At 64.8% G+C, this 109284-nt stretch carries 109 protein-coding genes, 4 tRNA genes, 3 pseudogenes and 4 riboswitches (1 of these 120 only partly in view); of the genes and pseudogenes, 84 read left to right on the plus strand and 32 right to left on the minus strand.

Annotation, left to right across the window (positions count from 1 at the left end; translation table 11 throughout):
- Positions 1-234 precede the first annotated feature (234 nt).
- The 49 genes from birA to ACFPU0_RS19155 all read left to right on the plus strand — a co-directional run bounded on the left by birA (position 235) and on the right by ACFPU0_RS19155 (position 36319).
- Positions 235-1191, plus strand: a complete 957-nt coding sequence (gene birA, locus ACFPU0_RS18915) for a bifunctional biotin--[acetyl-CoA-carboxylase] ligase/biotin operon repressor BirA (RefSeq protein ID WP_377694821.1) — start codon at positions 235-237, stop codon at positions 1189-1191.
- Positions 1181-1930 (plus strand): pantothenate kinase, encoded by a 750-nt coding sequence (locus ACFPU0_RS18920; RefSeq protein WP_377694822.1) that lies wholly within the window; start codon positions 1181-1183, stop codon positions 1928-1930. The genes birA and ACFPU0_RS18920 overlap by 11 nt, the downstream gene beginning before the upstream one ends.
- Positions 1931-1939: 9 nt before the next feature.
- Positions 1940-2614: an SPOR domain-containing protein gene (locus tag ACFPU0_RS18925; protein WP_377694824.1), complete on the plus strand. Its 675-nt coding sequence runs from the start codon at positions 1940-1942 to the stop codon at positions 2612-2614.
- Positions 2615-2756: 142 nt separating this feature from the next.
- A tRNA-Tyr gene (locus ACFPU0_RS18930) sits at positions 2757-2841 on the plus strand.
- A gap of 25 nt (positions 2842-2866) precedes the next feature.
- A tRNA-Gly gene (locus tag ACFPU0_RS18935) sits at positions 2867-2940 on the plus strand.
- Between the two features lie 26 nt (positions 2941-2966).
- Positions 2967-3042: transfer RNA gene (locus ACFPU0_RS18940), tRNA-Thr, on the plus strand.
- A gap of 85 nt (positions 3043-3127) precedes the next feature.
- Positions 3128-4321 (plus strand): elongation factor Tu, encoded by a 1194-nt coding sequence (gene tuf, locus ACFPU0_RS18945; RefSeq protein WP_377694826.1) that lies wholly within the window; start codon positions 3128-3130, stop codon positions 4319-4321.
- A 53-nt stretch (positions 4322-4374) separates the two neighbouring features.
- A tRNA-Trp gene (locus tag ACFPU0_RS18950) sits at positions 4375-4450 on the plus strand.
- A 47-nt stretch (positions 4451-4497) separates the two neighbouring features.
- Positions 4498-4866: a preprotein translocase subunit SecE gene (gene secE, locus ACFPU0_RS18955; RefSeq protein WP_377694827.1), complete on the plus strand. Its 369-nt coding sequence runs from the start codon at positions 4498-4500 to the stop codon at positions 4864-4866.
- Between the two features lie 10 nt (positions 4867-4876).
- On the plus strand, positions 4877-5410 hold the full coding sequence (nusG, locus tag ACFPU0_RS18960; protein WP_377694828.1) for a transcription termination/antitermination protein NusG: 534 nt from the start codon (positions 4877-4879) through the stop codon (positions 5408-5410).
- 116 nt (positions 5411-5526) lie between these two features.
- Positions 5527-5958 (plus strand): 50S ribosomal protein L11, encoded by a 432-nt coding sequence (gene rplK, locus ACFPU0_RS18965; protein ID WP_280282992.1) that lies wholly within the window; start codon positions 5527-5529, stop codon positions 5956-5958.
- Positions 5958-6653 carry a 50S ribosomal protein L1 gene (gene rplA, locus ACFPU0_RS18970; protein WP_377694829.1) on the plus strand — a complete coding sequence of 232 codons (696 nt, stop codon included), beginning with the start codon at positions 5958-5960 and terminating at the stop codon, positions 6651-6653. The genes rplK and rplA overlap by 1 nt, the downstream gene beginning before the upstream one ends.
- Before the next feature lie 212 nt (positions 6654-6865).
- Positions 6866-7366: a 50S ribosomal protein L10 gene (gene rplJ / locus ACFPU0_RS18975; RefSeq protein ID WP_016490524.1), complete on the plus strand. Its 501-nt coding sequence runs from the start codon at positions 6866-6868 to the stop codon at positions 7364-7366.
- An 81-nt stretch (positions 7367-7447) separates the two neighbouring features.
- A complete protein-coding gene (gene rplL / locus ACFPU0_RS18980) occupies positions 7448-7816 on the plus strand; it encodes a 50S ribosomal protein L7/L12 (protein ID WP_377694830.1) in 369 nt (122 codons plus the stop codon).
- Between the two features lie 221 nt (positions 7817-8037).
- Positions 8038-12111: a DNA-directed RNA polymerase subunit beta gene (gene rpoB, locus ACFPU0_RS18985; RefSeq protein ID WP_377694831.1), complete on the plus strand. Its 4074-nt coding sequence runs from the start codon at positions 8038-8040 to the stop codon at positions 12109-12111.
- Positions 12112-12178: 67 nt separating this feature from the next.
- Positions 12179-16384 (plus strand): DNA-directed RNA polymerase subunit beta', encoded by a 4206-nt coding sequence (gene rpoC, locus ACFPU0_RS18990; protein WP_377694832.1) that lies wholly within the window; start codon positions 12179-12181, stop codon positions 16382-16384.
- 146 nt (positions 16385-16530) lie between these two features.
- Complete coding sequence (gene rpsL / locus ACFPU0_RS18995; RefSeq protein ID WP_003448708.1) at positions 16531-16902, plus strand: 30S ribosomal protein S12; 372 nt, start codon at positions 16531-16533, stop codon at positions 16900-16902.
- Positions 16903-17011: 109 nt separating this feature from the next.
- On the plus strand, positions 17012-17482 hold the full coding sequence (gene rpsG / locus ACFPU0_RS19000; RefSeq protein ID WP_151131571.1) for a 30S ribosomal protein S7: 471 nt from the start codon (positions 17012-17014) through the stop codon (positions 17480-17482).
- An 18-nt stretch (positions 17483-17500) separates the two neighbouring features.
- The gene (fusA, locus tag ACFPU0_RS19005; RefSeq protein WP_377694833.1) at positions 17501-19630 is read left to right on the plus strand and encodes an elongation factor G; all 2130 of its coding nucleotides are present in this window, start codon (positions 17501-17503) and stop codon (positions 19628-19630) included.
- A 30-nt stretch (positions 19631-19660) separates the two neighbouring features.
- On the plus strand, positions 19661-20854 hold the full coding sequence (gene tuf / locus ACFPU0_RS19010; protein WP_377694826.1) for an elongation factor Tu: 1194 nt from the start codon (positions 19661-19663) through the stop codon (positions 20852-20854).
- Positions 20855-21008: 154 nt separating this feature from the next.
- A complete protein-coding gene (gene rpsJ / locus ACFPU0_RS19015; RefSeq protein ID WP_003243886.1) occupies positions 21009-21320 on the plus strand; it encodes a 30S ribosomal protein S10 in 312 nt (103 codons plus the stop codon).
- An 84-nt stretch (positions 21321-21404) separates the two neighbouring features.
- Positions 21405-22040: a 50S ribosomal protein L3 gene (rplC, locus tag ACFPU0_RS19020; RefSeq protein ID WP_377694834.1), complete on the plus strand. Its 636-nt coding sequence runs from the start codon at positions 21405-21407 to the stop codon at positions 22038-22040.
- A 14-nt stretch (positions 22041-22054) separates the two neighbouring features.
- Positions 22055-22657 carry a 50S ribosomal protein L4 gene (rplD, locus tag ACFPU0_RS19025; RefSeq protein WP_377694835.1) on the plus strand — a complete coding sequence of 201 codons (603 nt, stop codon included), beginning with the start codon at positions 22055-22057 and terminating at the stop codon, positions 22655-22657.
- Entirely contained in the window at positions 22654-22953 is a 300-nt protein-coding gene (rplW, locus tag ACFPU0_RS19030) for a 50S ribosomal protein L23 (protein ID WP_377694836.1), read from the plus strand. Before rplD ends, rplW begins: the two co-directional genes overlap by 4 nt.
- A gap of 11 nt (positions 22954-22964) precedes the next feature.
- On the plus strand, positions 22965-23786 hold the full coding sequence (gene rplB, locus ACFPU0_RS19035; RefSeq protein ID WP_016490534.1) for a 50S ribosomal protein L2: 822 nt from the start codon (positions 22965-22967) through the stop codon (positions 23784-23786).
- A gap of 14 nt (positions 23787-23800) precedes the next feature.
- Positions 23801-24076, plus strand: coding sequence for a 30S ribosomal protein S19 (gene rpsS / locus ACFPU0_RS19040; protein ID WP_347808168.1), 276 nt, complete (start codon positions 23801-23803; stop codon positions 24074-24076).
- A 13-nt stretch (positions 24077-24089) separates the two neighbouring features.
- Positions 24090-24422 carry a 50S ribosomal protein L22 gene (rplV, locus tag ACFPU0_RS19045; protein WP_007161246.1) on the plus strand — a complete coding sequence of 111 codons (333 nt, stop codon included), beginning with the start codon at positions 24090-24092 and terminating at the stop codon, positions 24420-24422.
- Between the two features lie 13 nt (positions 24423-24435).
- Complete coding sequence (gene rpsC / locus ACFPU0_RS19050; protein ID WP_028629286.1) at positions 24436-25122, plus strand: 30S ribosomal protein S3; 687 nt, start codon at positions 24436-24438, stop codon at positions 25120-25122.
- A 12-nt stretch (positions 25123-25134) separates the two neighbouring features.
- Positions 25135-25548: a 50S ribosomal protein L16 gene (gene rplP, locus ACFPU0_RS19055; RefSeq protein ID WP_016490537.1), complete on the plus strand. Its 414-nt coding sequence runs from the start codon at positions 25135-25137 to the stop codon at positions 25546-25548.
- Complete coding sequence (gene rpmC, locus ACFPU0_RS19060) at positions 25548-25739, plus strand: 50S ribosomal protein L29 (protein ID WP_016490538.1); 192 nt, start codon at positions 25548-25550, stop codon at positions 25737-25739. The genes rplP and rpmC overlap by 1 nt, the downstream gene beginning before the upstream one ends.
- A 2-nt stretch (positions 25740-25741) precedes the next feature.
- On the plus strand, positions 25742-26008 hold the full coding sequence (rpsQ, locus tag ACFPU0_RS19065; RefSeq protein WP_021219597.1) for a 30S ribosomal protein S17: 267 nt from the start codon (positions 25742-25744) through the stop codon (positions 26006-26008).
- 22 nt (positions 26009-26030) lie between these two features.
- Positions 26031-26399, plus strand: coding sequence for a 50S ribosomal protein L14 (gene rplN / locus ACFPU0_RS19070; protein ID WP_003448734.1), 369 nt, complete (start codon positions 26031-26033; stop codon positions 26397-26399).
- 12 nt (positions 26400-26411) lie between these two features.
- Entirely contained in the window at positions 26412-26726 is a 315-nt protein-coding gene (rplX, locus tag ACFPU0_RS19075; RefSeq protein WP_271410431.1) for a 50S ribosomal protein L24, read from the plus strand.
- A 20-nt stretch (positions 26727-26746) separates the two neighbouring features.
- A complete protein-coding gene (gene rplE / locus ACFPU0_RS19080) occupies positions 26747-27286 on the plus strand; it encodes a 50S ribosomal protein L5 (RefSeq protein ID WP_377694837.1) in 540 nt (179 codons plus the stop codon).
- A 13-nt stretch (positions 27287-27299) separates the two neighbouring features.
- Entirely contained in the window at positions 27300-27605 is a 306-nt protein-coding gene (gene rpsN, locus ACFPU0_RS19085) for a 30S ribosomal protein S14 (RefSeq protein WP_028629283.1), read from the plus strand.
- A 191-nt stretch (positions 27606-27796) separates the two neighbouring features.
- On the plus strand, positions 27797-28189 hold the full coding sequence (rpsH, locus tag ACFPU0_RS19090; protein WP_377694838.1) for a 30S ribosomal protein S8: 393 nt from the start codon (positions 27797-27799) through the stop codon (positions 28187-28189).
- Between the two features lie 13 nt (positions 28190-28202).
- Entirely contained in the window at positions 28203-28736 is a 534-nt protein-coding gene (gene rplF, locus ACFPU0_RS19095; RefSeq protein WP_028629281.1) for a 50S ribosomal protein L6, read from the plus strand.
- Positions 28737-28746: 10 nt separating this feature from the next.
- Positions 28747-29097: a 50S ribosomal protein L18 gene (gene rplR / locus ACFPU0_RS19100; RefSeq protein ID WP_044872684.1), complete on the plus strand. Its 351-nt coding sequence runs from the start codon at positions 28747-28749 to the stop codon at positions 29095-29097.
- A 3-nt stretch (positions 29098-29100) separates the two neighbouring features.
- Positions 29101-29601 carry a 30S ribosomal protein S5 gene (gene rpsE, locus ACFPU0_RS19105; protein ID WP_377694839.1) on the plus strand — a complete coding sequence of 167 codons (501 nt, stop codon included), beginning with the start codon at positions 29101-29103 and terminating at the stop codon, positions 29599-29601.
- 2 nt (positions 29602-29603) lie between these two features.
- Positions 29604-29780, plus strand: coding sequence for a 50S ribosomal protein L30 (rpmD, locus tag ACFPU0_RS19110; protein WP_036991154.1), 177 nt, complete (start codon positions 29604-29606; stop codon positions 29778-29780).
- Between the two features lie 3 nt (positions 29781-29783).
- Positions 29784-30218, plus strand: coding sequence for a 50S ribosomal protein L15 (gene rplO, locus ACFPU0_RS19115; protein ID WP_377694840.1), 435 nt, complete (start codon positions 29784-29786; stop codon positions 30216-30218).
- Positions 30219-31547 (plus strand): preprotein translocase subunit SecY, encoded by a 1329-nt coding sequence (secY, locus tag ACFPU0_RS19120; RefSeq protein WP_377694841.1) that lies wholly within the window; start codon positions 30219-30221, stop codon positions 31545-31547.
- A 30-nt stretch (positions 31548-31577) separates the two neighbouring features.
- Positions 31578-31694 carry a 50S ribosomal protein L36 gene (rpmJ, locus tag ACFPU0_RS19125; RefSeq protein ID WP_003093693.1) on the plus strand — a complete coding sequence of 39 codons (117 nt, stop codon included), beginning with the start codon at positions 31578-31580 and terminating at the stop codon, positions 31692-31694.
- A 132-nt stretch (positions 31695-31826) separates the two neighbouring features.
- Positions 31827-32183 (plus strand): 30S ribosomal protein S13, encoded by a 357-nt coding sequence (rpsM, locus tag ACFPU0_RS19130; protein ID WP_028629276.1) that lies wholly within the window; start codon positions 31827-31829, stop codon positions 32181-32183.
- A 30-nt stretch (positions 32184-32213) separates the two neighbouring features.
- Positions 32214-32603, plus strand: a complete 390-nt coding sequence (gene rpsK / locus ACFPU0_RS19135; protein ID WP_003093689.1) for a 30S ribosomal protein S11 — start codon at positions 32214-32216, stop codon at positions 32601-32603.
- Between the two features lie 16 nt (positions 32604-32619).
- Positions 32620-33240, plus strand: a complete 621-nt coding sequence (gene rpsD / locus ACFPU0_RS19140) for a 30S ribosomal protein S4 (RefSeq protein ID WP_377694842.1) — start codon at positions 32620-32622, stop codon at positions 33238-33240.
- Between the two features lie 22 nt (positions 33241-33262).
- Entirely contained in the window at positions 33263-34264 is a 1002-nt protein-coding gene (locus tag ACFPU0_RS19145) for a DNA-directed RNA polymerase subunit alpha (protein WP_069081981.1), read from the plus strand.
- A 44-nt stretch (positions 34265-34308) separates the two neighbouring features.
- Positions 34309-34698 (plus strand): 50S ribosomal protein L17, encoded by a 390-nt coding sequence (gene rplQ, locus ACFPU0_RS19150; RefSeq protein WP_004419938.1) that lies wholly within the window; start codon positions 34309-34311, stop codon positions 34696-34698.
- Between the two features lie 175 nt (positions 34699-34873).
- Positions 34874-36319, plus strand: a complete 1446-nt coding sequence (locus ACFPU0_RS19155; protein ID WP_377694843.1) for a catalase — start codon at positions 34874-34876, stop codon at positions 36317-36319.
- A 69-nt stretch (positions 36320-36388) separates the two neighbouring features.
- Here ACFPU0_RS19155 and uvrA read toward each other — a convergent pair whose 3' ends face one another.
- On the minus strand, positions 36389-39223 hold the full coding sequence (gene uvrA / locus ACFPU0_RS19160) for an excinuclease ABC subunit UvrA (protein WP_377694844.1): 2835 nt from the start codon (positions 39221-39223) through the stop codon (positions 36389-36391).
- A 208-nt stretch (positions 39224-39431) separates the two neighbouring features.
- Here uvrA and ACFPU0_RS19165 point away from each other — a divergent pair, with 208 nt between their 5' ends.
- Positions 39432-40826, plus strand: a complete 1395-nt coding sequence (locus ACFPU0_RS19165) for an MFS transporter (RefSeq protein WP_377694846.1) — start codon at positions 39432-39434, stop codon at positions 40824-40826.
- Positions 40827-40835: 9 nt separating this feature from the next.
- Complete coding sequence (locus tag ACFPU0_RS19170; protein ID WP_377694848.1) at positions 40836-41321, plus strand: single-stranded DNA-binding protein; 486 nt, start codon at positions 40836-40838, stop codon at positions 41319-41321.
- Positions 41322-41560: 239 nt separating this feature from the next.
- On the opposite strand, the gene ACFPU0_RS19175 is transcribed toward ACFPU0_RS19170, so the two are convergent.
- Complete coding sequence (locus ACFPU0_RS19175; RefSeq protein WP_377694849.1) at positions 41561-43603, minus strand: acyltransferase family protein; 2043 nt, start codon at positions 43601-43603, stop codon at positions 41561-41563.
- A 324-nt stretch (positions 43604-43927) separates the two neighbouring features.
- Here ACFPU0_RS19175 and ACFPU0_RS19180 point away from each other — a divergent pair, with 324 nt between their 5' ends.
- The 7 genes from ACFPU0_RS19180 (at position 43928) to garD (ending at position 53483) form a co-directional block, all read left to right on the plus strand.
- The gene (locus tag ACFPU0_RS19180; protein ID WP_377694851.1) at positions 43928-44677 is read left to right on the plus strand and encodes a FadR/GntR family transcriptional regulator; all 750 of its coding nucleotides are present in this window, start codon (positions 43928-43930) and stop codon (positions 44675-44677) included.
- Positions 44678-45242: 565 nt separating this feature from the next.
- Positions 45243-46154: a 5-dehydro-4-deoxyglucarate dehydratase gene (gene kdgD / locus ACFPU0_RS19185; RefSeq protein WP_377694852.1), complete on the plus strand. Its 912-nt coding sequence runs from the start codon at positions 45243-45245 to the stop codon at positions 46152-46154.
- A gap of 21 nt (positions 46155-46175) precedes the next feature.
- Positions 46176-47618 (plus strand): aldehyde dehydrogenase family protein, encoded by a 1443-nt coding sequence (locus ACFPU0_RS19190; protein ID WP_377694853.1) that lies wholly within the window; start codon positions 46176-46178, stop codon positions 47616-47618.
- A 77-nt stretch (positions 47619-47695) separates the two neighbouring features.
- On the plus strand, positions 47696-48967 hold the full coding sequence (locus ACFPU0_RS19195) for a glucarate dehydratase family protein (protein ID WP_377694854.1): 1272 nt from the start codon (positions 47696-47698) through the stop codon (positions 48965-48967).
- Positions 48968-49055: 88 nt separating this feature from the next.
- The gene (locus ACFPU0_RS19200; RefSeq protein ID WP_377694855.1) at positions 49056-50429 is read left to right on the plus strand and encodes an MFS transporter; all 1374 of its coding nucleotides are present in this window, start codon (positions 49056-49058) and stop codon (positions 50427-50429) included.
- 19 nt (positions 50430-50448) lie between these two features.
- Complete coding sequence (gene gudD, locus ACFPU0_RS19205) at positions 50449-51792, plus strand: glucarate dehydratase (RefSeq protein WP_377694856.1); 1344 nt, start codon at positions 50449-50451, stop codon at positions 51790-51792.
- Between the two features lie 134 nt (positions 51793-51926).
- Positions 51927-53483: a galactarate dehydratase gene (garD, locus tag ACFPU0_RS19210; protein WP_377694857.1), complete on the plus strand. Its 1557-nt coding sequence runs from the start codon at positions 51927-51929 to the stop codon at positions 53481-53483.
- 179 nt (positions 53484-53662) lie between these two features.
- On the opposite strand, the gene ACFPU0_RS19215 is transcribed toward garD, so the two are convergent.
- The 7 genes from ACFPU0_RS19215 to cobG form a co-directional block, all read right to left on the minus strand.
- Positions 53663-56077 carry a TonB-dependent siderophore receptor gene (locus ACFPU0_RS19215; RefSeq protein ID WP_377694858.1) on the minus strand — a complete coding sequence of 805 codons (2415 nt, stop codon included), beginning with the start codon at positions 56075-56077 and terminating at the stop codon, positions 53663-53665.
- A gap of 203 nt (positions 56078-56280) precedes the next feature.
- The gene (locus tag ACFPU0_RS19220; RefSeq protein WP_377694859.1) at positions 56281-57246 is read right to left on the minus strand and encodes a FecR domain-containing protein; all 966 of its coding nucleotides are present in this window, start codon (positions 57244-57246) and stop codon (positions 56281-56283) included.
- Positions 57243-57743: a sigma-70 family RNA polymerase sigma factor gene (locus ACFPU0_RS19225; RefSeq protein ID WP_377694860.1), complete on the minus strand. Its 501-nt coding sequence runs from the start codon at positions 57741-57743 to the stop codon at positions 57243-57245. Before ACFPU0_RS19225 ends, ACFPU0_RS19220 begins: the two co-directional genes overlap by 4 nt.
- A 265-nt stretch (positions 57744-58008) precedes the next feature.
- On the minus strand, positions 58009-59658 hold the full coding sequence (gene cobJ, locus ACFPU0_RS19230) for a precorrin-3B C(17)-methyltransferase (RefSeq protein ID WP_377694861.1): 1650 nt from the start codon (positions 59656-59658) through the stop codon (positions 58009-58011).
- A gap of 90 nt (positions 59659-59748) precedes the next feature.
- Positions 59749-60498, minus strand: a complete 750-nt coding sequence (locus tag ACFPU0_RS19235; protein ID WP_377694862.1) for a precorrin-2 C(20)-methyltransferase — start codon at positions 60496-60498, stop codon at positions 59749-59751.
- Positions 60495-61121: a precorrin-8X methylmutase gene (locus ACFPU0_RS19240; RefSeq protein WP_377694863.1), complete on the minus strand. Its 627-nt coding sequence runs from the start codon at positions 61119-61121 to the stop codon at positions 60495-60497. Before ACFPU0_RS19240 ends, ACFPU0_RS19235 begins: the two co-directional genes overlap by 4 nt.
- The gene (gene cobG, locus ACFPU0_RS19245) at positions 61118-62434 is read right to left on the minus strand and encodes a precorrin-3B synthase (protein ID WP_377694864.1); all 1317 of its coding nucleotides are present in this window, start codon (positions 62432-62434) and stop codon (positions 61118-61120) included. Before cobG ends, ACFPU0_RS19240 begins: the two co-directional genes overlap by 4 nt.
- Positions 62435-62521: 87 nt before the next feature.
- Positions 62522-62716: riboswitch (cobalamin riboswitch) on the minus strand.
- Between the two features lie 80 nt (positions 62717-62796).
- Between cobG and cbiE the strand changes: the two genes are divergently transcribed.
- The 4 genes from cbiE to ACFPU0_RS19265 all read left to right on the plus strand — a co-directional run bounded on the left by cbiE (position 62797) and on the right by ACFPU0_RS19265 (position 66661).
- A complete protein-coding gene (gene cbiE, locus ACFPU0_RS19250) occupies positions 62797-63999 on the plus strand; it encodes a precorrin-6y C5,15-methyltransferase (decarboxylating) subunit CbiE (RefSeq protein WP_377694865.1) in 1203 nt (400 codons plus the stop codon).
- A gap of 132 nt (positions 64000-64131) precedes the next feature.
- Positions 64132-65229, plus strand: coding sequence for a cobalt-precorrin-5B (C(1))-methyltransferase (locus ACFPU0_RS19255; protein WP_377694866.1), 1098 nt, complete (start codon positions 64132-64134; stop codon positions 65227-65229).
- Positions 65226-65957 carry a cobalt-precorrin-6A reductase gene (locus ACFPU0_RS19260; protein ID WP_377694867.1) on the plus strand — a complete coding sequence of 244 codons (732 nt, stop codon included), beginning with the start codon at positions 65226-65228 and terminating at the stop codon, positions 65955-65957. Before ACFPU0_RS19255 ends, ACFPU0_RS19260 begins: the two co-directional genes overlap by 4 nt.
- Positions 65954-66661, plus strand: a complete 708-nt coding sequence (locus ACFPU0_RS19265; protein WP_377694868.1) for a (2Fe-2S) ferredoxin domain-containing protein — start codon at positions 65954-65956, stop codon at positions 66659-66661. Before ACFPU0_RS19260 ends, ACFPU0_RS19265 begins: the two co-directional genes overlap by 4 nt.
- A gap of 112 nt (positions 66662-66773) precedes the next feature.
- Here the strand turns inward: ACFPU0_RS19265 and ACFPU0_RS19270 are convergent, their stop codons facing one another.
- Positions 66774-67448, minus strand: a complete 675-nt coding sequence (locus tag ACFPU0_RS19270) for a vWA domain-containing protein (protein WP_377695160.1) — start codon at positions 67446-67448, stop codon at positions 66774-66776.
- Positions 67430-68431 carry an ATP-binding protein gene (locus ACFPU0_RS19275; RefSeq protein WP_377694870.1) on the minus strand — a complete coding sequence of 334 codons (1002 nt, stop codon included), beginning with the start codon at positions 68429-68431 and terminating at the stop codon, positions 67430-67432. Before ACFPU0_RS19275 ends, ACFPU0_RS19270 begins: the two co-directional genes overlap by 19 nt.
- A 518-nt stretch (positions 68432-68949) precedes the next feature.
- Between ACFPU0_RS19275 and ACFPU0_RS19280 the strand changes: the two genes are divergently transcribed.
- Positions 68950-70041: a 3-deoxy-7-phosphoheptulonate synthase gene (locus tag ACFPU0_RS19280; protein WP_377694871.1), complete on the plus strand. Its 1092-nt coding sequence runs from the start codon at positions 68950-68952 to the stop codon at positions 70039-70041.
- A 107-nt stretch (positions 70042-70148) separates the two neighbouring features.
- Here the strand turns inward: ACFPU0_RS19280 and cobN are convergent, their stop codons facing one another.
- Entirely contained in the window at positions 70149-73883 is a 3735-nt protein-coding gene (gene cobN, locus ACFPU0_RS19285; RefSeq protein ID WP_377694872.1) for a cobaltochelatase subunit CobN, read from the minus strand.
- Positions 73884-74047: 164 nt separating this feature from the next.
- Positions 74048-75100 (minus strand): cobalamin biosynthesis protein CobW, encoded by a 1053-nt coding sequence (gene cobW / locus ACFPU0_RS19290; RefSeq protein ID WP_377694873.1) that lies wholly within the window; start codon positions 75098-75100, stop codon positions 74048-74050.
- Positions 75101-75192: 92 nt separating this feature from the next.
- Positions 75193-75388: riboswitch (cobalamin riboswitch) on the minus strand.
- Between the two features lie 58 nt (positions 75389-75446).
- Positions 75447-75664: riboswitch (cobalamin riboswitch) on the plus strand.
- Between the two features lie 103 nt (positions 75665-75767).
- On the opposite strand from cobW, the gene ACFPU0_RS19295 reads away from it, so the two are divergent.
- The 6 genes from ACFPU0_RS19295 (at position 75768) to ACFPU0_RS19320 (ending at position 79758) form a co-directional block, all read left to right on the plus strand.
- The gene (locus ACFPU0_RS19295; protein ID WP_271410474.1) at positions 75768-75953 is read left to right on the plus strand and encodes a CbtB domain-containing protein; all 186 of its coding nucleotides are present in this window, start codon (positions 75768-75770) and stop codon (positions 75951-75953) included.
- Positions 75954-75963: 10 nt separating this feature from the next.
- Positions 75964-76680: a CbtA family protein gene (locus tag ACFPU0_RS19300; RefSeq protein ID WP_377694874.1), complete on the plus strand. Its 717-nt coding sequence runs from the start codon at positions 75964-75966 to the stop codon at positions 76678-76680.
- Positions 76677-77087, plus strand: coding sequence for a cobalamin biosynthesis protein (locus tag ACFPU0_RS19305; protein WP_377694875.1), 411 nt, complete (start codon positions 76677-76679; stop codon positions 77085-77087). Before ACFPU0_RS19300 ends, ACFPU0_RS19305 begins: the two co-directional genes overlap by 4 nt.
- On the plus strand, positions 77084-77854 hold the full coding sequence (gene cobM, locus ACFPU0_RS19310) for a precorrin-4 C(11)-methyltransferase (RefSeq protein ID WP_377694876.1): 771 nt from the start codon (positions 77084-77086) through the stop codon (positions 77852-77854). The genes ACFPU0_RS19305 and cobM overlap by 4 nt, the downstream gene beginning before the upstream one ends.
- Positions 77855-77951: 97 nt before the next feature.
- Positions 77952-78836: a sugar nucleotide-binding protein gene (locus tag ACFPU0_RS19315; protein ID WP_377694878.1), complete on the plus strand. Its 885-nt coding sequence runs from the start codon at positions 77952-77954 to the stop codon at positions 78834-78836.
- Positions 78829-79758 (plus strand): NAD-dependent epimerase/dehydratase family protein, encoded by a 930-nt coding sequence (locus tag ACFPU0_RS19320; protein ID WP_377694879.1) that lies wholly within the window; start codon positions 78829-78831, stop codon positions 79756-79758. The genes ACFPU0_RS19315 and ACFPU0_RS19320 overlap by 8 nt, the downstream gene beginning before the upstream one ends.
- Before the next feature lie 191 nt (positions 79759-79949).
- Here ACFPU0_RS19320 and ACFPU0_RS19325 read toward each other — a convergent pair whose 3' ends face one another.
- The 5 genes from ACFPU0_RS19325 to ACFPU0_RS19345 all read right to left on the minus strand — a co-directional run bounded on the left by ACFPU0_RS19325 (position 79950) and on the right by ACFPU0_RS19345 (position 83869).
- Entirely contained in the window at positions 79950-80621 is a 672-nt protein-coding gene (locus tag ACFPU0_RS19325) for an OmpW/AlkL family protein (RefSeq protein ID WP_377694880.1), read from the minus strand.
- A 140-nt stretch (positions 80622-80761) separates the two neighbouring features.
- On the minus strand, positions 80762-81280 hold the full coding sequence (locus tag ACFPU0_RS19330; RefSeq protein ID WP_377694881.1) for a DUF3299 domain-containing protein: 519 nt from the start codon (positions 81278-81280) through the stop codon (positions 80762-80764).
- 7 nt (positions 81281-81287) lie between these two features.
- The gene (locus ACFPU0_RS19335) at positions 81288-82550 is read right to left on the minus strand and encodes an ABC transporter permease (protein ID WP_377694882.1); all 1263 of its coding nucleotides are present in this window, start codon (positions 82548-82550) and stop codon (positions 81288-81290) included.
- Position 82551: 1 nt separating this feature from the next.
- Complete coding sequence (locus ACFPU0_RS19340) at positions 82552-83259, minus strand: ABC transporter ATP-binding protein (RefSeq protein ID WP_377694883.1); 708 nt, start codon at positions 83257-83259, stop codon at positions 82552-82554.
- Between the two features lie 40 nt (positions 83260-83299).
- Positions 83300-83869, minus strand: coding sequence for a DUF2796 domain-containing protein (locus ACFPU0_RS19345; protein ID WP_377694884.1), 570 nt, complete (start codon positions 83867-83869; stop codon positions 83300-83302).
- Positions 83870-83975: 106 nt separating this feature from the next.
- Between ACFPU0_RS19345 and ACFPU0_RS19350 the strand changes: the two genes are divergently transcribed.
- Complete coding sequence (locus ACFPU0_RS19350; protein ID WP_377694885.1) at positions 83976-84308, plus strand: hypothetical protein; 333 nt, start codon at positions 83976-83978, stop codon at positions 84306-84308.
- A 214-nt stretch (positions 84309-84522) separates the two neighbouring features.
- Here the strand turns inward: ACFPU0_RS19350 and trxA are convergent, their stop codons facing one another.
- The 3 genes from trxA to ACFPU0_RS19365 all read right to left on the minus strand — a co-directional run bounded on the left by trxA (position 84523) and on the right by ACFPU0_RS19365 (position 86706).
- Positions 84523-85392: a thioredoxin gene (trxA, locus tag ACFPU0_RS19355; protein ID WP_377694886.1), complete on the minus strand. Its 870-nt coding sequence runs from the start codon at positions 85390-85392 to the stop codon at positions 84523-84525.
- A 238-nt stretch (positions 85393-85630) separates the two neighbouring features.
- Complete coding sequence (locus tag ACFPU0_RS19360) at positions 85631-86284, minus strand: class I SAM-dependent methyltransferase (protein WP_377694887.1); 654 nt, start codon at positions 86282-86284, stop codon at positions 85631-85633.
- Entirely contained in the window at positions 86281-86706 is a 426-nt protein-coding gene (locus tag ACFPU0_RS19365; protein WP_377694888.1) for a YbaY family lipoprotein, read from the minus strand. The genes ACFPU0_RS19360 and ACFPU0_RS19365 overlap by 4 nt, the downstream gene beginning before the upstream one ends.
- A 112-nt stretch (positions 86707-86818) precedes the next feature.
- Here ACFPU0_RS19365 and nrdR point away from each other — a divergent pair, with 112 nt between their 5' ends.
- From nrdR to ACFPU0_RS19425, 12 genes are all read left to right on the plus strand, one after another.
- Complete coding sequence (nrdR, locus tag ACFPU0_RS19370) at positions 86819-87283, plus strand: transcriptional regulator NrdR (RefSeq protein ID WP_280291946.1); 465 nt, start codon at positions 86819-86821, stop codon at positions 87281-87283.
- On the plus strand, positions 87283-88386 hold the full coding sequence (gene ribD / locus ACFPU0_RS19375) for a bifunctional diaminohydroxyphosphoribosylaminopyrimidine deaminase/5-amino-6-(5-phosphoribosylamino)uracil reductase RibD (protein ID WP_377694889.1): 1104 nt from the start codon (positions 87283-87285) through the stop codon (positions 88384-88386). The genes nrdR and ribD overlap by 1 nt, the downstream gene beginning before the upstream one ends.
- Positions 88387-88476: 90 nt before the next feature.
- A riboswitch (FMN riboswitch) is annotated at positions 88477-88623 on the plus strand.
- A gap of 219 nt (positions 88624-88842) precedes the next feature.
- The gene (locus ACFPU0_RS19380; protein WP_377694890.1) at positions 88843-89505 is read left to right on the plus strand and encodes a riboflavin synthase; all 663 of its coding nucleotides are present in this window, start codon (positions 88843-88845) and stop codon (positions 89503-89505) included.
- Positions 89506-89522: 17 nt separating this feature from the next.
- Positions 89523-90617, plus strand: coding sequence for a bifunctional 3,4-dihydroxy-2-butanone-4-phosphate synthase/GTP cyclohydrolase II (gene ribBA / locus ACFPU0_RS19385; protein ID WP_377694891.1), 1095 nt, complete (start codon positions 89523-89525; stop codon positions 90615-90617).
- 62 nt (positions 90618-90679) lie between these two features.
- Complete coding sequence (ribE, locus tag ACFPU0_RS19390; RefSeq protein ID WP_377694892.1) at positions 90680-91156, plus strand: 6,7-dimethyl-8-ribityllumazine synthase; 477 nt, start codon at positions 90680-90682, stop codon at positions 91154-91156.
- Positions 91153-91626 (plus strand): transcription antitermination factor NusB, encoded by a 474-nt coding sequence (gene nusB / locus ACFPU0_RS19395; protein WP_377694893.1) that lies wholly within the window; start codon positions 91153-91155, stop codon positions 91624-91626. The genes ribE and nusB overlap by 4 nt, the downstream gene beginning before the upstream one ends.
- A 23-nt stretch (positions 91627-91649) precedes the next feature.
- Positions 91650-92618 carry a thiamine-phosphate kinase gene (gene thiL, locus ACFPU0_RS19400; RefSeq protein ID WP_377694894.1) on the plus strand — a complete coding sequence of 323 codons (969 nt, stop codon included), beginning with the start codon at positions 91650-91652 and terminating at the stop codon, positions 92616-92618.
- Positions 92611-93111 carry a phosphatidylglycerophosphatase A gene (locus tag ACFPU0_RS19405; protein WP_377694895.1) on the plus strand — a complete coding sequence of 167 codons (501 nt, stop codon included), beginning with the start codon at positions 92611-92613 and terminating at the stop codon, positions 93109-93111. The genes thiL and ACFPU0_RS19405 overlap by 8 nt, the downstream gene beginning before the upstream one ends.
- A 46-nt stretch (positions 93112-93157) precedes the next feature.
- A complete protein-coding gene (locus ACFPU0_RS19410; protein ID WP_377694896.1) occupies positions 93158-93811 on the plus strand; it encodes a retropepsin-like aspartic protease family protein in 654 nt (217 codons plus the stop codon).
- 108 nt (positions 93812-93919) lie between these two features.
- Positions 93920-94534 carry a GTP cyclohydrolase II gene (gene ribA, locus ACFPU0_RS19415; protein WP_377694897.1) on the plus strand — a complete coding sequence of 205 codons (615 nt, stop codon included), beginning with the start codon at positions 93920-93922 and terminating at the stop codon, positions 94532-94534.
- Positions 94531-94950 carry an MFS transporter gene (locus ACFPU0_RS19420; protein ID WP_377694898.1) on the plus strand — a complete coding sequence of 140 codons (420 nt, stop codon included), beginning with the start codon at positions 94531-94533 and terminating at the stop codon, positions 94948-94950. The genes ribA and ACFPU0_RS19420 overlap by 4 nt, the downstream gene beginning before the upstream one ends.
- Complete coding sequence (locus ACFPU0_RS19425) at positions 94950-95747, plus strand: cobalamin-binding protein (protein WP_377694899.1); 798 nt, start codon at positions 94950-94952, stop codon at positions 95745-95747. The genes ACFPU0_RS19420 and ACFPU0_RS19425 overlap by 1 nt, the downstream gene beginning before the upstream one ends.
- A 246-nt stretch (positions 95748-95993) precedes the next feature.
- Here ACFPU0_RS19425 and dxs read toward each other — a convergent pair whose 3' ends face one another.
- Both dxs and ACFPU0_RS19435 read right to left on the minus strand, forming a co-directional pair.
- Complete coding sequence (gene dxs / locus ACFPU0_RS19430) at positions 95994-97889, minus strand: 1-deoxy-D-xylulose-5-phosphate synthase (RefSeq protein ID WP_377694900.1); 1896 nt, start codon at positions 97887-97889, stop codon at positions 95994-95996.
- Between the two features lie 266 nt (positions 97890-98155).
- On the minus strand, positions 98156-101425 hold the full coding sequence (locus ACFPU0_RS19435) for an acetyl-CoA carboxylase family protein (protein WP_377694901.1): 3270 nt from the start codon (positions 101423-101425) through the stop codon (positions 98156-98158).
- A gap of 192 nt (positions 101426-101617) precedes the next feature.
- Here ACFPU0_RS19435 and ACFPU0_RS19440 point away from each other — a divergent pair, with 192 nt between their 5' ends.
- Positions 101618-102517: a phosphatase PAP2 family protein gene (locus ACFPU0_RS19440; protein WP_377694902.1), complete on the plus strand. Its 900-nt coding sequence runs from the start codon at positions 101618-101620 to the stop codon at positions 102515-102517.
- Positions 102518-102546: 29 nt separating this feature from the next.
- Positions 102547-102755 (plus strand): annotated as a pseudogene (locus tag ACFPU0_RS19445) (oxidoreductase); the annotation flags it as partial.
- A gap of 66 nt (positions 102756-102821) precedes the next feature.
- On the opposite strand, the gene ACFPU0_RS19450 reads toward ACFPU0_RS19445, so the two are convergent.
- The 9 genes and pseudogenes from ACFPU0_RS19450 to ACFPU0_RS19490 all read right to left on the minus strand — a co-directional run.
- Complete coding sequence (locus ACFPU0_RS19450) at positions 102822-103478, minus strand: DUF3313 domain-containing protein (protein ID WP_377694903.1); 657 nt, start codon at positions 103476-103478, stop codon at positions 102822-102824.
- A 248-nt stretch (positions 103479-103726) separates the two neighbouring features.
- Positions 103727-104048 (minus strand): annotated as a pseudogene (locus ACFPU0_RS19455) (MFS transporter); the annotation flags it as partial.
- A gap of 51 nt (positions 104049-104099) precedes the next feature.
- A pseudogene (locus tag ACFPU0_RS19460) lies at positions 104100-104417 on the minus strand (dihydrodipicolinate synthase family protein); the annotation flags it as partial.
- A 124-nt stretch (positions 104418-104541) separates the two neighbouring features.
- Positions 104542-105591, minus strand: coding sequence for a trans-3-hydroxy-L-proline dehydratase (locus ACFPU0_RS19465; protein WP_377694905.1), 1050 nt, complete (start codon positions 105589-105591; stop codon positions 104542-104544).
- Position 105592: 1 nt separating this feature from the next.
- Positions 105593-106315: an amino acid ABC transporter ATP-binding protein gene (locus tag ACFPU0_RS19470; protein ID WP_377694906.1), complete on the minus strand. Its 723-nt coding sequence runs from the start codon at positions 106313-106315 to the stop codon at positions 105593-105595.
- Complete coding sequence (locus ACFPU0_RS19475) at positions 106308-106958, minus strand: amino acid ABC transporter permease (RefSeq protein WP_377694908.1); 651 nt, start codon at positions 106956-106958, stop codon at positions 106308-106310. Before ACFPU0_RS19475 ends, ACFPU0_RS19470 begins: the two co-directional genes overlap by 8 nt.
- Before the next feature lie 10 nt (positions 106959-106968).
- Complete coding sequence (locus ACFPU0_RS19480) at positions 106969-107634, minus strand: amino acid ABC transporter permease (protein WP_377694909.1); 666 nt, start codon at positions 107632-107634, stop codon at positions 106969-106971.
- 57 nt (positions 107635-107691) lie between these two features.
- Positions 107692-108513, minus strand: a complete 822-nt coding sequence (locus ACFPU0_RS19485) for a transporter substrate-binding domain-containing protein (RefSeq protein ID WP_377694911.1) — start codon at positions 108511-108513, stop codon at positions 107692-107694.
- A 379-nt stretch (positions 108514-108892) separates the two neighbouring features.
- Positions 108893-109284, minus strand: partial view of an AraC family transcriptional regulator gene (locus ACFPU0_RS19490; protein WP_377694912.1) — the 3' portion only. It continues 355 nt past the right edge of the window; the window shows 392 of its 747 coding nt (coding positions 356-747); the start codon falls outside the window, past its right edge; the stop codon is at positions 108893-108895.

Below are 109284 nucleotides of genomic sequence, written 5' to 3' on the forward strand. Positions count from 1 at the left end.
GCCGATGGTAGTGTGGAGCTTCTCCATGCGAGAGTAGGTCATCGTCAAGCGCCTATCCCAAACCCCCGATACGCCCAGGCGTGTCGGGGGTTTGTCTTTGCGCGGGAAATTGCCGCTTGTCTCGAGCATCGTCGCCATCGGCATTGAGCGGGTATTCAGGGTGTGCCGGATTTCTATGCAACCTGAGTGTGCATGGATATGATGCCTGCCTCATTGTGAGCCGGATCTCAGCAAATGCTGACCCTATTGAATCTTCTGCGTGATGGACGTTTTCACTCGGGCCAGGCCCTGGGTGCTGTCCTGGGTGTGAGCAGAAGCGCTATCTGGAAGCAGTTGCAGCAGCTGGAGGCCGAGTACGGCCTGCCGATTTATAGGGTGCGCGGCCGCGGCTATCGGCTGCAAAGTCCGCTGAGCCTGCTCGATAGCGCGGAACTGAATGGCCAGAATGCTCCGTGGCCGCACCAGGTGTTCGAGACTTTGGACTCCACCAACGCGGAAGTAATGCGGCAACTGTCCGCGGGAGGCATTCCTCCCTTCGTGGTAACTGCTGAGCGACAAACCCAGGGGCGAGGGCGAAGGGGGCGTCGGTGGGTGAGTCCGTATGCGCAGAACCTTTACTACAGTCTTGCTTTACGAATCGACGGTGGCGCGCGCCAGCTCGAAGGGTTGAGTCTGGTTGTCGGTCTGGCGGTGCTGGATACCCTGCGAGCATTCGGCTTGATGGCGGTCGGCCTCAAATGGCCGAACGATCTCCTGGTCGGCAGCCGCAAGATTGCAGGTGTTCTCCTTGAGCTGATTGGGGATCCTGCGGATATCTGCCATGTGGTTGTCGGCATCGGGATCAATGTGAACATGCAGCTTGCTGCGGAAGAGATTGACCAGCCCTGGACCTCAATGCAAAGAGAATCCGGCGAACTGGTGGACAGGAATGCGCTGGTCAAACGATTGAGTGCTTCTCTAGCGGCCTACTTGGCACGCCATAAGTGCGAGGGATTCTCTGCTCTTCGCGAAGAGTGGGAGGCCGCCCATCTCTGGCAGGGGAGGGCTGTCAATCTGATAGCTGGCGTGCAGCAAATACAGGGAAGGGTCATGGGCATCGATGCGACCGGCGCTTTGCGCCTCAGTGTCGACGGCGAAGAACGAGCTTACAGCGGTGGAGAGCTCAGTTTGAGGTTGAGTGATGATTCTTGAGCTTGACTGCGGCAACAGTTTTATCAAGTGGCGAGTGATCGAAAGCTCGCAGCATGCGGCTCTCGCGGGCGGCGTGGCTGGCTCCGATGAGGAGTTGGTATCCGCCCTGCAGCGAATTGCCGGATTGGCGCTGCGCCATTGTCGGCTGGTCAGCGTCCGCTCCGACGAGGAGACGCGCTCGCTGACGACGCGGCTGCAGGAGGTCTTTGCCGTTTCGTGCGCGTGTGCGGTGCCTGCACTGGAAATGGCGGGCGTGCGCAATGGCTATTCGGAATACCAGCGATTGGGGTTGGATCGATGGTTGGCTGTCCTGGGGGCCTATCACATTGCTCGGAAGCCCTGCCTGGTTCTGGATCTGGGTACCGCAGTGACGTCTGACCTGATTACTGGGGATGGGCAGCACCTTGGTGGCTTCATTTGTCCGGGGATGCCGCTGATGCGCAACCAGCTTCGGACCCATACGCGCCGTATTCGATATGACGATGAGGCGGCGGAGCAGGCATTGCTCGACATGGCTCCGGGACGTTCGACCGTTGAAGCTGTGGAGCGTGGCTGCCTGCTGATGTTGCGTGGATTCGTGCAGGTGCAGATCGAGTTGGCTGCCGAACATCTGGGCGATGAGTTCGAGGTCTTCCTCACGGGTGGCGACGCTCTTCTGGTCCGTGATGTGCTCCCACGCGCAAGGGTGTTGCCTGATCTGGTGTTCGCCGGCTTGGCGATCGCCTGTCCTTTGCATTGAGGTCGATCCATGCGTTGGTTGTTCCTGTTCCTTCTGGTTCTCAATCTTTTCTACTACGTCTGGCATCAGCAGCAGGCACCGTTGCGGCCGAAGGAAGTGGAAACGCTTTCGCTCTACAAGGGCGGGCAGCAGGATATTCGCCTGCTCAGCGAGTCCGGCGATGTCCAGCCGAGGCGTTCTGCTGCATCGGTGGTTCCGCCGGAGCAGGCGGTCTGTCTTTTCCTTGGGGGCTTCGAGCGTGAAGAGCAGGCCCGGGAGCTGGAGCAGCGCCTGATCAGTCTGGACGTGCGCTCTGCGGTGCGGCCTGTCGATGCGGCAGCAGGTACCGACTACTGGGTCTACCTCGCTCCGCTCGCCTCGAGGGAGGCGTCCCTGCGTCAGCTCAAGGAGCTTCAGGCGCGGAAGATCGACAGTTACATCGTCACCCAGGGGGATCTGGTGAACGGGATATCCCTTGGAATTTTCCCCCGCCTGGATTCTGCCGAGAGCGTCATGCAGCGTTTGCGTGACGCCGGCTATGAGCCTTTCCTGCGGGAACTGTCTCGCGCGCACCGTGACTATTGGGTGCGCGTGGCCCCTGAAAGTCGCAGGCTGGTTGATGATCCGCTGCTCGAACGGCTGTCCCGGGATTTTACGGGGTTGAAACATCAACTTATATCGTGCGAGGGTGTTGCATCTCCCTGAAAGCTTGAATAGAATGGCGCCCGCTTCGCAGGGTGGCCCAGAAGGCTGATTGCGGAGTTGCTGTCAAAAGTTGCTAACCTCAAGATTTTATTGAGAAAAAGCTTGACAGTAGGGTGGCAGAGTTTAAAATGCCGCCTCACTTGGAGGGGTTCCCGAGCGGCCAAAGGGATCAGACTGTAAATCTGACGTCATAGACTTCGAAGGTTCGAATCCTTCCCCCTCCACCAGATTCAAAGCGAGAGCTGTGGCTCCGCGGGTATAGTTCAGTGGTAGAACCTCAGCCTTCCAAGCTGATGATGCGGGTTCGATTCCCGCTACCCGCTCCAGGTTTGCTGTTTTCGCAATGTGTTTGGCTCATGTAGCTCAGCTGGTAGAGCACACCCTTGGTAAGGGTGAGGTCAGCGGTTCAAATCCGCTCATGAGCTCCATCTCAACAAAGGCAGATATGAAAATATCTGCCTTTGTTTTAATGGTGGCGTGACTCGCTCAAATTTTTGATGGGAGACGTTCTCGATGGCTAAAGAAAAGTTCGAACGTAACAAACCGCACGTCAACGTCGGTACCATTGGTCACGTTGACCATGGCAAGACCACTCTGACTGCTGCTCTGACCAAGGTCTGCTCCGAGACCTGGGGTGGTTCCGCTCGTGCTTTCGACCAGATCGACAACGCGCCGGAAGAGAAGGCTCGCGGTATCACCATCAACACCTCCCACGTTGAGTACGATTCCGCCATTCGTCACTACGCTCACGTTGACTGCCCCGGTCACGCTGACTACGTGAAGAACATGATCACCGGTGCTGCCCAGATGGACGGCGCGATCCTGGTTTGCTCCGCCGCCGACGGCCCCATGCCGCAGACCCGCGAGCACATCCTGCTGTCCCGTCAGGTAGGCGTTCCCTACATCGTCGTGTTCCTGAACAAGGCCGACATGGTTGACGACGCCGAGCTGCTGGAACTGGTCGAGATGGAAGTTCGTGACCTGTTGAACACCTATGACTTCCCGGGCGACGACACTCCGATCGTGATCGGTTCCGCTCTGATGGCCCTGGAAGGCAAGGACGACAACGAAATCGGCGTTTCCGCCGTTCGTAAACTGGTTGAGACCCTGGACTCCTACATTCCGGAGCCGGTGCGTGCCATCGACCAGCCGTTCCTGATGCCGATCGAAGACGTGTTCTCCATCTCCGGCCGCGGCACCGTGGTAACCGGTCGTGTTGAGCGTGGTATCGTCAAGGTGGGCGAGGAAATCGAGATCGTCGGTATCCGTCCGACCACCAAGACCACCTGCACCGGCGTGGAAATGTTCCGCAAGCTGCTCGACGAAGGTCGTGCTGGTGAGAACGTCGGCGCCCTGCTGCGCGGCACCAAGCGTGACGAAGTGGAGCGTGGCCAGGTTCTGGCCAAGCCGGGCACCATCAAGCCGCACACCAAGTTCGAGTGCGAAGTGTACGTGCTGTCCAAGGAAGAGGGTGGTCGTCACACCCCGTTCTTCAAGGGCTACCGTCCGCAGTTCTACTTCCGTACCACCGACGTGACCGGTAACTGCGAACTGCCGGAAGGCGTAGAGATGGTAATGCCGGGCGACAACATCAAGATGGTTGTCACCCTGATCGCCCCGATCGCCATGGAAGACGGCCTGCGCTTCGCGATCCGCGAAGGTGGTCGTACCGTTGGCGCCGGTGTTGTGGCCAAGATCATCGAATAACGACTTGATCTTGGTGTGTCGGGCCGGCATAATGGTCGGCCTGACTTTGTTACAGGCCAGTAGCTCAATTGGCAGAGCGGCGGTCTCCAAAACCGCAGGTTGGGGGTTCGATTCCCTCCTGGCCTGCCAGATTCCAAGAAAGAGAATCTGGCATTTCTCTCACAGGATCCTAGCTGATGAATGCCAAGGCTGAAGCCAAAGAAACACGCTTCGACGTTCTGAAGTGGGTCGTTGTGGTGGTTCTCGTCGCTGTTGGTGTGGTCGGCAATCAGTATTTCTCCGCTGAGCCGATCCTGTACCGTGTCCTCGCGCTTCTCGCTCTTGCTGGTGTGGCTGCTGTCGTGGCTCTGCAGACTGCCAAGGGTCAGGCTTTCTTCGTTCTTGCCAAGGAAGCTCGCGCGGAAATTCGCAAGGTTGTTTGGCCGACCCGTCAGGAAACCACCCAGACCACCCTGATTGTCGTGGCTGTCGTGCTGGTGATGGCGCTGCTGTTGTGGGGGCTCGATACCCTGCTCGGCTGGCTTGTTTCGTTGATTGTTGGTTAATAGGTGCGCCGTGGCTAAGCGTTGGTACGTTGTGCATGCCTACTCGGGTTACGAGAAGCATGTCATGCGCTCGCTGATCGAGCGCGTCAAGCTGGCCGGCATGGAAGACCAGTTCGGCGAAATTCTGGTTCCCACCGAGGAAGTGGTGGAGATGCGCAATGGCCAGAAGCGCAAGAGCGAACGTAAGTTCTTCCCCGGTTATGTGCTGGTGCAGATGGAGATGAACGAGGCGACTTGGCACTTGATCAAGGATACGCCGCGTGTCATGGGCTTTATCGGTGGTACTGCCGACAAGCCCGCGCCCATCACTGAGAAGGAAGCTGAGGCTATCCTGCGTCGCGTTGCTGACAGTGGTGACAAGCCGAAGCCGAAGACGCTGTTCGAGCCGGGTGAGACCGTTCGTGTCATCGATGGTCCGTTCGCCGACTTCAATGGTGTCGTCGAAGAGGTCAACTACGAGAAGAGCCGGATCCAGGTGGCCGTGCTCATCTTCGGCCGCTCTACCCCGGTAGAGCTGGAGTTCAGTCAGGTCGAGAAGGCTTGACTGAAAATGGCATCCCAACCCCGCAGCCCTAGGTTGCGGGGTTTTGTCGTCACTGGGATAAACGCGAAAGCAATCGGGGAGCCTTCGGGCGCTAGAACCCGTAACTGGAGTTATACATGGCTAAGAAGATTCAAGCTTATATCAAGCTGCAAGTGAAGGCCGGCCAGGCCAACCCGTCGCCGCCGGTCGGCCCTGCCCTGGGTCAGCACGGCGTGAACATCATGGAATTCTGCAAGGCGTTCAACGCCCGCACCCAAGGCCTCGAGCCGGGTCTGCCGACTCCCGTGATCATCACCGTATACAGCGACCGCAGCTTCACTTTCGAGACCAAGAGCACCCCGGCCTCCGTCCTGCTGAAAAAAGCAGCCGGCATCGCCAGCGGTTCCCCGCGTCCGAACACCCAGAAAGTAGGCACCGTTACCCGTGCTCAGCTGGAAGAGATCGCCAAGGCCAAGAAGGCCGATCTGACTGCAGCTGACCTGGATGCGGCCGTGCGTAGCATCGCCGGTTCCGCGCGTAGCATGGGCCTGAACGTGGAGGGTGTGTAATGGCTAAGCTGACCAAGCGCCAAAAGGCAATCGCCGAGAAAGTAGAAGCTGGCAAACAGTACGCTTTCGAGGACGCCGCCAAACTGCTGGCTGAACTGGCTACCTCCAAGTTCAAGGAATCCGTGGACGTCTCCATCAACCTGGGCGTCGATCCGCGTAAATCCGACCAGGTCGTTCGTGGTGCCACCGTTCTGCCGAACGGCACCGGCAAGAGCGTCCGCGTTGCCGTCTTCACCCAGGGTCCGGCTGCCGAAGCCGCTCTGGCTGCTGGTGCCGACAAGGTTGGTATGGACGAACTGGCTGCCGAGATGAAGGGCGGCGACCTGAGCTACGACGTGGTCATCGCTTCCCCGGACGCGATGCGTGTCGTCGGTCAGCTGGGCCAGATCCTCGGCCCGCGCGGCCTGATGCCGAACCCGAAAGTCGGCACCGTTACCCCGGACGTGGCCACTGCCGTGAAGAATGCCAAGGCTGGTCAGGTGCGCTTCCGTACCGACAAGAACGGCATCATTCACGCTTCCGTGGGCAAGGTCGACTTCGAGCCGATCAAGCTGAAGCAGAACGTCGAAGCCCTGCTGGCTGACCTGAAGCGCCTGAAGCCGTCCACCTCCAAGGGTGTGTACCTGAAGCGCGTGACCCTGAGCACCACCATGGGCCCGGGTCTGCAGATCGATCAGGCCTCCCTCGAAGGCTAAGTGATAAAGGCGCGGCGGATGCGTCCGCCGCGCCAGGTATTGGGGTCCCTGCCTGGCGGGGGCTATCCAAGACCGTAGGCGGTGCAAGCCGTAAACCGGGAAGCGATTCCCGAGCCTACGCAGATGGTGCTCCCGATTCGTTTACCGAATCAGACACCAAAACGCCGTCCGGCCCCGGCTGGACGAAACGGTAACATCCAGGAGTTAGACCCGTGGCAATTAAACTCGAAGACAAGAAGGCCATCGTCGCTGAAGTCAACGAGGCTGCCAAAGCTGGCCTGTCCGCTGTCGTGGCTGATGCCCGTGGCGTGACCGTAGCCGCTATGACCGGACTCCGTAAAGAGGCCCGCGAAGCTGGCGTGTACGTGCGTGTCGTACGTAACACCCTGGCCCGCCGCGCCGTTGCCGGCACTCAGTTCGAAGTGCTCAACGACGTGTTCAAAGGCCCGACCCTGATTGCGTTCTCCAACGAGCATCCGGGCGCTGCTGCCCGTATCTTCAAGGAATTCGCCAAGGGTCAGGACAAGTTCGAGATCAAGGCCGCTGCATTCGAGGGCCAGTTCCTCGCAGCCAATCAGATCGACGTACTGGCGACCCTGCCGACCTACAACGAAGCCGTTGCACAGCTGATGAGCGTGATCCAAGGCGCTACCAGCAAGCTGGCTCGTACGCTGGCGGCCATTCGCGACCAGAAAGAAGGCGCTGCTGCCTGATCCAGGCTGCATAGTCCCTTTCACGAAACTTTTAAATTTTGATGGCCGCGAAGGCTGTCCACCAATACAGGAATTAGAGTCATGGCTCTGACCAACGAAGACATCATCAACGCCGTATCCGAAATGTCCGTCATGCAGATCGTTGAACTGATCAAGGCGATGGAAGAGAAGTTCGGCGTTACCGCTGCTGCCGCTGTTGCCGCTGGCCCGGCTGTTGCTGCTGCCGTTGTTGAAGAACAAACCGAGTTCACCATCGTTCTGGCCGAAGCCGGCGAGAAGAAAGTGAACGTGATCAAGGTCGTTCGCGAGCTGACCGGTCTGGGTCTGAAAGAAGCCAAGGCAGTTGTTGACGGCGCCCCGGGCGTGGTCAAGGAAGGCGCTTCCAAGGAAGAGGCCGAAGCTGCCAAGAAGGCCCTGGAAGAAGCTGGCGCCAAAGTCGAGCTCAAGTAAGCGACGACCTTGCGTCTACAGCCTCTGCGCCTCGCGCAAGGCTGACGGCTGGTGGCTTATGCCACCGGCCTTTTTCCGTTCTAGGTGGTTGTCTCCGGATGCCACCTGGGGCGCGACCCGACCTCCACTGGGAGGCGGAGCAAACCAAGGGGTTTGCACGATTTTCTGGCTACTCCCGTCGGAGGGGCCAAACAAGCAGGTGACCAAGCTGGGGAACGCTGATGGCTTACTCATACACTGAGAAAAAACGTATCCGCAAAGACTTTAGCAAGTTGCCGGACGTCATGGATGTACCCTACCTCCTGGCTATCCAGCTGGATTCGTATCGCGAATTCCTGCAGGCGGGCGTTAGCAAGGAGCAGTTCCGTGATATCGGCCTGCACGCGGCCTTCAAGTCTGTTTTCCCGATCATCAGCTATTCCGGTAACGCCGCCCTGGAATACGTCGGCTATCGCCTGGGCGAGCCGGCTTTCGATGTCAAGGAATGCGTGCTGCGCGGTGTGACCTTCGCGGTACCGCTGCGGGTGAAAGTCCGTCTGATCATCTTCGACAAAGAATCGTCGAACAAAGCGATCAAGGACATCAAGGAGCAGGAAGTCTACATGGGGGAAATCCCCCTGATGACCGAGAACGGTACCTTCATCATCAACGGTACCGAGCGCGTCATCGTTTCCCAGCTGCACCGCTCGCCAGGCGTGTTCTTCGATCACGACCGCGGCAAGACCCACAGCTCGGGCAAGCTGCTGTACTCCGCTCGCATCATCCCCTACCGCGGCTCCTGGCTGGACTTCGAGTTCGATCCGAAGGACTGCGTATTCGTACGTATCGACCGTCGCCGCAAACTGCCGGCCACCGTCCTGCTGCGCGCGCTGAATTACACCACTGAAGAAGTGCTGGACGCCTTCTACGCCACCAACGTCTTCCACGTGAAGGGCGAAGGCCTGCACCTGGAACTGGTTCCGCAGCGCCTGCGCGGCGAAATCGCCGTGTTCGACATCAAGGACCAGTCCGGCAAGGTGATTGTGGAGCAGGGTCGTCGTATCACCGCCCGCCACATCAACCAGCTGGAAAAAGCCGGCATCAAGGAGCTGGAAGTTCCGCTGGACTATGTGCTCGGCCGTACCAGCGCCAAGGCCATCGTGCATCCGGCCACCGGCGAGATCATCGCCGAGTGCAACACCGAGCTGACCACCGACCTGCTGGTGAAGATCGCCAAGGCCCAGGTCGTCCGCATCGAGACCCTGTACACCAACGACATCGACTGCGGTCCGTTCATTTCGGACACCCTGAAGATCGACTCCACCGGCAACCAGCTGGAAGCCCTGGTCGAGATCTACCGCATGATGCGTCCGGGCGAACCGCCGACCAAGGAAGCCGCCGAGACCCTGTTCAACAACCTGTTCTTCAGCGCCGAGCGTTACGACCTGTCCGCCGTGGGCCGCATGAAGTTCAACCGCCGCATCGGTCGTACCGAGATCGAAGGCTCCGGCGTGTTGAGCAAGGAAGACATCGTCGACGTACTGAAGACCCTGGTCGACATCCGTAACGGCAAGGGCATCGTCGACGACATCGACCACCTGGGTAACCGTCGCGTACGTTGCGTCGGCGAAATGGCCGAGAACCAGTTCCGTGTTGGCCTGGTGCGCGTCGAGCGCGCGGTCAAGGAACGCCTGTCCATGGCCGAAAGCGAAGGCCTGATGCCGCAGGACCTGATCAACGCCAAGCCGGTGGCTGCCGCGATCAAGGAGTTCTTCGGTTCCAGCCAGCTGTCCCAGTTCATGGACCAGAACAACCCGCTCTCCGAGATCACCCACAAGCGTCGTGTTTCCGCACTCGGCCCGGGTGGTCTGACCCGTGAGCGCGCGGGCTTCGAGGTTCGTGACGTACACCCGACCCACTACGGCCGCGTGTGCCCCATCGAAACCCCTGAAGGTCCGAACATCGGTCTGATCAACTCGCTGGCGACCTACGCCCGCACCAACCAGTACGGCTTCCTGGAAAGCCCGTACCGCGTGGTCAAGGAAGGCCAGGTCACCGACGAGATCGTCTTCCTCTCCGCCATCGAAGAGGCCGATCACGTCATCGCCCAGGCTTCCGCCACCCTGAACGAACAGGGCCAACTGGTGGACGAACTGGTAGCCGTGCGTCACCTGAACGAGTTCACCGTGAAGGCGCCGGAAGACGTGACCCTGATGGACGTGTCGCCGAAGCAGGTCGTTTCCGTCGCTGCCTCGCTGATTCCGTTCCTCGAGCACGACGACGCCAACCGTGCACTCATGGGCTCGAACATGCAGCGTCAGGCCGTGCCGACCCTGCGTGCCGACAAGCCCCTGGTCGGTACCGGCATGGAGCGCAACGTTGCGCGCGACTCCGGCGTCTGCGTGGTGGCCCGTCGTGGCGGCGTGATCGACTCGGTCGACGCCAGCCGTATCGTGGTCCGCGTCAACGACGACGAAGTGGAGACCGGCGAAGCAGGTGTGGATATCTACAACCTGACCAAGTACACCCGTTCCAACCAGAACACCTGTATCAACCAGCGTCCGCTGGTGCAGAAGGGTGACGTGGTCGCTCGCGCCGACATCCTCGCCGATGGTCCGTCCACCGACATGGGTGAACTCGCCCTGGGCCAGAACATGCGCGTTGCGTTCATGCCCTGGAACGGCTTCAACTTCGAGGACTCCATCTGCCTGTCCGAGCGCGTGGTGCAGGAAGATCGCTTCACCACCATCCACATCCAGGAACTGACCTGTGTGGCGCGTGACACCAAGCTCGGCCCAGAAGAAATCACCGCGGACATCCCGAACGTGGGTGAGGCCGCGCTGAACAAGCTGGACGAAGCCGGTATCGTCTACGTCGGTGCCGAAGTGCAGGCTGGCGACATCCTGGTCGGCAAGGTCACCCCGAAAGGCGAGACCCAGCTGACTCCGGAAGAGAAGCTGCTGCGCGCGATATTCGGTGAGAAGGCGTCCGACGTTAAGGACACCTCCCTGCGCGTGCCCACCGGCACCAAGGGCACCGTGATCGACGTCCAGGTCTTCACTCGTGACGGCGTGGAGCGCGACAGCCGCGCCCTGTCCATCGAGAAGATGCAGCTGGACGAGATCCGCAAGGACCTGAACGAAGAGTTCCGCATCGTCGAAGGTGCCACCTTCGAGCGTCTGCGTTCCGCCCTGGTCGGCCAGATCGCCGAAGGCGGCGCCGGCCTGAAGAAAGGCACCGAGATCACCGACGAGTACCTCGACGGCCTCGAGCGCGGCCAGTGGTTCAAGCTGCGCATGTCCGAGGACGCCCTGAACGAGCAGCTGGAAAAGGCCCAGGCCTACCTGTCCGACCGTCGCCAGATGCTGGACGACAAGTTCGAGGACAAGAAGCGCAAGCTGCAGCAGGGCGACGACCTTGCTCCGGGCGTGCTGAAGATCGTCAAGGTCTACCTGGCCATCAAGCGCCGCATCCAGCCGGGCGACAAGATGGCCGGCCGTCACGGTAACAAGGGTGTGGTCTCGGTGATCATGCCGGTCGAAGACATGCCGCACGACGCCAACGGCACCCCGGTGGACATCGTTCTGAACCCGCTGGGCGTACCGTCTCGTATGAACGTCGGCCAGATCCTCGAAACCCACCTGGGCCTCGCGGCCAAGGGGCTGGGCGAGAAGATCAACCGCATGATGGAAGAGCAGCGCAAGATCGCTGAACTGCGCGAGTTCCTCCACGAGATCTACAACGAGATCGGTGGCCGTCAGGAGAACCTGAACGAGCTGAGCGACCAGGAAATCCTGGATCTGGCGAAGAACCTGAAGGGCGGCGTACCCATGGCCACCCCGGTGTTCGACGGCGCCAAGGAAAGCGAGATCAAGGCCATGCTGAAGCTCGCCGACCTGCCGGAAAGCGGCCAGATGCGCCTGTTCGACGGTCGTACCGGCAACCAGTTCGAGCGTCCGACCACCGTCGGCTACATGTACATGCTCAAGCTGAACCACCTGGTCGACGACAAGATGCACGCACGTTCCACCGGTTCCTACAGCCTGGTTACCCAGCAGCCGCTGGGTGGTAAGGCACAGTTCGGTGGCCAGCGTTTCGGGGAGATGGAGGTCTGGGCACTGGAAGCCTACGGCGCCGCCTACACCCTGCAGGAAATGCTGACTGTGAAGTCGGACGACGTGAACGGCCGGACCAAGATGTACAAGAACATCGTGGACGGCGATCACCGCATGGAGGCCGGCATGCCCGAGTCCTTCAACGTGCTGATCAAAGAGATCCGCTCGCTCGGCATCGACATCGAACTGGAAACCGAATAACACGCGACGCCCAAAACGCTACGGCTGGTCAAGGCCGGCCGTAGCGGGTCCGTGAGGAGGAAAGGCCTTGAAAGACTTGCTGAATCTGTTGAAAAACCAGGGTCAAATCGAAGAGTTCGATGCCATCCGTATTGGTCTGGCCTCGCCCGAGATGATCCGTTCCTGGTCCTTCGGTGAAGTGAAGAAGCCGGAGACCATCAACTACCGTACCTTCAAGCCGGAGCGCGATGGCCTGTTCTGCGCCAAGATCTTCGGCCCGGTGAAGGACTACGAGTGCCTGTGCGGTAAGTACAAGCGCCTCAAGCACCGCGGCGTGATCTGCGAGAAGTGTGGCGTGGAAGTCGCCCTGGCCAAGGTGCGCCGCGAGCGCATGGGCCACATCGAACTGGCGTCCCCGGTTGCCCACATCTGGTTCCTGAAGTCCCTGCCGTCCCGTATCGGCCTGCTGCTGGACATGACCCTGCGTGATATCGAACGCGTGCTCTATTTCGAGAGCTACGTGGTGATCGACCCGGGCATGACCACCCTGGATAAGGGCCAGCTGCTGAACGACGAGCAGTACTTCGAAGCCCTCGAAGAGTTCGGTGACGACTTCGACGCGCGCATGGGCGCCGAGGCCGTTCGCGAGCTGCTCAACGCCATCGACCTGGAGCACGAGATCGGTCGCCTGCGCGAGGAAATCCCGCAGACCAACTCGGAAACCAAGATCAAGAAGCTGTCCAAGCGCCTGAAGCTGATGGAAGCCTTCAAGGACTCCGGCAACCACCCCGAGTGGATGGTGCTGACTGTCCTGCCTGTGCTGCCGCCGGACCTGCGTCCGCTGGTTCCGCTGGATGGCGGCCGCTTCGCGACTTCCGATCTGAACGATCTGTATCGCCGCGTCATCAACCGTAACAACCGTCTGAAGCGCCTGCTCGACCTGGCCGCGCCGGACATCATCGTGCGCAACGAAAAGCGCATGCTGCAGGAAGCCGTCGACGCCCTGCTGGACAACGGCCGTCGCGGCCGCGCCATCACCGGCTCGAACAAGCGCCCGCTGAAGTCCCTGGCCGACATGATCAAGGGCAAGCAGGGCCGCTTCCGTCAGAACCTGCTCGGCAAGCGCGTGGACTACTCCGGTCGTTCCGTGATCACCGTGGGCCCGACCCTGCGCCTGCACCAGTGCGGTCTGCCGAAGAAGATGGCCCTCGAGCTGTTCAAGCCGTTCATTTTCGGCAAGCTCGAAGCCCGCGGCATGGCCACCACCATCAAGGCGGCCAAGAAGATGGTCGAGCGCGAACTGCCCGAGGTCTGGGACGTTCTCGCCGAAGTCATCCGCGAACACCCCGTGCTGCTGAACCGTGCACCGACCCTCCACCGTCTGGGCATCCAGGCGTTCGAGCCGGTGCTCATCGAAGGCAAGGCGATCCAGCTGCACCCGCTGGTCTGCGCCGCGTACAACGCCGACTTCGACGGTGACCAGATGGCCGTTCACGTCCCGCTGACCCTCGAGGCCCAGCTGGAAGCGCGCGCGCTGATGATGTCCACCAACAACATCCTGTCCCCCGCCAACGGCGAGCCGATCATCGTGCCGTCGCAGGACGTGGTACTGGGCCTGTACTACATGACCCGCGAAGCCGTTAACGCCAAGGGCGAAGGCCGCGTGTTCGCCGACCTGCAGGAAGTCGACCGGGTGTTCCGCGCCGGCGAAGCGTCCCTGCACGCCCGCGTGAAAGTACGGATCAAGGAAGTTGTGAAGGAAAAGGACGGCTCCATCTCCAAGAACACCCGCATCGTCGACACCACTGTCGGCCGTGCGCTGCTGTTCCAGGTGGTCCCGGCTGGCCTGTCCTTCGACGTGGTCAACCAGCCGATGAAGAAGAAGGCGATCTCCAAGCTGATCAACCAGTGCTACCGCGTGGTGGGTCTGAAGGATACCGTCATCTTCGCTGACCAGCTGATGTACACCGGTTTCGCCTACTCGACCATTTCCGGCGTCTCCATCGGCGTGAACGACTTCGTCATTCCGGATGAGAAGGCTCGCATCATTGACGCGGCTACCGAGGAAGTGAAGGAGATCGAATCCCAGTACGCCTCCGGCCTGGTAACCCAGGGCGAGAAGTACAACAAGGTGATCGACCTCTGGTCGAAGGCCAACGACGAAGTGTCCAAGGCGATGATGTCCAACCTCTCGAAAGAGAAGGTCATCGACCGCGAGGGCAAGGAAGTCGACCAGGAGTCCTTCAACTCCATGTACATGATGGCGGACTCCGGTGCGCGGGGTTCTGCCGCCCAGATCCGTCAGCTGGCCGGTATGCGCGGCCTGATGGCCAAGCCGGACGGCTCCATCATCGAGACCCCCATCACTGCGAACTTCCGTGAAGGCCTGAACGTACTCCAGTACTTCATCTCCACTCACGGTGCTCGTAAGGGGCTGGCGGATACCGCACTGAAGACCGCGAACTCCGGTTACCTGACCCGCCGTCTCGTCGACGTCGCTCAGGACCTGGTAGTGACCGAGGTCGATTGCGGCACCGAGCATGGCCTGCTGATGACTCCGCACATCGAAGGCGGCGACGTGGTCGAGCCCCTGGGTGAGCGCGTACTGGGCCGTGTGATCGCCCGTGACGTGTTCAAGCCGGGCAGCGACGACGGCGAAGTCATAGTGCCGGCCGGTACCCTGGTCGACGAGAAGTGGGTCGAGTTCATCGAGCGCATGAGCGTCGACGAAGTGGTCGTGCGTTCGCCGATCACCTGCGAAACCCGCTACGGCATCTGCGCCAAGTGCTACGGCCGCGATCTGGCCCGTGGTCACCAGGTGAACATCGGTGAAGCGGTCGGCGTTATCGCCGCCCAGTCCATCGGTGAGCCGGGTACCCAGCTGACCATGCGTACCTTCCACATCGGTGGTGCGGCGAGCCGGACTTCGGCAGTCGACAACGTCCAGGTGAAAAACGGCGGCACCATCCGCCTGCACAACCTGAAATACGTGGAGCGTGCCGATGGCGCCCTGGTGGCGGTATCCCGTTCCGGCGAGCTGGCCGTTGCCGACGACTTCGGTCGCGAGCGCGAGCGTTACAAGCTGCCGTACGGTGCCGTGATCTCGGTGAAGGAAGGTGACAAGGTCGACCCGGGCGCAATCGTCGCCAAGTGGGACCCGCACACCCACCCGATCGTGACCGAAATGAAGGGTACCGTGACCTTCGTCGGCATGGAGGAGGGCATCACCATCAAGCGCCAGACCGACGAACTGACCGGTCTGACCAACATCGAGGTTCTGGATCCGAAGGACCGCCCGGCTGCCGGCAAGGACATCCGTCCGGCCGTGAAGCTGGTCGACGCCAACGGCAAGGAGCTGCTGCTGCCAGGTACCGACGTTCCCGCCCAGTACTTCCTGCCGGCGAACGCCCTGGTCGGCGTTGCCGATGGAGCCCAGGTGGGCGTGGGTGACGTTATCGCCCGTATCCCGCAGGAAACCTCGAAGACCCGCGACATCACCGGTGGTCTGCCGCGCGTTGCTGACCTCTTCGAAGCGCGTCGTCCGAAGGAACCGTCGATCCTGGCGGAAATCAGCGGCACCATCTCCTTCGGTAAGGAAACCAAGGGCAAGCGTCGACTGGTCATCACCCCGACCGACGGTAGCGATCCGTACGAAGAGCTGATTCCGAAGTGGCGCCACCTGAACGTGTTCGAAGGCGAACAGGTGAACCGCGGCGAAGTGATCTCCGACGGCCCGAGCAACCCGCACGACATCCTGCGCCTGCTGGGCGTCAGCGCGCTGGCCAAGTACATCGTCAACGAGATCCAGGACGTGTACCGCCTGCAGGGCGTGAAGATCAACGACAAGCACATCGAGACCATCCTGCGTCAGATGCTGCGCAAGGTCGAGATCGCCGAGTCGGGTGACTCCAGCTTCATCAAGGGTGATCAGATGGAGCTGACCCAGGTGCTGGAAGAGAACGAGCGTCTGGCGGCCGAAGACCGCTTCATCGCCAAGTACGAGCGCGTCCTGCTGGGTATCACCAAGGCCTCGCTGTCCACCGAGTCGTTCATCTCCGCGGCATCCTTCCAGGAAACCACCCGCGTCCTCACCGAGGCCGCGGTTACCGGCAAGCGCGACTACCTGCGCGGCCTGAAGGAAAACGTGGTGGTGGGGCGCCTGATCCCGGCCGGTACCGGCCTGGCCTACCACAGCGAGCGTAAACGTCAGCGCGATGCCGGCAAGCCGGTCCGCGTAAGCGCGAGCGAAGTGGAAGCGGCGCTGACCGAAGCGCTGAACCTCAGCGGCAACTAAGTGCGCAGCCCCCCGGAGACCCAGGCCTCCGGGGGCTTTGCCTTGACGGGGGCATTGAGTCTCTTTAGACTCATGCACCCCTAAATTTGGCAGGGCGTTTCGTCCTGTCATTTTGTTTATGTCGAAAGACAACAGTGGAGCTATAGATGGCAACTATCAACCAGCTGGTGCGTAAGCCGCGCAGCCGTATCGTCGAGAAATCCGACGTACCTGCGCTGCAGAACTGCCCGCAGCGTCGCGGCGTATGCACCCGCGTTTACACCACCACGCCGAAGAAGCCGAACTCCGCACTCCGTAAGGTTTGCCGTGTTCGCCTGACCAACGGCTACGAAGTGACTTCGTACATCGGTGGTGAAGGTCACAACCTGCAAGAGCACAGCGTAGTGCTGATCCGCGGCGGTCGTGTAAAGGACCTCCCGGGTGTGCGTTACCACACCGTGCGCGGTTCGCTGGACACCACTGGTGTCAAAGACCGTAAGCAGGGTCGTTCCAAGTACGGTACCAAGCGTCCGAAGTAATTCGGTGCTTGCCCAATTTTCATATTCATTGAGTCGATAAGAGTAAGGTCGGGCGTAACCAGATGGTTATGGTCCCGGGCTAACCTGAAGACCGTTTGAGGGCTTATCAATGCCAAGACGTCGTGTAGCAGCCAAGCGTGAGATCCTGGACGATCCGAAGTACGGAAGCCAGATTCTCGCCAAGTTCATGAACCACGTGATGGAAAGCGGCAAGAAGGCCGTAGCCGAGCGCATCGTTTACGGTGCCCTGGATACCGTCAAATCCCGCAAGAACAGCGATCCCCTGGAAATCTTCGAGAAAGCTCTCGACGCCATCGCTCCGCTGGTCGAAGTCAAGTCCCGCCGTGTCGGCGGTGCCACTTACCAGGTTCCGGTCGAAGTTCGCCCGTCCCGTCGTAATGCGCTGGCCATGCGCTGGCTGGTTGAGTCCGCGCGCAAGCGTGGCGAGAAATCCATGGCCCTGCGTCTCGCAGGCGAGCTGCTGGATGCCTTCGATGGCAAAGGCGCTGCTGTCAAGAAGCGTGAAGACGTGCACCGCATGGCAGAGGCCAACAAGGCCTTCTCGCATTATCGCTTCTAATCTAGCGAGGATTTTTTCGTGGCTCGTACAACCCCTATCAACCGCTACCGTAACATCGGTATCTGCGCCCACGTAGATGCCGGTAAGACCACCACCACGGAGCGGATCCTGTTCTACACAGGTCTCAGCCACAAGATGGGTGAGGTGCACGACGGCGCCGCCACCACCGACTGGATGGTGCAGGAGCAGGAGCGTGGTATCACCATTACCTCCGCTGCCGTGACCACCTTCTGGCAGGGTTCCCGCGGCCAGTACGACAAGTACCGCGTCAACGTGATCGATACCCCCGGCCACGTGGACTTCACCATCGAAGTAGAGCGCTCCCTGCGCGTACTCGACGGCGCTGTCGTCGTGTTCTGCGGTACCTCCGGCGTTGAGCCTCAGTCCGAGACCGTATGGCGTCAGGCCAACAAGTACGGTGTTCCGCGCGTCGTCTACGTGAACAAGATGGACCGTGCCGGTGCCAACTTCCTGCGCGTAGTCGGCCAGATCAAGCAGCGCCTGGGTCATACCCCGGTTCCGGTTCAGCTGCCGATCGGTGCCGAGGACGACTTCGAAGGTCAGATCGATCTGATCAAGATGAAGGCGATCTACTGGAACGAAGACGACAAGGGTACTACCTACCGCGAGGAGGAAATCCCTGCCGAGCTCCAGGCTCTGGCCGAAGAGTGGCGCTCCAACATGGTTGAAGCTGCCGCCGAAGCCAGCGAAGAGCTGATGAACAAGTACCTGGAAGAGGGTGAGCTGACTCCTGAAGAAATCAAGGAAGGTCTGCGCGCTCGTACCCTGGCCAGCGAAATCGTTCCGGCCGTTTGCGGTTCCTCCTTCAAGAACAAGGGCGTGCCCCTGGTTCTCGACGCCGTGATCGACTTCCTGCCGGCTCCGACCGAGATCCCGCCGATTCAGGGCGTCCACCCGGACAGCACTGACGACAACGAGATCCAGGACGAGCGTCGCGCTGATGATGCCGAGCCCTTCTCTGCTCTGGCGTTCAAGATCGCGACCGACCCCTTCGTGGGCACCCTGACCTTCGCTCGCGTTTACTCCGGCGTCCTGACTTCTGGCGACTCCGTGCTGAACTCGGTGAAGGGCAAGAAAGAGCGCGTTGGCCGTATGGTGCAGATGCACGCCAACCAGCGTGACGAGATCAAGGAAGTTCGCGCTGGCGACATCGCGGCCCTGATCGGCATGAAGGACGTCACCACCGGTGACACCCTGTGCGATATCGAGAAGCCGATCGTCCTCGAGCGCATGGACTTCCCGGAGCCGGTGATCTCGGTTGCTGTCGAGCCGAAGACCAAGGCTGACCAGGAGAAGATGGGCATCGCCCTCGGCAAGCTGGCCCAGGAAGACCCGTCCTTCCGCGTGAAGACCGACGAAGAGACTGGCCAGACCATCATCTCCGGTATGGGTGAGCTGCACCTGGACATCATCGTCGACCGCATGAAGCGTGAATTCGGCGTTGAGGCCAACATCGGCAAGCCGCAGGTTTCCTACCGCGAAACCATCTCCAAGGACAACGTCGAGATCGAAGGCAAGTTCGTTCGCCAGTCCGGCGGCCGTGGTCAGTTCGGTCACTGCTGGATCCGCTTCTCGGCTGCCGACGTGGACGAGAAAGGCAACATTGCCGAAGGTCTGGTATTCACCAACGAAGTCGTGGGTGGTGTGGTTCCGAAGGAATACATCCCGGCGATCCAGAAGGGCATCGAAGAGCAGATGAAGAACGGCGTCGTTGCCGGCTACCCGCTCATCGGCCTGAAGGCTACCGTGTTCGATGGTTCCTACCACGACGTCGACTCCAACGAGATGGCGTTCAAGATCGCTGCCTCCATGGCGACCAAGCAGCTGGCCCAGAAGGGCGGCGGTAAGGTGCTTGAGCCGATCATGAAGGTAGAGGTGGTGACCCCCGAGGACTACATGGGCGACGTGATGGGCGACCTGAACCGTCGTCGTGGTCTGATTCAGGGGATGGAGGACTCGGTTTCCGGTAAGGTTATCCGTGCCGAGGTTCCGCTGGGCGAGATGTTCGGTTACGCAACCGACGTACGTTCCATGTCCCAGGGTCGCGCGAGCTACTCCATGGAATTCTCCAAATACGCCGAAGCTCCGTCGAACATCGTCGAAGCACTGGTTAAAAAACAAGGTTGATTCAGCCCTTTAAGTAAGAGGTTTACTGTCGTGGCTAAGGAAAAATTTGAACGTAACAAACCGCACGTCAACGTCGGCACCATCGGTCACGTTGACCATGGCAAGACCACTCTGACTGCTGCTCTGACCAAGGTCTGCTCCGAGACCTGGGGTGGTTCCGCTCGTGCTTTCGACCAGATCGACAACGCGCCGGAAGAGAAGGCTCGCGGTATCACCATCAACACCTCCCACGTTGAGTACGATTCCGCCATTCGTCACTACGCTCACGTTGACTGCCCCGGTCACGCTGACTACGTGAAGAACATGATCACCGGTGCTGCCCAGATGGACGGCGCGATCCTGGTTTGCTCCGCCGCCGACGGCCCCATGCCGCAGACCCGTGAGCACATCCTGCTGTCCCGTCAGGTAGGCGTTCCCTACATTGTCGTGTTCCTGAACAAGGCCGACATGGTTGACGACGCCGAGCTGCTGGAACTGGTCGAGATGGAAGTTCGCGACCTGCTGAACACCTATGACTTCCCGGGCGACGACACTCCGATCGTGATCGGTTCCGCTCTGATGGCCCTGGAAGGCAAGGACGACAACGAAATCGGCGTTTCCGCCGTTCGTAAACTGGTTGAGACCCTGGACTCCTACATTCCGGAGCCGGTGCGTGCCATCGACCAGCCGTTCCTGATGCCGATCGAAGACGTGTTCTCCATCTCCGGCCGCGGCACCGTGGTAACCGGTCGTGTCGAGCGCGGTATCGTCAAGGTGGGCGAGGAAATCGAGATCGTCGGTATCCGTCCGACCACCAAGACCACCTGCACCGGCGTGGAAATGTTCCGCAAGCTGCTCGACGAAGGTCGTGCTGGTGAGAACGTCGGCGCCCTGCTGCGCGGCACCAAGCGTGACGAAGTGGAGCGTGGCCAGGTTCTGGCCAAGCCGGGCACCATCAAGCCGCACACCAAGTTCGAGTGCGAAGTGTACGTGCTGTCCAAGGAAGAGGGCGGTCGTCACACCCCGTTCTTCAAGGGCTACCGTCCGCAGTTCTACTTCCGTACCACTGACGTGACCGGTAACTGCGAACTGCCGGAAGGCGTAGAGATGGTAATGCCGGGCGACAACATCAAGATGGTTGTCACCCTGATCGCCCCGATCGCCATGGAAGACGGCCTGCGCTTCGCGATCCGCGAAGGTGGTCGTACCGTTGGCGCCGGCGTGGTTGCCAAGATCATCGAGTAATCGACGATCCCTCCGGGAAAAGGGCCCTTCGGGGCCCTTTTCTTTTGGTTGATCAAAAGTTGACACCCTCCGGGGGCATCCGTACAATCACGCCTCCTTTTAACGGGCGTAGTCCGTCCGTTGGGGGCAAGCAGAGATAGAGTCTGAGGTCAAAATGCAAAACCAACAAATCCGTATTCGGTTGAAGGCTTTTGACCATCGCCTGATCGATCAATCCACCCAGGAAATCGTGGAAACCGCGAAACGTACTGGTGCTCAGGTGCGTGGTCCTATTCCTCTGCCTACTCGCAAGGAGCGGTACACCGTTCTGATTTCTCCGCACGTCAACAAAGACGCGCGCGATCAGTACGAGATCCGCACTCATAAGCGTGTACTGGACATCGTCCAGCCGACGGATAAAACCGTCGATGCGCTGATGAAGCTCGACCTTGCTGCAGGCGTGGAAGTGCAGATCAGCCTCGGCTAATAACCTTCGGGTTTTAGTCGTGTAACGCTCTGAAATGGGCGGCCATAGCGGGTGAAAGCCCCGTACACTCATGAGGTTTACAACATGACTATTGGTGTAGTCGGTCGTAAATGCGGCATGACCCGCATTTTCACCGAAGAAGGTGTCTCCATTCCGGTCACGGTCATCGAGATCGAGCCGAATCGTGTGACCCAGTTCAAAAATGAAGAGAGCGATGGCTATCGCGCCGTGCAGGTGACTGTCGGCGAGCGTCGTGCCTCTCGCGTGACCAAGGCTCAGGCCGGTCACTTCGCCAAGGCTAACGTGGCTGCTGGTCGCAGCGTCTGGGAGTTCCGTCTTGAAGAAGGCGAATACCAGGCTGGCGATCAACTGACTGCCGAGCTGTTCCAGGCCGGTCAACTGGTAGATGTTACCGGTCAGTCCAAGGGTAAAGGCTTCGCCGGTACCATCAAGCGCTGGAACTTCCGCGGTCAGGACAACACTCACGGTAACTCCGTTTCCCACCGCGTCCCGGGTTCCATTGGCCAGTGCCAGACTCCTGGTCGTGTCTTCAAGGGCAAGAAAATGTCCGGTCACCTCGGTGCCGAGCGTGTAACCGTTCAGTCCCTGGAAGTTGTGCGCGTCGATGCAGAACGCAATCTGCTGCTGGTCAAGGGTGCCGTTCCTGGCGCTACCGGCGGTGATGTGGTTGTGCGTCCGGCAGCCAAGGCTCGCGGTTAAGAGGGGAAGCTGAGATGCAATTGAATGTAAATGGCGCTCAGGCTATCGAAGTCTCCGAGCGTACCTTTGGCGGTGAGTTCAACGAGACCCTGGTACACCAGGCAGTTGTTGCCTACATGGCCGGCGGCCGTCAGGGCACTCGCGCGCAGAAGACCCGTTCCGAAGTTTCTGGTGGCGGCAAGAAGCCGTGGCGTCAGAAGGGCACTGGTCGTGCTCGTGCTGGCACCATTCGCAGCCCCATCTGGCGCTCCGGCGGTACCACCTTCGCTGCCAAGCCCCAGGATCACTCCCAGAAGCTCAACAAGAAGATGTACCGCGCTGCCCTGCGTTCCATCCTCTCCGAGCTGGTCCGTCAGGATCGTCTGGTGGTGGTTGAGGACTTCGCTGTTGAAGCTCCGAAAACCAAGGCTCTGCTGGGCAAGCTGAATGGTCTGGGCCTGACTGACGTGCTGATCGTTTCCGATGCCGTTGATCAGAACCTGTACCTGGCTGCTCGCAACCTGCCGCACGTTGACGTTCGTGATGTACAGGGTTCCGACCCGGTTAGCCTGATCGCCTACGACAAGGTGCTGATCACCGTCTCCGCAGTGAAGAAATTCGAGGAGCTGCTGGCATGAACCAGGAACGCGTATTCAAGGTGCTGGTTGGCCCGCACATCTCCGAGAAGGCCACCATGCTGGCCGACGGTAAGAGCCAATTCGTTTTCAAGGTTGCCACCGATGCAACCAAGCTGGAAATCAAGAAGGCCGTTGAAACCCTGTTCAGCGTGAAGGTCGCTCGCGTCACCACCCTCAATGTGAAGGGCAAGACCAAGCGTACCGTTCGCGGTCTGGGCAAGCGTAACGACTGGAAGAAGGCGTACATCGCTCTTCAGCCGGGCCAAGATCTCGATTTCGCCAGCAGCGCTGAGTAAAGGGGTGCATCATGGCAATCGTTAAATGCAAACCGACCTCCGCTGGCCGCCGTTTCGTGGTCAAGGTGGTCAACCAGGAGCTGCACAAAGGCGCTCCCTACGCACCGCTGGTCGAGAAAAAATCGAAATCCGGTGGTCGTAACAACAACGGCCGCATCACCACCCGCCACATCGGCGGTGGTCACAAGCAGCACTACCGTCTGGTCGACTTCCGTCGCAACAAGGATGGCATCCCTGCCACCGTTGAGCGTATCGAATACGACCCGAACCGTACTGCTCACATCGCTCTGCTGAAGTACGCCGATGGCGAGCGTCGCTACATCATCGCGCCGAAGGGCGTGAGCGCTGGCGACCAGCTGATCTCCGGCGTCAATGCACCGATCAAGGCCGGTAACACCCTGCCGCTGCGCAACATCCCGGTTGGTAGCACCGTTCACGGCATCGAACTCAAGCCCGGCAAAGGCGCGCAAATCGCCCGTTCCGCTGGTGCTTCCGTTCAGCTGGTAGCTCGTGAAGGCGCCTACGTGACCCTGCGTCTGCGTTCCGGCGAGATGCGCAAAGTCCTGGCCGAGTGCCGTGCGACCCTGGGCGAAGTCTCGAACTCCGAGCACAGCCTGCGTTCGCTGGGTAAAGCTGGTGCCAAGCGCTGGCGTGGCGTTCGCCCGACCGTTCGCGGCGTGGCGATGAACCCGGTAGACCACCCGCATGGTGGTGGTGAAGGTCGTACCTCTGGTGGCCGTCATCCGGTGTCTCCGTGGGGCTTCCCGACCAAGGGTGCGAAGACCCGCGCGAACAAGCGCACCGACAACATGATCGTCCGTCGCCGTAAATAACCGAGGATACGACAGTGCCGCGTTCTCTGAAAAAAGGTCCTTTTATCGATCTTCACCTGCTGAAGAAGGTCGAAGTGGCGGTGGAGAAAAACGATCGCAAGCCGGTTAAAACCTGGTCGCGTCGCTCCATCATTCTGCCGCAGATGGTTGGTCTGACCATCGCGGTTCACAACGGTCGTCAACACGTCCCGGTCCTCGTGAACGAAGACATGGTCGGCCACAAACTCGGCGAGTTCGCTGCTACCCGCACCTATCGCGGTCACGCTGCGGACAAGAAAGCCAAGCGTTAAGGGGTAAGGAAAGATGGAAGTAGCCGCTAAGCTGTCGGGCGCTCGAATCTCCGCCCAGAAAGCCCGCTTGGTCGCCGACCAGATCCGCGGGAAGAAAGTGGGCGAAGCGCTCAACCTGCTGACTTTCAGCAGCAAGAAAGCCGCTGAAATCATGAAGAAAGTGCTGGAGTCGGCCGTTGCCAACGCCGAGCACAACGAAGGCGCTGACGTGGACGATCTGAAGGTCTCCACTGTCTTCGTCAACGAAGGGCGTTCGCTGAAGCGCATCATGCCGCGTGCCAAGGGCCGTGCTGATCGCATCGTCAAGCGGTCTTGCCATATCACTGTCAAGGTTGCGGACAAGTAACGGAGTCGATCAGATGGGTCAGAAAGTACATCCCACTGGCATTCGCCTGGGCATCGTCAAGGAGCACACCTCCGTTTGGTACGCAGATAAGCGCACTTATGCCGACTATCTGTTTGCCGACCTGAAGGTGCGTGAGTACCTCCAAGACAAACTAAAAAGCGCGTCCGTAAGCCGTATCGATATCCATCGTCCGGCTCAAACCGCACGCATCACCATCCACACCGCCCGTCCCGGTATCGTGATCGGCAAGAAAGGTGAGGATGTCGAGAAGCTGCGCCAGGACCTGACCAAGCAAATGGGTGTGCCGGTGCACATCAACATCGAAGAGATCCGCAAGCCGGAGCTCGACGGTATGCTGGTTGCGCAGAGCGTAGCTCAGCAGCTGGAGCGTCGCGTGATGTTCCGTCGCGCCATGAAGCGCGCTGTACAGAACGCCATGCGCATTGGTGCCAAGGGCATCAAGATTCAGGTGAGTGGTCGTCTCGGTGGCGCTGAAATCGCCCGTACCGAGTGGTATCGCGAAGGTCGTGTGCCCCTGCACACCCTGCGTGCCGACATCGACTACGCAACCTATGAAGCGCACACCACCTACGGTGTGATCGGTGTGAAGGTTTGGATCTTCAAGGGTGAGGTCATCGGTGGCCGCCAGGAAGAGCTGAAGCCGGTAGCGCCCGCTCCTCGTAAAAAAGCTGCTAAGTAAGGAGTACGCCAAATGCTGCAACCAAAGCGTACAAAATTCCGCAAGCAGATGACCGGCCACAACCGTGGTCTGGCTCAGCGCGGTAGCAAGGTCAGCTTCGGCGAGTTCGCGCTGAAGGCCACTGGCCGCGGTCGTCTCACCGCCCGTCAGATCGAGGCTGCACGTCGTGCCCTCACTCGTCACGTGAAGCGTGGCGGCAAGATCTGGATCCGTGTATTCCCGGACAAGCCCGTTACCAAGAAGCCCCTGGAAGTACGTATGGGTAAAGGTAAGGGTGGCGTCGAGTACTGGGTAGCCCAGATTCAACCGGGCAAGGTCCTGTACGAGATCGAGGGTGTTTCCGAAGAGCTGGCGCGTGAGGCATTCGCCCTGGCTGCTGCAAAGCTGCCGCTCGCCACCTCCTTTGTTAAGCGGACGGTGATGTGATGAAAGCGAATGAACTTCGTGAAAAATCCGTACAGCAGCTGAACGAGCAACTGCTCGGCCTGCTGCGCGACCAGTTCAATCTGCGCATGCAGAAGGCAACTGGCCAGTTGGGGCAGTCTCACCTGCTCTCGCAAGTGAAGCGCGACATCGCTCGCGTGAAAACTGTGCTCAACCAGCAAGCAGGTAAGTAATCATGGCTGAAGCTCAGAAAACCGTCCGCACGCTGACCGGCCGTGTCGTCAGCGACAAGATGGACAAGACCATCACCGTTCTGATCGAGCGCCGCGTGAAGCACCCGATCTACGGTAAATACGTGAAGCGTTCGACCAAGCTGCACGCCCACGACGAAACCAACCAGTGCCGCATCGGCGACAAGGTCACCATTCGCGAGACCCGTCCGCTGGCCAAGACCAAGTCCTGGGCCCTGGTGGAAGTCGTCGAACGTGCCGTGGAAGTCTAAGGACTAAGGGTCGGAGAAAGATATGATTCAGACTCAATCCATGCTCGACGTCGCTGACAACAGCGGTGCTCGTCGCGTTATGTGCATCAAGGTCCTTGGTGGTTCGCACCGTCGCTACGCCGGTATCGGCGACATCATCAAAGTGACCGTGAAAGAAGCGATTCCGCGCGGCAAGGTGAAGAAAGGCCAGGTAATGACCGCTGTCGTGGTCCGTACCAAGCACGGCGTTCGTCGCCCTGACGGCTCGATCATCCGCTTCGATGGCAATGCCGCCGTCCTGCTGAACAACAAGCAGGAGCCGATCGGCACCCGTATCTTCGGGCCCGTGACCCGTGAACTGCGTTCCGAGAAGTTCATGAAGATCGTCTCGCTCGCCCCCGAAGTGCTGTAAGGAGAAGCCGTCATGCAAAAGATTCGTCGTGACGACGAGATCATCGTCATCGCCGGCAAGGACAAGGGCAAGCGTGGCAAGGTGCTGAAGGTTCTCGCCGACAGCCGTGTGCTGGTCAGTGGTGTAAACCTGATCAAGCGCCACACCAAGCCGAACCCCATGGCCGGTGTCCAGGGCGGTATCGTCGAGCGGGAGGCGCCGCTGCACCTCTCCAACGTGGCCATCTTCAATGCCGAAACCAACAAGGCTGATCGCGTTGGTTTCAAGGTTGAAGAAGGTAAGAAAATTCGTGTCTTCAAGTCGACCCAGAAACCGGTTGATGCTTGAGAACTGCTAGGTAGATAACCATGGCACGACTGAAAGAGATTTACCGGAACGAAATCGCTCCGAAGCTGAAGGAACAACTTCAGCTCGCCAACGTGATGGAAATTCCGCGCATCACCAAGATCACCCTGAACATGGGTCTGGGCGAAGCCATCGGTGACAAGAAGGTCATCGAGAGCGCCGTAGCCGACCTGGAGAAGATCACCGGCCAGAAAGCCATCGTGACCTACGCCCGCAAGTCCATTGCAGGCTTCAAGGTTCGCGAAGGTTGGCCGATCGGCGTCAAGGTCACCCTGCGCCGTGATCGCATGTACGAGTTCCTGGATCGTCTGCTGTCCATCTCCCTGCCGCGCGTGCGTGACTTCCGCGGCCTGAATGCCAAGTCCTTCGACGGTCGTGGCAACTACAGCATGGGTGTGAAAGAGCAGATCATCTTCCCGGAAATCGATTACGACAAAATCGATGCGCTGCGCGGTCTGGACATCACCCTGACCACCACCGCCCGTACGGACGAAGAAGGTCGTGCCCTGCTGCGCGCCTTCAACTTCCCGTTCCGCAACTGATTGGAGTAGGAATATGGCCAAGCAGAGCATGAAGAACCGCGAGCTGAAGCGTCAGCAGACGGTTGCTAAGTACGCCAAGAAGCGCGCTGAGCTGAAAGCTACCATCGCCAACCCGAACTCCACTCCGGAAGCTCGTTGGGAAGCCCAGGTAGCCTTGCAGAAGCAGCCCCGTGACGCGAGCGCCTCGCGCCTGCGTAACCGCTGCCGCATCACCGGTCGTCCGCACGGCGTTTACCGCAAGTTCGGCCTCGGCCGTAACAAGCTGCGTGAAGCTGCCATGCGCGGTGATGTGCCCGGCCTGGTGAAAGCCAGCTGGTAATGATCGTCGGTTGGGCCGGTTCCGGCCGGCCAAGCCCAGGTCATCTGAATCAAGCCCCTTTTGGGGCTTGATTCGTTTCTGGACTATCTCTAGAATGTCCGGCTCGCCCGAGCCTGGCATCAGTCCGTCCAGTGTTCGCGTGTGACTCTAGCCGCAAGGCTATTTCTTTTTGTATCAGGAGCATCTAGCCCATGAGTATGCAGGACCCGTTAGCGGACATGCTAACTCGTATCCGTAATGCCCAGATGGCTGAAAAGTCTGTCGTAAGCATGCCGTCCTCCAAGCTGAAGGTGGCAGTGGCCAACGTTCTGAAGAGCGAAGGTTACATCACGGGATACCAAGTCAGCAGCGACACCAAGCCGCTGCTGTCCATCGAGCTGAAGTACTTCGAAGGCCGTCCGGTCATCGAGGAACTCAAGCGCGTAAGTCGTCCTGGCCTGCGCCAGTACAAATCCGTCGATCAGCTGCCGAAAGTACGTGGCGGCCTGGGCGTATCGATCGTTTCCACCAACAAGGGTGTGATGACTGATCGTGCTGCTCGCGCTGCTGGTGTTGGTGGCGAAGTGCTCTGCACTGTGTTCTAAGGGGGGTTGAAGCATGTCTCGCGTTGCTAAGAACCCCGTCAAGCTGCCCGCTGGCGTTGAAGTCAAGATCGCTGGTCAGCAGCTCTCGGTGAAGGGTGCCAAGGGCGCTCTCGAACTGAAAGTGCATCCGTCCGTGGAAGTTCTCGAGGAATCCGGTGAGCTGCGTTTCGCTGCTCGCAACGGCGATCAGCAGAACCGCGCCATGGCCGGCACCACCCGTGCGTTGGTCAACAACATGGTGATCGGCGTCAGCCAGGGCTTCGAGCGCAAGCTCCAGCTGGTCGGCGTTGGTTACAAGGCTCAAGCCAAAGGTCAGACGCTGTCCCTGGCTCTCGGCTTCTCGCATCCGGTGGATTACGAACTGCCGCAAGGCATCACCGCTGAAACCCCCAGCCAGACCGATATCCTGATCAAGGGCATCGACAAGCAGCTGGTCGGTCAAGTGGCCGCTGAGATCCGCGACTTCCGTCCGCCGGAGCCTTACAAAGGCAAGGGCGTACGTTACGCCGACGAAGTCGTTCGTCGTAAAGAAGCTAAGAAGAAGTAGGGCATAGCAAATGAGCGTAAAGAAAGAAACTCGTCTGCGTCGCGCTCGCAAGGCACGCCTGAAAATGCGCGAGCTGGAAGCCGTACGCCTCTGCGTGTATCGCTCTTCCCAGCACATCTACGCCCAGGTCATTTCGGCCGACGGCGCCAAGGTCCTGGCCAGCGCCTCGACCCTGGACAAAGAACTGCGTGACGGCGCCACCGGCAACGTCGACGCGGCCAAGAAGGTTGGTCAGCTGGTTGCCGAGCGTGCGAAAGCCGCTGGTGTCACTCAGGTGGCATTCGATCGTTCTGGCTTCAAGTACCACGGCCGCGTCAAGGCGCTGGCTGATGCTGCTCGTGAAGGCGGGCTGGAGTTCTAAGTTATGGCAAATAACGAGCAAAAGCGCGACGAAGGCTACATCGAGAAGCTGATCCAGGTTAACCGCGTTGCCAAGACCGTAAAGGGTGGTCGTATCTTCACCTTCACCGCGCTGACCGTGGTTGGCGATGGCAAGGGTCGCGTTGGCTTCGGCCGCGGCAAGTCCCGCGAAGTGCCGGCTGCCATCCAGAAGGCGATGGAAGCTGCCCGCCGCAACATGATCCAGGTCGACCTGGACGGCACCACCCTGCAGTACCCGATCAAGTCCGCCCATGGCGCCTCCAAGGTGTTCATGCAGCCGGCTTCCGAAGGTACCGGTATCATCGCCGGCGGCGCCATGCGTGCCGTTCTGGAAGTGGCCGGTGTGCAGAACGTTCTGGCCAAGTGCTACGGCTCCACCAATCCGGTGAACGTGGTTTACGCCACCTTCAAGGGTCTGAAGAACATGCAGTCCCCTGAGTCCGTTGCGGCCAAGCGTGGTAAGAGCGTCGAGGAGATTCTCTAATCATGGCAACTGTCAAAGTAACGCTGGTCAAGAGCGTTAACGGCCGTCTGGCCAACCACAAGGCTTGCGTCAAGGGTCTCGGCCTGCGTCGCATTGGTCACACCGTAGAAGTTCAGGACACTCCTGAGAACCGCGGCATGATCAACAAGGCTTACTACCTTCTGCGTGTCGAGGGTTAATCCATGAAACTGAACGATCTGCGTTCCGCGCCGGGTGCCCGTCGCGAAAAGCACCGTCCGGGCCGTGGCATCGGTAGCGGTTTGGGTAAGACTGGTGGCCGTGGTCACAAAGGTCAGACCTCCCGCTCCGGTGGCACCATTGCTCCGGGCTTCGAAGGCGGTCAACAGCCGCTGCATCGCCGTTTGCCGAAGTTCGGCTTCGTTTCCCTGAAGGCTATGGATCGCGCCGAAGTGCGTACTTCCGAGCTGGCCAAGGTCGAAGGCGACGTCATCACTGTGCAGGCGCTGAAGGATGCCAACGTGATTAACCAGAACGTACAGCGTGTGAAAGTCATGCTGTCCGGCGACGTTACTCGCGCGGTCACCCTGAAAGGTATCGCCGCCACCAAGGGTGCGCGTGCGGCTATCGAAGCAGCTGGCGGCAAGTTCGAGGACTAAATGGCTAAGCAAGGTGCTCTCTCCGCGCTCAGCAATGGCGGGTTGTCCGAGCTCTGGGCTCGACTGCGTTTCCTGTTCCTGGCGATCATCGTCTACCGGATCGGCGCGCACATCCCAGTGCCCGGCATCAACCCTGACCGGCTGGCCGAGCTGTTCCGGCAGAACGAGGGGACCATTCTTAGCCTGTTCAACATGTTCTCCGGCGGCGCGCTGGAGCGGATGAGCATCTTTGCACTGGGGATCATGCCGTACATCTCGGCGTCGATCATCATGCAGCTCATGACCGCCATCAGCCCGCAGCTGGAGCAGTTGAAGAAGGAAGGTGAAGCTGGCCGTCGCAAGATCAGCCAGTACACCCGCTACGGCACTGTAGCCCTGGCGCTGGTCCAGGCCATCGGCATGTCCATTGGTCTGGCCAGTCAGGGCGTCGCTTTCTCGACTGATTTCGGCTTCCACTTCGTGGCTGTCACCACCTTCGTGGCTGGTGCGATGTTCATGATGTGGCTGGGCGAACAGATCACTGAGCGCGGTGTCGGCAACGGTATCTCGATGCTGATTTTTGCTGGCATCGTGGCCGGTCTGCCGAGTGCGGTCGGGCAGTCCTTCGAGTCTGCTCGTCAGGGCGATATCAATATCTTCGCCCTGGTCGCAATCGGTCTGCTGGCAGTAGCGATCATCGGTTTTGTGGTGTTCATCGAGCGTGGCCAGCGTCGCATTGCGGTGCACTACGCCAAGCGTCAGCAGGGCCGCAAGGTCTTCGCTGCGCAGACCAGCCACCTGCCGTTGAAGGTGAATATGGCCGGCGTTATCCCGGCTATCTTCGCCAGCAGCATTCTGCTGTTCCCGGCCTCTCTGGGCGCCTGGTTCGGCCAGTCCGAAAGCATGGGCTGGCTGCAGGACGTCGCACAGGCTATCGCTCCTGGTCAGCCGTTGAACATTCTGCTGTTTAGTGCAGGGATCATTTTCTTCTGCTTCTTCTACACAGCGCTGATGTTCAACCCGAAAGACGTGGCGGAGAACCTGAAGAAGTCCGGTGCCTTTATTCCGGGCATCCGTCCGGGCGAGCAGTCGGCACGCTATATCGATGGCGTACTGACCCGCTTGACCATGTTCGGTGCTCTGTACATGACGGCTGTTTGCCTGCTGCCCCAGTTCCTGGTGGTTGCAGCGAACGTACCGTTCTACCTTGGCGGGACCTCGTTGCTGATCGTGGTCGTGGTTGTGATGGACTTTATGGCCCAAGTACAATCGCACCTCGTTTCGCACCAGTACGAATCCCTGATGAAGAAAGCCAACCTGAAGGGCTACGGCAGCGGCATGCTCCGCTGACCCAGTTCCGTAAGGTTCTAGGAGTTACTGATGAAAGTTCGTGCATCGGTGAAGAAGCTGTGCCGCAACTGCAAGATCATCCGTCGCGACGGTATCGTTCGCGTGATCTGCAGCGCGGAGCCGCGTCACAAGCAGCGCCAAGGCTGAGTGTGATTCACGCGTTATGAGCCCGGCAGCTAGTGCGCTGCCGGGTTGATTATTCGTTTTTACAGCGCTAATATCTCGCGCCCTTTTCTTGGCTTCCGGGGCGTAGGTAGCTGTCAACTGGAGTTTCACTGAATGGCCCGTATTGCAGGCGTCAACATTCCAGATAACAAGCACACTGTTATCTCGCTGACCTACATCTACGGTGTTGGTCGCACCACTGCGCAGAACATCTGCGCTGTCACCGGCGTAAACCCGGCGGCAAAGATCAAGGATCTCTCTGACGAGCAGATCGAACAGCTGCGTGGCGAAGTCGCGAAGCTCACCACCGAAGGTGACCTGCGTCGCGAAATCAACATGAACATCAAGCGTCTGATGGACCTGGGCTGCTACCGCGGTCTGCGTCACCGTCGCGGCCTGCCTGTTCATGGCCAGCGTACCAAGACCAACGCGCGTACCCGTAAGGGCCCGCGTAAGCCGATCCGCAAGTAATTGCGCCCGCGAATCGACAGGAATTAAGTCATGGCTAAGCCTGCTGCTCGTCCTCGTAAGAAAGTCAAAAAGACAGTGGTGGATGGGATCGCCCATATCCACGCTTCTTTCAACAACACCATCGTTACCATCACTGATCGTCAGGGCAATGCACTGTCCTGGGCGACCTCCGGTGGTTCCGGTTTCCGCGGCTCCCGTAAGAGCACTCCGTTCGCTGCCCAGGTTGCAGCCGAGCGTGCCGGTCAGGCAGCTCTGGAGTACGGCCTGAAGAACCTCGACGTGAACGTCAAGGGCCCGGGTCCGGGTCGCGAATCCGCTGTGCGTGCACTGAACGCCTGCGGCTACAAGATCGCCAGCATCACCGACGTGACGCCCATCCCGCACAACGGATGCCGTCCGCCGAAGAAGCGTCGCGTGTAAAAGGAGACAGTGAGAAATGGCTCGTTACATTGGTCCCAAGTGCAAACTGTCCCGTCGTGAAGGTACCGACCTCTTCCTGAAGAGTGGTGCTCGCGCGCTCGAATCCAAGTGCAACATCGAATCCGCTCCTGGCCAGCACGGTGCCCGTCGTGGCCGCCTGTCCGACTACGGCACCCAGCTGCGTGAAAAGCAGAAAGTGCGCCGTATCTACGGTGTCCTGGAGCGTCAGTTCGGCAACTACTACAAAGAAGCTGCTGCCCGTAAAGGCGCTACCGGCGAAAACCTGCTGCAACTCCTCGAGTGCCGCCTGGACAACGTCGTGTACCGCATGGGCTTCGGCGCTACCCGTTCCGAGTCCCGTCAGCTGGTTTCCCACAAGGCCATCAGCGTCAACGGTCAGACCGTGAACGTTCCGTCCTACCAGGTTAAAGCTGGTGACGTGGTTGCCGTTCGCGAGAAGTCGAAGAACCAACTGCGTATCGCCCAGGCCCTCGAACTGTGCGGCCAACGCGGCCGTGTGGAGTGGGTCGAGGTTGACGCAGAGAAGAAGTCCGGCGTGTTCAAGAGTGTGCCGGCTCGCAGCGACCTGTCCGCCGACATCAACGAAAACCTGATTGTCGAGCTCTACTCCAAGTAAGGGCTAGAAAATAGGTGCATCCATGCAGAGTTCGGTAAATGAGTTCCTGACCCCCCGCCATATCGATGTGCAGGTGGTCAGTCCGACCCGCGCCAAGATCACGCTCGAGCCTCTCGAGCGTGGTTTCGGCCATACCCTGGGCAACGCGCTGCGTCGCATCCTGTTGTCCTCCATGCCTGGCTGTGCAGTAGTCGAGGCCGAAATCGATGGCGTACTCCACGAGTACAGCGCCATCGAAGGTGTTCAGGAAGACGTCATCGAAATCCTGCTCAACCTGAAAGGCCTGGCCATCAAGCTGCACGGCCGTGACGAAGTAACGCTGAGCCTCTCCAAGAAGGGCTCGGGCGTGGTCACTGCTGCCGATATTCAGCTGGATCATGATGTCGAAATCGTCAACGGCGACCACGTGATCGCCAACCTGGCGGATAACGGCGTCCTGAACATGAAGCTCAAGGTGTCCCGCGGCCGTGGCTATGAGCCCGCCGATGCGCGCCAGAGCGACGAAGACGAGAGCCGCAGCATCGGTCGTCTGCAGCTCGACGCCTCGTTCAGCCCCGTCCGCCGTGTTGCCTACGTGGTTGAAAACGCCCGTGTGGAGCAGCGCACCAACCTGGACAAGCTGGTCATCGATCTGGAAACCAACGGCACCCTGGACCCTGAAGAGGCTATCCGTCGTGCCGCTACCATCCTGCAACACCAGCTGGCTGCGTTCGTCGACCTGAAGGGCGACAGCGAGCCGGTAGTGGTCGAGCAGGAAGACGAGATCGATCCGATCCTCCTGCGTCCGGTTGATGACCTCGAGCTGACCGTACGTTCGGCCAACTGCCTGAAGGCGGAGAACATCTACTACATCGGCGACCTGATTCAGCGTACCGAAGTAGAGCTGTTGAAGACTCCGAACCTGGGCAAGAAGTCCCTGACCGAGATCAAGGACGTCCTGGCCTCCCGTGGTCTGTCCCTCGGCATGCGCCTCGACAACTGGCCGCCGGCAAGTCTCAAGAAGGACGACAAGGCGACTGCCTGATCGTCGTAATCACCGAACGTAGAAGTTTGGTAAGGAATTGAACCATGCGTCATCGTAAAAGTGGCCGTCACCTGAGCCGCACCAGCGCACACCGCAAGGCCATGTTCCAGAACATGGCGGTGTCGCTGTTCGAGCACGAACTGATCAAAACCACCCTGCCCAAAGCCAAGGAACTGCGTCGCGTTGCCGAGCCGCTGATCACCCTGGCCAAGGAAGACAGCGTTGCCAACCGTCGTCTGGCTTTCGACCGCACCCGTTCGAAAGCTGCCGTGGGCAAGCTGTTCAACGACCTGGGCAAGCGCTACGCCAACCGTCAGGGCGGCTACCTGCGCATCCTGAAGTGCGGTTTCCGCGCTGGCGACAACGCTCCCATGGCTTACGTCGAACTGGTTGACCGTCCGGTCGCTGGTGAAGTCGAAGCTGCTGCCGAGTAAATCGGTCGCTGCATGAAAAACCGGGCCTTGCGCCCGGTTTTTTTATGTCATCAGCTTTAGTAATTATCTATTGAATTGTTGATCTTAATAAGTTGGAGCTTTAATTCGGCTGAATCGATACTCCTCCTGTCCGGTCACCCCCGGAGTCATGAAGGCCAAAGATAGGAGATCGAGCATGAGCCAGAAGACCACTCTCACAACCACTGCCGGTAACCCGGTCGCTGACAACCAGAACTCCCTCAGCGCCGGCTCCCGCGGTCCGCTGTTGTTGCAGGACTATCACCTGATCGAGAAGCTGGCGCACCAGAACCGTGAACGTATCCCCGAGCGGGTTGTGCATGCCAAGGGCTGGGGCGCCTACGGAACCCTGACCGTCACCCATGACATCACCCGGTACACCAAGGCAGCCATCTTCTCCGAGGTCGGGAAGACGACCGAAGTTCTCGCGCGCTTCTCCACCGTGGCCGGTGAACTGGGCGCCGCCGACGCCGAGCGCGATGTGCGTGGATTCGCCCTGAAGTTCTACACCGAGCAGGGCAACTGGGACATCGTGGGCAACAACACTCCCGTGTTCTTCATCCGCGACCCGCTGAAATTCCCGGACTTCATCCACACCCAGAAGCGCCACCCGAAGACCAACCTGCGCTCCAATACCTCGGCCTGGGATTTCTGGTCGCTGTCGCCGGAAAGTCTGCACCAGGTCACTATCCTCATGTCCGACCGTGGCCTGCCTACCGACGTGCGCCACATCAACGGCTACGGCTCCCACACCTACAGCTTCATCAATGCCGCCAACGAACGCGTATGGGTCAAGTTCCACTTCAAGACGCTCCAGGGCCACAAGCACTGGACCAACGCCGAGGCCGGAGAAGTCGTGGGCCGCAGCCGCGAGTCCACGCAGGAAGACCTGTTCTACAGCATCGAGAAAGGCGACTTCCCCAAGTGGCGCTTCTGCATTCAGGTAATGACCGAAGAGCAGGCGCGCAAGTCCAGCTTCAACCCGTTCGACCTGACCAAGGTCTGGCCCCATGGCGAGTTCCCGCTGATCGAGGTGGGCGTCCTGGAGCTGAACCGTAACCCGGAGAACTATTTCGCCGAGATCGAGCAGGCAGCGTTCTCGCCGTCCAACGTTGTTCCCGGTATCGGCCATTCGCCGGACAAGATGCTTCAGGCGCGGGTGTTCAGCTACGCCGATGCGCACCGCTATCGCCTGGGCACCCACTACGAGGCGCTGCCGGTGAACGCGCCGAAATGCCCGGTGCACCACTACCACAAGGATGGTGCGATGCGCTTCTTCGCCAACAACCCGAACCCGGACGCCTACTACGAGCCGAACTCCTTCAGCGGACCGGCCGAGTCAGCGGAGTATGCGGAACCGCCGTTGGCCATCGATGGAGCCGCCGATCGCTACGACCATCGCGACGGCAACGACGACTACAGCCAGCCGCGCGCGCTGTTCCAGTTGTTCGATGAAGGCCAGAAACAGCGCTTGTTCGGCAACATTGCCGCGTCCATGGCCGGGGTGCCGCAGTTCATCATCGACCGGCAGCTGGCGCACTTCGACAAGGTGCATCCGGACTACGGCAATGGCGTCCGCGCTGCGCTGAAGGCCACCAGGTAACAATCCATCCCGTGAAGGCGAAAAGGCCGGGCAGCGATGCCCGGCCTTTTCCATTGCGCGCCGTTCGGATCAGGCGCGATCACGCTCCAGCAGCGGCTTGAGGAAGCGCCCGGTGTGGGACTGCGGCATCTCCGCCACTTCCTCCGGAGTCCCGGTCGCGATGATCTGGCCGCCCCTGGAGCCGCCTTCCGGGCCCAGGTCCACCAGCCAGTCGGCGGTCTTGATCACATCCAGATTGTGCTCGATCACCACCACCGTGTTGCCGTGGTCGCGCAGGCGGTGCAGCACGTCCAGCAGTTGCTGGATATCCGCGAAATGCAGGCCGGTGGTGGGTTCGTCGAGAATGTAGAGGGTCTTGCCGGTATCCCGCTTGGACAGCTCGCGGGATAGCTTGACGCGCTGCGCCTCGCCACCCGACAGGGTGGTGGCCGACTGCCCCAGGCGGATATAGGACAGGCCCACGTCAATCAGCGTCTGCAGCTTGCGGGCGATGGCCGGTACCGCGTCGAAGAATTCGCGGGCTTCCTCGATGGTCATCTCCAGCACCTCGTGGATGCTCTTGCCCTTGTAGCGGATCTCCAGGGTTTCGCGGTTGTAGCGCTTGCCCTTGCAGACGTCGCAGGGGACGTAGATGTCAGGCAGGAAGTGCATCTCCACCTTGATCACGCCGTCGCCCTGGCAGGCTTCGCAGCGGCCACCCTTGACGTTGAAGGAGAAACGCCCAGGGCCATAGCCGCGGGAGCGGGACTCCGGCACGCCGGAGAACAGCTCGCGGATCGGCGTGAACAGCCCGGTGTAGGTCGCGGGGTTGGAGCGCGGGGTGCGGCCGATCGGGCTCTGGTCGATGTCCACCACCTTGTCGAGGTGTTGCAGGCCGTCGAAGCTGTCGTGGGGCGAGGCCTCCAGCGAGGTGGCGCCATTCAGGGCGGTGGCGGTGATGGGGAACAGGGTGTTGTTGATCAGGGTGGACTTGCCGGAGCCGGAAACGCCGGTCACGCAAGTCAGCAGGCCCACCGGGATCTCCAGGTTCACCTGCCGCAGATTGTTGCCACTGGCGCCTTTGAGCTTGAGGGACTTCTTCTTGTCCCGCGGGGTGCGCTGGGCCGGCACCTCGATCCTGACCCTGCCGGACAAGTATTTGCCGGTGAGTGAATGAGGGTGTGCCATGACTTCATGCGGGGTGCCCTCGGCGACGATCTGGCCGCCGTGCACGCCGGCGCCGGGGCCGATGTCCACCACGTAGTCGGCGAGGCGGATGGCGTCTTCGTCGTGTTCCACCACTATCACGGTGTTGCCCAGGTTGCGCAGGTGGGTGAGGGTCGCCAGGAGGCGCTCGTTGTCCCGCTGATGCAGGCCGATGGAGGGCTCGTCGAGGATGTACATGACGCCCACCAACCCTGCGCCGATCTGGCTGGCCAGGCGGATGCGCTGGGCCTCGCCGCCCGAGAGCGTGTCGGCACTGCGATCCAGGGTCAGGTAGTCGAGGCCGACGTTGACCAGGAACTGCAGGCGCTCGCGGATCTCCTTGAGAATCTTTTCGGCGATCTCGCCGCGTCGGCCGGTCAGGCTCAGGCCGCCGAAGTATTCAGCGGCATCGCCCACCGGCAGGCCGGTGACCGCCGGCAGGGTCTTGGCGCCCACCCAGACATGACGCGCCTCGCGGCGCAGGCGGGTACCGCGGCAGTCGGGGCAGGGCTGGGTGCTGAGGAACTTGGCCAGCTCCTCGCGCACCGTGGCCGATTCGGTTTCCCGATAGCGCCGTTCCAGATTGGGGATGATCCCCTCGAAGGGATGGGAGCGCTTGACGATATCTCCGCGGTCGTTGAGGTAGCGGAAGTCGACGTTCTCGCGACCACTGCCGAAGAGGATCACTTTCTGGTACTCGGCGGATAGCTCCTCGAACGGCCTCTCCAGGTCGAAGCCGTAGTGCGCCGCCAGGGAGCCGAGCATCTGGAAGTAGTAGACGTTGCGTCGGTCCCAGCCGCGGATTGCGCCCTCGGCCAGGGTCAGCTCGCCATTGACCAGGCGCTTGGCATCGAAGAACTGCTTCACCCCCAGGCCATCGCAGGTAGGGCAGGCGCCGGCCGGGTTGTTGAAGGAGAACAGCTTGGGTTCCAGCTCGCTGATGGAGTGGCCGCAATGGGGGCAGGCGAAGCGCGCGGAGAAGATGATCTCTTCGCCTTCTTCGTCATCCATGGGGGCCACCAGGGCGATGCCGTCGGCCAGGTTGATGGCCGTCTCGAAGGACTCCGCCAGGCGCTGCTGCAGGTCCTCACGAACCTTGAAGCGGTCTACCACCACATCGATGCTGTGCTTCTTCTGCTTGTCCAGCTTGGGCAGCTCATCCAGCTCGTAGAGCTTTCCATTCACCCGTGCGCGGACGAAGCCCTGGGCGCGCAGTTCCTCGAACACCGCCAGGTGCTCGCCCTTGCGTTCGCGCACCACCGGCGCCAGCAGCATCAGCTTGCGTCCCTCGGGTAGCGCCAGCACCTGGTCGACCATCTGGCTGACGGTTTGGGCTTCCAGCGGGACGTCGTGGTCAGGGCAGCGTGGTGTGCCGACCCGGGCGTAGAGCAGGCGCAGGTAATCGTAAATCTCGGTGATGGTGCCGACAGTGGAGCGCGGGTTGTGGGAGGTGGACTTCTGTTCGATCGAGATGGCCGGGGACAGACCCTCGATGGTGTCCACGTCGGGCTTTTCCATCATCGACAGGAACTGCCGGGCGTAGGCCGACAGGGACTCCACGTAGCGGCGCTGGCCCTCCGCGTAGAGGGTGTCGAAGGCCAGCGACGACTTGCCGGAACCGGACAGGCCGGTGATCACGATCAGCTTGTCGCGGGGCAGGGTGAGGTCGACGTTCTTCAGGTTGTGGGTACGTGCCCCACGGATCAGGATCTTGTCCACAACGGCCTCACTTGGCGGGCGGAAACCCGCGATTATACGGCTCGCCGTGTGAACGCGGCAAAGCGTCACGGCTGTGCCGGAAACAGCCGGGACTGCTAGAATGCGCGGCATTTTTCGGGCTCCGGCAACAGCCGGGCACCCAGGAACGGGTGGCCAGCCAGTCAGGGGCGCACGACGCGGGCCCCGATCGATTTTCCTTGAGGCACCTATGCACGACTCCCACTCTGAACGCATGAGCGGCAGCGAAACGCGCGCAGCCAGCGGCCTGGCCCTGGTGTTCGCGTTCCGCATGCTCGGCATGTTCATGGTATTGCCGGTGCTGGCTACCTATGGCCAGGATCTGTCCGGCGCCACCCCGGCCCTGATCGGCCTGGCCATCGGTGCGTACGGCCTGACCCAGGCCGTGCTGCAGATCCCCTTCGGTATCATTTCCGACCGTATCGGCCGCCTGCCGGTGATCTACATCGGTCTGCTGATCTTCGCCGCTGGCGCCGCCCTGGCGGCCAACGCCGACTCCATCTGGGGCGTGATCGCCGGCCGCGTGCTGCAGGGCGCAGGAGCCATTTCCGCGGCGGTCATGGCGCTGCTCTCCGACCTGACCCGTGAACAGCATCGCACCAAGGCCATGGCCATGATCGGCATGAGCATCGGCGTGTCCTTCGCCGTGGCCATGGTGGTCGGGCCGCTGCTGACCCGCGCCTTCGGCCTCTCCGGCCTGTTCTGGACCACCGCCGGTATGGCGCTGTTGGGCATGCTGATCATCGCCACCATGGTCCCGCGCGCGACTCATCCCCTGCAGCATCGCGAATCCGGCGTGGCGCGCCAGGCCCTGTTGCCCACCCTCAAACACCCCGACCTGCTGCGCCTGGACTTCGGCATCCTCGCCCTGCACGCCATCCTCATGGCCAGCTTCGTCGCCCTGCCGCTGGCCTTGGTGGAAAAGGCCGGCCTGCCCAGGGAAGAGCACTGGTGGGTGTACCTCACCGCGCTGCTGGTGGGCTTCTTCGGCATGGTTCCCTTCATCATCTATGGCGAGAAGAAGCGCCAGATGAAGCGCGTGCTGGTCGGCGCCGTCGCCGTGCTCTGTGCCTGCGAACTGTTTTTCTGGCAGTTCGGCAACAGCCTGCGGGCACTGGTATTCGGCGCCATCGTCTACTTCACCGCCTTCAACCTGCTGGAGGCCTCGCTGCCGTCGCTGATCAGCAAGGTGGCCCCGGCCGGCGGCAAGGGCACGGCGATGGGCGTCTATTCCACCAGCCAGTTCCTCGGCGCGGCGCTCGGCGGCATCCTTGGCGGCTGGCTGTTCCAGCACGGCGGCCTGTCGACGGTGTTCGTCGGTTGTGCGGTGCTCTGTGCGATTTGGTTGGTCATTGCTGTTACTATGCGTGAACCTCCGTACGTAACCAGCCTGCGCCTGCCGCTCAGCGCGGCGGCCGTGGCCGATACCGGGTTGGTTGCGCGTTTGCTGGCAGTGCCCGGAGTGGCAGATGCCGTCGTGGTGGCCGAAGAGGCGGCCATCTACATCAAAGTGGATTCTGAAAAACTGGACCGCATGTCCCTGGAGCGCCTGATCGAATCGGCCCCGGAACGTGCTGAAGCCTAGGAGAACGTCATGGCCCGTGGGGTTAACAAAGTCATTCTGGTTGGTAACGTCGGTGGTGATCCGGAAACCCGCTACCTGCCCAACGGCAACGCGGTGACCAACATCACCCTGGCCACCAGCGAGTCCTGGAAGGACAAGCAGACCGGCCAGCAGCAGGAGCGCACCGAATGGCACCGCGTGGTGTTCTTCGGCCGTCTCGCCGAGATCGCCGGCGAGTACCTGCGCAAGGGTTCGCAAGTCTACGTCGAGGGCCGCCTGCAGACCCGCGAGTGGGAAAAGGATGGCGTGAAGCGCTACACCACCGAGATCGTGGTCGACATGGGTGGCAACATGCAGCTCCTCGGCGGCCGTCCCGGCAGCGAAGGCGATGCCCCGCGCGCGCCGCGTCCGCAGCGCGAGCCGCAGCAGTCCGCCCCGCAGCAGCGTCCGGCTCCGCAGCCTGCCGCCCAGCCCGCTCCGGACTACGACAGCTTCGACGACGATATTCCGTTCTGACCTTGAGACACCTTTTGTAAGGTTTGGGTCGAAACCCCCGCACTGCGGGGGTTTCGCTTTTTTGCATAGCTGAAACTGCGCTCCGATGATCAGAGCGTTCCTGCAGTGGTTCGATCGGGCGATCTGTTCAGGGCGTGCAGGCAGACCCTGTGTGCCAAGCACAGTCCGGAGCGAGACCATCAATGCGCAAGTTTGGGGAAGCTCGTAAAACTCTCCGTACCTGGGCGGAGAACGCCCCGCTACATAGTTGGATATTTCGGTGGAGGGGCTTTCCGTGCCATCTCTTCCACAGACGGCGCATCGGTTGTGAATACCTGCCGAAACATGGGTGTCAGTAGTCTATTGCCATATTCACTCAGGTGGTCATCGTCATAATAGAGTGGCCGCCCGTTTTTGCTTCCCCAGCAACGACCTTCATTACACAGGAACGGCAAAGGGTCGAGGATTCTGACGCCACAACGCCTTGCGGCCTCGTCTTGGACACTCCAAACAAAGGCGTGCCTCTTGTAATAGTCATCAATAGATATCGAAACCTCCTCGGCCTTGCCAAATATCAAAGAACGAGCGATTGTCTTTGGTACATTGACCATCATTTCCGGGAATGGGCGGACCAGATATACGGGGCGTTCCTTGGCGATGCCGCAGGCTGTGTCTACAAGTCGTTCCTTGAATTCGTCAAGATACTCTCTTGTCGGGGTGTCATAGGTTTTTGAGAAATACGCCAGCAGTTTCTGGGCGTGCCCCTTGTGGTTGTGGTCGCCAAAGACGTAAGCGGTGGTTCTGTTTACGATGATCAGTGGGATGTCGCTGCTATATTTCTTCAGGTTGGAAATTGCCCATTCATTGAATCCATAGCAGTCTTCGCCGCTGCTGGGGGCTTGTGGGGTTATATGAATTCCGCTTATCGTCGGACAGCTGACATAGCTCCAGTCTACAATGCCTTCATTTTTGTCGTACAAGGCTGCCTGTACCGAAGTGGTAATGGCGTCCGCATGGCTATCACCTATGACAATGGCTTTTATATTGTCTCCGCCATAAATGCATGATCTCGATTCGTCTCCCGATCTGGTAAGGCACTCATCGCGTCGCGGTTTTACGTTGAGCGATTCGTTGGCTGCACTCTCAATGTCGACCTGGATGCGATTTTCAATATTCTGGTAGCGCACTCCGACGGCCATACTGCCGGTTGCAATTACAGATACTCCAATTAAAGCGATGTTGTTCTTCAAGCCTAGTGCACTTGGCCATTTTCGCGCCGGGTTTTCAATCCAGTGAAATGATAGTTCGCCCAGTGTCACACTGATCAACAGCCCGACCACGATCCAGTAGGTTTCATGTTGAATCCCTGCGTAGGTGAACAGCACCACGATCGGCCAGTGCCATAGATAGATAGAGTAGGAGCTGTTCCCCAGCCTTTGGGCGATAACGTTGGTAGTGAATGGCGAATTTCGACGGTGGGCAGCCAATGTCAACATTGCCCCTGTCACTGGAAATGCAGCATAACCACTTGGCCAGGCGGTTCCTGCATCAAAGAATTCGATGGAGAATACAATCATCGCCAAGCCGAGGATTTCCATCGCTCTGGCCGTTCTTTCCTCAAAAGTGCGTTGAGCGGTCAGCCACCAGACCAGTCCTCCTGCCAGCATTTCCCAGGCTCGAGTGGAAAGCAGATAAAAAGCGGCACCTTGGGAGCGATGCGTGAGATAGATGGAAAACGCAAAGGAAATCACCCCGGCACCGAGAAAGGCCCACTTGACACTCTGCTTGCCAAAGAATCGCCAGATGATCGCAATGGCCAATGGTAGAAGAATATAAAATTGCCATTCCACCGACAGGGACCATGTATGCAGCAGCCATTTGTCATGAGAGTCCGAGTCGAAGTAACCGGCTTCATTCCAGAATTTTATGTTGGAGAAGAAAGCAATGGAGGTTGCGACGTGGGTTCCCAGTTTGCGGTAATCAATGGTTGGAAGCCAAAACCATCCTGAGATCATCAGGGTAATGCAAAGAGCTAGCAAGGCGGGGATGATTCGGTTTGCGCGCGCTGTATAGAAGTTCCAAAAAGAGAAGCTCTGTGTATCCATTCCGGAAATTATGATCTGAGTCATCAGGAATCCGGAAATCACAAAGAATACATCTACACCGACAAAGCCCCCGGCAAAGCCTGGTACGCTGAAGTGGTACAGGGCTACGGCAATCACCGCCCATGCCCGAAGTCCATTGATGTCATTGCGAAACGACTTGGCCGATGGAGTTGGCGAGATAGTTGGTATTGACTGCATGGCTAATTGAGTTTCCTGTTAATCAGGTTGAACTTTCGGCCGTATCCAATAGATGATTCGTCACTTGAGCCTAGCTTCTGCGCGTATGATTTTTAGGCGTATTAAATGTCGTTTGTCGTCTGTAATCTGTCGTCCGTCGCTCGGACAGCGGCAGCTCCCGGCCAGTCGTACATGCAGATGGTTTTTTCGAGTAGAACTTCGCGGGCCGTTCCCTTGTCGTTCAAGGCAAGCCCGTCGGACGATCGCAGGTGCTGTGGATGAGTGTCATCGTACAACTCGCTGGGCTATGATGAGCCCTCAGTTCCCACCGGACCGACCTTCGCAATGGACAACCCAAGCACCCAGCCGCGCCCGCGCCGCAAGCACCGCAGCCTGGCACAGGAGCTGGTGACCGAGCTCTCCCAGCAGATCCAGAGTGGCGTGATCAAGCGCGGCGAGAAGCTGCCCACCGAGTCCGCCATCATGGAAGCGCAGGGCGTGAGCCGCACCGTGGTGCGGGAGGCCATCTCGCGGCTGCAGGCGGCTGGACTGGTGGAAACCCGCCACGGCATCGGCACCTTCGTGCTGGATACCCCGAGCCCCATGGGCTTTCGCATCGACCCGGCAACCATAGTCACCCTGCGCGACGTCATGGCCGTTCTCGAGCTGCGGATCAGCCTGGAAGTGGAGTCGGCCGGCCTGGCCGCCCAGCGCCGCAGTCCGGAGCAACTGGCAGCCATGCGCGAGGCGCTGGACAGCTTCCTCAGTGCCGCCCACGGCACCGACGCAGTGGCTTCGGACTTCCAGTTCCACCTGCAGATCGCCCTGGCCACCGGCAACCGCTACTTCACCGACATCATGACCCACCTGGGCACCAGCATCATTCCGCGCACCCGGCTCAACTCGGCGCGTATCGCCCATGACGATCGGGAGCATTACCTCGCTCGCCTGAGCCGTGAGCACGAGGAGATCTATGAGGCCATTGCCCGCCAGGACAGCGACGCGGCGCGCGCGGCCATGCGCCTGCACCTGACCAACAGCCGCGAGCGCCTGCGCCAGGCCCATGAAGAGGCCGAGAAGGCCGGGCAGGGCTGAGGGCAATCCGCGCAGAGCAAGGGCCGCATCGAGCGGCCCTTTTTATTTGGACGTGGGCATGAGCAGCGCCCTCTTCCTGCTGCGCCCTGGGTGGGGCTGGGGGGTAGGGTGCGCCGCGCGCACCAGCGGTTGGACGTCGCGCGGAGCTGATCCCGCTGTTGGTGCGCACAGCGCACCCTACGGTCAGGCGAGTACCGGGGAGGAGGGCGAAACTTTTTTCCGTCCAGGAGTTGTCCTACAAGATTTGCTGTTATATGTTGTCGTACAACTGATTCGGATTGTCGCAGGCATGGCAGGTGTCGAAGGGCCGAAAGACTTGGCCACGGAATAGCCGCTTGCGCAGTTGTCGATTCATCCCGCACCTGGCGACCTAAAGGCTGAATGTCCTGATTTAGAGGGTTTTCATGGCCGTAGAAGTAGGTAGAGCGTTCCGCGCCGCAGTAGCGGGCGATGAGCGAACGGAGGGATGAACGGTGGTTGGCAGTCTTTTTTGTTGTACGATAACGTATCTCTAAGGCCGGTTCGCCCCGGCTCCACTCAAACCGCTTCGCAGGGTGCTCGAATAATGAATCCACAAGAACTCAAGTCCATCCTCTCCTCCGGGCTGCTGTCCTTCCCCGTTACCGACTTCGACGCTGCCGGCAATTTCAATGCCGCGAGCTACGCCCGTCGCCTGGAGTGGCTGGCTCCCTATGGCGCTTCGGCACTCTTCGCCGCGGGTGGTACCGGTGAATTCTTCTCCCTGGCGCCGGACGAGTACTCCGCGATCATCAAGACCGCCGTCGACACCTGTGCCGGCAGCGTTCCGATCCTCGCCGGCGTGGGCGGCCCGACCCGCCTGGCCATCCAGTACGCCCAGGAGGCCGAGCGCCTCGGCGCCAAGGGCCTGTTGCTGCTGCCGCACTACCTCACCGAGGCCAGCCAGGAAGGCGTGGCGGCCCATGTGGAGCAGGTCTGCAAGTCGGTGAAGATCGGCGTGGTGGTCTACAACCGCAACGTCTGCCGCCTGACCCCGGCGCTGCTGGAGCAGCTGGCCGAGCGCTGCCCGAACCTGATCGGTTACAAGGACGGCCTGGGCGACATCGAGCTGATGGTGTCCATCCGCCGCCGCCTCGGCGAGCGCTTCAGCTACCTGGGCGGCCTGCCCACCGCCGAGGTCTATGCCGCGGCCTACAAGGCACTCGGCGTGCCGGTCTACTCCTCCGCCGTGTTCAACTTCATTCCGAAGACCGCCATGGACTTCTACAAGGCCGTCGCCGCCGACGACCACGCCACCATCGGCAAGCTGATCGACGACTTCTTCCTGCCCTACCTGGACATCCGCAATCGCCGCGCCGGCTACGCCGTCAGCATCGTGAAAGCCGGCGCGCGTATCGTCGGCCACGACGCCGGCCCGGTCCGCGCTCCGCTGACCGACCTGCTGCCGGACGAGTACGAGCGTCTCGCCGCGCTGGTCGACGCCCAGGGCGCGCAGTGATCCGCAACCAGGAGAAGGCTCGTGACTGATAAACGCTACGACAACTACATCGGTGGGGAATGGGTGGCCGGCAGCGGCTGGTCGCGCAACATCAATCCCTCCGATCTCTCCGACTGCCTGGGCGAGTACGCCCAGGCCGACGACGCCCAGGTGGCCCAGGCCATCGAGGCGGCCCGCGCGGCCTTCCCGGCCTGGTCGGTATCCGGCATCCAGGCCCGCGCCGACGCCCTGGACAAGGTGGGCAGCGAGATCCTCGCCCGCCGCGAGGAACTGGGCACCCTGCTGGCACGGGAAGAGGGCAAGACCCTGCCCGAAGCCATTGGCGAAGTGAGCCGCGCCGGCAACATCTTCAAGTTCTTCGCCGGCGAATGCCTGCGCCTGGCCGGTGAAGTGCTGCCCTCGGTACGCCCCGGTGTGTCGGTGGAAGTGACCCGCGAGCCCCTCGGCGTGATCGGCCTGATCACCCCCTGGAACTTCCCCATCGCCATCCCGGCCTGGAAGATCGCCCCGGCCCTGGCTTGTGGCAACTGCGTGGTGTTCAAGCCCGCCGACCTGGTGCCGGGCAGTGCCTGGGCCCTGGCCGAGATCATCTCCCGCGCCGGCTTCCCGGCCGGGGTGTTCAACCTGGTGATGGGCAGCGGCCGCGTGGTGGGCGAAGCCATGGTCAATGACCATCGTGTCGACGGCATCAGCTTCACCGGTTCGGTGGGTGTCGGCCGTAGCATCGCCGCCGCCTGCGTCGCCCGTGGCGCCAAGGTGCAGCTGGAAATGGGCGGCAAGAACCCGCAGGTGATCCTCGACGACGCCGACCTCAAGACCGCCGTCGAACTCGCCGTGCAGAGCGCCTTCTACTCCACCGGCCAGCGCTGCACCGCCAGCAGCCGGCTGATCGTCACCGCCGGCATCCACGACCGCTTCGTCGAGGCCATGGCCGAGCGCATGCGCGGCATCCGCGTCGGCCATGCCCTGGGCAACGGCATCGACATCGGTCCGGTGGTATCCCAGGCGCAACTGGAGCAGGACCTGCGCTACATCGACATCGGCCGCGACGAAGGTGCGCGCCTGGTGGCCGGTGGCGAGCGGGTGGTCTGCGACACCAACGGCTACTTCCTCGCTCCGGCGCTGTTCGCCGACAGCCATGAGGGGATGCGCATCAGCCGCGAGGAAATCTTCGGCCCGGTGGCCAACGTCATCCGCGTCGCGAACTACGAAGAGGCGCTGGCGCTGGCCAACGACACCGAGTTCGGCCTCTCCGCCGGCATCGCCACCACCTCGCTCAAGTACGCCAACCACTTCAAGCGCCACGCCCAGGCCGGGATGGTCATGGTCAACCTGCCCACTGCCGGGGTGGATTACCACGTGCCGTTCGGCGGCCGCAAAGGCTCGTCCTACGGGCCTCGCGAGCAGGGGCGCCATGCCCAGGAGTTCTACACCATGGTGAAAACCACCTACATCGCGGGCTGATCCAGGCGGGGCAGGGCACGCCCCCGTACTCCATCAGGGACTACCGGTACAACAACAAGCACAGGTAGGAATCGGTCGTGAAGATCAAACGAGTCAGAGTCACCCCCATCGCCTTTCGCGATGCGCCGCTGCTCAATGCCAGCGGCATCCACGAGCCCTTCGCGCTGCGCTCGATCATCGAGGTCGAGAGCGACAACGGCTACATCGGCCTCGGCGAGAGCTATGGCGACGCCCCGGTCCTGGCGGTACTGCAGGCGATGCAGGACAGCCTGGTCGGCCTGGACGCCTTCGACCTCAACGGCCTGCGCGCCCGCGTCATCCAGGCCGTGGCCCGCCTCGGACCGGCCAAGGCTGGCGCCGAACTGGCACCCGGCTCCCACCCCGGCAAGCAGGTGGCCAATGCCTATTCCGCCTTCGAGGTGGCCTTCCTCGACCTGCAGGCGCGTTCGCTGAACATGCCCCTGGTGGACCTGCTGGGCGGCGCCGTGCGCACCGAGGTGCCGTTCAGCGCCTACCTCTTCTTCAAGTATGCGAAACATATCGATGCGCCCTACGCGCCGGACTCCTGGGGCGAGGCGCTGTCCGAGGAACAGGTCGTCGCCCAGGCCGCGCGCATGATCGAGGCCCACGGCTTCCAGAGCATCAAGCTCAAGGCCGGCGCCCTCGAACCGGAACATGAAGTGGCCTGCATCAAGGCGCTGAAGAAGGCTTTCCCGAACCACCCGCTGCGCATCGATCCCAACGGCAACTGGTCCCTGGACACCGCGCTGCGCATGGCCGAGCTGCTCGGCGACGACCTGCAGTACTACGAAGACCCCACTCCGGGCCTGGAAGGCATGGCCGAGCTGCACGAGCGCACCGGCCTGCCACTGGCCACCAACATGGTGGTCACTGACTTCGAGGAATTCCGCCGCAGCGTGGCGCAGAACAGCGTGCAGATCGTCCTCGCCGACCACCACTACTGGGGCGGCCTGCGCGATACCCAGGTGCTGGCGCGGATGTGCGACACCTTCGGCCTGGGCCTGTCGATGCACTCCAACTCGCACCTGGGCATCAGCCTGATGGCCATGGCCCACGTGGCCGCCGCGGTGCCCAACCTGTCCTATGCCTGCGATACCCACTACCCCTGGCAGGAGGAGGACGAGGAAGTCATCCAGGGCGGCAAGCTGCCGATCCAGGGCGGCTGCGTCAGCATCACCGGTGCGCCGGGCCTGGGCGTGGAACTGGACCAGGATCAGCTGGCCAAACTCCATGAGCAGTTCCTGTCCATCGACATCCGCAGTCGCGACGACGCACGGCAGATGCGCAAGTACGACCCGGACTGGAGGATCGCCAAGCCGAGGTTCTGAACCCGTCCGCTGCCTGCGGAATGCGACATGACACCCGCGCGGTGCGCCGCGCGGACTCTTCGACAAGAACAATTCAGAGAGAAGAACCATGGGCGAAGTCCTGAAAAGAACCCGTGTGCGTTACCTGATCCTGCTCATGCTGTTCCTGGTGACCACGATCAACTACGCCGACCGCGCCACCATCTCCATCGCCGGCTCCGCCATGCAAAAGGATCTTGGCATCGACGCCGTCATGCTCGGCTACATCTTCTCCGCTTTCGGCTGGGCCTATGTGCTCGGCCAGATACCGGGCGGCTGGTTGCTGGACCGCTTCGGCTCCAAGCGCGTCTATGCCTTCAGCATCTTCACCTGGTCGGTGTTCACCCTGCTGCAGGGTTTCGTCGACATGGTGCCGATCGCCTGGTCGGTGGCGACCCTGTTCATGCTGCGCTTCCTGGTGGGCTTCGCCGAGGCGCCGTCCTTCCCGGGCAACGCGCGCATAGTCGCCGCCTGGTTCCCCACCGCCGAGCGTGGCACCGCGTCCGCCATCTTCAACTCCGCCCAGTACTTCGCCACGGTGATCTTCGCCCCGCTGATGGGCTGGATCGTCCACAGCTACGGCTGGGAGCACGTGTTCATCGTCATGGGCGTGATCGGCATCCTGTTCTCCGGGGTCTGGCTGAAGTTCATCTACAACCCCAAGGAACACCCGCTGATCAACCAGGCCGAGATCGACCACCTCGCCAGTAACGGCGCCCTGGTGGACATGGACCAGAACCGCCGCCTGCCGGGCAACGGGCCGAAGTGGGAGCACATCCGGCAACTGGTGAGCAACCGCATGATGGCCGGCATCTACCTGGGCCAGTTCTGCATCAACGCGCTCACCTACTTCTTCCTCACCTGGTTCCCGGTGTACCTGGTGCAGGAGCGCGGCATGACCATCCTCAAGGCGGGCATCATCGCCTCCCTGCCGGCCATCTGCGGCTTCGTCGGCGGCGTGCTCGGCGGCTTGATCTCCGACTGGCTGCTGCGCCGTGGCCATTCCCTCAGCGTGGCGCGCAAGACCCCGATCGTCGGCGGCATGCTGCTGTCGATGAGCATGATCCTGTGCAACTACGTGGACACCGACTGGATGGTGGTGGGCTTCATGGCCCTGGCCTTCTTCGGCAAGGGTATCGGCGCCCTCGGCTGGGCGGTGATGTCGGATACCGCGCCCAAGCAGATCGCCGGCCTGGCTGGTGGCATCTTCAATACCTGCGGCAACCTGTCGTCCATCACCACCCCCATCGTCATCGGCTACATCATCGCCGCCACCGGCTCCTTCAAGTGGGCCCTGGTGTTCGTCGGCATCAATGCCTTCCTCGCCGCCTTCAGTTACCTGTTCATTGTCGGCGAGATCAAACGCATCGAACTCAAGGGCGTAAAGCCCGAGGCTGAAACCAAGGCTGCCGGCGAAGAGCCCACCGCCAGCCCAGCCCGTTAATCCGCAGAAGGACAGAGAAATGACCCAGCGACAACACAATGGCACCCCGCGCATCACCGAGCTCACCGTGGTGCCGGTGGCCGGCCAGGACAGCATGCTGCTCAATCTCAGCGGCGCCCACGGCCCGTACTTCACCCGCAATGTGGTGATCCTCAAGGACAACGCCGGCAACGTCGGCGTCGGCGAAGTGCCCGGTGGCGAAGCCATCCGCCAGACCCTGGAAGATGCTCGCACCCTGCTGGTGGGCCAGTCCATCGGCCACTACCAGCGCCTGCTCAACCAGGTGCGCCAGGCCTTCGCCGACCGCGACGCCGGCGGGCGCGGCCTGCAGACCTTCGACCTGCGCATCGCCATCCATGCCGTCACCGCCCTGGAGGCGGCCCTGCTGGACCTGCTCGGCCAGCACCTGGAAGTGCCGGTGGCGGCGCTGCTCGGCGAAGGCCAGCAGCGCGACGAGGTGGAGATGCTCGGCTACCTGTTCTACGTCGGCGACCGCAACAGGACCGACCTCGATTACCGCAGTGAGGTGGGGGCCGATGATGCCTGGTTCCGCCTGCGCAACGAGGAGGCGCTGACCCCCGAAGCGGTGGTGCGCCTGGCCGAGGCCGCCCATGCCCGCTATGGCTTCAATGACTTCAAGCTCAAGGGCGGCGTGCTGCGCGGCGAAGCGGAAATCGAGGCGGTGACCGCGCTCGCCGAACGCTTCCCCGAGGCGCGCATCACCCTCGACCCCAATGGCGCCTGGTCCCTCGAGCAGGCCATCGCCCTGTGCCGCGACCAGCATCATGTGCTGGCCTACGCCGAAGACCCCTGCGGCGCCGAGAACGGCTACTCCGGCCGCGAGGTGATGGCCGAGTTCCGCCGTGCCACCGGCCTGCCCACCGCCACCAACATGATCGCCACCGACTGGCGGCAGATGGGCCACGCCATCTCCCTGCAGTCGGTGGATATCCCCCTGGCCGACCCGCACTTCTGGACCATGCAGGGCTCGGTACGGGTCGCCCAGATGTGCAACGACTGGGGCCTGACCTGGGGCTCGCACTCCAACAACCACTTCGACATCTCCCTGGCGATGTTCACCCATGTGGCCGCAGCGGCGCCGGGCCGGATCACCGCCATCGACACCCACTGGATCTGGCAGGACGGCCAGCGCCTGACGAAAGAGCCGCTGCGCATCGATGGCGGCAAGGTCAAGGTGCCGGAGACGCCGGGCCTGGGCGTGGAGCTGGACATGGACGAACTGGCCAGGGCCCACGAGCTCTACAAGACAAAGGGCCTGGGCGCCCGTGACGATGCCATCGCCATGCAGTACCTGGTGCCGAACTGGACCTTCAACAACAAGCGGCCGTGCCTGGTGCGCTAGCCGGGTTGTGGGGTGGATATCGCTTTTCATATCCACCATCGCAGCCGATCCCACCTCCGATGGTGGATCGGTGAAGCGTGATCCACCCTGCGAACGTCCGCGGCCCAACCCCGAGAACAACAACGGAGTCAGCCATGCAGTTGATTCAACACCAGGACTCCCCGCGCCATGTACGGCTGCATCCCGACGACAATGTCGCCATAGTCGTCAACGAGCAGGGTGTGGCCGAAGGCGGCCAGTTCCCCGATGGCCTGGTCACCCGTGAAGCCATTCCCCAGAGCCACAAGGTCACCCTCGTCGACATCCCCGCCGGCGGCGCGGTGCTGCGCTACGGCACCGTCATCGGCCATGCCCTGCGGGATATTCCCCGTGGCAGTTGGGTGCGCGAGGAGTTGTTGAGCATTCCCGAAGCGCCGGGACTGGACCAGTTGCCCATGGCCACCGCCGTGCCCGCGCCCATGGCGCCGCTGGCGGGTTACACCTTCGAGGGCTTCCGCAACCCGGACGGCAGTGTCGGCACCCGCAATATCCTCGGCGTGACCACCACCGTGCAGTGCGTCACCGGTGTGCTGGACCACTGCGTCGAGCGGGTGCGCAAGGAAATCCTGCCCAAGTACCCCAATGTCGACGACGTGATCGCCCTGACCCACAGCTACGGCTGCGGCGTGGCCATCAACGCGCCGGACGCGGTGATCCCGATCCGCACCCTGCATAACATCGCGCGCAACCCCAACCTGGGCGGCCAGGCGCTGGTGATCGGCCTCGGCTGCGAGAAGCTGCAGGCCGAGCAACTGATGCCCGGCGATGCACTCACCGCCGGCCAGGACGAGGAAGCCTGGCTGTTCCGCCTGCAGGATTCGGCCAGCGGCTTCGCCGGCATTGTCGAGCAGATCATGGGCATGATCGAGGACCGCCTGAAGGTGCTGGATGCGCGCCGCCGGGAAACCTGCCCGGCCTCCGAGCTGGTGCTGGGCATGCAGTGCGGCGGCAGCGACGCCTTCTCCGGGGTCACCGCCAACCCGGCCCTGGGTGTGGCCGCCGACCTGCTGGTGCGCGCCGGCGCCACCGTGATGTTCTCGGAGAACACCGAAGTGCGCGACGGCATCCACCTGCTTACCCCGCGCGCGGCGACGCCCGAAGTGGCCCGGGCGCTGGTGCGGGAAATGGACTGGTACGACCGCTACCTCGCCCGCGGCATGGCCGACCGCAGCGCCAACACCACCCCCGGCAACAAGAAGGGCGGGCTGAACAACATAGTCGAGAAGGCCATGGGCTCCATCGCCAAGTCCGGCAGCAGCGCCATCGCCGGTGTGGTCGCTCCCGGCGAGCGGGTACGCGGCAAGGGCCTGCAGTACTGCGCCACACCTGCCAGCGATTTCGTCTGCGGCACCCTGCAACTGGCGGCGGGCATGAACCTGCACGTCTTCACCACCGGTCGCGGCACGCCCTACGGCCTGGCCATGGTGCCGGTGATCAAGGTCTCCACCCGCACCCAACTGGCCGAGCGCTGGCCCGACCTGATCGACGTCGATGCCGGGCGCATCACCTCCGGGCGCATCAGCCTGGAAGAGCTGGGCTGGGAGCTGTTCCGCTACTACCTCGACGTGGCCAGCGGGCGCGAGCGCACCTGGGCTGAGAAGCACCGGCTGCACAACGACCTGACCCTGTTCAACCCGGCTCCGGTAACCTGAGCCTTCGCTATCGATTGGGAGTGCCCGGATGGAACCCGGGATCCTGCCGTCGGCCCGTCTCGACAAGGGCTCCGGTCGAGTCCCAGCAGATGGTCGCTTCCCTCACCCCAGCCCTCTCCCGTTGGGAGAGGGCTGGGGTGAGGGAAGCCGGCCCAGCACGGGAGGCTGGGCGAGAACACTCAGAACTGATAGCTCAGCGTCGCCGTGACGTTGCGCTTCTCGCCGAAGTAGCAGAAGTCGAGGCTATAGCAGGACGCCACATAGTCCTCGTCCAGCAGGTTGTTGGCGTTCAGGCTGAGGTCCAGGCCCTTCATGCCCAGCTTGCCGAGGTCGTAGCCGATGAGGGCGTCGACCAGGGCGTAGGACGGTACGTGCAGGGTGTTCTCCTTGTCCGCCCAGGTCTTGCCGACGTAGCGCACGCCGAGGCCGGTGCGCAGGCCGTCGAGGGCGCCGGCGTCGAGCTGGTAGTCACCCCAGATGGAGGCCATGTGCTCGGGCGCCTGGTTCGGGGTATTGCCCTGGTTGCCGTCCAGCGATTTGGCGTAGGTGATGTCGGTGTAGGTGTAGCTGGCCAGGACCTTGAAGTTCTCGCTGACCTGGGTGTGCGCCTCCAGCTCGATGCCCTGGGAGCGAACTTCGCCCACCGAGGTGAAGAAGTTGTCCTGCGGTAGCTTGGAGGCGACGTTCTGCTGGGTGATGTGGAACACCGAGGCGGTGTACATGCTGTTGCTGCCTTCGGGCTGGAACTTCACACCCGCTTCCCACTGCTTGCCCTCGGTGGGCTCCAGGGCCTTGCCGGCGGCGTCGGAGTAGGCGTTAGGGTTGAATGACTCGGAGTAGCTGAGGTAGGGCGCGATGCCGTTGTCGAACAGGTAGAGCACGCCGGCGCGGCCGGTGAACTTGCTCCACTGCTCGTCGCTCCTGCCGCCTGTGGTGCGGTTCTCGTCGGAGACCTCCACCCAGTCCTGGCGCATGCCGAGGGAGAAGCGCCAGCGATCCAGGTCGAGCAGGTCCTGCAGGTACAGGCCGGTCTGCTCCAGGCGACGGGTGTGGTTGTCCTCGGAAAGGAAGCTCAGGCTCTCGTTGCCGTACACCGGGTCGAAGGCGTCGAGCGGCGTGGCGACGCCGGAGGTCCAGTCGACGTGAGTCTTGCGGCGCTGGTAGTCGAGGCCGGTGAGCAGGGTGTGGCGGGCGCTGCCCCAGTCGAATTCGGCCTGCACCATGTTGTCGATGATGTAGGCCTCCAGCTCTTCGCTGGCGCCGGAGAAGTAGCGGTTCAGCTCGTTGCTGTCCGGCGCCGTCCACTGGTAGCCATAGACCTGGGACAGGTCGACGTCGGCGGAGAGGTAGCGGAAGTTCTGCCGCGCGCTCCAGACCTCGTTGAAGCGGTGTTCCAACTGGTAGCCGAACATGCGCTGGGTGCGGTCGAAGTCATCCAGGCCCGGCTCGCCGTCGAAGAACTCGCGGTCGATGCGCCGGCCGTTGTGCTGGAACAGGCTGCCGTCGGCCGGCACGCCGCTGTGGTAGCCACCATTCGGGTCGTGCTGCAGGTAGCCCTGGAGGGTCAGGGTGGTGTCTTCGCGCAGATCGATGGCCAGGGTCGGGGCGATGGCATAGCGCTCGTCGCGGGTGTGGTCGAACTGGGTGTCGCCGCCCTTGCCCAGGCCCACCAGGCGATAGGCTATGCGCTTCTCCTCATCCAGCGGACCGCTGAAGTCGAAGCCCACGCCCTTCTGGTTCATGTTGCCGACGGTGGCCTGCACCTGGCCGTAGTCCTCGTACAGCGGCTTTTTGCTGGTCAGGGCCACCAGGCCGCCGGGCAGGCTGCGGCCGTAGAGCACCGAGGACGGGCCCTTGAGCACGTCGATGCGTTCGAGGAAGTACGGGTCCACCTGCATCGAACTGAAGGTGCCGCTGTCGCCCATGGTCTTCAGGCCGTCGAGGTAGATGTTGTCGACGCTGTTGTCGGCGAAGCCGCGCATCACCACGTAGTCGTAGCGGTTCGAGGCGCCCACCTGGCCGGTGAAGATGCCGGGGGTGTAGCGCATGGATTGCTGCACGGTCTTGGAGCCCTGGTCGTCGATCTGCTCGCGGGTGATCACCGAGACGCTCTGGGAGGTTTCCATCAGCGACTTGCTGGTCTTGGTGGCGATCTGGCTGTGGGTGGCCAGGTAGCCGTCTTCGCTGCCCAGCGCGTTGCCCAGGGCGAACACCTGGGTGCTCGGCACTTCCAGCGCACTGCCGGCCGGCAATTCGCGCAGCACGTAGCTGCCGCCGCCGAGGTCTTCCGCCTGCAGCGGGGTGCCGCCGAGAATCTGGGCCAGGCCGGCCTCCACCGAGTAAGTGCCATTCAGGCCCTGGCTGCTCAGGCCCCTGGTCTGTGCCGGGGTGGCGGACAGGTTGATGCCGGTCTCGCGGGCGAAGCGGTTCAGTGTCTCATCCAGGGCACCAGCGGGAATGGCGTAGCTGCGGCTGGCGATGGCGGCGTTTTGGTCGGCGATGGCGGTGGCGGGCAGTAGCGGGGCGGCCAGTGCAGCGGACAGCAGGGCGCCGCGAATGGCGAGGGTGAGAAGGGAAGCGCGGGGTGCGGTCATTGAGGGATCCGAGGGATTTGGCAAAGGTTAATGGGATTCATTCCCCTTGCCGGGGCGGGTGGAAAAACCCGCCAAAAAACTTTTGTTGGTTGAAGCCGAACTGGGGGGCGCTGGATCTGTAGGGGCGAATTCATTCGCCAAGGGCAGCGCAGCTGACCCCAGGGACTCAACAGGGCAGGCCTGCTTGGCGAATGAATTCGCCCCTACAAGAGCGCCTCCACCGTCACCCACCAGCGCGTGCGGTAGTGCAGCTGCACCGGCAGGGTTCGTGGCAGCAGGGCCAGCAGCTTGTCGGTGTCGTCCAGGCGGAAGACGCCGGACAGGCGCAGGTCGGCGATGCTCTCGGCGCAGGCCAGGCGGCCGTGGCGATAGCGCGCGACTTCGCTGAGGAAGTCCGACAGGCGCATGTCGCGGGTCACGATCAGGCCGTCCGCCCAGGCGCCGGCTTCCATGTCCAGCCGCTGCACGGGGTAGATGCGCTCACGGCTCAGGTCGAAGCTCTGCCCGGCGCCGACAACCTGCTTCGACAGGCCGCCGGCCGGGCTCAGCGCCACGCTGCCCTGCAGCACGCTGAGGCGCGAGGCAGCCTTGCCCTGGTGGACCACGAAGCGCGCCGCCCGGGCTTCCAGCAGCCCGTGGCGGGTCCGCACCCGCAGTGGGATGGCCTGGAGGGTGCCGTTGACGAGGATTTCCCCGCGGCGCAGCTCGACCAGCCGCTGCTCTGAGTCGAAACGGACATCCACCGCCGAATCGGTGTTCAGCTGCAGCTGGCTGCCATCGGCGAGCGCCAGGCCACGGCGCTCGCCGGTGGCGGTGGCGAGGTCGGCGGTGAGGCGTTCCCAGGGGGTGATATCGCGGGTCAGCCAGAGGGCGGTGGCACCTGCCGCGGCTCCGGACAGCAGCTTCAGCGCCTGGCGCCGACGCAGGCCGGCGCGAGCGTTGTCCAGCACCAGGCCGGTACCGGGCATGGCCTTCAGGCCCATGCCCAGCTCGCGGTCCAGTTGCTGCACCCGCTGCCAGGCCTGCTCGTGCTCGGCACTCTGGCCGCGCCAGTGCTCGCAGGCCCGCTGCAGCCCGGCATCGGCATTGCCGCGCAGGCGCATCAGCCAGTGGATGGCCTGGCGCACCACCTGTTCGTCGTGCCCGCCGGGCCGGCCCCGGGGGCTCATTCTTCGAACCGCAGCAGGTAGCACTGGTAGAGGGCGTCGGCCACGTAGCGTTCCACCGAACGCAGGGAAATGCCCATGCGCGCAGCGACTTCCCTGTGGGTCAGGCCCTCGCACTGGGCCAGCAGGAAGGCGGTGCGCGCCTTGGGCCTGAGGCGCTCGAGCATCGTCGCGATGCGTTCCAGCAGTTCGAGGATCAGCTCGCGTTCCTCGGGGGAGGGCGCCTCGGCCTCGGGCAGGCAGGCGAGGGCTTCGAGGTAGGCACGTTCCAGCTCCTCGCGGCGCCAGTGGTCGATCACCAGGCCGCGGGCCACGGTGCGCAGGAAAGCGCGCGGGGTGCGCAGCTCCAGGCTGTCGCCCTTGCCCAGCAGGCGCAGGAAGGTGTCCTGGGCGAGGTCCGCCGCATCGGCGGTATTGCCCAGCTTGCTGCGCAGCCAGTTCTTCAGCCAGCCGTGATGCTCGCTGTACAGCGCCTGGAGGGTGAGATGGGAAGACGACATGGGGTCACCGCGAGATGCGATATCAAATGAAAATTAGTCGCATTTTCATATTGAGCCGAGGCTTTTGCAACCTCGGTCGTGCCTTGCGTCCCATGCAGTCGTTGGAATTATCCGGTGATGATCGCTGGATCGCGCTTCATCTATCCGGCACGGCGGGGCGGCGAGGCGTAGGGTGGATGTCGCCTTTTACATCCACCAACGGAGCACAGCCGAACCCCGAACGGTGGACCGGTGAAGCGTGGTCCACCCTACGCAGGCACCATCGCTAGCGATACCAGCGCGGGGTGTAGACCCAATCCTCGCCGTTGCCTTTCGGAACCCGGCGGGTCAGGGACGAGCCGATGATCACCAGGGTGCGCATATCCACCTGCTCCGGGGTCAGCTCGCCGAGGCTGGTGAGGCTGAGCTTCTCCGCCGGACGGCCGATGTCGCGGCCCAGTACCACCACCGTGTCCGGATTGCGATGGCGGGCGACGATTTCCAGCGCGCGGCCCAGCTGCCAGGGGCGGGCCCTGGAGATGGGGTTGTAGAAGGCCATGGCCAGGTCCGCGGCGGCGGCGTGATCGAGGCGATCTTCGATCACCTCCCAGGGCTTGAGGTTGTCCGACAGCGACAGCAGGCAGAAGTCATGGCCGAGCGGCGCGCCGGCCTTGGCCGCGGTGGCCAGGGCGGCGGATACGCCGGGGAATACCTGCAGTTCCACCTGCAGCCAGTGCGGATCGCGGGACTCGTCGAGGGCTTCCAGCACGGCGGCGGCCATGGCGAAGACACCGGGGTCGCCGGAGGACACCACCACCACGCGCCGCCCGCTGGCCGCCAGTTCGAAGGCGTGGCGGGCACGCTGCAGCTCTTCGCGGTTGTCGGTGCAGTGCAGTACCTGCTCCGGGCGGAAAGGGCCGGCCATGCGGATATAGGTTTCGTAGCCCAGCAGATCCTCGGCCTCCTCCAGCGCCTGGCGCGTGGCCGGAACCATGAATTCGGCGGCGCCGGGGCCGAGGCCGACCACGGTCAGGCGTCCGCGCGGCTGGCCGAGGCGGGCCGGGTCCAGCGGTGCGTCGGCCAGATAGAGGCGGATGTCTTCGACCTGCCGGTACAAGGGCGGCAGGGCGCCTTGGTCAGTGACGAAGCGCAGTGGCACGCCGAGTTCGGCAGCGGTGGCAGCCAGTTCTACGTCGACCATGCGCTCGCGATCGGTCAGCAGGCAGGCCAGGGACAGTGGCGCCAGGCCAGCGGCGGCGAGGGCCAGGCGCACCGTGTCGGCATCGGCCTGGCCATCGATCCGTGCCACCGTCACGCGGGGATGGATCAGCAGTTCATGTCGCTCGGCCGGACGCGCGTCGGCGGTGATATGGATAACCCGTTGCGCCTCCTCCTCCAACGGCAGGCGGACTGCTTCCAGCCAGGGCGCCTCGCCCTGCACCCGCACCGCCTCGCCGCCCAGCAGGTCGGCAACGAAGCGCTTGCCCTGCTCGATATCGGCCAGGGCGTAGCCGGCCGGCGGGTCCAGCAGACAGGTGCCGAAGCGCAGTTCGCCGCTGGTGGTGATGGCCGGCGCCACCGCAAGCTGGGATGCGATTTCCCGCGCCATGCGGTTCACCCCACCGAGGCCGCCCAGCAGCGGCACCACGGCGCTGCCGTCCTCGGCCAGCGCCAGTACCGGCGGCTCGGCGCCCTTGCTCGCCAGCAGCGGCGCCAGGGTGCGGATGACGATGCCGGCGGCGCACAGGGCGATGATCGGCGTGTCGCTGCGATAGAGCTCGCGCAGGGTCTCGCCGAACTCGGCGTAGCTCTGGTCGGCGCCCTCCACCCGTTGTTCCAGACCGAGGATGCGTGCCTGTGGATAAAGCGCCTGGACGCGCCTGGCGACAGGCAGGCCGGTATTGCCGAGCAGGACGATGGCCGGGGCGTTATGCATGGTCGAGTTCCACAAGTAGGGTGCGCCGTGCGCACCGGGAGTCATTGGTGCGCATGGCGCACCCTACGGGCAGGCATATCCCACGCAGCCTCACCCCCTCCACTTCCGGCCGGGGATGACGATCATCGAGAAGTAGGGCGAGGCCATGGGGGCCACTTCGTCCAGCGGCACGATGCGCTGGTTGGCCATGGTGGCGCGCTCCACGTAGTGGGCGCGGCCGGCGATGCCCAGGTCCTGCAGTACCCGGCGCACCTTGTCGAAGTTGCGCCCCAGCTTCATCACCACGGCGGCTTCGGCGTCCGCCAGGCGGGCCTTCAGTTCCTCCTCCGGCAGCACGCCGGAGAGCACCGACAGGCTCTGGTTGCGGTACACCAGGGGCACGCCGAGCACCGCCGCGCTGCCCAGCATGGAGCAGACGCCGGGTACCACTTCCACCTCGTAGCGCCCGGCCAGGCGGTCGTGCAGGTACATGTAGGAACCGTAGAAGAAGGGGTCGCCCTCGCAGATCACCGCCACGTCGCGGCCGGCGTCCAGGTGGCGGGCCACCTGTTCGGCGGCGGTGTCGTAGAAGTCGCTGATCACGGTTTCGTAGGACAGCGGCGGTTCCAGCTTCTCGGTGGTCACCGGGTAGACCAGGGGCATGCGCTGCTGGGTGTCGGTGAGATGCTGCTCGATGATGCCGAAGGCATTGCCGCCCTGGCCCTGGCTGGCCTTTGCCTTGGCCACGAAGTAGCCCACCACCGGCGCCGACTGCAGCAGGCGCAGGGCTTTCACCGTGATCAGTTCCGGGTCGCCGGGGCCCACGCCCAGGCCGATCAGCCGTCCCTTGCGTTCCATCATTCCACCTCCGTGGCCAGGGCGTTGACCGCCGCGGCCGCCATGGCGCTGCCGCCGCGACGGCCGCGCACTATCACATAGGGCACGCCGCGGCTGTCGGCGGCGAGCATGTCCTTGGATTCCGCCGCGCCGACGAAGCCCACCGGGAAACCGAGGATCAGCGCCGGCTTCGGCGCGCCGGCATCGAGCATCTCCAGCAGGTAGAAGAGCGCGGTGGGGGCGTTGCCGATCACTACCACGCTGCCTTCCAGGTGCTCGCGCCAGTGCTCCAGGGCTGCCGCCGAGCGGGTATTGCCCAACTCGCGGGCCAGCTCGGGCACGCCGGGTTCGTTGAGGGTGCAGATGACCCGGTTGTCCGCCGGCAGCCGGGCGCGGGTGATGCCCTCGGCCACCATGCGCGCATCGCAGAGGATCGGCGCGCCATCGGCGAGGGCGGCGCGGCCGGCGGCACCGGCGCCGGGGGAAAAGCGCAGGTCCGCCACCACATCGACCATGCCGCAGGCGTGGATCACCCGCACCGCGAGCTTTTCCAGGTCGGCGGGAATGCCGGCGAGATCGGCCTCGGCGCGGATGATGGAGAAGGAGTTGCGATAGATCTCCTGACCATCGCGGATGTACTCGATCATGGGGTGGAACTCCAGGTGTCAGGAGAGGCAGCCAGGTGTTCGCCGGCCTCTTGGATGCTGAGGTCGCGCGCCAGCAGCCGGCCGAAGCCGGCGCCACTGCGCTGGTAAAGGTCGTAGCGGCCGGCGCCGCTGGCCAGCAGGGTGAAGGGCTGCACATGGGCGGCGGCGCAGGAGCGCGGGCAGCCGCTGAGGTGCGCCACGGCGGCTGGCGGCAACAGGGGGGCCAGCGTCAGGGCGTCGGCCTTGGTATCGGCCAGGCCCTTGGCGCAGCCCGCGGAGCCGGTGCAGGCGATCAAACGTGCCAGGGGCTCAACGGAGTCGGTAGCCAGGCCCAGGGCCTGCAGGGCGTGCAGCACCGCTTCAGTGTCGCGGACGTTGGGCAGCAGCACGGATTGCCAGGGCGTCAGGCGCAGGCCGCCGTCGCCCAGGGTGTCGGCGAGGTCGGCCAGGGCGAACAGTTGCGCGGCATCCAGCCGGCCCAGGGCGGGCGCGCCGCCTACATGGCGGCCGTCGCAAACGCCCAGGTGGGCAAAGGCCGGCGGGGCAGGGCGGCGCCAGCCGCCGGCCGGCAGCAGCGGAACTTCCAGCCGCTGTTGCAGGCGCAGCAGCAGGTCGCCCGCCGGGTGCCCGGCGAGCAGGTGGCGCATGCGTGTCTGTTCGGGCGTCGCCAGTTCGAGGAAGAGCTCCAGCAGGGCTGCCACCAGCGCCGGCACCTGGCTGCGACGCACCGCGGCCAGGGCCGGTTGGTCGTCCCTGGAGCGTGGCGGGCAGCCGGCCAGGCCGAAGGCGAACAGCGCGTCCTCGCCCCGGCCCATGGCAGCCAGCCAGATATCGTGGGGGTGTTCCAGCATCGCCATGGCTTCGCCGCCGTCCAGCAGCAGGGCGAACTTGGGCGACAGGGCATGGAACTGCGGCTTGCCCTGCAGCAGCTGGAGCAACTGGTCGGCCAGCGGCGAGATATCCACGAGGGCGGCCGGGTCCAGCCCGGCCAGCGGGCTGACCATCAGGTTGCGCACATCGTCGGCGCCGGGGGAGTCCGCGCCCAGGCCGGCGGCCAGCAGCGCGTCGATCAGCGCCCGTTCGGCGCCGGCCTTCACGCCGCGAATCTGCAGGTTGGCGCGATTGGTGGCTTCGATCAGGCCGCCGGCATATTCGCCGGCTGCCGCCGCCACGGCGCGGGCCTGTGCCGCGGCCAGGCGGCCACAGGGCAGCTTGATCCGGCAGATGCCGCCATCCTTCGCCTGGACGATGCGCAGCAGGCCAGGGCAGGCCGAGGGGCGGACGGATAGCGATGTGGGCTGGGCGTGCTTCACTCAGGTCACCAAGGTTGGCGTCGCGGCGACCCGGTTTCCCTGCGGCAGGGACAACGTTGCACCGATACACCCCGCTCGATGCGTACACACGCGACTGGTCCCATCGGCAGGTCTCCTGGCTGGCAGGTCGTCGTCCTCTGCGGCCTTCCCGATTCGCATCAGTGGCCTCGATTGCATGGACTCGCTGCTTACAGTTGCGGGGGCAGCCACGGCTTGTCCGTGTTCCCTTTTCAGCAGGAGCGACTGAGTGCCGCTCCGGCAACCGATGAAGGGCGCTATTATGCCCGCTTTGCCCGGACCTATGAAAAGGCTGCCTGTCGGAAGTCGAACGGCCCTGGCGTTTTCGGAAATGAGGACGGTGGATGCAGCCCTGGCTGACAGTGGTGGGAATAGGCGAAGACGGCTATGCGGGCCTGGGCAAGGCTGCGCGCCATGCGCTGCTGGGCGCCGCCGAAGTGGTGGGTGGCCCGCGCCAGCTCGACCTGCTGCCACGCTGCATCCGTGCCCGCCGCACGCCCTGGCCCAGTCCGTTCTCGCTGGCGCCGGTGCTGGCGAAGCGCGGCACGCCCATCTGCGTGCTGGCCAGCGGCGACCCCATGCTGTTCGGCGTCGGCGCCAGCCTGGCCCGGCAGCTTCCGGTCGAGGAGATGCGCGTGCTGCCGGCGCCGTCTTCCTGTTCCCTGGCCGCCGCACGACTGGGCTGGGCGCTGCAGGAGGTGACCCTGCTCTCGGTGGTGGCCCGGCCCCTGGCCGTGCTCAATGCCCACCTGCACGAAGGCGCCCGCCTGCTGGTGCTGAGCAACGACGGCAGCAGCCCGGCGGCCATCGCTGCACTGCTGGCCGAGCGCGGCTTCGGCCCCAGCCGGCTGACGGTGCTGGAGCACCTGGGCGGCGAGCGGGAGCGGTGCATCGACGGCATCGCCGGCGACTGGTCCCTGCCGGAGGTCGCCGCGCTCAATCTGCTCGCCATCGAGTGCCGGGCCGGCGAAGGTACCCGGCCATTGCCGCTGACCACCGGCCTGCCTGACGACGCCTACCGCCACGACGGCCAACTGACCAAGCGCGACGTGCGCGCCATCACCCTGGCGCGGCTGGCGCCGCGTCCGGGCGAGTTGCTCTGGGATGTGGGCGCCGGCTGCGGCTCCATCGGCATCGAATGGATGCGCGCGCACCCCGGCTGCCGCGCCATCGCCATCGAGGCCAATGAAGGCCGCCAGGGGCATATCCAGCACAATCGCGACGCCCTCGGCGTGCCCGGCCTGCAACTGGTGGCCGGTCAGGCCCCGGCCGCGCTGGAGGGCCTGCCCGCCCCGGATGCCATCTTCATCGGCGGCGGCGTCACCGAGCCCGGCGTGCTGGACAGTTGCTGGAGCCAGCTCAAGCCTGGCGGGCGGTTGGTGGCCAATGCCGTGACCCTGCAGAGCGAGGCGACCCTGGTGGCCTTCCGCGAGCAGCACGGCGGCGAGCTCACCCGTATCGCCATTGCCCAGGCCCAGCCGCTGGGCGGCTTCGACACCTGGCGCTCGGCGCTGCCGATTACCCTGCTGGAAGTGGTGAAGCCATGACTTCGGCGCTGCTTTTCTCCCCTCTCCCGTCAGGGAGAGGGGCCGGGGGAGAGGGTTCGCAGCCAGCCTCCGTGCTAGGTTCACCCCCTCTCCCCCAAGGGGGCGAGGGGACTTGTCCGAGCGCTCCTTGCCATGCGTGACGAAACCCCCGAACAGCCCGCGCCGCTGCGCAGCGGCTACACCACCGGCAGCTGCGCCACCGCCACCAGCCTGGCGGCGGCGCGCCTGCTGCTGGGCGGCGAATCGGTGGACGCGGTGGAGATCGGCCTGCCCAAGGGCCAGCAGGTGCTGATGCGCCTGGAGTTCTGCCGGCTGATCGAGGGTGGCGCCGAGGCCGGCACCCTGAAGGACGCCGGCGACGACCCGGACGTGACCCACGGCGCGCTGATCTACGCCCGGGTGAGCCTGGCCGCCGAACCCGGCGTGCGCTTCCACGCCGGCCCCGGCGTTGGCACGGTCACCAAACCGGGACTGACCCTGGCGGTTGGCGAGCCGGCGATCAACCCGGTGCCCCGGCAGATGATGACCGGACACCTGGCCCGGCTCGCCGCCGAGCGCGGCTATGCCGGTGGTTTCGAGGTAACCATCTGCGTGCAGGGCGGCGAGGAGCTGGCGCTGAAGACCATGAATCCGCGCCTGGGCATCCTTGGCGGGCTGTCCATCCTCGGCACCACCGGCATAGTCCGGCCCTTCTCCTGCTCGGCCTACATCGCCTCCATCCAGCAGGGCATCGATGTGGCGCGCGCCAACGGCTTCACCCACCTGGCGGCGTGCACCGGCAATGCCAGCGAAGACGCCATGCGTCGGCGCTACCGGATGGACGACACTGCCCTGATCGAGATGGGCGACTTCGTCGGCGCCGCGCTCAAGCACCTGCGCAAGGCCCCTGTGGAAAAGTTCAGCCTGTGCGGCGGCTTCGGCAAGATCAGCAAGCTCGCCGCCGGCCATATGGACCTGCACAGCCGCAGTTCCAGCATCGACCTGCCGCTGCTGGCGCAATGGGCCGCCGAACTGGGCGCCAGTGCCGAACTGCAGCAGGCCATGCGTGAGGCCAATACCAGCCAGCAGGCGCTGGCCCTGGCGAGCGGGGCCGGCGTCCGCCTGGGCGACACGGTCTGCGCCCACGCCCTGGCCTTCGCCCGCAAGATAGTGCCGGCACAGGTGGCGCTGGAGGTCTTCGCCATCGACCGCCAGGGCAACATAGTCGGCGAGGCGCTGGAACAAGCATGAAACGCATCCTCCTGCTGGGCGGCGTCAGCGAGGCCCTGGCCATCGCCCGGCGCCTCGGCCCGGAGCATGTCTACAGCCTCGCCGGGCTCGGCAAGGTGCCGGACGACCTGGCCTGCCAGGTGCGCGTGGGCGGTTACGGCGGAGCAGGTGGCCTGGCCCGCTTCATCGAGGACGAGGGTATCGAGCTGCTGCTCGATGCCACCCATCCCTATGCCGCGCAGATCAGTCGCAACGCGGTGGCTGCCGCCGAGCTTGCCGGCATTCCGTGCTGGGCCCTGCGTCGTCGCGGCTGGCAGGCGGGGCCCGGAGATGACTGGCGCGACGTCACCGGCTGGGCCGAACTGATCGATGCCCTGAAGCCCTTTCGCCGCCCCTTCTTCACCCTTGGCCGCGAGCCCCTGGAACACCTGCACGAGATTCCGCCGCAGCAACACTGGACGGTGCGCTGTCTGCAGGGCCAGCCAGGGGGGGAGCGCTTCGAAGTGCTGGGCGCACGCGGCCCCTTCAGCCTGGAGGGTGAGCGCGAGCTGTTCGCCCGCCTGCGCAGCGACGTGCTGATCAGCAAGAACAGCGGCAGCCAGTCCACCGAACCCAAGCTGCAGGTGGCCCGTGAACTCGGGTTGCCGGTGGTGATCCTCAAGCGCCCAGAGCTGCCCTCCGTAGCGCGCGAATTCGATTCAGTCGAGGGCCTCTGGCAGGCCCTCGCGACCCACCTGGAAAATCCATGAGCGCATCACCCTACGTCCGTGTGCTGTTCGCCGGGCCGGACCTCACCGAAGGCTCCTTTGCAGAACTCTTCCGCCACCAGCTGACCGCCCTGCGCGGCGCGGCGGCCCTGGCCGATATCGTCGATACCAGCGCCGGCTACGACAGTCTCTGGCGCGAGGTGGCGGCCAGTCCGCGCCCCTTGCTGGTGATCGACCTGGAGCCGCAATCCAGCAGCCAGCACCTCGATTGGTTACGCAGCGAGCTGGGCAAGCTTGAGTCGCCCGAGCAGCTCTTCGCCGCCAGCCTGCTGGGTCAGTACGACGCCGGCCCGGCCGGCGCCGCCTGTGCGCTGGTGGAACGCCGCGAACTGCATCTGGCGTGTGTCGATGTGCCGGAATTGCCGGAGCACCATTCGTGGTCCTGCATCCCACCCCACGCGCGCCGCCTGCTGCTGTGCAACGGCCCGCGCTGCACCCGCCGTGGCGCCTTGCCGCTGTGGAAGAAACTGCGGGAAACCCTTAAGGCCGCCGGCAAGCTGGAGTGCGAAGGCGGCGTGCACATCACCCGCACCCAGTGCCAGTTCCCCTGCGATGAGGGGCCCACCGCCAGCCTCTACCCGGAAGGCGAGTGGTACCGCATCCGCGACGAGGAAGAGGTGCTGCGCTGGGTTCAGGAGCGGATCGTGGAAGGGCGGCAGGTGCCGGAGATGTTGATCCGGGCGTAGCACGGGCGAGCTCAGCGATACCCATGAGGTCTTTCAGATGGGTATCGCGGAACTCAACCCATCCTACGCAGCGGCCTCGTAGGATGGGTAGAGCGGAGCGAAACCCATCGCATCACAGCGCGGAGATGACCCGGTACTCCGCCCCCAATTCCTCGGCCAGCTTCCTCGCCCGTCCCAGGCGAATCGGCCCCCCTTCGATATCTACCAATAGTGCCGGGCAGCCCAGCGACTCCAATGCCGGCCAGTCCTTCAAACGCCCATCGGTAAGGATCAGCATCCGCTGCGTCTCGGCGGGTTTCTGCCGTTGCCGGCGCGCCAGCCAGAAGGCCGATTGCTGCAGCGCTTCGATCAATGGCGTGCCGCCGCCGGCGCCGAGTTCGGCGAGCCAGTGGTGCAGGGCGGGGGAGGCCTTGCTGCCCTGCCAGAGCCACTTGGGCCGCTGCCCGGTGGCGTGCAGCACCGCCAGGCGCGCGCGCTGGCGGTAGGCGGCCTCGAACAGGCCGGCCAGTAGCCCCTTGGCCTGGCTCAGGGCGCCGTGGCGGCGGGTGGAGGCGGAGGCGTCGACTACGACCAGCCAGAGTTCGTCCGGACGCTGGCTGCGCGGTGCGCGGATAAGGTCGGCGGCCTTGCGCGGGCGGCCGCGCAGCAGGGTGGGCAGCCAGGCGATGGCGCCGTCGGCCCCGGCGCGGCGTGCGCCGCTGCGGCCGTTGCCGAGTGTGCCGGGTCTGGGCCGGGCACCCGCCCCTGTGACCGTGCGCGGGCGGATGCTCAGGGCTTTTTTGGCCAGCGTGGCAGGTCGCGCGGCGCGCCCATGGGGACCGCTTGGGCAGGCAGTTCGCCCCACTGGCCTTCGCCGCCGGAGGCTGGCGCCTGTTGGCTGGCTGGCGGCCTTTGCGGCGGCTGTGCGGCGGGCGGCGGTGCGTGCAGGCGACGGTGGGCCAGGGCGAAGTGTTCGACGGCGTCGATGTCCGCCGCCTCGATCCGCCCGGTACCGCGCCAGGCGGCGTGGGCGCGGGCGGCGCGCAGCCAGACCAGGTCGGCGCGCAGGCCGTCGACGCCGGCGGCGAAGCAGCGGCGGGCGATTTCATCCAGGGCACTGTCGTCCAGCGGGATACCGGCGAGGCGATCGCGAGCGGCCTGGCAGCGCTCGGCCAGGGCCTGCTGTTCGCCGCTCCATTGCTCGATGAAGCCCTGCGGGTCGGCGTCGAAGGCCAGGCGGCGGCGGACGATCTCGGCGCGCTCGGCCGGTTGCGGCTGGCCGTCCTGCAGCACCTTGAGGCCGAAGCGGTCCAGCAACTGCGGACGCAGTTCGCCTTCCTCGGGGTTCATGGTGCCGATCAGCACGAAGCGTGCCGGGTGGCGGTGGGAGATGCCGTCGCGCTCCACCAGGTTGATGCCGCTGGCGGCCACGTCCAGCAGCAGGTCCACCAGGTGGTCGGGGAGCAGGTTCACCTCATCCACATAGAGCACTCCGCCATGGGCCTTGGCCAGCACACCGGGGGAGAAGCGCGCGCGACCTTCGCCCAGCGCCGCGTCCAGGTCCAGGGTGCCGACGATGCGCTCCTCGCTGGCGCCCAGCGGCAGGGTGACGAAGATGGCGCCTTCCAGCAGGTCGGCGATGCCACGGGCCAGGGTGGACTTGGCCATGCCGCGCGGGCCTTCGATCAGCACGCCGCCTATGGCGGGGTCGATGGCGGCGAGCTGGAGCGCCAGCTTCAGCTCGTCGGCGCCGACGACCGCGGCCAGGGGAAAGTGGGGAAGGTCGGACATGGCAGGTTCCTACGGACGGGTGTCGCGCATGGTAGCGAAAGGCGGGGGTACCCGATAGAAATCAGTGATTGAACGGCGCGCGGCGATGAAGTAGGTTAGCCAGCATTCGCTTTGGAGATCGTCATGCCGCACCTCGCTTCCACTTCGCTCATCGCTGCCCCGGCCAAGGCCTCGGCGCGTGTGCGTGTGGCCGCTGCGGCCAGCTATTTCTACGGGTATTGGTTTAGCCACGGGCTGACCTGATACCCATCAGGCGGCCCACTCCAGCAGGGTCGCCGCCAAAGCTCCACGAAACCCCCGGTCGGCAACCCGACCGGGGGTTTTTGTTTTCAGGGTCCAAAAGACCGAACCGACGTTACCGAGGATCGCACCATGATCAGCTATCGCACCTACCAGGCCTATTACCGCAGTTCCGACTGGCGATTTAGCCGCTTTGCCAACGCCCTGATCCCCTTGCAACGAACACCCAGATAGAGCGCCGCGCGCGGATCGAGCCGCGCCGGCCGAGGACGCCAGTCATGAATTCGCACCAATCCGTTCTGCCTACCGCTGCCCAGTCCCTGCACGCCGTTGCCCTGGACGCGGCCATCCCGTCTTCCCGCAGCACCCGGCCGCTGCCCACCCCTGCCGAACTGCGCCAGCGCCTGCCGCTGTCCCATGAGCTCGCCCGCCAGATCCGCGCCCAGCGCGAGGCCGTGCGCGCGGTGCTGGATGGCGAGGATTCGCGTCTGCTGGTGGTGGTCGGCCCCTGTTCCATCCACGATCCCGATTCCGCCCTCGACTACGCCCGGCGTCTCGCCGCACTGGCCCCCGAAGTGAGCGACCAGCTGCTGCTGGTGATGCGCGCCTACGTCGAGAAGCCGCGCACCACCGTGGGCTGGAAGGGCCTGGTCTACGATCCGCACCTGGATGGCAGCGGCGATATGGCAGCAGGCCTGGCGCTGAGCCGCCGGCTGATGCTGGAGATCGCCGAACTCGGCCTGCCGGTCGCCACCGAGTTGCTGCAGCCGCTGGTGGCCGGCTACCTGGACGACCTGCTGAGCTGGGCCGCCATCGGCGCGCGTACCAGCGAATCGCAGATCCACCGCGAGATGGTCAGCGGCCTGGACCTGCCGGTGGGCTTCAAGAACGGCACCGACGGCAGCCTCGGCATCGCCACCGACGCCATGCGCTCGGCGGCCCATGGGCACCAGCATTTCGGCATCGATGCGCTGGGCCGTCCGGCGCTGGTGCAGACGGCCGGCAACGCCGATACCCACCTGGTGCTGCGCGGTGGCCACAAGGGCCCGAACCATGACGCGGCCAGCGTGCAGGCGGCTCGTGATGGGCTGGCGAAGCTCGGTGTCCTGCCGCGCATCCTGGTCGACTGCAGCCACGCCAACAGCGGCAAGGACCCGCTGCGCCAGCCGGCGGTACTGGAGGATGTGATCAGCCAGCGCCTGGCCGGCCAGGACGCGCTGCGCGGGGTGATGCTCGAGAGCCATCTGTTCGATGGTGCCCAGCCGCTGTCCTGCGACCTGCGCTATGGGGTGTCCATCACCGATGGTTGCCTGGGCTGGGAAGGCACCGAGCGTATCCTGCGGGAGGCGGCGGAGCGGTTGCGCGGGTGAGGCTCGTTCGGTCTTTGTAGGGGCGATTTCAATCGCCTAGCGGACCGCAGGTCCGCCCTGAGGGAGCGAGAGGGCAACTTCGTTGCCCCTGGCGAATGAATTCGCCCCTACAGCTCCTCACTATCCAGCAACAGGTTCTCGATCGCCTCGCGGTACTCCCCCGGGTTTTCCCACAACCCGCGCTGCTGCGCCTCCACCAGCCGCTCGGCGATGTCGCGCAGGGCCTCGGGGTTGTGCTGGCGGATGAATTCGCGGGTGTCCTTGTCCAGCAGGTAGGCATCGGCCAGCAGCCGGTACTGGTGGTCATCCACCAGTTCGCTGGTGGCGTCGAAGGCGAACAGGTAGTCCACCGTCGCCGCCAGTTCGAAGGCGCCCTTGTAGCCATGGCGCTTCATGCCGGCGATCCACTTGGGGTTGGCCGCCCGGGCGCGCACCACGCGGGCCAGTTCTTCCTTGAGGCTGCGGATGCGCGGCAGGTCGGGCTGGCTGTGGTCGCCGTGGTAGCTGGCGACCTTTTCCCCGCGCAGGGTCTCGGCGGCGGCGAGCATGCCGCCCTGGAACTGGTAATAGTCGTTGGAGTCGAGGATGTCGTGCTCGCGGTTGTCCTGGTTCTGCAGCACCGCCTGCAGGCGCGACAGACGCTGGGCGAAGCGCTCCCGCGCGGGGGTGCCGGCGTCCCGGGCACCATAGGCGTAGCCGCCCCAGTTGAGGTAGACCTCGGCCAGTTCGGCGCGGTCCTGCCACTGGCGTTCCTCGATCGCCCCCTGCACGCCGGCGCCGTAGGCACCGGGCTGGGCGCCGAAGATGCGCCAGCCGGCCTGCAGTCGCGCGTCTTCGGCGGCCAGGCCTTCGGCGGCGAGGCGTGCGCTTTCCTGTTTCACCCGTGCGGCCAGGGGGTTCTGGTCCTCGGGCTCATCCAGTTCGGCTACCGCTTGCACCGCTGCGTCGAACAGGCGGATCAGGTTGGCGAACGCATCGCGGAAGAAGCCGGAGACCCGCAGGGTCACGTCCACCCGCGGGCGGTCGAGCAGGGACAGCGGCAGGATCTCGAAATCCTCCACCCGCTGGCTGCCGGCCTGCCACACCGGGCGTACGCCCATCAGCGCCAGGGCCTGGGCGATGTCGTCGCCGCCGGTGCGCATGGTGGCGGTGCCCCAGACGGAGAGGCCGAGCTGGCGCAGGTGGTCGCCGTGGTCCTGCAGGTGGCGCTCCAGCAGCAGGCTGGCGGACTGGAAGCCGAGGCGCCAGGCGGTGGGCGTGGGCAGGTTGCGCACGTCCAGGGTGAAGAAGTTGCGCCCGGTGGGCAGCACATCCAGGCGGCCGCGACTGGGTGCGCCGCTGGGGCCGGGCGGGACGAAGCGGCCTTCGAGGGCCGACAGCACGCCACCGGTTTCGGAATCGCCGCAGGCGTCCAGGGTGGGCGCGATCGTGGTGCGCAGAGTGTGGATAACCGCATCGCTGGCCGGGCCGATGGATTCGATAGCCGTTGACTGGATCAAGCGCAATGCCAGCAGTTCCAGGCGCTCGCGGGTATCGCCATTGCTGCGCCAGGGGTCAGCGCTGACGGCCTCCAGCACAGTCGGGCGCGGGCCTTCCCAGGGCTCGGCCCAGTTCAGGTCCAGAGGATCGCTGCCCAGCGCCAGGTCGGCGGCCAGGGCGCGCAGCAGGCTGGCATTGGCGCCCCTGCCATCACCCCGGGGGATGCGCACCAGGGACAGCAGGGTGTCGTCGCGCAGGCGCCCGGTGGGGGATTCGCCGAACACATGCAGGCCGTCGCGGATCTGCGATTCCTTGAGGTCGCAGAGGTAGGCGTCCAGCTGCGGCAGCCAGCTTTCCGGATCATCGCTGATGACCAGGTTCAGCTCGCGGTCCAGCGCGGTGGCCTTCACCAGTTCGAGGATTTCCCCGCGCAGCTGCACGGCGCGGCGCGGGTCCAGCAGGGAGGCGTCGTAGTACTCGTCGGCCAGGCGTTCGAGGTCGCGCAGGGGGCCGTAGTTCTCGGCGCGGGTCAGCGGCGGCATCAGGTGGTCGATGATCACCGCCTGGGCGCGGCGCTTGGCCTGGGCGCCTTCGCCGGGGTCGTTGACGATGAAGGGGTAGATGTTCGGCAGCGGGCCCATCACCGCGTCCGGCCAGCATTCGGCGGACAGGCCGACGCCCTTGCCAGGCAGCCATTCGAGGTTGCCGTGCTTGCCGACGTGGATCACTGCATCGGCGGCGAAGACTTCCCGCAGCCAGAAGTAGAAGGCGAGGTAGCCGTGGGGCGGTACCAGGTCGGCGTCGTGGTAGATGGCCGCCGGGTCCAACTGGTAGCCACGGGCCGGCTGGATGCCGACGAAGGCCAGGCCCAAGCGCAGTCCGGCCACCATCATGCGGCCCGAGCGGAACATCGGGTCCTGCTGCGGTTCGCCCCAGCGTTCGCGCACGGCGCGCTGGTTGGCTTCCGGCAGGCGGGCGAAGCAGGCGAGGTAATCGTTCAGGGCCAGGCTCTGGGCGCAAGGGCGCAGGTCCAGGCTGTCGAGGTCATTGCTGATGCCGCCCAGCAGGCTGTGGATAAGCGCGGTTCCGCTGTCCGGCAGGCCCGCCACCGGGTAACCCTCGGCTTCCAGGGCACGCAGGATGTTCAGCGCCGCTGCCGGGGTGTCCAGGCCCACGCCATTGCCGATGCGACCGTCTCGCGTGGGGTAGTTGGCCAGCACCAGGGCCACGCGCTTGTCGGCATTGCTCTTGCGCGCCAGGTCGCACCAGCGCCGCGCCAGTTCGGCGACGAAATCCATGCGCTCGAGATGGGGCAGGTAGCAGACCACATCGCTCTGGCTGCGCTCGCTGCGCCAGGCCAGGCCCTTGAAGCTGATGGGACGGGTGATGATGCGGCCGTCCAGCTCCGGCAGGGCGATGTGCATGGCCAGGTCGCGCGGACCCAGGCCCTGGAGGTTGTCGCGCCAGAGCGGCTCGTTGTCCAGCGAGCAGATCGCCTGGAGCACCGGGATGTCGCGGCGGAAGGGCCGCAGACTGGGCGCTTCCGGGTTGGACTGGGCGAAGCCGGTGGTGTTGAGGATCAGCGCGGCGCCGGCTTCGTCCAGCCAGTTTTCCACAGCCGCCAGGCACTGGTTTTCCTTGAGGCTCGCCACGGCGATGGGCAGGGGATTCAGGCCCCGGGCGGCCAGGCGTTCGCAGAAGGTGTCGATGAAGGCGGTGTTCGCTGCCTGCAGATGGGTGCGGTAGAAGAGCAGGGCGGCCACCGGCTGGCCGGGTTGCCAGTCCGCTTGCCAGTCTTCCAGCCGCGCCTGGCGCAGCCCTGGGTGGTAGAGGGCTACGCGGGGCAGGGCCTGGGGGGCGTTCCAGCGGTAGTCGCGATCCAGCCATCGATCGGCCAGGCAATTGAAGAACTGCCGGGCGTTGTCCAGGCCGCCCTGGCGCAGGTACTGCCAGAGGCGCTCGGCATCTTCGGCCGGCACATTGCACAGGGCCGCCAGTTCCGGGTCGGGGCGGTCATCGCCGGGCACCAGGATCAGCTTCGCCCCGCGCTCGGCCAGGGCCACCAGTTGCTCGATGCCGTAGCGCCAGTAGCCCACGCCGCCATGCACGGAAATGAGGATGACCTTGGCGTGCTGCAGCACCTCGTCGACGTAGAGGTCCACCGAGGCGTGGTTCTGCAGCTGCATGGGGTTGGCCAGGCGCAGGCTCGGGTAGTCGTCCGGCAGCTCGCGGGCGGCCTCGGCCAGCAGCGCCAGGTGCGAATCGCCGCTGCAGAGGATCACCAGCTCGGCGGGCGTCTGGGCCAGGTGGGCGATACCGTCGTCGGGGACGAAGCCGCCGGGTTGGGTGCGTAACAGGTGCATGGCTGGCCTATCTCACTTTGGGCCGCACCCTCTCCCCAGCCCTCTCCCTGAAGGGAGAGGGAGCCGGTTCGGAGTGCGCCGGTGCAGAGCAGTGTCGGCGGAGCGCCTTGCAAGCTCCCCTCTCCCGCTTGCGGGAGAGGGGCTGGGGGAGAGGGAAGTGGAACTCACGCCAGCGCGGTTCGCAGTTCGTTGGCGATGGCCATCTGGTCCAGCTCCTGGCCGATCACCACCAGGCGGGTGCCGCGGGTCTCGAAGGTCAGCCACTTGCGGTCGAAGTGCCTGTCGAAGCGCTTGCCGACGCCCTGGATCAACAGGCGCATGGGTTTGCCGGGGATGGCGGCGAAGCCCTTGATGCGCAGGATCGCGTGGCGCTCCACCAGTTGGCCGAGGGCCGCCAGCAGGGGCGCTTCCTCCATCTCCGGCAGGTCGACATGGAAGGAGTCGAACTCGTCGTGGTCGTGGTCCTCATGGCCTTCGTGGTCGTGGTGGGTGGGGCGGCTGTCGATATGCAACTCGGCCTCGGCGTTCAGCCCCAGCAGCACCGAGAGCGGCAGCTTGCCGGCGCTGGCTTCGACAATCTTCACCGCCGGCGGCAGTTCCTCGGCCACTTCGGCACGCACCGCCGCCAGGACTTCGGCCTCCAGCAGGTCGGCCTTGTTGAGGATCACCAGGTCGGCGCTGGCGAGCTGGTCTTCGAACAGTTCGTGGAGCGGCGACTCGTGGTCCAGGTTCGGGTCCTGGCGGCGCTGCTCGTCCACCTGCTCGGGGTGGGCGGCGAAGGTGCCGGCGGCCACGGCCGGGCTGTCGACCACCGTAATCACCGCGTCCACGGTGCAGGCATTACGGATTTCCGGCCACTGGAAGGCTTGCACCAGCGGCTTGGGCAGGGCCAGGCCGGAGGTTTCGATGAGGATCTGGTCGAGGTCGCCACGGCGCGCCACCAGCTCGCGCATCACCGGGAAGAACTCCTCCTGCACGGTGCAGCACAGGCATCCGTTGGCCAACTCGAAGACGCGGCCCACGGCCTCTTCCTCGCTGCAGCCGATGGAGCACTGCTTGAGGATTTCGCCGTCGATGCCCAGCTCGCCGAACTCGTTGACGATCACCGCGATGCGGCGGCCTTCCGCGTTATCGAGCATGTGGCGGAGCAGGGTGGTCTTACCGGCTCCGAGAAAGCCGGTGACTATGGTGACGGGGAGTTTGGCCAGGGTTTTCATGCGCGCCTCTAACGTGGTCGGTCGGCGGGCATGACGAACGCAGCGGGGCTCGCCCCGCGCAACGGATTCGCCACCGGATCACCCCGCCCGGTTGTCTGGAAATTCGTCGAGGCAGGTCTCCTGGCTTTCGCCCCGGCCCGAGACGGGCCTTTCCTTCGCCTTCCCGCATGAAGCAGTGGCATTCGAAGGAGTTCGCGGCGATCACAGTTGCGGGGGCAGCCGTGGCCTTGACCACGTTCCCTCTTAGCTCCGGCGTACCACCGGAGAACCTCGAAAGGGCGAAGGCTACGCAGCGTCCGGGCGACGGTCAATCGCGCCAGTTGACGCCTGGTCGGACTCGTGGTGTCCTAGCACGGTTTTTTCAGGTGCCCCGCGTCGCCGTACGCGGGGTGAAACGGGAAGTCGGTGCGCCCAGTCCCGGGCAAGTCCGACGCTGCCCCCGCAACGGTAAGCGACCGTAGGGTTAAGTACGCCACTGTGCCGACACGGCATGGGAAGGCATGCCCATCCTGCCACCGGCAGGCGTCGCAAGCCCGGAGACCGGCCTGATCAGCTATTTGGCAACCCGCGGTGGGCGGGCGCAAGCCGGAAATCGGGGTGCATTCGCGCCCGCTTCCCTCGCGCGCGTTCCTCTGCCGGTATCGTTAGCACTGCAGAGGGAACCTCCATGTCCAGCCGCACCCTGTCCCATTCCGCCGCTTCTTCCTCGACCCTGGCCCAGCGCCTGGTGCTGGCCATCGGCGCCGGCCTGATCGGCCTGTCCCTGGTGTATTTCGCCGGTTTCTCCCATATCGAAGCCGTGCACAACGCCGCCCACGATACCCGCCACAGCGCCGCCTTCCCCTGCCACTGAGTAAGCCCGGATGATCAAGCGTATCGCCCAGACCGCAGGTTTCGCCGGCCTGATCGCCGCCCTGGTGCTGACCCTGCTGCAGAGCCTGTGGGTCACCCCGCTGATTCTCCAGGCGGAAACCTATGAGAGCGCCGAGCCGGCTGTGTCGGTGGCGCACGAAGAGGATCATGAGCACGGTGGCGCGGCCGTGGCCCACACCCATGAACACAGCGACGAGGCCTGGGCGCCGGAAGACGGCTGGCAGCGCACCCTGTCCACCGGCGGCAGCAACCTGGTGGTGGCGGTGGGCTTCGCCCTGATCCTCGCCGGGCTGTTCAGCCTGCGCGCTCCGACCCGTGCCTGGCAGGGCGCACTCTGGGGCCTGGGCGGCTTCGCCACTTTCGCCCTGGCGCCGTCCCTGGGCCTGCCGCCGGAGCTGCCGGGCACCGCTGCCGCCGACCTGGCCCAGCGCCAGGCCTGGTGGATCGGCACGGCCTCCGCCACTGCCGTGGGCCTGGCGCTGATCGCATTCGGCCGCCACTGGGCGCTGCGCGTCGTCGGCCTGGCGCTGCTGGTGATCCCCCATGTGGTGGGCGCGCCGCAGCCGGACCTGCACTCCAGCCTGGCCCCCGAAGCCCTGGCCCGCGAGTTCATCGCTGCGTCGCTGATCACCAATGCGGCGTTCTGGGCCGTGCTGGGCTGGGCCGCCGCCTGGCTCTACCGGCGTCACCCCGCCGCTTCCGCTTGAGACTGGTCGCCGGGCTGGGCTGCCGCCGCGATTGCCCGGCGGACGAGTTGCAAGGCCTGCTGTTGCAGTGCCTGGCCGAGGCCGGCGCCTCCCTCCACGAGCTGGTCGCCCTGGCCAGCAGTGAGGCGAAGGCTGCAGAGCCGGGGTTGAAGGTCCTGGCCGAGCGACTGGGGCTGTCGTTGCAGCTCCTGCCTGTGGATATCCTCAGGACCTATGAAGAACGCCTGAACCAGCCGTCCGAGCGGGTTCGGGACGCCACGGGCAGTCCGGGTGTGGCCGAAGCCGCCGCCCTGGCCCAGGCCGAAGCCCTGTTCGGCGGCCGCGCCGTCCTGCTCATCGACAAACGCCGCGGCGCCAGAGCCACCTGCGCCCTGGCCTGCATCCACCACGAGGCTGAACGGCCATGACGGTCTATTTCATCGGTGCCGGCCCCGGCGATCCGGAGCTCATCACGGTCAAGGGCCAGCGCCTGATCCGCTCCTGCCCGGTGATCCTCTATGCCGGCTCGCTGGTGCCCGAAGCCGTGCTGGCCGGGCACAGCGCGGAACAGGTGGTGAACACCGCCGAACTGGACCTGGAGCAGATCGTCACCCTCCTGGCCGAAGCCCATGGCCGGGGGCAGGACGTGGCGCGGGTGCATTCCGGCGATCCGTCCCTCTATGGCGCCATCGGCGAGCAGATTCGCCACCTGCGTCGACTGGGGATTCCCCATGAAGTGGTCCCGGGGGTGACCGCCACCGCCGCCTGCGCCGCGCTGCTGGGCTGTGAGCTGACCCTGCCGGAGGTGTCCCAGACGCTGATCCTCACCCGCTACGCCAGCAAGACCCGGATGCCCGAGGGCGAAGCCCTGGGCGACCTGGCGCGCCATCGCGCCACCATGGCCATTCACCTGGGGGTGAGCCAACTGGCGAGGATAGTCGAGGAACTGCTGCCGCACTACGGCGCCGACTGCCCCATCGCCGTGATCCACCGCGCCAGCTGGCCGGACCAGGAACAGGCCACCGGCACCCTGGGCGATATCCTGCCCAAGGTGGCGGCGCGGGATTTCCGCCGCACGGCGCTGATTCTGGTGGGCGAGGTGCTGGCAGCCGAAGGTTTCGCCGATTCCTCCCTCTACCGCAGCAATCACGCGCACCTCTACCGCCCGGCGAAGGCACAGCCGCCACGCGGCTAGTGACGTACGCCGGTGAAACCCGCAGAATGCGGCTCTTATGCGGCGGGCAAAGGGCCCGCCCACTCCCTCTAACCGGCTTTAAGCGACCTTTTTCTCTATGCGAATGCGCTTGATGCTGTTGGGCGGCGGCAATTCACTCGGACAGGCACTGATCCGCCTCGGCGCCGAGGAAGACATAGGTTTTCTCGCTCCGCGTCCGCCCGAACAGGGCTGGGACGCCGCCAGCCTGACCCAGTTGCTCGACGACACCCGGCCCGACGCCGTGGTCAACCTCGCCTATTACTTCGACTGGTTCCAGGCCGACGAAGTCAGCGATGCCCGCCTGACGGCCCAGGAGCGCGGGGTGGAGCGCCTCGCCGAGCTGTGCCAGCACCATGGCATCGTCCTGCTGCAACCCTCCAGCTACCGGGTCTTCGACGGCTCCCGTGCCACCGCCTACAGCGAGAAGGACGAGACCGTTCCCCTCAGCGCGCGTGGCCAGGCCATCTTGCGCATGGAACAGAGCGTCCGCGCGGCCTGCCCCAAGCATGTGCTGCTGCGCTTCGGCTGGCTGCTGGACGATAGCCGCGAGGGTTCCCTGGGGCGACTCCTCCGCCTCGCCGAACAGGCCGACGAGATCTACCTGGCCGATGATCGCCGCGGCAACCCGACTCCGGTGGACGATGCCGCCCGGGTGTTGCTGGCGGTGCTCAAGCAGCTGGATTGCCAGGCACCGCTCTGGGGCACCTATCACTACGGCGGCCACGAGGCGACCACGCCCCTGGCCCTGGGCCAGGCGCTACTCAGCGAGGCTCGCAGCCTGCAGCCGCTGAAGGTGCAGGACATCACCCCCCAGGCCCACGCCGCCCGCCCAGACGCCGCGGAAGAACCGCAGAACGCCGTGCTGGCCTGCAAGAAGATTCTCCACACCTTCGGCATCAAGCCGCGTGCCTGGCGCGCCGCGCTGCCGACCTTGCTGGACCGATACTACCGTCATGGCTGATTCCCCCATCCTGATCACCGGCGGCGCCGGTTTCATCGGCTCGCACCTGGCCGACGCCCTGCTCGCCAGGGGGCATGCCGTACGCGTGCTGGACGACCTGTCCACCGGCAAGCGCGCCAACCTGGCGCTGGACAACCCGCAGCTGGAACTGATCGAAGGCGATGTCGCCGATGCCGCATTGGTGGCGCGGTCGATGGCCGGATGCAAGGCCGTGGCGCACCTTGCCGCGGTGGCCTCGGTGCAGGCTTCGGTGGACGATCCGGTGAGCACCCACCAGAGCAACTTCATCGGCACCCTGAACGTCTGCGAAGCCATGCGCGAGCACGGCGTGAAGCGCGTGCTGTTCGCGTCCAGCGCGGCAGTCTACGGCCAGAACGGCGAAGGGCAGGCCATCGATGAGGACACCCCCAAGGCGCCACTGACGCCCTACGCGGTGGACAAGCTGGCCAGCGAGCAGTACCTGGACTTCTACCGCCGCCAGCACGGCCTGGAGCCGGCGGTGTTCCGCTTCTTCAATATCTTCGGCCCGCGCCAGGATCCGTCCTCGCCCTATTCGGGGGTGATCAGCATCTTCACCGAGCGAGCCCTGGCCGGCCTGCCGATCACGGTGTTCGGCGACGGCGAGCAGACCCGCGACTTCGTCTATGTCGGCGACCTGGTGCAGGTGCTGGTGCAGGCGCTGGAGGCGGAATGGCTGGAAACCGGCCCGGTGAACATCGGCCTCAACCAGGCCACCAGCCTCAAGCAGCTGCTCGCCGCCATAGGCGAAGTGCTGGGCGGTCTGCCGCCGGTGACCCACGCCGAAGCGCGTGCCGGCGATATCCGCCACTCCCGGGCGAACAATGCGCGGCTGCTGCTGCGTTATGACTTCCCGGTGGCGACGCCGCTGCGCGAGGGTGTGGCGCGGCTGCTGGGGCGCTGATTCGGAGGGCAGCCTTGTAGGGGCGAATTCATTCGCCCAGCAGGCCGAAGGTCTGCCTTTCGAGCTTGCAAGGGGCTGCTGCGCAGCCCTTGGCGAATGAATTCGCCCCTACAGTTATCATTCCCGCCTCCGGCGTTACCTGTCCATGAAAAAGGCGCCCGAAGGCGCCTTTGTGAGGGGGATGTCCGTGCTCAGAACTTGTAGCCGACGCCCACCATGTAGACCCACGGGTCCACGTCCACGTCGACCTTCACCTTGCCCACGCCCGCCAGGTCGGTGGTGGCCTTGGTGTCGATGTCTATGTACCAGACCGCGGCGTTGAGCAGGATGTTGTCGGTCAGCATGTAGTCCATGCCCACCTGCGCGGCCAGGCCCACGGAGTCGTCCAGTTCCAGGTTGCTGAAGCCTTGGGCTTTGCGCTCGCTGGTCAGGTCCTCGTCGAAGAACAGGGTGTAGTTGATGCCGGCGCCGACATAGGGCTGGAAGGCCGAGTTCGGGTCCATCGGGTAGTACTGGAGGCTCAGGGTCGGCGGCAGGTGCTTGATGTCGGCCAGCTTGCCGTCGAGGGCACCCAGGCCTTTCACGCCGACTTCATGCTTGAAGGGGGTGGCGGCCAGCAGCTCCAGGCCGATGTGGTCGGTGAGCATGTAGGTGCCGGTCAGGCCCAGCTGGGTATCGCTGTCCAGGGTGGCCTTGGTGCCGCCCACCTTGGCGCCGGCGATCGACAGGTTGGAGCTGTCTTCATTCGGGTCGACGGTGGCGGCGCCTGCGCGGACGATCACGTCGCCGGCCTTGTGGGCCTGGGCCAGGGGAGAGGCAATGGCGAGGGCGAGCAGCGAGGCGGTGAGAAGATGCTTGGGCATGGATGGCTCCATTGAGATCTAAAAGTGCTGTGCTGGAGCCAGTTTCGGTAATTAGGAAGCTTCGTATCTTGATCCAGAGCAATGTCGCTGAGGATGGACAGGAAAAGGCCCGGAAAGACCGGGCCTTGGTGCATCCAGGGTCAGTTGGACGGCGATTCGTAGGGGTAGATCTTGCTCGCCTCCATCTGGTAGCCGGCTTCGGCCAGCTCGCTGCTGCTGGCCTTCACCGCGAGCGGGCCCTCGATCCAGAAGGGCTGGTAGAGGGCGTCCATCAGCACCCCCAGTTCACTCTTCACATGGACGATCTGGTTCGACGGCGGCGGCGGCACGTGGATGCAGGCGCCGAAGTAGGGCACCAGGAGGAATTCGGTGACACGGCCTTCCTCGCTCACATCCAGCGGCACTATGTAGCCGGGCAGTTTCACCTCCTGGCCATCCAGTTCCTTGACCACCGGGGCTGCCGGCGATTGCTGGCTGGCGGCCGGGCCGGCTTCGGCGTTGAGGGCGTCGGAGAGCTGCGAGAGATCGTGGATCGGTGCCGGCGGTGCGGGCGGTGGGGAGCCCTCGGGAATCATCTCGGCCCAGGTGAGTTCGCGTACCTCGCCGGCCAATAGCGGGGTGGAAAGGGTCAGCAACAGGGCCAGCAGGATGCGCTTCATGGGAGTCTCACAGGCGAATGGACAGACCGTCGGCCAGCGACTGGCGATAGGCACGCCAAGCAGGCACCACACCCATCAGCAGGGCGGCGGCCAGAATAGCGCCGAGCAGCGCCCACTCATAGGGGCTGGGCAGGGCCAGCGGCAGGTAGAGTCCGTAGGTCGCCTGCACATGGCCCTGCCCGAGGCCGATGCCGAGGTAGAGCAGGCCCACGCCCAGCACTGCGCCGGCCAGGGCCAGGGCGAAGGCTTCCAGCACCAGCAGGCTGCCGATGTGCCAGGGCCGCGCGCCCACCGAGCGGAGGATGGCCATTTCCCGGCGGCGTTCGTTGAGGCTGGTGAGGATGGCGGTGAGCATGCCGATCAGTCCGGTCAGTACCACGAAGAGGGAAACCACGAAGAGCGCTTTCTCCGCCGTGCCCATCAGGCTCCAGAGTTCCTGCAAGGCAACGCCCGGCAGGATCGCCAGCAAGGGCTCGCCACGGTACTCGTTGATCTGCCGCTGCAGGGCGAAGGTGGCGATCTTGCTGTTCAGGCCGAGCAGGAAGGCGGTGATGGCCCTGGGCTGCAGGTCCATGGCGCGGGCCTGGTCGGCGCTGACCTTGCCGGCACCGCGGGCGGGCACGCCGTTCTGCCAGTCGACGTGCAGCGCTTCCATGCCGGCCAGGGAAATGTGCAGGGTGCGGTCCACCGGGGTGCCGGTACGGGCGAGGATGCCGACCACGGTGAAGGGCTTGTCGTCGTGCTGCACCAGGCTGACGGTGCTGACGCCATGGGCTAGCACGATCCTGTCGCCGAGCCTGTAGTGCAGCGCCTCGGCCACCTCGGCGCCCAGCACCACCTCGAACATCTCGGCGAAGGGCTTGCCCTCGGCCAGTTGCAGGCTCTGGCCGCGGCCGTAGCGGTAGTGCTCGAAGTAGGCGGCGCTGGTGCCCATCACCCGGTAGCCACGGTGCGAGTCGCCGAGTGAGATGGGGATTGCCCATTTCACCCGCTTGTCCTGGCTGATGGCTTCGAAGCTGTCCCAGCGGATGTTGTTGGTCGCATTGCCGATGCGGAACACCGAGTAGAGCAGCAGGTTCACCGAGCCGGAGCGGGCGCCGACTATCAGGTCGGTGCCGCTGATGGTGCTGGCGAAGCTGGCGCGGGCCTCGGTGCGCACGCGCTCGACGGCCAGCAGCAGGCACACCGAGAGGGCGATGGCGAAGACCGTCAGCAACGCGGTGAAACGGCGGTTGACGAGGCTGGCCAGGGCCAGGCGCAGCAGATACATCTCAATCCTCCTCGAGGCGCGCAGCGCGGTTCAGGTCGGCCAGGGACAGGCTGCGATCGAACAGCGGCGCCAGGCTCTGGTCGTGGCTGACGAACAGCAGGCTGGCACCGGCCTCGTCGCATTCGGCGAAGAGCAGCTGGAGGAAGGCTTCCCGGGCGTCGGCATCCAGGGCCGAGGTGGGTTCGTCGGCGATCACCAGCTCCGGCTGGCCGATCAGCGCGCGGGCGGCGGCCACCCTTTGCTGCTGGCCGATGGACAGGGCGTCGGCGCGGCGTTGCAACAGCTCTTCCTTCAGGCCCAGGTGACGCAACAGTGTGGCGGCTGCGCCATCGACGCTACCGTGGCGCTGGCGCGCGCGCTGGGCACGCAGGCGCGAGAAGCGGCAGGGCAGCTCGACGTTCTCGCGCACCGAGAGGAAGGGCAGCAGATTGAACTGCTGGAAGATGTAGCCGGTGTGGTCGACGCGAAAGTGGTCGCGGGCGCTGGCGGAGAGCCTGGCCAGGTCCTGGCCGAGCAGGCGGATGCTGCCCCGGCCGGGCTTCTGCACGCCGCCGAGCAGGCCGAGCAGGGTGGTCTTGCCGCTGCCGCTGGGGCCCTTGAGGAACAGGCTTTCGCCTCGTTTCAGGGAGAACGCCGGGATATCCAGCAGTTCCGGGTGACCGGGCCAGGCGAAGCCCAGCCCCTGGAGTTCGATCAGTGTCTGGCTCATGGGACTACGACCGGGTTGCCCCGGTCGCTTCTGGGGGAAATTAGAAGCTCAGGCTGGCGTTGGTGGAGGTGAGTTCCGTGCCTTGCTGGCCCTGCGGGCCGATCAGTTGTACCTGAATTTTCTCGGTGGCGGGGAAGGTCTTGAACAGCCGGGTGAGGTCCAGGGTCTTCAGCGCCTCGGGGCTGGCGCATTCGAAGCGGTAGTGGGCGTGGACTTCGCTGTGTTCGTGGTCCTTGGCGTGTTCTTCATGGCCTTCATGTCGGTGGTCATCGCCGAACAGCGGGCTTTCCAGTTCCTGCGAGGCGACCTTGCAGCCAGCCGCGGCGGGGAGGGTGAACAGCGCCAGGGGCTTTTCCAGCTCGGCGCGGGCGGCGGCGACCCTGGCCTTGTCGGCGTCGCTCTTCGCCCCATGCTCGAAGCCCACCAGGTTCATCGCCGGGCTCTCCAGTTCCAGCTCCAGGGTCTTGCCGTCCAGCGCGGCGTTCAGACGTGCCACCCCGTGCTCATGGGCACCGAGGCTGCCGTGTTGGTGGTCATGCTCGTGCTCATGGGCCTGGGCGACGGCCAGGGGCAGCAGGACGAAGGGCAGGGCGGACAGCAGGCGGCGCATGGGAGGTCTCCGGAGCGGGGTGCAAATTTTGGTTACGTTATAACAAATGTAGGCAGCCCGCCAACGGCGTGGGAGCATTACCCATTCGTTTCTGGAGGAGTTGCACATGCTGCGCATACGCGGACGGATCGGTGACTGGCCGGTGGACCTGACGGTGGAGATGGATGCCGAGGACTGGGACCGCCTGGCCAGCCGCCTGACGCCCGAAGTGCTGACCAAGGCCCCGGCGGTCGCCCCGCGCAGCGACGCACTCTGGGAAACCGCCCAGCAGGTACTGCGCGAAGCCGGACAGATGGAAGGCCCGCGCCTGCTGGCCGAACTGGAGGCCCTGGCCGGTGGCGCGGCCGCGGGCAAGCGGCTGCTGGTGCGCCTGCGCCATTGCGAGCAGGTGCATGTGGAGGTGGGCGAGGACGCGCCGCTTTATATCTGGAAGGGCTGATACGGATGACCGGGGCTACGCCCCGGTTGGCGAATGAATTCGCCAGGCAGCCCGAAGGGCTGCCGGTCAGTCGTGTAGGGGGATAGCGCTCTTCTATCCACCAGCGAGGCCACGCAAGGCCCCGATGGTGGAAATCCCGAAAGGGATTTCCACCCTACGCGTCGATTGACATGGACTCTCGGGCAGATGGTCACGCGCCCCTGCCCATCATCGGTCAGTAAATCGCGTTGTAGAGCTTGCGGCGGTAGGTGGCAACCAGCGGGTGGTCGTTGCCCAGCAGGTCAAACACCTGCAGCAGGGTCTTGTGGGGCAGGCCGTTCTCGTAGCCGCGATTGCGCACGAAGAGCTTGAGCAGGGCGTCCAGCGCCGGTTCGTACTGCTGGCGGGAGAGTTGCTGGATGGCCAGCTGGTAGACCGCCTCGTCGTCGCCGGCATCCTGCGCCAGGCGGGATTTCAGATCGGCCACTTCCGGCAGGTCGGCCGCCTGGCGGAGGAAGGTCAGTTGGGCGCGGGCACCGGCCAGGGCCTGCTTGTGCTCGTCGCTCTTCACCGCATTGAGCACGGTTTCCGCTTCGCCCAGTTCACCGCGTTCGGCCAGGCAGCGGGCATAGAGGATCAGGCCGGCGGCATTGGTGTTGTCTTCGGTCAGCAACTGCTTGAGCAGGTTTTCCGCCTCACTGATGCGGCCTTCGCTGAAGGCGGCCTGGGCCGAGTCCAGCAGGTTGCCCTGGGGCGTGGCGGGCATCTGTACGTGGGGTTCGAGCATGGCGCGGATGGCCGACTCCGGCTGCGCGCCGGCGAAACCGTCCACCGGCTGGCCGTCCTTGAACAGCACCACGGTGGGCAGGCTGCGGATGCCGAAGCGCATGACGATGTCCTGCTCGATGTCGCAGTTGACCTTGGCCAGCAGCAGCTCGCCCTGGTAGGACTCGGTGATTTGTGCCAGCAGCGGCATCAGGGCCTTGCAGGGGGCGCACCAGTCGGCCCAGAAGTCCACCAGCACGGGCTTGTGGAAGGAGTTCTGGATCACCGCCTGGTCGAAGTCGGCACCGGTGGTATCGAAGATGTAGGGAATGTCGCTCATCTGCTCTCTCGAAAGCGCGAAAGGATGGGCGAATCATACGGCTGCCGGCGGGGGATGAATATGCCCCGCACGAGCGCGGAGCTTGCAGATGGCACGGCCTGCTCTACCTGTGGGGGCGAATTCATTCGCCAACCGGGCCGAAGGTCCGGCCCCGGGAACTGATTGGGAGCGCTGCGCGCTCCTTGGCGAATGAATTCGCCCCCACAAGGTTTCCCCCCACCAAAGCGCCGTCTGTGCCTCAGCGAATCGCGTGATACAGGCTCACATTGCGGAATTCCGCCGGCTCGGCCAGGTCCGGCCAGGTGCAGGCGTCCAGCACCGCCAGGCGGGTGTAGAGCGGATGCTGGAAGTCGCGGACCCGCGAATCCGCCACCAGGGCCTGGCGGCCGCGGGTCAGGAAGTGGTCCAGCAAGGGAAGGTTGGCACGGTCGTAGAGGACGTCGGCGACGATGATCAGGTCGAAGCGATCCTCTTCCTGGAAGAAGTCCGCCGAGTAACTCAGCTGGACGCCGTTCAATTGCGCGTTGGCGCGGCAGGCTGCCAGGGCCAGCGGGTCGAGGTCGCAGGCCACCACCTCGGCGGCACCCGCCTTGGCCGCGGCGATGGCGGCGACGCCCGAGCCGGCGCCGAAGTCCAGCACGCGCTTGCCGGCCACCCACTCGGGCTTCTCGGCCAGCCAGCGTGCCAGGGCCAGGCCGCTGGCCCAGCAGAAGCACCAGTAGGGCGGTTCTTCGAGGATGCGCCGGGTTTCTTCCGGGCTGAAGGCGCGGTCCATGTTATTGGCGTCGATCAGCCAGAGCTTGAGGTCGGTGCCGGGCAGGGTTGCCGCCGTGAGGCTGGCGTCGCCCAATAGCCGGCTCAGGGCCTGCTGCAGCAGCTCCGGGGCCTTCATGGCGCGGGCACCATTTGCAGCGGGCCCAGGGATTGGCTTTCCGGCTGCAGGATCAGGCGCGGTTGCAGCTTGAGGATCAAGCGCCCGGACAGGCTGGCGCGGGCGCGCAGTTCCACCCGTTCACCCTGGGGAAAGGCCTGCGGATTGAACAGCAGGCGAAAGGGCAGGGGGCCACCGTTGCCGTTCAGCACCACATTGGCGAGCAGGCGCTGGGGGCGGTCGCGGGAGTCGATGGCGAGCAGGGCCAGCTCCACTTCGCTGCCGGCGGGCGGCACCTGCAGCACGCCACTGATTTCGCGCAGATGAGCGGGCGTGGCCTCCACCCTGGGCTGTGGCGCCGGGGTGGGCAGTTCCGGGGCAGGCTCTTCGCTGGCGCATGCCGCGAGCAGGGCGGCCAGGAACAGGGGAAGAAGTGGGCGCATCTGGGCTTCCTGATCTCTATGCGCGGGCCTTATAGCGCAAAGCCGTCGGCTTGTCTTGCCCCGGGGATGCGCTACCATGGTCCACCTTTTCCGCCGATAGCCCTCGAACGCCATGCACTGTCCCTTCTGCGGCGCCCACGACACCAAGGTCATAGATTCGCGGCTGGTCGCCGAGGGCGACCAGGTGCGCCGGCGTCGCGAGTGCCTGGCCTGCGAGGAACGCTTCACCACCTTCGAGACCGCCGAACTGGTGATGCCCCGTCTGATCAAGCAGGACGGCAGCCGCCAGCCGTTCGACGAAGACAAGCTGCGCGCCGGCATGCAGCGCGCGCTGGAGAAGCGCCCGGTGAGCATCGAGCGGCTGGAAGCGGCCATTGCCCATATCAAGCACAAGCTGCGCGCCACCGGCGAGCGCGAAGTGAAATCGCGGGTGCTGGGCGAACTGGTGATGGCCGAGCTGCAGAAGCTCGACGAAGTCGCCTACATCCGCTTCGCATCGGTCTACCGCCGCTTCCAGGACCTCAACGAATTCCGCGAGGAAATCGAGCGCCTGGCCCGCGAGCCGTCGAAAGACTGATGGCCGGCCAGGATCAGGCCCATATGGCCCGCGCCCTGGAGCTGGCGCGCAAAGGCATCTACTCCACCCACCCCAATCCCCGCGTCGGCTGCGTCATCGTCCGCGATGGCCGGGTGGTGGGCGAAGGCTGGCACGTTCGCGCCGGCGAGCCCCATGCGGAGGTCCACGCCCTGCGCCAGGCCGGCGAACTGGCCCGTGGCGCCACTGCCTACGTCACCCTGGAGCCCTGCAGCCACCACGGCCGCACGCCACCCTGCGCCGATGCGCTGGTGGCCGCTGGCGTGGGCCGCGTGGTGGCGGCCATGCAGGACCCCAATCCCCAGGTCGCCGGCCGCGGCCTCCAGCGCCTGGCGGATGCTGGCATCGCCGTGCAGAGCGGCATCCTGGAGGGCGAGGCGCGGGTGCTGAATGCCGGCTTCGTCAAGCGCATGGAGCACGGCCTGCCATTCGTGCGGGTCAAGCTGGCCATGAGCCTGGACGGCCGCACCGCCATGGCCAGCGGCGAAAGCCAGTGGATCACGGGTCCTGCGGCCCGTTCCGCGGTGCAGCGCCTGCGTGCCCGCGCCAGCGTGGTGCTGACCGGAGCCGATACCGTGCTCACCGATGCCGCGCGCCTCACCGTGCGCGCGGACGAACTGGGCCTCGACCCGGAACTCACCGCCCTGGCGGTCAGCCGCCCGCCGCTGCGCGTGTTGGTGGACGGCCGCCTGCGGGTGCCGCCGTCCGCGCCCTTCTTCCAGGCCGGTCCGGCGCTGGTGGCGACTGCCACGGCAGGCGCTCCGTACCCGGGCCACGAATCGCTGGTGCTGCCCCGCGCCGATGGCCATGTCGACCTGCGCCGGCTGCTGCTGGAACTGGCCGCCCGTGGCGCCAACGAGGTGCTGGTGGAGGCCGGCCCGCGCCTGGCCGGCGCCTTCGCCCGCACGGGGCTGGTGGACGAGTACCAGATCTTCATCGCCGGCAAGTTCCTCGGTTCCAGTGCGCGGCCGTTGCTGGATTGGCCGTTGCAGCGGATGGCCGAGGCCCCGGAGCTGAAGATCGTCGAAATGCGCGCCGTTGGCGACGACTGGCGGGTCATCGCGGTTCCCCGGCCCGCTGCCTGAATTCTTGCCCGCCGGCATGCTCGCTACGGGCGATGCAAGTTCGCCACGACTGTGATAAAACGCCTGCCAGCCAGTTTCATCGACTGGCTGAAACGTTCTCAGGGCGGGGTGCAAGTCCCCACCGGCGGTGATTGCGCAGTGCGCGCATAGCCCGCGAGCGCTCGTCGATGACGAGGTCAGCAGACCCGGTGTGATCCCGGGGCCGACGGTAACAGTCCGGATGAAGAGAGAACGGGATTGCCTGCCAGGGCCGGGCTGCGTCCGTGCCCGCGCCCGCCAGATCCCATTCGATCCGATACGCCCTGTTTTTCACGAAACAGGAGTTCCATCGATGTCACATGCAACAACCCACTTCCTTCCGGCGCCGGCGGCTCGTCCGCGCGCGGGTGAGGGGCGGGCGCCTATAATGCGTCTTTCGCCGGTTCCGGCCGGTTCGCTGCAAGCTCTGGAGGTCCCATGTTCACCGGCATAATCGAAGCCATCGGCACCATCCGCGCGATCACGCCCAAGGGCGGTGACGTCCGCGTGCTGGTGGAAACCGGCAAGCTGGACCTGTCCGACGTCAAGCTCGGCGACAGCATCGCGGTCAACGGTGTCTGCCTCACCGCGGTGGAGTTGCCGGGCAACGGCTTCTGGGCCGACGTCAGCCGCGAAACCCTGGCCCGTACCGCCTTCGACGACCTCAAGCCCGGCAGCCCGGTCAACCTGGAAAAGGCCCTGACTCCCACCAGCCGCCTGGGCGGCCACCTGGTCAGCGGCCATGTCGACGGCATCGGCGAAGTGGTGGCGCGGGAAGACAACGCCCGCGCCGTGCAATTCCGCATCCGTGCGCCCCGCGACCTGGCGAAGTACATCGCCCTCAAGGGCTCGATCACGGTGGATGGCACCAGCCTGACGGTGAACGCGGTCAATGGCGCCGAATTCGAGCTGACCATAGTTCCGCACACCCTGGCCGAGACCATCATGGCCGACTACCGCCCCGGACGCCGGATCAACCTGGAGGTCGACCTGCTGGCCCGTTACCTGGAGCGCCTGCTGCTCGGTGACAAGGCCGCCGAGCCCCAGTCCTCCGGCCTGACCGAAAGCTTCCTCGCCGAACACGGCTACCTCAAACACTGAATTCATAAGGAGGGCCCATGGCTCTCAACAGCATCGACGAACTGATCGAAGACATCCGCCAGGGCAAGATGGTCATCCTCATGGATGACGAGGACCGCGAGAACGAAGGCGACCTGATCATGGCCTCCGAGTGCGTGCAGGCCGAGCACATCAACTTCATGGCCAAGTTCGCCCGTGGCCTGATCTGCATGCCCATGACCCGCGAGCGCTGCGAGCTGCTCAAGCTGCCGCTGATGGCGCCGCGCAACGGCTCCGGCTTCGGCACCAAGTTCACCGTCTCCATCGAGGCGGCCGAAGGCGTGACCACCGGCATCTCCGCCGCCGACCGCGCGCGCACCGTGCAGGTGGCCGCGGCCAAGGGCGCCAAGGCCGAGGACATCGTCAGCCCCGGCCACATCTTCCCGCTGATGGCCCAGCCCGGCGGCGTGCTGGCCCGTGCCGGCCACACCGAGGCGGCCTGCGACCTGTCGCGCATGGCCGGCTTCGAGCCCTCCGGCGTGATCTGCGAAATCATGAACGACGACGGCACCATGTCCCGTCGCCCGGAGCTGGAGGCCTTCGCCGCCGAGCACGGGATCAAGATCGGCACCATCGCCGACCTCATCCACTACCGCCTGATCCACGAGCGCACCGTCGAGCGCATCGCCGAGCAGCCCCTGGACAGCGAGCTGGGTCATTTCAACCTGGTGACCTACCGCGACGCCGTGGAAGGCGACGTGCACATGGCCCTGACCCTGGGCAAGATCTGCCCGGAAGAGCCGACCCTGGTGCGGGTGCACAACATGGACCCGCTGCGCGACCTGTTCATGGTCAACCAGGCCGGCCGCTGGAGCCTGCGCGCCGCCATGAAGGAAGTGGCCGCCGCCGGCAGCGGCGTGGTGCTGCTGCTGGGCAACCCGCTCACCGGTCCGCAGCTGCTGGCCCACCTGGAGCGCCAGCTCGGCCACGACGCCAAGGTCACCAACCCGACCACCTACAGCACGGTGGGTGCCGGATCGCAGATCCTGCGCGACCTCGGGGTGCGCAAGATGCGCCTGATGAGCTCGCCGATGAAGTTCAACGCGATATCCGGTTTCGACCTGGAAGTTGTAGAATACCTGCCCGCTGAATGATCCCGCAGGGCTCCGGCCGTCAAGGCCGGGGCCCTCGCTCTTTAATTGACGAGAACTCGCCCATGCCCCTGAAGACCATCGAAGGTACCTTCATCGCCCCCAAAGGCCGCTATGCCCTGGTGGTCGGCCGTTTCAACAGCTTCGTCGTGGAAAGCCTGGTGAGCGGCGCCGTCGACGCCCTGGTCCGCCACGGTGTCAGCGAAGACGACATCACCATCATCCGCGCGCCCGGCGCCTTTGAGATCCCGCTGGTGACCCAGAAGGTCGCCCAGCAAGGCGAGTACTCCGCCATCATCGCCCTCGGCGCGGTCATTCGTGGCGGTACCCCGCACTTCGAATACGTCGCCGGCGAGTGCACCAAGGGCCTGGCCCAGGTATCCATGGAGTTCGGCGTGCCGGTGGCCTTTGGTGTGCTGACCGTCGACTCCATCGAGCAGGCCATCGAGCGCTCCGGCACCAAGGCCGGCAACAAGGGCGCCGAAGCCGCCCTGTCCGCCCTGGAGATGGTCAGCCTGCTGGCTGCCCTGGAGGCCAAGTGAGCAACACAGAAGGTTCGGCGCCCAAGGCGCCGAAAGGCAAGATCGCAGCCCGTCGCCAGGCCCGCACCCTGGCGATGCAGGCGCTCTACTCCTGGCACATCGCCGGCCAGCCGCTCAACGAGATCGAGGCGCAGTTCCGCGTCGACAACGATTTCAGCGCGGTCGACGGCGCCTACTTCCACGAGATCCTCCACGGCGTGCCGCGCCTGAAGACCGAGATCGACGAGGCCTTCCTGCCCTGCCTGGACCGCGCCCTCGAGGAAGTGGACCCGGTGGAGCTGGCGATCCTGCGCCTGTCCACCTACGAACTGATGAACCGCGTGGACGTGCCGTACCGCGTGGTGATCAACGAAGGCATCGAGCTGGCCAAGGTGTTCGGCGCCACCGACGGGCACAAGTTCGTCAACGGCGTGCTGGACAAGCTGGCGCCACGCCTTCGCGCCGCCGAAGTGCGCGGCGGCAAGCGCTGATCGCAGCCCGCGCCCCTCCGTGAATGGGTGAGTTCGAGCTGATCCGCCGCTTCTTCGCCTCCGCCGCCTGTGCGGCCGGAGGCGAAGGCATTGCCCTCGGCATCGGCGACGACTGTGCCCTGTTGCAACTGCCGCCCGGCGAGCAACTGGCGATTTCCACCGACACCCTGGTGGCCGGCGTGCACTTCCCGGAGAATGCCGACCCCTTCCTTCTCGGCCAGCGCGCCCTGGCGGTCTCCGCCAGCGACCTGGCAGCCATGGGCGCCACGCCCGTCGCCTTCACCCTGGCCCTGACCCTGTCCGAGGCCCGGGCCGACTGGCTCGGCGACTTCGCACGTGGTCTGTGCGCCATGGCGCGGGATTGCGCCATCGGCCTGGTGGGCGGCGATACCACCCGCGGCCCGCTGAGCCTGACCCTCACCGTGTTCGGCCGCGTGCCCGCCGGCCAGGCCCTGACCCGGGCCGGCGCACGGCCCGGCGACCTGCTCTGCGTCGGCGGTAGCCTGGGCGATGGCGCCGGGGCGCTGCCGCTGGTGCTCGGCGAACGCCAGGACAGCAGCCCGGAGGCGGACTACCTGTTGCGGCGTTACTGGGCGCCAGAGCCGCAGCTGGCGTTGGGCCAGGCCCTGCGTGGCCGGGCCACGGCGGCGCTGGACATATCCGACGGGCTGCTGGCCGATTGCGGCCATATCGCCGCGGCCTCGGGTGCGGCGTTGCTGGTGGAAGCGGCGCGCTTGCCGCTGTCGCCGGCCCTTGCGGGCCTCTATCCGCGGGAGTTCGCGCTCAATTGTGCGCTGGCCGGTGGCGACGACTACCGCCTGGCCTTTACCCTGCCCGCCAGCGAACTGGCCGCAGTCCGGGCCGAGTGGCCGGAGGTGGCGGTGATCGGCCGGGTCGAGGCGGGGCAGGGCGTGCACCTGCTGGACGCCGCCGGCGGCGAACTGCAGACGTCCGCGCAGGGTTATCAACATTTCGGGAGTCAAGGTGACTGATCACGAATCGGCCACGCCGCAGCCAATCCCCCATTCGGTGTGGAGCAACCCCTGGCATTTCATCGCCTTCGGCTTCGGCTCGGGCACGCTGCCCAAGGCGCCGGGCACCTGGGGTTCCCTGGTGGCGCTGCCTTTCATTCCGCTCTGGCAGATGCTGCCGGACTGGGGCTACTGGCTGATGCTGGGGCTGACCATGCTGTTCGGCTTCTGGCTGTGCGGCAAGGTCGCCGACGACCTGCGGGTCCACGACCACGAAGGCATCGTCTGGGACGAGATGGTCGGCATGTGGATCACCCTCTGGCTGGTGCCCGAGGGCTGGCACTGGCTGCTGCTGGGCTTCCTCGTCTTCCGCGTGATGGACATCGTGAAGCCCTGGCCGATCCACTGGATAGACCGGCATGTCCACGGCGGTGTGGGCATCATGCTGGACGACGTGCTGGCCGGCGTCTTCGCCTGGCTGGCGATGCAGCTCATCGTCTGGGGCCTGGCCTAGGCGCCCGCCGGCGATTACCGCAAGCTTTCGACAAGGACCGAATCCCATGCTGCGCCCTGAACTCCGTACCCTCGCCTTCCTGCTGGCTCTCTGCCCGGTATTCGCGAGCGCGACCCAGGTGCAGGTGGTCGGCCTCTTCCCCGGGGCTGCGGTGCTCAATGTCGACGGCCAGCGCAAGCTGGTGAAGGTGGGCCAGAGCGGCCCCGGCGGTGTGCAGGTGATCAGCGCCGACAGCCAGGGTGCCACGCTGCGCGTGGATGGCGTGGAGCGCCGTTATGAGCTCTCGCGCGAATACAATCAGGCGGCCAGCCCGGGCGCCCCGCAGAACGAGCGGATAAGCATCGCCCGCGGCAACAACGGGCACTTCCAGGTGGCCGGTTCCATCGAGGGCCATCCGGTGCAGTTCCTGGTGGACACCGGCGCCACCAGCGTCGCCATGAACGAGCATCAGGCGCGCCGCCTGGGCATCGATTACCGGGTCAAGGGCTTGCCGATGAAGGCCAGCACCGCCGCCGGGACGGTCAATGCCTGGCGGGTGACCTTCGACCGGGTCAAGGTCGGCGGCATCGAGGTGCTCGGCGTGGAGGGGGCGGTGATCGAAGGCGAGGCGCCGGTGGAGGTGCTGCTGGGCATGAGCTTCCTCAACCGGGTGCGCTGGCGCGAGGATCAGGGCGTTCTCCTGCTGGAGTCCAAGTTCTGAGCGGGCGCCCTTCGAGGCTTTCGATACTTATCCCCAACTATTCAATCTGACCGGCCGGTTAGCGCTGCTGCTACAATGCCGGCCTTGCCAATTTCCAGGAGTTCTACGGTGTCTGTCGTTTTCGTCGCCGCCTCCCAGCTGCCCACGCCCTTCGGCGTGTTCACCATGCACGGCTTCCTCGACGAGGCCAGCGGCAAGGAGCACGTCGCCCTGACCCTGGGCGACGTCGCCAGCGGCGAACCCGTCCTGGGCCGCCTGCACTCCGAATGCCTCACCGGTGATGCCCTGTTCAGCCTGCGGTGCGACTGCGGCTTCCAGCTGGAAGCGGCCCTGCGGGCCATCGCCGAAGCCGGGCGTGGCGTGCTGCTCTACCTGCGCCAGGAAGGGCGCGGCATCGGCCTGTTGAACAAGATCCGCGCCTACGAACTGCAGGATGCCGGCGCCGATACCGTCGAGGCCAATGAGCGCCTGGGCTTCGGTGCCGACCAGCGCGACTACGCCATGTGCCAGCCGATGCTGGAGCACCTGGGCATCAGCGCCGTGAAACTGATGACCAACAACCCGCGCAAGGTCAAGGCGCTGGAAAGCTACGGCCTCAATGTGGCCGAGCGCGTACCGCTGCAGACCGGCCTGAACAAGCACAACCGCAAGTACCTGGCCACCAAGGCCGGCAAGCTCGGCCACATGCTCGGCAACCTGCACCAGGCGGAAGCCGAGTCGTGACCCGCAAGGAAGTCCGCCGCCGCCTGGCCCTGGCCTGGTGGCGCCAGGTGGGTTATACCCTGGTGCCGCTGCTGGTCATGGGCTATCTGTTCGGCGATGGCGAGCCGCTGTTGCCGATGCTGCAGATGCCCTTGTTCATTGCCGGACTGGCTTCCATGTTCCTCAGCCTGCCGCTTTTCTCCGCCTACAAGCGTGCACTGGTGGCCACCGAAGCCGCACTGGGCCGTGCCGAAGAGCCCGGCGCCTGGCAGGAACTCGCCCGCCGACGCGGCAAGGCCTTCCTCGCCGCGAGCCTGCCCGCCTGGATTGCCGCCCTGGCGACACTGGTCGGTCTGAACGCGGTGGCGCTGGTCCTCCTCGCCTTGAGCAGCCTGGTGCTGCTCTATCTCTACCGAATTCCCCGCCAGCTCGGCTGATGCGCCGGCTGCTCGCCTTCCTGCTGCTGTGCCTGGCGTTGCCCGCCACGGCGCAGTTGCGGGTGGTCAGCCTGGCGCCATCCCTGAGCGAAACCATGCTCGATCTCGGTGCCGGCGACCTGCTGGTGGGAGTGCTCGATGGCGGCGAACGTCCGGCCGCCCTGGCGGGGCTGCCGTCCGTGGGCCGCTACGGCCAGCTGCAGGCGGAAAGCCTGCTCAGCCTCAAACCCGATCTGGTGCTGCTCTGGCCGGACAGCGTCGGCGCTGCCGGGCGTGAGCAGCTGAAGAAACTCTCGGTACCCCAACTGGTGGTGGAGCCGCGGGACCTGGCGCAACTGGCGCAATCCTTCATCGAGATCGGCGAGCGGGTCGGCCGCGCCGAACAGGGCCGCCAACTGGCCGCGCGCTTCGAGGTGGGCCTGGCGCAATTGCGCCAGCGCTATCGGCGCGAGGTGCCGCTGAAGGTCTTCTACCAGGTGTGGGACCAGCCGCTCTATACCCTCGGCGGCAAGCAGATCGTCAGCGATGCCCTGAAGGTATGCGGCGCGGAAAACGCTTTCGCCGATCTGTCGCTACCGGCGCCACAAGTGGGTATCGAGGCCGTGCTGCAGCGCGACCCGAGCGTGATCCTGGTGAGTGATCCTGCCCAGGCCTACGCCTGGAAGGCCTGGCCGCAGCTGGCAGCGGTGAGGAAAGGGCAGGTCTGGCCGGTGCCGGACCGGGGCCTGGAGCGGCCGAGCTTCCAGATGCTGGGGGCCACCGAGAAGCTCTGTCGATTGCTGGAAGCCGCGAGGTAGGGTGCGCTGTGCGCACCGAGAGCGAGGTGGTGCGCACGGCGCACCCTACGGGACATGTTTCCCGGTGGGAGCCGTGTAGGGTGGATAGCGCTTTTCTATCCACCAGCGAGGCATTGCAAGACACCGATGGTGGAAATCCCCAACGGGATTTCCACCCTACGCGCCTGGAAGCCGCGAGGTAGCAATGACCTCCGCCTGCCTGGATTGGCGTTGAGCGAAGCGATACCCATGCTGTGGGAGCGAAGATCAGAGGCCCAGCAGCGCCATCCGCTTGCGCACCGAGGCCTCTATACCCTTGGCGTCGAGCCCGCACTCGGCGAGCATTTCCGCCGGCTTGGCGTGTTCCACGTAGTAGTCCGGCAGGCCCAGGTGCAGCACTGGCTTGACCAGGTTCTCGCGGGCGAGGAACTCGCTGACGGCGGCACCGGCGCCACCCATCACACTGTTTTCCTCGATGGTCACCAGCAGCTCGTGGCTGTCGGCCAGCTCGCGTACCAGCGCTCCGTCCAGGGGTTTGACGAAGCGCATGTCGACCACCGTGGCATCCAGGCCTTCGGCCACTTGCAGGGCCTCGGCCAACTGCACGCCGAACACCAGCATCGCCACTCTGCTGCCCTTGCGGCGTACCACGCCCTTGCCGATTTCCACCGGTGCCAGGGTCGGGTCGATGGGCGCGTTGGGGCCGCTGCCGCGGGGATAGCGCACCGCCGCGGGGCCTTCGAACCGGTACCCGGTGGTCAGCAGCAGGCGCAGCTCGTTCTCGTCGCTGGGGGTCATCACCAGCATGCCGGGGATGCAGCGCAGGTAGGACAGGTCGAAGCTGCCGGCGTGGGTCGGGCCATCCTCGCCCACCAGGCCGGCGCGGTCGATGGCGAACAGCACATCGAGGTTCTGCACCGCCACGTCGTGGATCAGCTGGTCATAGCCGCGCTGGAGGAAGGTGGAGTAGATGGCCACCACCGGCTTGGCGCCGTCGCAGGCCATGCCGGCCGCCAGGGTCACGGCGTGCTGCTCGGCGATGGCCACATCGAAGTAGCGATCCGGGAAGCGCTCGGCGAAGGCCACCAGGTCGGAACCTTCCTTCATCGCCGGGGTGATGCCCACCAGGCGCGGGTCCTGTCCGGCCATGTCGCACAGCCATTTTCCGAAGACGTTGGAGTACCTCGGGCCCGACGGCTTCTTCGGGGTGGCCGGGGCGTTGATCGGCTCCAGCTTGGTGATGGCGTGGTAGCCGATGGGATCGGCCTCGGCCGGGGCGAAGCCCTTGCCTTTCTTGGTCACCACATGGAGGAACTGCGGGCCCTTGAGGTCGCGCATGTTGCGCAGCGTGGCGACCAGCGTGGGCAGGTCATGGCCGTCGATGGGGCCGATGTAGTTCCAGCCCAGCTCCTCGAACAGGGTGCCGGGTACCAGCATGCCCTTGGCGTATTCCTCGGTGCGGCGGGCGATCTCCCAGGCCCCGGGCAGGCGCGACAGCACTTTCTTGCTGCCTTCGCGCATGCTGGCGTAGGTGCGGCTGGAGAGGATCTTCGCCAGGTAGTTGGACAGGCCACCGACATTGTGCGAGATCGACATGTCGTTGTCGTTGAGGATCACCAGCATGTCGGCCTGGACGTCCGAGGCATGGTTGAGCGCTTCGAAAGCCATGCCGGCGGTCAACGCGCCGTCACCGATCACGGCGATGGACTTGCGGCTGGAGCCCTGCATGCGGGCGGCGATGGCCATCCCCAGGGCCGCACTGATGGAGGTGCTGGAGTGGCCGACGCCAAAGGTGTCGTACTCGCTCTCCACCCGGCGCGGGAAGGCGGCGATGCCGTCCTTCTGGCGCAGGCTGCCCATCTGCTCGCGGCGTCCGGTGAGGATCTTGTGCGGGTAGGCCTGGTGGCCCACGTCCCAGACCAGCCGGTCGTCCGGCGTGTCGTAGACGTAGTGCAGGGCGATGGTCAGTTCCACCACGCCGAGGCCGGCGCCGAAGTGCCCGCCGGTCTTGCCGACGGTGTAGAGCAGGTACTGGCGCAGTTCGTCGGCCAGGGTTTCCAGCTCCGCGTCGCCGAGCCGGCGCAGCTCAGCCGGCGTTGCCGCGCGGTCGAGCAGGGGCGTGACGGGGCGTTCGCGGGGAATCTCGTGGAACGTCGTGGGCATCAGGCTAGTCGTTATGGGCAAAAAAAGATGGCGCAGTTTACCTGATGCGCCTTTCACTGCCCAAGACGTGGTGTCGGATGCTTCCTACATACTTGGCGGCGAATAGATGCCTGGCATACTCCCCTCTCCCCCAACCCCTCTCCCTGAAGGGAGAGGGGAGTATGGCTGTGCAGGCCTTGATCAATCAGTCCAGGCATACTCCGAGCCGCGAAAGCTTCAGGCGTGAGTCACCCCTCTCCCCTTCAGGGCGGGGCCGGAGTGAGGGCCTACCAGGTATCCACGAAGCCTCTTTTCTTCCCTTCCCGTTTTCCTGGCCCTGGCGCGGCGTTCAGCCCGCGCAGCAACCAGGATCGCGTGTCCATCGGGTCGATCACCGCGTCGATCTCCAGGAAACTGGCCATGTTGATCGCCTTGCCGTTCTGGTAGGCCTTGGCGACCATCTTCTCGAACAGCTTCTCGCGCTCGGCGGGATCTTCCACGGCCGCCAGCTCCTTGGCATAACCCAGGCGCACCGCGCCCTCCAGGCCCATGGCGCCGAATTCGCCGCTGGGCCAGGCGACGGTGAACAGCGGCGAATGGAAGCTGCCCGCCGCCATGGCCTGGGCGCCCAGGCCGTAACCCTTGCGCAGCACGACGGTAAAGAAGGGCACCGAGAGCCCGGCGGCGGCGACGAACATCCGCGAAACGTGGCGCACCGTGGCCTGTTTCTCCGATTCCGGGCCGACCATGAAGCCGGGGGTATCGCAGAGCGAGACCATGGGAATATCGAAGGCATCGCACAGCTGCATGAAGCGCGCCGCCTTGTCGCCGGCCCGGGCGTCGATGGCGCCGCCCAGGTGCATGGGATTGTTGGCGATCAGGCCGAAGGCCTTGCCCTCGATGCGGATGAAGGCGGTGACCAGCCCCGGGGCGAACTGGCGGCGCAGTTCCAGCACCGAGTCCCGGTCGGCGAGGTTTTCGATCAGCGCGCGGATGTCGTAGACCCGCAGGCGGTTCTCCGGAATGGCGTGGCGCAGCAGGCGCTGGTCGGCGCACTGCCAGCCTGCCAGGTCGCCCTGGAAGTAGGACAGGTACTGCCGCGCCACCCGCACCGCCTCGGCCTCGTCCTCCACCAGCACATCGATCACCCCATTGGGCGCCTGGACGCTGGTGGGGCCCACGTCCTCCGGGGCGAAACGGCCCAGGCCGCCGCCTTCGATCATCGCCGGGCCGGCCATGCCGATGCTGGCGTTGCGGGTGGCGATGATCACATCGCAGCAGCCGAGCAATGCGGCATTGCCGGCGAAGCAGCGGCCGGACACCACCCCCACCAGCGGCACCAGGCCGGACAGCCGGGCCATGCCGACGAAGGTGTGGCAGTCCAGCCCGGCCACGCCGACGAAATCCGAATCCCCCGGCCGGCCGCCACCGCCCTCGGCGAACAGCACCAGGGGCAGGCGCCACTGCTCGGCCAGGCCGAGCATGCGATCGGTCTTCTTGTGGTTCATCACCCCCTGTGTTCCGGCGAACACGGTGTAGTCGTAGGCGATAGCCATGCAGCGGGCGGCCGCGCTGCCGAATCCCGCCGCGTTCACCGTGCCGATGCCGGCCACCAGCCCGTCGGCCGGGCTCTGCTCGATCAGCTCCTCCAGGGAACGGCGCCGGCGCTGGGCGGCCAGGGCCAGGGCGCCATATTCGATGAAGCTGCCCGCATCCAGCAGGTCATCGAGATTCTCGCGGGTGGTGCGCTGGCCGCTCCCGCGCCGCCTGGCCACGGCCTGCGGGCGCCGCTCATCCGTGGTGATGGCATGGCGCTCCAGTACTTCGGCGAGATCAAGGCGGATATGCGCGAGATCGAGGCTTTCCTCGCTCTGCACGGCCTCGCCAGCCACCTCGACGGGCTCCAGGAACAGCAGCGGCGCGCCTTCGAACAGGCTGCCGCCGGGGGCCGCCACCAGGGCGCGGACCATGCCGCTGTGGCTGGCCTTGACCACGAATTCCATCTTCATCGCTTCCAGCACCGCCACCGGCTGGCCGGTGGCGACGGTATCGCCCACCTGCACGTCGAGGCTTACCAGCACGCCCTGGCTGGGGGCGTTCAGCGGTATGCAACCGGCCGGCGCATCCACCTGGCCGGTTCGCTCCGTGCCGGCGCCGCTCGCGCCACTGACGAACAGATGCGGATGGGCGGCCTGCTGCGCCGCCAGCAGTTCGCCGATCTCCCGTTCGATGAAGCGGGTGTCCACGCCTTGCGCCAGTTCCCGGCGGCGCAGCAGGTTCTGCAGGAAATGGATATTGCTCGCCACCCCTTCCAGGCGGAATTCGCAGAGGGCGCGGTAGGCGCGGCGCAGGGCGGCGGGCAGGTCGTCGCCCTGGACGATCAGCTTGGCCAGCAGCGAGTCGTAGCTGGGGCTGGTGGCATAACCGGCATAGCCATGGCCGTCGACACGGATGCCCGGTCCGCTGGGTGGCTCGTAGGCGCTGATCAGGCCGCCGGCCGGGCGGGCGCTGCCGTCTGCCTGCATGCTTTCCAGGTTGACCCGCAACTGCACGGCGAAACCGCGCGGGGCGATGGGCTCCAGCAGGCCCAGATCGGCCAGGCTGGCACCCGTGGCCAGGCGCAGCTGTGCTTGCACCAGGTCGATACCGGTCACCGCCTCGGTGATGCAGTGCTCCACCTGGATGCGTGGGTTGGCCTCGATGAACACGAAGTCACCGCGCGCGGTATCCACCAGGAACTCGAAGGTACCGATGCCGCGGTAGCCGACCGCGGCAGCCAGGGTCAGCGCGGCGTCGAGGATGCGCCGGCGCAGGCCGGCGTCCAGCTCGGGTGCCGGGGCGATCTCGATCACCTTCTGGTGGCGGCGCTGCAGGCTGCAGTCCCGCTCCCAGAGGTGGGTCACGGCTTCGCCGTCGCCCAGCACCTGCACTTCGATGTGCCGGGCGTTGTCGATCAATCGTTCCACGTAGAGGTCGCCATTGCCGAATGCCGCGCGGGCCTCGGACTGGCAGCGCGCGAAGGCCTGCTCCAGCTCGGCAGCCTCGCGCACCGCGCGCATGCCGCGGCCGCCGCCGCCGGCCAGGGCCTTGAGCATGATCGGGCCGCCCTCCAGCAGGGTGCGGGCTTCGTCCAGGCTCGTGGCGCTATTGCTGCCGGTGGCCAGGGGCAGGCCGCAGCGGGCCGCCAGCTCGCGGGCGCGGGCCTTGTCGCCGAACAGCTCCAGGGCCTCGGCGGAAGGGCCGATGAAGCGAAGGCCGGCCGCCTCGCATTGGCGCGCGAAGTCGGCGTTCTCGCTGAGGAAGCCGTAGCCGGGGTGCACCGCATCGCAGCCATGCTGGCGAGCGATTTCCACCAGTTGCACGGCGTCCAGGTAGGCCGCCGCGCCACGGCCTTTCAGCGGCACTGCGCGGTCGGCCTTGCGCAGGTGCAGGGAATCGCCGTCGTCCTCGGCGTACACCGCGACGCTCACCATGCCCAGCTCGGCGGCGGCGCGGGCGATGCGAATGGCGATCTCGCCACGGTTGGCGATCAGCAGGGTCTGGATGGCTCTGTTCACGACGAGGGTCCTTGGCGTGGGATGCCCTGATCTTAGGCAGTGCAAGCTGGCCACCGCAGCCAACTGTGCCGTGACGAATACCCATCACTCAGGGCGGTTGATGATCCGGTGACACGGAATGTCCGAATCGGCCCTTGTCGCCCCGTTCGCGCTGCAGTATCTGTGGCGCCTCTGCCATCACAAGGACCTGCCATGAATGAACTGCTGCACAGCCTGGACTGGGTGCTGCCCCTGCGCAGCGAGGGACTGACCCCGCTGATGCGCTTCTTCACCCTGCTGGGCTACGAGAAGTTCATCCTGTTCTTCCTGCCGCTCGGCTACTGGGCCTGGAACCGCGGCGTATTCCTGCGCCTGCTGGTGCTGGTGGCCGTCACCGCGCTGCTCAATGCCTGGCTCAAGGACTACTGGCAGGACCCGCGCCCGGACGCCGTCCTGCGCATGGACCATGAAGTGGGCGACAGCTTCGGTCTGCCCAGCGGCCATGCGCAGATCGCCGTGGTCATCTGGTTCTGGCTGGCCTTCGAGCTGCGCCGCGTCTGGGCCTGGGTGGTCAGTGGCGTGGTGGTGACCGGGATCATCTTCAGCCGCCTGTACCTCGGCGCCCACGATGTGGAAGACGTGCTGGGCGGCTCGCTGCTGGGCATCGCCACCCTGCTGGCGTTTTCCCAGGTGCGCCACTGGCACTGGTGGGCCGGCGCCCACGGCGCCTGGCACCAGGGGCTGCTCCTGCTGGTGTTCCTGCTTGCCTGGCTGACCTGGCCGGGGACGGCGCCGAGCTATGTGCCGCTGCTGGCGGGGCTGATGGCCGGGGTGCTGTTCGGCTTCCGGCAGTTGCCGTTCTCCGCCGAGGTCGCCACCTGGCGCCGCCTGCTGGCGGCGGCCATCGGCGCCGTGGCTTTCATCCTGTTGCAGAAGTCGCTGAAGCTGGCCGGCGCCGCCTGGCCGCTGGACCCGCAACTCTGGCAGGGCCTGCGCGGGCTGGTCATGGGGCTGTTCGTGGCGCTGGCGATGCCCTGGCTGCTGGTGCGGCTGGGGCTGCTGGCGATGCAGCGCAAGGCGAAACCCGAAGCGCTGGCCGGCACGGCTGCCTGAAACGGGGTTTTGCCGAATTCGTCATCGGCGGCGAGCTGATCATCGCCATCGATCCGCAGCGCATCCTCGGCAGCGATGCCGCACAGCACCTGCAAAGGGCCGAAGCGGTGTTCGACGGCATAGTCGGGCAGGGCGCGCGCCTGCCGTCGCAACGTCGCTTTGATGCGCGGGCGCGCAGCGCGGTGGAGGGGTGAGGATGCCAAGGGTGTTGTACGAGGAAATCCAGGCACTGTTGTGAACCTGACCTGATCCGTCCGCAGGCGTCAGGGCAGCACGCACCACTGCTGCCCTGACGCCGGCAGGCTCAGGGGTACAGGCGAATGTCCTGTGCCATGTCGTTGACGATGGATTTCAGGTCATCGAGGGTGACGTGCTGCTGGTCATTGTCGAGCGACTTGCCGAAGCCTTTGCGAACTACGCGGGCGACCGGTTGATTGGTGGCGCCATCGATGAACTCACCCTCGAGGTAGAGCTCGGTGTCCTGGTCGCGGTGCCCGGTGGCGGTCATGGTCCCTGCCACCACCAGCGCGATCGGAATGACCTCATAGGGTTTGAGCCCTTCGGTGGCGGTGTCCACGCCGGTGATTGCGCCGCGGAAAATCAGCGTGCCGGGCCCCGCACTGGTCGTCAGTGGCAGCCGGCTCGCCATGGCCTGGCTCAACTGTTCATTGGTGTATTGCAGGAGCTCTGTCAGCGTCTGGTTGCTGATCTGCTCGGTCGGCTTGGGCTGCGGGTAGAACTTGACCGGTTGATAGAGCAGGCCGGAGTAGTTCTTCGGATTGAAATTCGGCGCGGTCCAGCGCAACACGGTTTTGCCGGTGCTTGTCTTGACTTCCTGCAGATCGGCATAACTGGACAGGAAGCCCGAGTACTGCTCCGTACTGGCCGTCTGCGAGGTGCAGCCCGCCATCATCATCGCGGCTGCCAAGGCTCCACCACATAGCCACTTGCTTGCGCTCATGTCGCTGTTCTCCTGGGTGAGGAGCAGTAACGCTAGACCAGGCCGTCGCTTCATGCCGGGCTCCGCGCGTTCTTTTGGTCGCCTGACGGTTTCCCTGGATCGATGGCGCTGCGAAATGCCAGGCATGCCTGCACGGTGCATGGCATTGGACACCGTCGCCGCCATTGCAAAAAAAGCCCCGGCAGGGCCGGGGCGAATCGGGATTCCCCGGGGCTGCCGACACCCCTAGCCCAGGGCTTCCCGCGTGGTTATGCCATCCACCAGGCAGCCGCTTCGGCGTCCACGGCGTGCAGCGACTTGCCACGGGGTTCCCGGGCGAGGCCGACGGCGAGCACCGAAAGCGCGGAGGCGGCCACCAGGTACCAGGCGATGGGCGTGGAGGACTGGTACCGCTTGAGCAGGCTGGCGGCGATCAGCGGCGCCAGGGAGCCGGCGAAGATCGGCGCCACCTGGTAGTAGAGCGAGAGCGCGCTGTAGCGCACATGGGGTGGGGAACATCTCCGCCATCAGCGCCGAGTAGGGCGCATAGGTCATGGACTGGATGGCCAGGCCCAGGGTGAGGGAAGTCAGTCCTTACAGCCCTACATCTGGCAGCGCCGGACGGTTGGCCAGGGCCTTGGCCATGATGCCGTCGACGCCGACCCGCTCCACCGCTTTGGCCACCTTGGCGGCGCCGGCGCTGGTGAACTCGGCGATCCCGCAGATCACCGGCACGCGGCCGCCGGAGGCATCCTTGGCGACTTCGGTGACGGCCATCTTCTCCTCGATGGTCAGCGAGGTGTTCTCGCCGACGCTGCCGCACACCACCAGGCCGGACACGCCGTCGCGCACCAGGTTGGAGATGACCTTGTGGGTCGCTTCCAGGTTCACCGAGAAATCGCTGTTGAATTGGCTGGTGACGGCGGGGAGTACACCGCTCCAGTTGACGCTCTTGCTCATGGGTAACTCCATTTCGATGGGGTGGTTCCGGCTCGTCGCGGCAATCGCGGGCAAGCCGGAACCGTTCGCGATCGCCAGGGCGGGCGTCGTGGTGGATCGGCAGTGGTTCGGTTGGCTGGCTGCGCTACTTCAACTCGTGACCTTCCGCATCCCGTGGCCAGGTATCGGAGAGCCGATAGCCGCCTGGCCAGGGATCGCCGGGGTCGAGCAGGTGCTGGTGAGTGCCGGTGATCCAGGCGCGCCCGCTGATGCTGGGGATGATCGCCGGGCGCCGGGCGACCTCGGTCACGGCTTCGATCCGGCAGTGGAATCGCGAGCCGATGATGGAGCGGCCGATAAAGGCTTCGCCCGGTTCCAGCTGCCCCTTGGCGTGGAGCACCGCCATGCGCGCCGAGCAACCGGTGCCGCAGGGCGAGCGGTCGATCTTGCCCGGGCGGATCACCACGGCGTTGGCCGCGCCGGCAACGCCCTGTTCGCGCTCGACGGGCGCGGCGATCTGGCAGAAGGAGATGTGGTCCCAATCCGGGTTGAGCGGGTGGACGAAGCCCAACTGCTCGTTCGCTGCGTGGGTGATCTTCAGGCCGGTGGCCACCAGTTCGGCGGCTTCATCGGCGGTCAGGGCGAAGCCCAGTTTCCTGGCATCGGCGATGACGAAACTGTCGCCGCCATAGGCGGTATCCACCTGCAGCGAGCCTAGGCCTTCCACTTCGATCCAGGCATCCAGGCGGTCGGCGAAGGAGGGCACGTTGCGCACCGTCACCCGTTCGGCCTTGCCATCGCGGCAGTCGGCGGTGACTTCGATCAGCCCGCCCGGAGCCTCCAGCACCAGGTGGGTCTGCGGCTCGGTCATCGGCAGGATGCCGCTGTCCAGCAGCACGGTGGACACGCACAGGGAGTTGGAGCCGGACATGGGCGGGGTGTCGGCCGGCTCCATGATGATCCAGGCCATCTGCGCCCGCAGGTCCTTGGCCGGCACCAGCAGGTTGACGTGGCGGAACACGCCGCCGCGCGGTTCGTTGAGGACGAAGTTGCGCAGGGTTTCATCGCGGGCGATCCAGCGCGACTGCTCCCACAGGGTGGCGCCGGGAGGCGCTGCGACGCCGCCGACTATCACATCGCCCACCTCGCCTTCGGCGTGGCAGCTGACTACATGGATGATTTTCGAACTGCGCATGTCAATTCACTGATTTCAGGAAGTCAGCGGTTTCAGGAAGCTGTGGCGCGCCGATCACCTGCTCCGGCGGGCCGATTTCATGGATTCGCCCATTGCGGAAGAAGGCCACGCGGTCCGACACATCGCGGGCGAAGCGGATCTCGTGGGTGACCAGCACCATGGTCATGCCCTCGCTGGCGAGCATGCGCATGGTGTCCAGCACCTCGCCGACCAACTGCGGGTCCAGCGCGGAGGTGGCCTCGTCGAACAGCATGTAGTCCGGCGACATGGCCAGCGCGCGGGCAATCGCCATGCGTTGCTGCTGGCCGCCGGAGAGCTTGTTGGGGAAGACCTTGAGCTTGTCGCCGAGGCCGACGTGAGTGAGCTGGCGCACGGCGACTTCCTCGGCCTCCTCGCGGCTTTTCCCGAGCACCTTGCGTGGGGCCAGCGTCACGTTCTCCAGCACGGTCAGGTGGGGGAAGGCGTTCCACTGCTGGAAGACGATGCCGATCTTCTGCCGTAGCTTGTTCAGGTCGGTGCCCTTGGCGTGGACCTCCGTGCCGTCCACGCGGATCTGTCCGCCCTGGATCGGCTCCAGGCCGTTGATGCACATCAGCAGGGTGGACTTGCCGGAACCCGATCCGCCGATGATCGAAACCACCTCGCCCTTGTTCACGGTCAGACTGACGCCCTTGACCACGTCGAGCGCGCCGAAGGATTTGTGCACGTTGTCGATCTCAATCATTTTCCTGCCACCTTTTTTCCAGCTGGGTGCCCAGGCGGGCGATCACCAGGCTCATGACGAAGTAGATGAGGCCGGCGATGCCGAGCACGAACAGCGGCTCCTGCAGCCGGGTGACTATGGTTTGCGAGGCGCGCAGCAACTCGACGATGCCGATCCAGAGCACCAGCGAGGTGTCCTTCATCACCGCCAGGGTCAGGTTGATCCAGCCGGGGAAGGCGACGCGGGTGGCCATGGGCAGGACGATGTGAAGCAGGTCCTGGGTATGGCTCATGCCCAGCGAGCGGGCGGCGCGGCGGGTCGACTGCGGCACCGCCAGGACGCCGCCGCGGACGATCTCCGCGCAGTAGGCGGTGGCGTAGGTGCCGAGCACCACGCAGGCCACGGTGAAGGCGGACCAGTCCAGCTCGATGATGGTCTTGAAGGCATTGAGCAGGACGAACTGGATCAGCAGCGGCACACTGCGGAAAACATCCAGCACCCAGGCCAGCGGCAGGCTGGCGCGCGGCAAGAGGGCGCGAACCAGGCCGCAGAGGATGCCCAGCAGCGTGCCGATGAGCATGGCCCAGGCGGTCAGCGTGAGGGTCGTCCAGGCGCCCTGGAGGAGGAACTGCATGTCGTTCCAGGTAAAGCTCGAGCTATACATGCCGGGCTCCTCAATAGCGGAACAGGCGCCAGGCCATCAGCCGCGCCCCGAGGACGATCAGCTTGGCGAGGGCGAAGTAGAGGACGGCGGCCAGGGCGAAGTACTCGAAGGTGCGGAAGGTCTTCACGTTCAGCGCCTGGGTCACCCCGGTGAGGTCGCTGGTCATGCCCACCACCACGCCGAGTGAGGTCATCAGCAGCGCCCAGACCATCTGGTTGGTCAGCGGGTAGAACACCACCCGCAGGAGCTGCGGGATCACCACCAGGCGATAGGCCTGGAAGGCGCCCATGCCCAGGGACCGGGCAGCACGCATTTGCGTGTGGGGCACCGCATTGAGTCCGCCACGGAAGGTTTCGGCCAGGTAGCCGGCGTTGTTGAAGGTGATGCCCGCCAGCAACGCGGCCCAGGAGCCCATGTGCAGGCCGAAGGCGCCCAGGCCGAAGTAGAGGATGTAGACCTGGAACAGCGCCGGGGTATTGCGCGCAATGGAGACCCAGGCCATGGCCACCGCCCTGACCGGGCGGCTGCCGGACTGCTGGCCAAGGGCGAGGCCGATGGCGATGGCCGTGCCGAGCAGCATCGACAGCACGGCGATCTCCAGGGTCACCAGTGCGCCACCGAGCATTTCCGGCAGGGCGAGGAAGGCGGATCGCCAGTGGAAGGTGTAATCGAACATCCGAAACTCCTCTCTGGAGCCGGGCCGGAGGCGGTGCCCCCGGCCGGCTCCTCGCGCTTAGCGGTAGACGCCGTCGGCGGTCAGCACCGGAGCGTCGCCACCGACCCACTGGGTGAAGAGTTCCTGGTAGCGGCCCGAGCGCACCTGGTGGTTGACGAACAGGTTGAGGTAGTTGAGCAGGCCGTACTCGTTGCGCTTGGCGCCCAGGGAGACGTAATCGATGTCGTAGGGCGCGGTGCCGGCGATGGTCAGGCCCTGGTACTTGCCGGACTTGATCAGCGAGGAGGCGACGGTGGAGGTCACGGTGGTGGCGTCGATCTGCCCCTGGCTCAGGGCGAGCACGGCATCGGCCAGGGACTGGTAGGCGTGGAAGGCGCCCTTGGAGTCGCCCCACTGCTTGACGTCCTTTTCCAGCGCTATGGCTTCGTAGGTGCCGGCGGGGCCGCCCACCGAGCGGCCCTTGAGGTCGTCGTAGCCCTTGACCCCGGCGTTGTCGCGGGTCAGCACCACCATCTGGAAGGCGAAGTAGGGAATGGTCAGGCCGACGGTCTTGGCGCGTTCGAGGGTGTCGGAGGTGGAGGCGACGATGACGTCGGCGCGTCCGGAAACCAGCGCGGGAATGCGGTCGGGGAAGGGCGTCTCGACGATCTCGGCTTCCACGCCAAGGGTCTTTGCCAGGTCTGTGCAGTAATCGACGTCGAAGCCTGCCGGGGCGTTCTTCTCGTCGCGGAATCCCATGGGCGGGAAGTCCAGGGTCACTGCGCAACGCAGCTTGCCGGATTCGATGATGTCGTCGAGCTTGTCGGCCTGGGCGGTATGGGCCAGGGTGGCGCCGAGTGCGGCGGTGAAGGCTAGGGCGATGATTTTCTTGTTGTACATATCGGCCTCGAGACTGGTTTGAGTTGGCTGGCGATGGGGCGCGCCGGGACATTGAATGTCTTGGGGAAAGCGTTTTCGGGTGTGGTCCTGCTGTGGATTCGACAGGCCAAGATTCGCGCCGCAGGGCCCGGGGAGGCTTGATGGATTTCCGCCGGGGTCATGACGAAATCGGCATAGTGGGCGGGACTCCCCTCGTGGCCCTTTCGCGAATGAATTCGCTCCCACAAGAGGCCCGCCGTAGGGTGCGCTGTGTGCACCGGGATACGGACTGCTGTCATGCGAGAACGTCGTAGGAGCGAGCTCTGCTCGCGAAGGACGCCCGTTCGCGAGCAGAGCTCGCTCCTACATTGGATACCGCAGCGCCAATGGCTTCGTGCGGTCAGCCGCGGCAGGTGTCTCGGTACTGGCTGGGGGACAGGCCGGTGAGGGCCTTGAACTGGCGGCTGAAGGCGCTGTGGTCGGTGTAGCCGCAAGAGAGGGCGATCCCGGTGATCGGCATGTCGCCGGCCAGCAGTTGCGAGGCGGCGCCCAGTCGCGCCTTGTGGATCATCTGCCTGGGGGTGAGCTGGAAGATGCGCTTGCAGTGCCGCTCCAGCTGCGCCACCGAGAGCCCGGCAATGGCGGTCAGCTCGCCAAGGGTGATGGGTTGCGCATAGTGCTCGCGGATATGGGCATCGACCGCCGCGAGCTTCTGGTAGGCCGGGTGGCTGGATTGCGGCGCCTGCAGGTCGTAGGAGATGCCGGCCATGCCGATCACCCGTTGCTCTTCGT

Origin of the sequence: Pseudomonas sp. GCM10022186, assembly GCF_042656385.1 — a bacterium.
Lineage (GTDB): Bacteria > Pseudomonadota > Gammaproteobacteria > Pseudomonadales > Pseudomonadaceae > Metapseudomonas.

What these genes read in the sequence shown, in the direction of transcription:
- ACFPU0_RS19330 (WP_377694881.1), bottom strand. Translation starts at nt 81,280, where the DNA reads ATGAAGCGCATCCTGCTGGCCCTGTTGCTGACCCTTTCCACCCCGCTA.
- ACFPU0_RS19380 (WP_377694890.1), top strand. Translation starts at nt 88,843, where the DNA reads ATGTTCACCGGCATAATCGAAGCCATCGGCACCATCCGCGCGATCACG.
- rplX (WP_271410431.1), top strand. Translation starts at nt 26,412, where the DNA reads ATGCAAAAGATTCGTCGTGACGACGAGATCATCGTCATCGCCGGCAAG.
- rpsM (WP_028629276.1), top strand. Translation starts at nt 31,827, where the DNA reads ATGGCCCGTATTGCAGGCGTCAACATTCCAGATAACAAGCACACTGTT.
- dxs (WP_377694900.1), bottom strand. Translation starts at nt 97,889, where the DNA reads ATGCCCACGACGTTCCACGAGATTCCCCGCGAACGCCCCGTCACGCCC.
- ACFPU0_RS19475 (WP_377694908.1), bottom strand. Translation starts at nt 106,958, where the DNA reads ATGTATAGCTCGAGCTTTACCTGGAACGACATGCAGTTCCTCCTCCAG.
- ACFPU0_RS19180 (WP_377694851.1), top strand. Translation starts at nt 43,928, where the DNA reads ATGGACAACCCAAGCACCCAGCCGCGCCCGCGCCGCAAGCACCGCAGC.
- ACFPU0_RS19450 (WP_377694903.1), bottom strand. Translation starts at nt 103,478, where the DNA reads ATGAGCGCAAGCAAGTGGCTATGTGGTGGAGCCTTGGCAGCCGCGATG.
- rplO (WP_377694840.1), top strand. Translation starts at nt 29,784, where the DNA reads ATGAAACTGAACGATCTGCGTTCCGCGCCGGGTGCCCGTCGCGAAAAG.
- rplQ (WP_004419938.1), top strand. Translation starts at nt 34,309, where the DNA reads ATGCGTCATCGTAAAAGTGGCCGTCACCTGAGCCGCACCAGCGCACAC.
- cobM (WP_377694876.1), top strand. Translation starts at nt 77,084, where the DNA reads ATGACGGTCTATTTCATCGGTGCCGGCCCCGGCGATCCGGAGCTCATC.
- rplV (WP_007161246.1), top strand. Translation starts at nt 24,090, where the DNA reads ATGGAAGTAGCCGCTAAGCTGTCGGGCGCTCGAATCTCCGCCCAGAAA.
- ACFPU0_RS19240 (WP_377694863.1), bottom strand. Translation starts at nt 61,121, where the DNA reads ATGATCGAGTACATCCGCGATGGTCAGGAGATCTATCGCAACTCCTTC.
- rplR (WP_044872684.1), top strand. Translation starts at nt 28,747, where the DNA reads ATGAGCGTAAAGAAAGAAACTCGTCTGCGTCGCGCTCGCAAGGCACGC.
- ACFPU0_RS19470 (WP_377694906.1), bottom strand. Translation starts at nt 106,315, where the DNA reads ATGATTGAGATCGACAACGTGCACAAATCCTTCGGCGCGCTCGACGTG.
- ACFPU0_RS19165 (WP_377694846.1), top strand. Translation starts at nt 39,432, where the DNA reads ATGCACGACTCCCACTCTGAACGCATGAGCGGCAGCGAAACGCGCGCA.
- nrdR (WP_280291946.1), top strand. Translation starts at nt 86,819, where the DNA reads ATGCACTGTCCCTTCTGCGGCGCCCACGACACCAAGGTCATAGATTCG.
- ACFPU0_RS18925 (WP_377694824.1), top strand. Translation starts at nt 1,940, where the DNA reads ATGCGTTGGTTGTTCCTGTTCCTTCTGGTTCTCAATCTTTTCTACTAC.
- rpsL (WP_003448708.1), top strand. Translation starts at nt 16,531, where the DNA reads ATGGCAACTATCAACCAGCTGGTGCGTAAGCCGCGCAGCCGTATCGTC.
- ribBA (WP_377694891.1), top strand. Translation starts at nt 89,523, where the DNA reads ATGGCTCTCAACAGCATCGACGAACTGATCGAAGACATCCGCCAGGGC.
- trxA (WP_377694886.1), bottom strand. Translation starts at nt 85,392, where the DNA reads ATGAGCGACATTCCCTACATCTTCGATACCACCGGTGCCGACTTCGAC.
- rplP (WP_016490537.1), top strand. Translation starts at nt 25,135, where the DNA reads ATGCTGCAACCAAAGCGTACAAAATTCCGCAAGCAGATGACCGGCCAC.
- ACFPU0_RS19265 (WP_377694868.1), top strand. Translation starts at nt 65,954, where the DNA reads ATGAGCGCATCACCCTACGTCCGTGTGCTGTTCGCCGGGCCGGACCTC.
- ACFPU0_RS19175 (WP_377694849.1), bottom strand. Translation starts at nt 43,603, where the DNA reads ATGCAGTCAATACCAACTATCTCGCCAACTCCATCGGCCAAGTCGTTT.
- rplW (WP_377694836.1), top strand. Translation starts at nt 22,654, where the DNA reads ATGAACCAGGAACGCGTATTCAAGGTGCTGGTTGGCCCGCACATCTCC.
- rplB (WP_016490534.1), top strand. Translation starts at nt 22,965, where the DNA reads ATGGCAATCGTTAAATGCAAACCGACCTCCGCTGGCCGCCGTTTCGTG.
- ACFPU0_RS19200 (WP_377694855.1), top strand. Translation starts at nt 49,056, where the DNA reads ATGGGCGAAGTCCTGAAAAGAACCCGTGTGCGTTACCTGATCCTGCTC.
- rpsC (WP_028629286.1), top strand. Translation starts at nt 24,436, where the DNA reads ATGGGTCAGAAAGTACATCCCACTGGCATTCGCCTGGGCATCGTCAAG.
- ACFPU0_RS19485 (WP_377694911.1), bottom strand. Translation starts at nt 108,513, where the DNA reads ATGTACAACAAGAAAATCATCGCCCTAGCCTTCACCGCCGCACTCGGC.
- rpsN (WP_028629283.1), top strand. Translation starts at nt 27,300, where the DNA reads ATGGCCAAGCAGAGCATGAAGAACCGCGAGCTGAAGCGTCAGCAGACG.
- ACFPU0_RS19335 (WP_377694882.1), bottom strand. Translation starts at nt 82,550, where the DNA reads ATGTATCTGCTGCGCCTGGCCCTGGCCAGCCTCGTCAACCGCCGTTTC.
- rpmJ (WP_003093693.1), top strand. Translation starts at nt 31,578, where the DNA reads ATGAAAGTTCGTGCATCGGTGAAGAAGCTGTGCCGCAACTGCAAGATC.
- rpoB (WP_377694831.1), top strand. Translation starts at nt 8,038, where the DNA reads ATGGCTTACTCATACACTGAGAAAAAACGTATCCGCAAAGACTTTAGC.
- secY (WP_377694841.1), top strand. Translation starts at nt 30,219, where the DNA reads ATGGCTAAGCAAGGTGCTCTCTCCGCGCTCAGCAATGGCGGGTTGTCC.
- ACFPU0_RS19275 (WP_377694870.1), bottom strand. Translation starts at nt 68,431, where the DNA reads ATGTCCGACCTTCCCCACTTTCCCCTGGCCGCGGTCGTCGGCGCCGAC.
- ribD (WP_377694889.1), top strand. Translation starts at nt 87,283, where the DNA reads ATGGCCGGCCAGGATCAGGCCCATATGGCCCGCGCCCTGGAGCTGGCG.
- garD (WP_377694857.1), top strand. Translation starts at nt 51,927, where the DNA reads ATGCAGTTGATTCAACACCAGGACTCCCCGCGCCATGTACGGCTGCAT.
- ACFPU0_RS19260 (WP_377694867.1), top strand. Translation starts at nt 65,226, where the DNA reads ATGAAACGCATCCTCCTGCTGGGCGGCGTCAGCGAGGCCCTGGCCATC.
- ACFPU0_RS19345 (WP_377694884.1), bottom strand. Translation starts at nt 83,869, where the DNA reads ATGCGCCGCCTGCTGTCCGCCCTGCCCTTCGTCCTGCTGCCCCTGGCC.
- rplD (WP_377694835.1), top strand. Translation starts at nt 22,055, where the DNA reads ATGCAATTGAATGTAAATGGCGCTCAGGCTATCGAAGTCTCCGAGCGT.
- ACFPU0_RS19280 (WP_377694871.1), top strand. Translation starts at nt 68,950, where the DNA reads ATGAATTCGCACCAATCCGTTCTGCCTACCGCTGCCCAGTCCCTGCAC.
- ribE (WP_377694892.1), top strand. Translation starts at nt 90,680, where the DNA reads ATGCCCCTGAAGACCATCGAAGGTACCTTCATCGCCCCCAAAGGCCGC.
- rplN (WP_003448734.1), top strand. Translation starts at nt 26,031, where the DNA reads ATGATTCAGACTCAATCCATGCTCGACGTCGCTGACAACAGCGGTGCT.
- rpmC (WP_016490538.1), top strand. Translation starts at nt 25,548, where the DNA reads ATGAAAGCGAATGAACTTCGTGAAAAATCCGTACAGCAGCTGAACGAG.
- rpsJ (WP_003243886.1), top strand. Translation starts at nt 21,009, where the DNA reads ATGCAAAACCAACAAATCCGTATTCGGTTGAAGGCTTTTGACCATCGC.
- cbiE (WP_377694865.1), top strand. Translation starts at nt 62,797, where the DNA reads ATGCAGCCCTGGCTGACAGTGGTGGGAATAGGCGAAGACGGCTATGCG.
- rplE (WP_377694837.1), top strand. Translation starts at nt 26,747, where the DNA reads ATGGCACGACTGAAAGAGATTTACCGGAACGAAATCGCTCCGAAGCTG.
- cobJ (WP_377694861.1), bottom strand. Translation starts at nt 59,658, where the DNA reads ATGCATAACGCCCCGGCCATCGTCCTGCTCGGCAATACCGGCCTGCCT.
- rplF (WP_028629281.1), top strand. Translation starts at nt 28,203, where the DNA reads ATGTCTCGCGTTGCTAAGAACCCCGTCAAGCTGCCCGCTGGCGTTGAA.
- rpsD (WP_377694842.1), top strand. Translation starts at nt 32,620, where the DNA reads ATGGCTCGTTACATTGGTCCCAAGTGCAAACTGTCCCGTCGTGAAGGT.
- cobW (WP_377694873.1), bottom strand. Translation starts at nt 75,100, where the DNA reads ATGAAAACCCTGGCCAAACTCCCCGTCACCATAGTCACCGGCTTTCTC.
- gudD (WP_377694856.1), top strand. Translation starts at nt 50,449, where the DNA reads ATGACCCAGCGACAACACAATGGCACCCCGCGCATCACCGAGCTCACC.
- ACFPU0_RS19340 (WP_377694883.1), bottom strand. Translation starts at nt 83,259, where the DNA reads ATGAGCCAGACACTGATCGAACTCCAGGGGCTGGGCTTCGCCTGGCCC.
- rpsK (WP_003093689.1), top strand. Translation starts at nt 32,214, where the DNA reads ATGGCTAAGCCTGCTGCTCGTCCTCGTAAGAAAGTCAAAAAGACAGTG.
- ACFPU0_RS19235 (WP_377694862.1), bottom strand. Translation starts at nt 60,498, where the DNA reads ATGATGGAACGCAAGGGACGGCTGATCGGCCTGGGCGTGGGCCCCGGC.
- thiL (WP_377694894.1), top strand. Translation starts at nt 91,650, where the DNA reads ATGGGTGAGTTCGAGCTGATCCGCCGCTTCTTCGCCTCCGCCGCCTGT.
- ACFPU0_RS19155 (WP_377694843.1), top strand. Translation starts at nt 34,874, where the DNA reads ATGAGCCAGAAGACCACTCTCACAACCACTGCCGGTAACCCGGTCGCT.
- ACFPU0_RS19320 (WP_377694879.1), top strand. Translation starts at nt 78,829, where the DNA reads ATGGCTGATTCCCCCATCCTGATCACCGGCGGCGCCGGTTTCATCGGC.
- ACFPU0_RS19425 (WP_377694899.1), top strand. Translation starts at nt 94,950, where the DNA reads ATGCGCCGGCTGCTCGCCTTCCTGCTGCTGTGCCTGGCGTTGCCCGCC.
- ACFPU0_RS19225 (WP_377694860.1), bottom strand. Translation starts at nt 57,743, where the DNA reads ATGTCGTCTTCCCATCTCACCCTCCAGGCGCTGTACAGCGAGCATCAC.
- ACFPU0_RS19300 (WP_377694874.1), top strand. Translation starts at nt 75,964, where the DNA reads ATGATCAAGCGTATCGCCCAGACCGCAGGTTTCGCCGGCCTGATCGCC.
- rpmD (WP_036991154.1), top strand. Translation starts at nt 29,604, where the DNA reads ATGGCAACTGTCAAAGTAACGCTGGTCAAGAGCGTTAACGGCCGTCTG.
- rpsG (WP_151131571.1), top strand. Translation starts at nt 17,012, where the DNA reads ATGCCAAGACGTCGTGTAGCAGCCAAGCGTGAGATCCTGGACGATCCG.
- ACFPU0_RS19220 (WP_377694859.1), bottom strand. Translation starts at nt 57,246, where the DNA reads ATGAGCCCCCGGGGCCGGCCCGGCGGGCACGACGAACAGGTGGTGCGC.
- birA (WP_377694821.1), top strand. Translation starts at nt 235, where the DNA reads ATGCTGACCCTATTGAATCTTCTGCGTGATGGACGTTTTCACTCGGGC.
- tuf (WP_377694826.1), top strand. Translation starts at nt 3,128, where the DNA reads ATGGCTAAAGAAAAGTTCGAACGTAACAAACCGCACGTCAACGTCGGT.
- rpsQ (WP_021219597.1), top strand. Translation starts at nt 25,742, where the DNA reads ATGGCTGAAGCTCAGAAAACCGTCCGCACGCTGACCGGCCGTGTCGTC.
- ACFPU0_RS19465 (WP_377694905.1), bottom strand. Translation starts at nt 105,591, where the DNA reads ATGCGCAGTTCGAAAATCATCCATGTAGTCAGCTGCCACGCCGAAGGC.
- ACFPU0_RS19360 (WP_377694887.1), bottom strand. Translation starts at nt 86,284, where the DNA reads ATGAAGGCCCCGGAGCTGCTGCAGCAGGCCCTGAGCCGGCTATTGGGC.
- ACFPU0_RS19350 (WP_377694885.1), top strand. Translation starts at nt 83,976, where the DNA reads ATGCTGCGCATACGCGGACGGATCGGTGACTGGCCGGTGGACCTGACG.
- ACFPU0_RS19410 (WP_377694896.1), top strand. Translation starts at nt 93,158, where the DNA reads ATGCTGCGCCCTGAACTCCGTACCCTCGCCTTCCTGCTGGCTCTCTGC.
- rpsE (WP_377694839.1), top strand. Translation starts at nt 29,101, where the DNA reads ATGGCAAATAACGAGCAAAAGCGCGACGAAGGCTACATCGAGAAGCTG.
- rplL (WP_377694830.1), top strand. Translation starts at nt 7,448, where the DNA reads ATGGCTCTGACCAACGAAGACATCATCAACGCCGTATCCGAAATGTCC.
- ACFPU0_RS19325 (WP_377694880.1), bottom strand. Translation starts at nt 80,621, where the DNA reads ATGCCCAAGCATCTTCTCACCGCCTCGCTGCTCGCCCTCGCCATTGCC.
- kdgD (WP_377694852.1), top strand. Translation starts at nt 45,243, where the DNA reads ATGAATCCACAAGAACTCAAGTCCATCCTCTCCTCCGGGCTGCTGTCC.
- ACFPU0_RS19365 (WP_377694888.1), bottom strand. Translation starts at nt 86,706, where the DNA reads ATGCGCCCACTTCTTCCCCTGTTCCTGGCCGCCCTGCTCGCGGCATGC.
- secE (WP_377694827.1), top strand. Translation starts at nt 4,498, where the DNA reads ATGAATGCCAAGGCTGAAGCCAAAGAAACACGCTTCGACGTTCTGAAG.
- ACFPU0_RS19145 (WP_069081981.1), top strand. Translation starts at nt 33,263, where the DNA reads ATGCAGAGTTCGGTAAATGAGTTCCTGACCCCCCGCCATATCGATGTG.
- rplC (WP_377694834.1), top strand. Translation starts at nt 21,405, where the DNA reads ATGACTATTGGTGTAGTCGGTCGTAAATGCGGCATGACCCGCATTTTC.
- ACFPU0_RS19315 (WP_377694878.1), top strand. Translation starts at nt 77,952, where the DNA reads ATGCGAATGCGCTTGATGCTGTTGGGCGGCGGCAATTCACTCGGACAG.
- ACFPU0_RS19480 (WP_377694909.1), bottom strand. Translation starts at nt 107,634, where the DNA reads ATGTTCGATTACACCTTCCACTGGCGATCCGCCTTCCTCGCCCTGCCG.
- ACFPU0_RS19170 (WP_377694848.1), top strand. Translation starts at nt 40,836, where the DNA reads ATGGCCCGTGGGGTTAACAAAGTCATTCTGGTTGGTAACGTCGGTGGT.
- ACFPU0_RS18920 (WP_377694822.1), top strand. Translation starts at nt 1,181, where the DNA reads ATGATTCTTGAGCTTGACTGCGGCAACAGTTTTATCAAGTGGCGAGTG.
- cobN (WP_377694872.1), bottom strand. Translation starts at nt 73,883, where the DNA reads ATGCACCTGTTACGCACCCAACCCGGCGGCTTCGTCCCCGACGACGGT.
- rpsH (WP_377694838.1), top strand. Translation starts at nt 27,797, where the DNA reads ATGAGTATGCAGGACCCGTTAGCGGACATGCTAACTCGTATCCGTAAT.
- ACFPU0_RS19295 (WP_271410474.1), top strand. Translation starts at nt 75,768, where the DNA reads ATGTCCAGCCGCACCCTGTCCCATTCCGCCGCTTCTTCCTCGACCCTG.
- ACFPU0_RS19440 (WP_377694902.1), top strand. Translation starts at nt 101,618, where the DNA reads ATGAATGAACTGCTGCACAGCCTGGACTGGGTGCTGCCCCTGCGCAGC.
- rplA (WP_377694829.1), top strand. Translation starts at nt 5,958, where the DNA reads ATGGCTAAGCTGACCAAGCGCCAAAAGGCAATCGCCGAGAAAGTAGAA.
- ACFPU0_RS19215 (WP_377694858.1), bottom strand. Translation starts at nt 56,077, where the DNA reads ATGACCGCACCCCGCGCTTCCCTTCTCACCCTCGCCATTCGCGGCGCC.
- ACFPU0_RS19255 (WP_377694866.1), top strand. Translation starts at nt 64,132, where the DNA reads ATGCGTGACGAAACCCCCGAACAGCCCGCGCCGCTGCGCAGCGGCTAC.
- rplK (WP_280282992.1), top strand. Translation starts at nt 5,527, where the DNA reads ATGGCTAAGAAGATTCAAGCTTATATCAAGCTGCAAGTGAAGGCCGGC.